The sequence below is a fragment of the Shewanella xiamenensis genome (genome assembly GCF_014647135.1).
Taxonomy (GTDB): Bacteria; Pseudomonadota; Gammaproteobacteria; order Enterobacterales; family Shewanellaceae; genus Shewanella; species Shewanella xiamenensis.
Map to the genome: position 1 here is coordinate 1 of NZ_BMOP01000016.1, position 92,784 is coordinate 92,784.

At 46.0% G+C, this 92,784-nt stretch carries 81 protein-coding genes and 1 riboswitch; of the genes, 28 read left to right on the plus strand and 53 right to left on the minus strand.

Annotated features, from left to right (window positions below; genetic code table 11):
- Window positions 1-82: 82 nt before the first annotated feature.
- A complete protein-coding gene (locus IEY09_RS13855; protein ID WP_229777941.1) occupies window positions 83-466 on the minus strand; it encodes an HNH endonuclease in 384 nt (127 codons plus the stop codon).
- A 433-nt stretch (window positions 467-899) separates the two neighbouring features.
- Here IEY09_RS13855 and IEY09_RS13860 point away from each other — a divergent pair, with 433 nt between their 5' ends.
- A complete protein-coding gene (locus IEY09_RS13860) occupies window positions 900-1,109 on the plus strand; it encodes a hypothetical protein (RefSeq protein WP_139122667.1) in 210 nt (69 codons plus the stop codon).
- A gap of 11 nt (window positions 1,110-1,120) precedes the next feature.
- On the opposite strand, the gene rhlP is transcribed toward IEY09_RS13860, so the two are convergent.
- The 14 genes from rhlP to IEY09_RS13930 form a co-directional block, all read right to left on the minus strand.
- Window positions 1,121-1,969, minus strand: a complete 849-nt coding sequence (gene rhlP, locus IEY09_RS13865; protein WP_188871509.1) for a rhombotarget lipoprotein — start codon at window positions 1,967-1,969, stop codon at window positions 1,121-1,123.
- A gap of 213 nt (window positions 1,970-2,182) precedes the next feature.
- Window positions 2,183-2,716, minus strand: a complete 534-nt coding sequence (locus tag IEY09_RS13870; protein ID WP_037419319.1) for a cell division protein ZapC — start codon at window positions 2,714-2,716, stop codon at window positions 2,183-2,185.
- 200 nt (window positions 2,717-2,916) lie between these two features.
- Complete coding sequence (pyrD, locus tag IEY09_RS13875; protein WP_037419316.1) at window positions 2,917-3,936, minus strand: quinone-dependent dihydroorotate dehydrogenase; 1,020 nt, start codon at window positions 3,934-3,936, stop codon at window positions 2,917-2,919.
- A 62-nt stretch (window positions 3,937-3,998) separates the two neighbouring features.
- On the minus strand, window positions 3,999-8,843 hold the full coding sequence (locus IEY09_RS13880; protein ID WP_037419313.1) for an NAD-glutamate dehydrogenase: 4,845 nt from the start codon (window positions 8,841-8,843) through the stop codon (window positions 3,999-4,001).
- Between the two features lie 265 nt (window positions 8,844-9,108).
- On the minus strand, window positions 9,109-11,427 hold the full coding sequence (locus tag IEY09_RS13885; RefSeq protein WP_055648420.1) for an efflux RND transporter permease subunit: 2,319 nt from the start codon (window positions 11,425-11,427) through the stop codon (window positions 9,109-9,111).
- 31 nt (window positions 11,428-11,458) lie between these two features.
- Window positions 11,459-12,469, minus strand: a complete 1,011-nt coding sequence (locus IEY09_RS13890; protein ID WP_069455110.1) for a WD40/YVTN/BNR-like repeat-containing protein — start codon at window positions 12,467-12,469, stop codon at window positions 11,459-11,461.
- Between the two features lie 54 nt (window positions 12,470-12,523).
- The gene (locus IEY09_RS13895; protein ID WP_037419306.1) at window positions 12,524-13,888 is read right to left on the minus strand and encodes a DUF1329 domain-containing protein; all 1,365 of its coding nucleotides are present in this window, start codon (window positions 13,886-13,888) and stop codon (window positions 12,524-12,526) included.
- Window positions 13,889-13,900: 12 nt separating this feature from the next.
- A complete protein-coding gene (locus IEY09_RS13900) occupies window positions 13,901-15,943 on the minus strand; it encodes a DUF1302 domain-containing protein (protein ID WP_037426466.1) in 2,043 nt (680 codons plus the stop codon).
- Between the two features lie 338 nt (window positions 15,944-16,281).
- The gene (locus IEY09_RS13905; protein ID WP_188871511.1) at window positions 16,282-16,497 is read right to left on the minus strand and encodes a DUF2835 domain-containing protein; all 216 of its coding nucleotides are present in this window, start codon (window positions 16,495-16,497) and stop codon (window positions 16,282-16,284) included.
- Between the two features lie 260 nt (window positions 16,498-16,757).
- Window positions 16,758-19,319: an aminopeptidase N gene (pepN, locus tag IEY09_RS13910; RefSeq protein WP_188871513.1), complete on the minus strand. Its 2,562-nt coding sequence runs from the start codon at window positions 19,317-19,319 to the stop codon at window positions 16,758-16,760.
- 83 nt (window positions 19,320-19,402) lie between these two features.
- Window positions 19,403-21,448 (minus strand): carboxy terminal-processing peptidase, encoded by a 2,046-nt coding sequence (prc, locus tag IEY09_RS13915; RefSeq protein WP_037426471.1) that lies wholly within the window; start codon window positions 21,446-21,448, stop codon window positions 19,403-19,405.
- 28 nt (window positions 21,449-21,476) lie between these two features.
- Window positions 21,477-22,118, minus strand: coding sequence for an RNA chaperone ProQ (gene proQ, locus IEY09_RS13920; RefSeq protein ID WP_139122669.1), 642 nt, complete (start codon window positions 22,116-22,118; stop codon window positions 21,477-21,479).
- Window positions 22,119-22,395: 277 nt separating this feature from the next.
- Window positions 22,396-22,854 (minus strand): free L-methionine (R)-S-oxide reductase MsrC, encoded by a 459-nt coding sequence (gene msrC, locus IEY09_RS13925; protein WP_037419288.1) that lies wholly within the window; start codon window positions 22,852-22,854, stop codon window positions 22,396-22,398.
- A gap of 14 nt (window positions 22,855-22,868) precedes the next feature.
- Window positions 22,869-23,168 (minus strand): YebG family protein, encoded by a 300-nt coding sequence (locus tag IEY09_RS13930; protein WP_037419285.1) that lies wholly within the window; start codon window positions 23,166-23,168, stop codon window positions 22,869-22,871.
- 205 nt (window positions 23,169-23,373) lie between these two features.
- On the opposite strand from IEY09_RS13930, the gene IEY09_RS13935 reads away from it, so the two are divergent.
- The 3 genes from IEY09_RS13935 to IEY09_RS13945 are packed head-to-tail and all read left to right on the plus strand — an operon-like array spanning window position 23,374 to window position 27,251.
- Window positions 23,374-24,009, plus strand: coding sequence for a paraquat-inducible protein A (locus IEY09_RS13935; RefSeq protein ID WP_037419282.1), 636 nt, complete (start codon window positions 23,374-23,376; stop codon window positions 24,007-24,009).
- 1 nt (window position 24,010) lies between these two features.
- A complete protein-coding gene (locus IEY09_RS13940) occupies window positions 24,011-24,628 on the plus strand; it encodes a paraquat-inducible protein A (RefSeq protein WP_037419279.1) in 618 nt (205 codons plus the stop codon).
- The gene (locus tag IEY09_RS13945; RefSeq protein WP_088585495.1) at window positions 24,615-27,251 is read left to right on the plus strand and encodes a PqiB family protein; all 2,637 of its coding nucleotides are present in this window, start codon (window positions 24,615-24,617) and stop codon (window positions 27,249-27,251) included. The genes IEY09_RS13940 and IEY09_RS13945 overlap by 14 nt, the downstream gene beginning before the upstream one ends.
- Before the next feature lie 124 nt (window positions 27,252-27,375).
- Here the strand turns inward: IEY09_RS13945 and IEY09_RS13950 are convergent, their stop codons facing one another.
- Window positions 27,376-28,602 carry a spore maturation protein gene (locus tag IEY09_RS13950; RefSeq protein WP_088585494.1) on the minus strand — a complete coding sequence of 409 codons (1,227 nt, stop codon included), beginning with the start codon at window positions 28,600-28,602 and terminating at the stop codon, window positions 27,376-27,378.
- 154 nt (window positions 28,603-28,756) lie between these two features.
- On the opposite strand from IEY09_RS13950, the gene rsmF reads away from it, so the two are divergent.
- On the plus strand, window positions 28,757-30,205 hold the full coding sequence (rsmF, locus tag IEY09_RS13955) for a 16S rRNA (cytosine(1407)-C(5))-methyltransferase RsmF (protein ID WP_188871514.1): 1,449 nt from the start codon (window positions 28,757-28,759) through the stop codon (window positions 30,203-30,205).
- A gap of 256 nt (window positions 30,206-30,461) precedes the next feature.
- On the opposite strand, the gene IEY09_RS13960 is transcribed toward rsmF, so the two are convergent.
- From IEY09_RS13960 to apbC, 9 genes are all read right to left on the minus strand, one after another.
- Window positions 30,462-31,250 carry a TatD family hydrolase gene (locus IEY09_RS13960; RefSeq protein WP_188871516.1) on the minus strand — a complete coding sequence of 263 codons (789 nt, stop codon included), beginning with the start codon at window positions 31,248-31,250 and terminating at the stop codon, window positions 30,462-30,464.
- Window positions 31,251-31,378: 128 nt separating this feature from the next.
- Window positions 31,379-31,705: a PilZ domain-containing protein gene (locus IEY09_RS13965; RefSeq protein ID WP_037419265.1), complete on the minus strand. Its 327-nt coding sequence runs from the start codon at window positions 31,703-31,705 to the stop codon at window positions 31,379-31,381.
- Window positions 31,706-31,711: 6 nt separating this feature from the next.
- Window positions 31,712-32,668 (minus strand): DNA polymerase III subunit delta', encoded by a 957-nt coding sequence (gene holB / locus IEY09_RS13970; RefSeq protein WP_188871518.1) that lies wholly within the window; start codon window positions 32,666-32,668, stop codon window positions 31,712-31,714.
- On the minus strand, window positions 32,662-33,291 hold the full coding sequence (gene tmk, locus IEY09_RS13975) for a dTMP kinase (RefSeq protein WP_037419259.1): 630 nt from the start codon (window positions 33,289-33,291) through the stop codon (window positions 32,662-32,664). Before tmk ends, holB begins: the two co-directional genes overlap by 7 nt.
- The gene (mltG, locus tag IEY09_RS13980) at window positions 33,288-34,298 is read right to left on the minus strand and encodes an endolytic transglycosylase MltG (protein WP_188871519.1); all 1,011 of its coding nucleotides are present in this window, start codon (window positions 34,296-34,298) and stop codon (window positions 33,288-33,290) included. Before mltG ends, tmk begins: the two co-directional genes overlap by 4 nt.
- Window positions 34,295-35,104 carry an aminodeoxychorismate lyase gene (gene pabC / locus IEY09_RS13985; RefSeq protein ID WP_188871521.1) on the minus strand — a complete coding sequence of 270 codons (810 nt, stop codon included), beginning with the start codon at window positions 35,102-35,104 and terminating at the stop codon, window positions 34,295-34,297. The genes mltG and pabC overlap by 4 nt, the downstream gene beginning before the upstream one ends.
- A gap of 5 nt (window positions 35,105-35,109) precedes the next feature.
- Window positions 35,110-35,691, minus strand: coding sequence for a dCTP deaminase (gene dcd, locus IEY09_RS13990; protein WP_188871523.1), 582 nt, complete (start codon window positions 35,689-35,691; stop codon window positions 35,110-35,112).
- Window positions 35,692-35,720: 29 nt separating this feature from the next.
- Window positions 35,721-36,359, minus strand: coding sequence for a uridine kinase (udk, locus tag IEY09_RS13995; protein ID WP_011072566.1), 639 nt, complete (start codon window positions 36,357-36,359; stop codon window positions 35,721-35,723).
- 11 nt (window positions 36,360-36,370) lie between these two features.
- Window positions 36,371-37,486: an iron-sulfur cluster carrier protein ApbC gene (gene apbC, locus IEY09_RS14000; RefSeq protein WP_037419322.1), complete on the minus strand. Its 1,116-nt coding sequence runs from the start codon at window positions 37,484-37,486 to the stop codon at window positions 36,371-36,373.
- 160 nt (window positions 37,487-37,646) lie between these two features.
- Between apbC and metG the strand changes: the two genes are divergently transcribed.
- Both metG and IEY09_RS14010 read left to right on the plus strand, forming a co-directional pair.
- A complete protein-coding gene (gene metG, locus IEY09_RS14005; RefSeq protein ID WP_188871531.1) occupies window positions 37,647-39,677 on the plus strand; it encodes a methionine--tRNA ligase in 2,031 nt (676 codons plus the stop codon).
- 378 nt (window positions 39,678-40,055) lie between these two features.
- Window positions 40,056-41,012: an AEC family transporter gene (locus IEY09_RS14010; protein WP_188871533.1), complete on the plus strand. Its 957-nt coding sequence runs from the start codon at window positions 40,056-40,058 to the stop codon at window positions 41,010-41,012.
- Between the two features lie 94 nt (window positions 41,013-41,106).
- Here IEY09_RS14010 and IEY09_RS14015 read toward each other — a convergent pair whose 3' ends face one another.
- Together IEY09_RS14015 and IEY09_RS14020 are read right to left on the minus strand one after the other, a co-directional pair.
- Window positions 41,107-41,859: a Nif3-like dinuclear metal center hexameric protein gene (locus IEY09_RS14015; RefSeq protein WP_037419248.1), complete on the minus strand. Its 753-nt coding sequence runs from the start codon at window positions 41,857-41,859 to the stop codon at window positions 41,107-41,109.
- Window positions 41,860-41,934: 75 nt separating this feature from the next.
- Window positions 41,935-42,405 carry an outer membrane lipoprotein gene (locus IEY09_RS14020; RefSeq protein WP_188871535.1) on the minus strand — a complete coding sequence of 157 codons (471 nt, stop codon included), beginning with the start codon at window positions 42,403-42,405 and terminating at the stop codon, window positions 41,935-41,937.
- A 54-nt stretch (window positions 42,406-42,459) separates the two neighbouring features.
- Here IEY09_RS14020 and aat point away from each other — a divergent pair, with 54 nt between their 5' ends.
- From aat to infA, 3 genes are all read left to right on the plus strand, one after another.
- A complete protein-coding gene (aat, locus tag IEY09_RS14025) occupies window positions 42,460-43,170 on the plus strand; it encodes a leucyl/phenylalanyl-tRNA--protein transferase (RefSeq protein WP_037419237.1) in 711 nt (236 codons plus the stop codon).
- Window positions 43,160-43,876, plus strand: a complete 717-nt coding sequence (locus IEY09_RS14030) for an arginyltransferase (RefSeq protein ID WP_037426504.1) — start codon at window positions 43,160-43,162, stop codon at window positions 43,874-43,876. Before aat ends, IEY09_RS14030 begins: the two co-directional genes overlap by 11 nt.
- 82 nt (window positions 43,877-43,958) lie before the next feature.
- Window positions 43,959-44,177: a translation initiation factor IF-1 gene (infA, locus tag IEY09_RS14035; RefSeq protein ID WP_006081934.1), complete on the plus strand. Its 219-nt coding sequence runs from the start codon at window positions 43,959-43,961 to the stop codon at window positions 44,175-44,177.
- A gap of 106 nt (window positions 44,178-44,283) precedes the next feature.
- Here the strand turns inward: infA and clpA are convergent, their stop codons facing one another.
- Entirely contained in the window at window positions 44,284-46,551 is a 2,268-nt protein-coding gene (clpA, locus tag IEY09_RS14040; RefSeq protein WP_126513006.1) for an ATP-dependent Clp protease ATP-binding subunit ClpA, read from the minus strand.
- A gap of 42 nt (window positions 46,552-46,593) precedes the next feature.
- On the minus strand, window positions 46,594-46,902 hold the full coding sequence (gene clpS, locus IEY09_RS14045; RefSeq protein WP_011622425.1) for an ATP-dependent Clp protease adapter ClpS: 309 nt from the start codon (window positions 46,900-46,902) through the stop codon (window positions 46,594-46,596).
- A 193-nt stretch (window positions 46,903-47,095) separates the two neighbouring features.
- On the opposite strand from clpS, the gene cspD reads away from it, so the two are divergent.
- Entirely contained in the window at window positions 47,096-47,302 is a 207-nt protein-coding gene (gene cspD, locus IEY09_RS14050) for a cold shock domain-containing protein CspD (RefSeq protein ID WP_011072576.1), read from the plus strand.
- A gap of 223 nt (window positions 47,303-47,525) precedes the next feature.
- On the opposite strand, the gene IEY09_RS14055 is transcribed toward cspD, so the two are convergent.
- On the minus strand, window positions 47,526-49,751 hold the full coding sequence (locus IEY09_RS14055) for an NADP-dependent isocitrate dehydrogenase (protein WP_188871537.1): 2,226 nt from the start codon (window positions 49,749-49,751) through the stop codon (window positions 47,526-47,528).
- 417 nt (window positions 49,752-50,168) lie between these two features.
- Between IEY09_RS14055 and IEY09_RS14060 the strand changes: the two genes are divergently transcribed.
- The 6 genes from IEY09_RS14060 to IEY09_RS14085 all read left to right on the plus strand — a co-directional run bounded on the left by IEY09_RS14060 (window position 50,169) and on the right by IEY09_RS14085 (window position 56,183).
- Complete coding sequence (locus IEY09_RS14060; RefSeq protein ID WP_081990928.1) at window positions 50,169-50,954, plus strand: rRNA large subunit pseudouridine synthase E; 786 nt, start codon at window positions 50,169-50,171, stop codon at window positions 50,952-50,954.
- A gap of 56 nt (window positions 50,955-51,010) precedes the next feature.
- Entirely contained in the window at window positions 51,011-51,487 is a 477-nt protein-coding gene (locus IEY09_RS14065; protein WP_047538891.1) for an NUDIX hydrolase, read from the plus strand.
- 296 nt (window positions 51,488-51,783) lie between these two features.
- Window positions 51,784-52,902, plus strand: coding sequence for a tRNA 2-thiouridine(34) synthase MnmA (gene mnmA, locus IEY09_RS14070; RefSeq protein ID WP_037426519.1), 1,119 nt, complete (start codon window positions 51,784-51,786; stop codon window positions 52,900-52,902).
- 3 nt (window positions 52,903-52,905) lie between these two features.
- Window positions 52,906-53,523 (plus strand): high frequency lysogenization protein HflD, encoded by a 618-nt coding sequence (gene hflD, locus IEY09_RS14075; RefSeq protein ID WP_188871539.1) that lies wholly within the window; start codon window positions 52,906-52,908, stop codon window positions 53,521-53,523.
- Between the two features lie 29 nt (window positions 53,524-53,552).
- The gene (purB, locus tag IEY09_RS14080; RefSeq protein WP_037426522.1) at window positions 53,553-54,923 is read left to right on the plus strand and encodes an adenylosuccinate lyase; all 1,371 of its coding nucleotides are present in this window, start codon (window positions 53,553-53,555) and stop codon (window positions 54,921-54,923) included.
- A 120-nt stretch (window positions 54,924-55,043) separates the two neighbouring features.
- Window positions 55,044-56,183: a ribosomal protein uL16 3-hydroxylase gene (locus tag IEY09_RS14085; RefSeq protein ID WP_144346688.1), complete on the plus strand. Its 1,140-nt coding sequence runs from the start codon at window positions 55,044-55,046 to the stop codon at window positions 56,181-56,183.
- Between the two features lie 121 nt (window positions 56,184-56,304).
- Here IEY09_RS14085 and IEY09_RS14090 read toward each other — a convergent pair whose 3' ends face one another.
- A complete protein-coding gene (locus IEY09_RS14090; protein ID WP_037419348.1) occupies window positions 56,305-56,757 on the minus strand; it encodes a DUF4826 family protein in 453 nt (150 codons plus the stop codon).
- 280 nt (window positions 56,758-57,037) lie between these two features.
- Here IEY09_RS14090 and IEY09_RS14095 point away from each other — a divergent pair, with 280 nt between their 5' ends.
- Window positions 57,038-58,072, plus strand: coding sequence for a Glu/Leu/Phe/Val dehydrogenase dimerization domain-containing protein (locus IEY09_RS14095; RefSeq protein ID WP_188871541.1), 1,035 nt, complete (start codon window positions 57,038-57,040; stop codon window positions 58,070-58,072).
- 195 nt (window positions 58,073-58,267) lie between these two features.
- Complete coding sequence (locus IEY09_RS14100; RefSeq protein ID WP_037419354.1) at window positions 58,268-58,615, plus strand: hypothetical protein; 348 nt, start codon at window positions 58,268-58,270, stop codon at window positions 58,613-58,615.
- Window positions 58,616-58,640: 25 nt separating this feature from the next.
- Here IEY09_RS14100 and IEY09_RS14105 read toward each other — a convergent pair whose 3' ends face one another.
- The 4 genes from IEY09_RS14105 to ppsA all read right to left on the minus strand — a co-directional run bounded on the left by IEY09_RS14105 (window position 58,641) and on the right by ppsA (window position 65,295).
- The gene (locus IEY09_RS14105) at window positions 58,641-59,066 is read right to left on the minus strand and encodes a MarR family winged helix-turn-helix transcriptional regulator (protein WP_037419357.1); all 426 of its coding nucleotides are present in this window, start codon (window positions 59,064-59,066) and stop codon (window positions 58,641-58,643) included.
- 138 nt (window positions 59,067-59,204) lie between these two features.
- The gene (locus tag IEY09_RS14110) at window positions 59,205-59,696 is read right to left on the minus strand and encodes a DUF1285 domain-containing protein (RefSeq protein ID WP_188871543.1); all 492 of its coding nucleotides are present in this window, start codon (window positions 59,694-59,696) and stop codon (window positions 59,205-59,207) included.
- A gap of 88 nt (window positions 59,697-59,784) precedes the next feature.
- Complete coding sequence (ydiJ, locus tag IEY09_RS14115; RefSeq protein WP_188871545.1) at window positions 59,785-62,826, minus strand: D-2-hydroxyglutarate dehydrogenase YdiJ; 3,042 nt, start codon at window positions 62,824-62,826, stop codon at window positions 59,785-59,787.
- A 99-nt stretch (window positions 62,827-62,925) separates the two neighbouring features.
- Window positions 62,926-65,295, minus strand: a complete 2,370-nt coding sequence (ppsA, locus tag IEY09_RS14120) for a phosphoenolpyruvate synthase (RefSeq protein ID WP_037426541.1) — start codon at window positions 65,293-65,295, stop codon at window positions 62,926-62,928.
- Window positions 65,296-65,419: 124 nt separating this feature from the next.
- Here ppsA and ppsR point away from each other — a divergent pair, with 124 nt between their 5' ends.
- The 4 genes from ppsR to IEY09_RS14140 all read left to right on the plus strand — a co-directional run bounded on the left by ppsR (window position 65,420) and on the right by IEY09_RS14140 (window position 68,931).
- Entirely contained in the window at window positions 65,420-66,232 is an 813-nt protein-coding gene (gene ppsR / locus IEY09_RS14125; protein ID WP_011072591.1) for a posphoenolpyruvate synthetase regulatory kinase/phosphorylase PpsR, read from the plus strand.
- A 181-nt stretch (window positions 66,233-66,413) separates the two neighbouring features.
- Complete coding sequence (locus tag IEY09_RS14130) at window positions 66,414-67,478, plus strand: 3-deoxy-7-phosphoheptulonate synthase (protein ID WP_037426544.1); 1,065 nt, start codon at window positions 66,414-66,416, stop codon at window positions 67,476-67,478.
- Window positions 67,479-67,627: 149 nt separating this feature from the next.
- On the plus strand, window positions 67,628-68,059 hold the full coding sequence (locus IEY09_RS14135; RefSeq protein WP_037419524.1) for an acyl-CoA thioesterase: 432 nt from the start codon (window positions 67,628-67,630) through the stop codon (window positions 68,057-68,059).
- Window positions 68,060-68,268: 209 nt separating this feature from the next.
- Window positions 68,269-68,931, plus strand: a complete 663-nt coding sequence (locus IEY09_RS14140) for a response regulator transcription factor (protein WP_037419521.1) — start codon at window positions 68,269-68,271, stop codon at window positions 68,929-68,931.
- 87 nt (window positions 68,932-69,018) lie between these two features.
- Here the strand turns inward: IEY09_RS14140 and cysB are convergent, their stop codons facing one another.
- Window positions 69,019-69,993, minus strand: coding sequence for an HTH-type transcriptional regulator CysB (gene cysB, locus IEY09_RS14145; RefSeq protein ID WP_011622367.1), 975 nt, complete (start codon window positions 69,991-69,993; stop codon window positions 69,019-69,021).
- A gap of 227 nt (window positions 69,994-70,220) precedes the next feature.
- Here cysB and zomB point away from each other — a divergent pair, with 227 nt between their 5' ends.
- Window positions 70,221-71,000 (plus strand): flagellar motor control protein ZomB, encoded by a 780-nt coding sequence (gene zomB, locus IEY09_RS14150; protein WP_037419518.1) that lies wholly within the window; start codon window positions 70,221-70,223, stop codon window positions 70,998-71,000.
- 145 nt (window positions 71,001-71,145) lie between these two features.
- Here the strand turns inward: zomB and topA are convergent, their stop codons facing one another.
- Window positions 71,146-73,782, minus strand: coding sequence for a type I DNA topoisomerase (gene topA / locus IEY09_RS14155; protein WP_069455457.1), 2,637 nt, complete (start codon window positions 73,780-73,782; stop codon window positions 71,146-71,148).
- A 332-nt stretch (window positions 73,783-74,114) separates the two neighbouring features.
- On the opposite strand from topA, the gene astB reads away from it, so the two are divergent.
- Window positions 74,115-75,449 (plus strand): N-succinylarginine dihydrolase, encoded by a 1,335-nt coding sequence (astB, locus tag IEY09_RS14160; protein WP_188871547.1) that lies wholly within the window; start codon window positions 74,115-74,117, stop codon window positions 75,447-75,449.
- An 83-nt stretch (window positions 75,450-75,532) separates the two neighbouring features.
- On the opposite strand, the gene IEY09_RS14165 is transcribed toward astB, so the two are convergent.
- From IEY09_RS14165 to IEY09_RS14200, 8 genes are all read right to left on the minus strand, one after another.
- Entirely contained in the window at window positions 75,533-76,030 is a 498-nt protein-coding gene (locus IEY09_RS14165) for a GNAT family N-acetyltransferase (protein ID WP_047538930.1), read from the minus strand.
- Between the two features lie 34 nt (window positions 76,031-76,064).
- On the minus strand, window positions 76,065-76,613 hold the full coding sequence (locus IEY09_RS14170; protein WP_144345663.1) for an NAD(P)H nitroreductase: 549 nt from the start codon (window positions 76,611-76,613) through the stop codon (window positions 76,065-76,067).
- Window positions 76,614-76,742: 129 nt separating this feature from the next.
- Window positions 76,743-77,336 (minus strand): HvfX family Cu-binding RiPP maturation protein, encoded by a 594-nt coding sequence (locus tag IEY09_RS14175; RefSeq protein ID WP_188871549.1) that lies wholly within the window; start codon window positions 77,334-77,336, stop codon window positions 76,743-76,745.
- Window positions 77,337-77,387: 51 nt separating this feature from the next.
- Window positions 77,388-78,260 carry a DUF6279 family lipoprotein gene (locus IEY09_RS14180; RefSeq protein ID WP_188871551.1) on the minus strand — a complete coding sequence of 291 codons (873 nt, stop codon included), beginning with the start codon at window positions 78,258-78,260 and terminating at the stop codon, window positions 77,388-77,390.
- A gap of 178 nt (window positions 78,261-78,438) precedes the next feature.
- Window positions 78,439-79,578 carry a phosphotransferase gene (locus IEY09_RS14185; RefSeq protein WP_188871553.1) on the minus strand — a complete coding sequence of 380 codons (1,140 nt, stop codon included), beginning with the start codon at window positions 79,576-79,578 and terminating at the stop codon, window positions 78,439-78,441.
- Window positions 79,579-79,652: 74 nt separating this feature from the next.
- Entirely contained in the window at window positions 79,653-80,318 is a 666-nt protein-coding gene (pnuC, locus tag IEY09_RS14190) for a nicotinamide riboside transporter PnuC (RefSeq protein WP_011072658.1), read from the minus strand.
- Window positions 80,319-80,434: 116 nt separating this feature from the next.
- Window positions 80,435-80,695, minus strand: coding sequence for a hypothetical protein (locus IEY09_RS14195; RefSeq protein WP_037427460.1), 261 nt, complete (start codon window positions 80,693-80,695; stop codon window positions 80,435-80,437).
- Between the two features lie 102 nt (window positions 80,696-80,797).
- Window positions 80,798-82,999 (minus strand): TonB-dependent receptor, encoded by a 2,202-nt coding sequence (locus IEY09_RS14200; protein ID WP_188871555.1) that lies wholly within the window; start codon window positions 82,997-82,999, stop codon window positions 80,798-80,800.
- Between the two features lie 53 nt (window positions 83,000-83,052).
- Window positions 83,053-83,162, minus strand: a riboswitch (TPP riboswitch).
- Between the two features lie 223 nt (window positions 83,163-83,385).
- Between IEY09_RS14200 and IEY09_RS14205 the strand changes: the two genes are divergently transcribed.
- The gene (locus IEY09_RS14205; protein ID WP_188871557.1) at window positions 83,386-84,066 is read left to right on the plus strand and encodes a Crp/Fnr family transcriptional regulator; all 681 of its coding nucleotides are present in this window, start codon (window positions 83,386-83,388) and stop codon (window positions 84,064-84,066) included.
- A gap of 76 nt (window positions 84,067-84,142) precedes the next feature.
- On the opposite strand, the gene tsgA is transcribed toward IEY09_RS14205, so the two are convergent.
- The 6 genes from tsgA to hinT all read right to left on the minus strand — a co-directional run bounded on the left by tsgA (window position 84,143) and on the right by hinT (window position 88,176).
- Complete coding sequence (gene tsgA, locus IEY09_RS14210) at window positions 84,143-85,297, minus strand: MFS transporter TsgA (protein ID WP_188871559.1); 1,155 nt, start codon at window positions 85,295-85,297, stop codon at window positions 84,143-84,145.
- Between the two features lie 50 nt (window positions 85,298-85,347).
- A complete protein-coding gene (gene deoD, locus IEY09_RS14215) occupies window positions 85,348-86,052 on the minus strand; it encodes a purine-nucleoside phosphorylase (protein ID WP_037427467.1) in 705 nt (234 codons plus the stop codon).
- Window positions 86,053-86,321: 269 nt separating this feature from the next.
- Window positions 86,322-86,714 carry a YcfL family putative periplasmic lipoprotein gene (locus IEY09_RS14220; RefSeq protein WP_037419484.1) on the minus strand — a complete coding sequence of 131 codons (393 nt, stop codon included), beginning with the start codon at window positions 86,712-86,714 and terminating at the stop codon, window positions 86,322-86,324.
- A gap of 130 nt (window positions 86,715-86,844) precedes the next feature.
- Window positions 86,845-87,309 (minus strand): PaaI family thioesterase, encoded by a 465-nt coding sequence (locus IEY09_RS14225; protein WP_133178148.1) that lies wholly within the window; start codon window positions 87,307-87,309, stop codon window positions 86,845-86,847.
- Window positions 87,296-87,823 (minus strand): PaaI family thioesterase, encoded by a 528-nt coding sequence (locus IEY09_RS14230; protein ID WP_099458255.1) that lies wholly within the window; start codon window positions 87,821-87,823, stop codon window positions 87,296-87,298. The genes IEY09_RS14225 and IEY09_RS14230 overlap by 14 nt, the downstream gene beginning before the upstream one ends.
- Window positions 87,820-88,176: a purine nucleoside phosphoramidase gene (hinT, locus tag IEY09_RS14235; RefSeq protein WP_011623075.1), complete on the minus strand. Its 357-nt coding sequence runs from the start codon at window positions 88,174-88,176 to the stop codon at window positions 87,820-87,822. The genes IEY09_RS14230 and hinT overlap by 4 nt, the downstream gene beginning before the upstream one ends.
- Window positions 88,177-88,321: 145 nt before the next feature.
- On the opposite strand from hinT, the gene IEY09_RS14240 reads away from it, so the two are divergent.
- Window positions 88,322-90,088 (plus strand): M61 family metallopeptidase, encoded by a 1,767-nt coding sequence (locus IEY09_RS14240; RefSeq protein WP_188871561.1) that lies wholly within the window; start codon window positions 88,322-88,324, stop codon window positions 90,086-90,088.
- A 171-nt stretch (window positions 90,089-90,259) separates the two neighbouring features.
- Here IEY09_RS14240 and IEY09_RS14245 read toward each other — a convergent pair whose 3' ends face one another.
- Complete coding sequence (locus IEY09_RS14245) at window positions 90,260-90,895, minus strand: LuxR C-terminal-related transcriptional regulator (RefSeq protein WP_011717426.1); 636 nt, start codon at window positions 90,893-90,895, stop codon at window positions 90,260-90,262.
- 296 nt (window positions 90,896-91,191) lie between these two features.
- Between IEY09_RS14245 and IEY09_RS14250 the strand changes: the two genes are divergently transcribed.
- Window positions 91,192-91,938, plus strand: a complete 747-nt coding sequence (locus IEY09_RS14250) for a cytochrome b/b6 domain-containing protein (RefSeq protein WP_037427475.1) — start codon at window positions 91,192-91,194, stop codon at window positions 91,936-91,938.
- 70 nt (window positions 91,939-92,008) lie between these two features.
- On the opposite strand, the gene cctA is transcribed toward IEY09_RS14250, so the two are convergent.
- Window positions 92,009-92,359: a tetraheme c-type cytochrome CctA gene (gene cctA / locus IEY09_RS14255; RefSeq protein ID WP_037419470.1), complete on the minus strand. Its 351-nt coding sequence runs from the start codon at window positions 92,357-92,359 to the stop codon at window positions 92,009-92,011.
- Window positions 92,360-92,784: the final 425 nt, after the last annotated feature.

Sequence of the window (92,784 nt, forward strand, 5' to 3'; positions counted from 1 at the left end):
CTTACGCGATGATTAGGGCTTTGAACAAACTTACTGGGCTAGGCATGCCTGTAACTTACCGTGTAGTTTGATATTTAGACGATTATGAGGGGCTTTGTTCGCTGAATCGATTTAGGAAACAAAGCCTTGCTGAGCTAGTAATCCAGATATTCCAAGGCTTATTACCCTTTGATTGGTTGCATTTTCCACAAGCCGGAACCAAATTATGGATTTCTGAAATATAGCCCGTTGGCTTTTTGTTAAGAACCAAAGGGCGCAAGTGATCCCACTCCGAAGCAATGGCACCACAATAGGCGCATTGAAAGCTATCGTGATCCATGCCAAGAATTTCCAATGCCTCTTTCACTTGCTCACTTGTTGGAACAATTATTGGGATAATTGAATTAATAAATGAGTTCGTGATGCTCGACGACCGCCCCGTGATTTTCATTGGGGTTGGCATTCTGAATAGTGATAAGTAATCCATAACTCTCATTGGCTATAACATTTTATTCGTGTGCATGCGCGTTTACCTCGTTGTACCAGTGAAAACGCGCACAGTTAACTATCTGTATGCAAAGAACTTATCAGCTTTCTGCCAAATACACCATCAGGAAAAACGCGCATGCGCGTTTTCCAAACCTATTAACTAAAATTCAGTTACTATATTCACCTGATTTTATAGAGTTTTATTTATTGCGGATGGAATTAGTGCGCACTGATTTTGTCTAAAAATCATACCAAAACACCTAAATTTAAATATGACTGTATAGCCATACATTATTAGCCGTTTAGCGGTAGGGCCAAACATGGGTAACTAGATGAAAATTTGTATGGCAACAAGAGTAGATATTTTCGATTGAGATAACGAGCTGAAACACGAAAAGGGGTAAAAAGCTTTTAGCCAGATGAACAGTTCAATGGTCATTAAAATTGCCATTGTTGCAACAGTGACCGTTGGCGACATGGATGTCGCCGTCGAGCCTATAGGGATATATTCACGGCGTGTCACTGGGGAAGCAATGGCAATTAATCCTACACACCTGACGACAAACTTTTCTCGCTTTGAGGCAAAAGCTTTTAAAGGGATGCATATCTTCCTAACTCACCTTCCCTATCTCACTAAATAACCCCAACTCAACTATTCTCGGCAGATAGTTAAACGGCGAAGCGCAAATATGCCCAGTAGCGAAAGAATTAATAGGGATAAACTGCCACCGCCGCTATAACCTTGTTTATGTTCTATGGTCGCAATATGTTCTTCTTTCACGCGGGTTTTAAAGCGAGCTAATTCGGCGTCTAAATTAGTGATCATATCGTTTACCGCTAGCTCAAAGCCTTCGGCGGATTTTTCACGTAACACATTGGTGACGTTCACCGCGGTTGAAGTGTCGGTAAGTTGGTTGATGCCGGGCGCCCTAAACAGCATTTTTTGGCTGCGCATATCAAATACGGCGGTATCGACAAAGGTTTGGATCGCGTTTTCATTGCCGGGCACCATATACATGCCGACTATGGTCCAATACAGCAGTGAAGCCTTATTCTCGCTGCTTTGTAACAGTTGATCGTAAGACACCAGTGCCATTACATCGACATCATGTAAGCGGGCGACCTGCTGTAAGGTGCTAAAACCTTTGCCATTTTTAAGATAAGTGCTGGGGATTAATTCGATTCGATCAATAAAGTCATATTTAACAAATGACTGTTTCACTTTATCCAGCAAGGCGATTTGCGAGCTGCTATCGAGGGCTTCGTATTGCCAATGGGTGGAAGGTAAAAAGGCGATACCAACCGTGATGGGAAGACGCAGCACTGGGATACTAGGCTGCTGCGCCTCACGCTGCTTATCGTCGGGATAGAGATATTCAACCAGACTGCTGGAAACGACGTTTTTTTCGGTGGTGTTACCGTTAAAAAAAGCACTGCAACCACCAAGCATGATGCTAATCGATGCCAGCGCACCCACAAGCGCTATGAATTTTGTCTTCATCTGTTTCCCTACCGTATCCTTACTGCGCACAGGCCACGCAACCCGTACATATTGCCGCTACCTTAGCGAGTCACTGCTGTAAAAACAAGCCGTTAACTTCACATATCGCGCTTTTGTTTGGCTTTTTAGAGGCTTAAAAACAACAAAGCCGCATCGAAATGCGGCTTTGGCTTTGATAACGACATAAATAACATCACAAACTAATCATAATGATTATGCTGCAACCACATGCCGCTGTGCGCGAAGTGGGTGTAAACGATTATGCATTACTTTAATAGTTTCAAACTGCACCATAGTTTTAGCACCGGATAACACACATTCAGGTGATAGCAACATCACTAACGCCGATTGTAAGGTGTTTTCGACGACTAACACTAATGCACGTTGTTTTTGGCATTTAAGCTCAAAGACTTTACCTACATCACTGTAAACGCATACATCACTGGTATCAAAAAACCAAGATTTAGGCATTTGGGGAGTCAGCATAAAATGGGCCGCTGTCGCATTAAGGGCAATTTGCACTATTGCGGCATCGGTTAGAGATAAGTTTTTTGGCAACTTGTCGAGTAAGCTCATATAGAATTTGGCGTGCGCGATATTAAATTCCATGCTTGATAAGGCATCAGGAATTAATGATTTCGCTTTATAAGCCGTCAGAAATTCTATCTCGGAACCTAACGAAACGCCTAATACACCATACGAATCGTTATATTTCCAGTGCCAATCCTTTTGTGGCAATAATAACATAACGTTTACCTACTATTTGAACACTGCCACATCATAGTAGATATTTTATGCAATATCAAAATAAAAATAATAAAATACAAATTAATTAACAATTACTTAGAAGATCTATTTAGAGATCATAACCGCGATCTGATGATCGTTTTAGATCGCGGTTATGATAAAAGATCTTGTTTTAGATCCTTAGTGAGATTTAAAGATCATTATTTTAAGCGATAAGCTTCAACTATCTCTTTAATTAATTTTGGACCTTGATAAATAAAACCAGAGTAAATCTGAACCATTGTCGCACCGGCATCAAATTTTGCTAAGGCATCTTCAGCACTATTAATCCCGCCCACACCAATAATTGGGAGTTTTCCCTGTAAAGAAGTCGCCAATTGTTTAATCACTTTTGTTGACAGTTCTGTTAAAGGTTTACCGCTTAAACCACCGCTTTCATTAGCATTGGTAAGCCCGCTAACACCGTCACGAGTTAAGGTTGTATTGGTCGCAATTGCACCATCAAACTGATTTTTAATTAATGCTTGAGCAATATTTTCAATTTCTTCTGTGGTTAAATCGGGAGCAATTTTAAGGGCTATTGGTACATATTTTTTATGTTTCTCAGCTAGCTCAAGTTGCTTGGTTTTTAATGCGCTTAATAATTCATCTAATAGATCGCCATATTGCAACGATCGTAATCCCGGCGTATTGGGTGATGAAATATTCACCGCAATATAGGCGGCATAAGGATAAACTTTATCCATGCAGATCAAATAATCGTCTTTCCCCTGCTCTACTGGCGTGTCTTTATTTTTACCTATATTGACCCCAACCATGATATCGGTTTTCTTTGCGATCAAATTTTTGACCAGATTATCGACACCTTTGTTATTAAAGCCCATGCGATTGATAATCGCCTTGGCGGGTTTTAATCTAAATAAACGGGGTAAATCATTACCGGGTTGTGGTCTTGGAGTAACAGTTCCCACTTCCACATGACCAAATCCCATCGCATGAAAAGCATCGATCGACTCACCATCTTTATCCATACCTGCGGCTAAACCCACAGGATTTGGAAACGTCAGCCCCATAAAACTCACTGGCGCAGGAGCAATATGCTGAGCATAAAAAGCATTCAGAGGGCTATTACCTGTCAGTCTCAGGCTACCAATGGCTAAATTATGCGCTCGCTCAGGATCCATCTGAAACATGACTTTCTGTGCGATTTTATAAAACATGTACTTTCCTCGACCTAAAAAAAGCCCCGGCGATCGCCAGGGCTTCTGATTGTTATAAAAGTTTACTTTTGCCCTTCGCAGTGAAGGATCAGAAGGTTAAGTTCACGTAGGGCGACAGAGAACTTAGCAAACTCATGGCTTTGCGACGTTTTAAAGTCAGCTAGCATATGGAACCATCTTTCCAGTAAGGCTTGATTAGTATCAATCCACTGGGAAATCACGCTCTGTGCGTTACAGGTTGCACTGCACGTTCTTAAAACCACTGACGTCAACGCACGTTGCTGCCAATCCAGCTCTTCCCTAAAGGCTGCACGGGCCAGTGCTTGCCAATGGTTAGTAACTGGTTGCGCACTGATCTGTTCTAGGAACCAGTGCAGCTCAACACGGGCACCGAGTTTGAAATAAGTCTCGGCAACAAGCGCAACTGTCTTCTCTTCTGTCTGCGCAATTTGCGCAATATCAAGTGTAGAGAACAGTGTGCTCATATTAGCAACGGTAGAGGCAACATCCTGAGGCACATTCTCTTTAATCAGAGCATTGATCTCAGCTTGGATACCTGCCGCTTCTTCTTCGACTAAGTATGAATGAACATTCGCTTTGAGTTGTTCAAATACAGGTTTGAAGAAAGCAACAGTTTGCTCAATGCTCCAACTACGGTTACGGTGACGCAGGAACCAGCGGCATGCACGACGCATATTACGACGTAACTGGTGCAACATTTCACCTTGAACCACAGCAGGTACAATACCGTTTAAGTCAGTGATTGATTTAGTTAGTTCAGCTAAACCAAAGACTTCGCGAGCCATAGTGTAACAAATCGCCGCATCGGCAACTGAGGCACCTGTCTCATCTTGCATACGTTGAACAAAGTTAAGCCCCATGTCGTTGACCAACTCGTTGGCCAGCGATGTAGCAATGATTTCACCGCGCAATGGGTGCGTAACCATTTTATGACTGTACAGTTCCTGAAGTTTTTTCGGGAAGTATGCAATCAACAATTGGCTCAACAATGTATCTTCAGTGATTTCAGGGGTGAGTAACTGCTCTTTCAGCACCATCTTAGCGTAAGCCACCAGCACTGATAGCTCTGGACGCGTTAATGCACGGCCATTAGCTAGACGTTCTGCGAGTTCTTCTTCCGAAGGTAAGAATTCTAACGCACGGTCTAACTTGCCTTCTTTCTCCAGATACTGGATAAAGCGAATTTGCTCTTTTAGTTGTTCTGCACCACGGACTTGAGTCACCGAAATCGTGCGAGTTTGGTCTTTACAGTCTTGTAGAACAATTTGACCCACTTCTTCGGTCATCTCTTCCAGTAAACGGTTACGTTGCTTGAGTGTCAATTCACCCTCAGCCACTAACGCGTTTAACAGAATCTTGATGTTTACTTCGTTGTCAGAACAATCTACACCACCTACGTTATCCACGAAGTCAGTGTTGATACGACCACCGTTGGCCGCGTACTCAATACGACCTAATTGGGTACAACCTAAGTTACCACCCTCGCCCACGATCTTGGCGCGCAGTTCACGACCATTGACGCGCAGTGCATCGTTAGCGCGGTCGCCGACTTCAGCATTGGTTTCGCGGGAAGACTTAACGTAAGTACCGATGCCACCGTTCCAAATCAGATCGACTGGCATTTTCAGCAGCTCTTTCATCAACTCGGTTGGTGTCATCGACGCCTTTTCAGTTTCCAGCATTTGTTTCATTTCAGCAGATAATGGAATCGACTTAGATGAACGCAGGAAGATGCCGCCGCCTTTAGAGATCAGTTTGCTGTTGTAGTCTTCCCAACTTGAACGTGGCAGTGCGAACAAACGGGCACGCTCTTCATAACTGGCAGCAGCATCCGGATTTGGATCGATAAAGATATGCATATGGTTGAATGCGGCCACAAGTTTTGTGTGCTTAGACAACAACATACCGTTACCAAATACGTCACCCGCCATATCGCCGATACCTAAACAGGTAAAGTCGGTAGTTTGGCAATCGATACCCACTTCGCGGAAATGGCGCTTAACAGATTCCCAGCCACCTTTAGCCGTGATACCCATTTTCTTATGGTCGTAACCGTTACTACCACCCGATGCGAACGCATCACCTAACCAGAAATTGTATTCTTGGGAAATGGCGTTAGCGATATCTGAGAAGGTCGCAGTGCCTTTATCCGCAGCCACAACGAGGTATGGATCATCCTCATCATGACGCACCACATCTACTGGATGTACGATTTCACCGTTAACGATGTTGTCAGTAATATCGAGCAGTGCACGAATAAAGATGCGGTAGCACTCTTGGCCTTCAGTGAAGAACGCCTCACGGCCCCCTTCAGTTGGCAGCTGCTTACAAACGAAACCACCTTTTGCCCCTACAGGGACAATAACGGTGTTTTTCACTTGCTGTGCTTTCACTAAGCCAAGCACTTCGGTACGGAAGTCTTCACGACGGTCAGACCAACGCAAACCACCACGAGCCACTTTACCACCACGTAAATGCACACCTTCAACCCGTGGCGAATAAACGAAAATTTCGAATTTCGGTAGTGGGCGTGGCATTTCAGGGATCATCGAAGGCATAAACTTGAAGGAGATATAGCTCTTCGGTTCACCCTTAGCATCTAATTGATAGAAGTTTGTCCGCAGCGTAGCGTTAATCAGATCGAGGTAACGACGGATAATACGGTCATCATCTAAGCTTGATACTTCGTCTAAACGTAGGTTGATCTGCTCCATAAACTTGCCCAATGTGCGGGTTTTCAGTTTTGGATTGAACTTACGGATAAACATTTTTACCAACAAATCAGCGATTTGTGGATAACGACCGAAGGTTTCTTCAATATAGGCTTGGCTGAATGTCGCATCGATTTGACGCATGTATTTAGCGTAAGCACGCAGTACGGATACTTCACGGCCCGTTAAACCTGACGCCAGAATGATACGGTTAAAACCGTCATCTTCTAATTTCTTTTGCCACACTTGAGACAGTGCCGTTTGGAATCTGTCTTGGCTATCGGCGATATTGTCAGTATTGGCGACTTTGACCGTCATTAAGAAGTCTAAGATCCAGAAGGTTGAACCGTCTGAGGTCGTCACTTCATAAGGGCGCTCGTTGATCACGCGCAGACCAAAGTTTTCCAGCATTGGCAGTACGTCAGAAAGATGGATTGGTTCATCTTTATGGAACAGTTTTAAACGCACTTTGTTGTCGTTCAGCGCAGCTTCCTGCGGTTGATAGAACAACATGCCTAATTTGTGTTCGTCATCTAGCGCTTCAAGCTGTTGCATATCCACAACGGCCGAGCTTGGCAATACATCTTCTTTATAGCTTTGTTCGAAGGCGTTAGCGTAACGCTTCATCAGATGAGTACCGGCTTCTTCACCTAAGGCGTTATTTAGCGCAGTATTTAACTTATCTTCCCAAGAACGTGCCGCTTCAATTAAATTGTTCTCTATGGCAGCCACATCTACATCCATATTATTGTTATCAACTTTGACAATGTAGTGAGTACGGGCCAGGGTTGACTCGGAGAAATATGTCGTAAACTCTACATCTTCTTTGCTGTTGAAATGCTGGGCCAGAATACGCTGGGTATCTTGGCGAAGTTTAGTGTTGTAACGATCTTTAGAAACATACACTAAACAGGATAAGAAACGCCCGAAACCATCTTTACGAACAAAGAGTTTCAGTTTATCCCTGTCTTGCATCTCGAGCACACCGTGCGCTGTGTGTGCTAAATCTTCCACATTGGCTTGAATTAGCTCATCGCGCGGTAAGTTTTCGAGAATGTTCAGTAGGGCTTTGTAATCGTGAGAACGTGGCGTTAAACCTGAGCGATCTAATACACGTTGAACTTTTTCGTTCAGCAGCGGGATCTCACGTGGGCTGCGGTTATACACGTTTGAAGCGTATAAACCGATGAATCTGTCTTCACCAACCACATTGCCTTTTTTGTCGAAGCGTTTGATACCGATATAGTCAACATAGGCTGGACGGTGCACACGGCTCTTGGCGCTGCTCTTAGTCAGGATCAACAAACTGTGATCTAAGGCTTCTTTACGCGCACTATCAGAGAAGCTTGATAGCAACAAACCTTGCTCTGGTTGAGCCTTATGGTGCTTGTTCATTAAGCCTAAACTCGAGGCCATATTCGGCACCAACTCAACATCCCCTTCAACACGTTTTAAATCGTATTGACGGTAGCCCAGTAAGGTAAAATGATGATTATTAAGATAAGTTAGGAAGTTAATCGCTTCTTCTAACTCTTGCTTCTCACCGGGGAATGGACGCTTAGGCAGGTCTTTAATAGTCTCACTCAGCTTGGCTGACATGGCTTCCCAGTCATTAACTGATGCGGCGACATCGCCAAGCACTGATTGGATTTCACGCTCAAGGGCTTTGATATCCGCGCTACTGTTTTGACGATCGATTTCAATCAGGAAAACCGCGACCTGCTCAGTGCTGTCAGGGCTTTGCTTCAAGTAAGTTACTTTAGTGACTTCTTGCGCTGAACGCTCAATCGCCAGCGGAGTGTGTAACATCATATGGGCCGTAATACCCATGCGATTCAATGCCATACCAACAGAATCAACCAAGAATGGCATATCAGGTTGGATGACTTCAATGATCGAATGGGTCGATTGCCAGCCGTGTTTAGACTGACTTGGGTTGAATACTCTGAGGTGAGTTTCCCCTTTCGGGGTTTTATTCAGTGCATTCCATAAACTGAGAACGGCACCGTACAGATCGCTGTCATTACGCGCATTGAGGTCGTCTTTCGACATGTGGGCATAAAGGCAGGTCGCGAACTGTTCAACTTGCTTGGCTTGTGAATTAGGGACTTTAGCGTGAATTAAACTGACTACATTTTCAAGTAGTACTGAAGGCATTGCATCTTTCAAGGCCATGTTGCTGTTTCCTTAAGCGTCTATGGCAGCGCTTTTTTTCATTATTTGGATGCTTCGGCTTAACAATCTGAGAAAAGCGAGTGTGATCTAGATCGTCGCGCGAAGTTTATTACTAAATCCTCTGTATTTCGAGGAAAATTTTAGTGGTACATCCTCTTGAAATCCAGTCGCCACGCGATTAAAGCACACAAAATGACCAAACAATCGTAAAAACAGACTATCTATGCAAAAGAAAATGGGGAGTTAAACTCCCCATTCATTGATACTACTTAGCTTGTCGCCAAAACACTGCCGACAACGCTGGCAAGATAATTATTGCCCCCAACATATTTACCACAAACATGAAAGTAAGCAGGATCCCCATATCCATTTGGAACTTTAGCGCCGAGAAAAACCAAGTGCTTACCCCAATCGCCAAGGTTAAGCCGGTGAATATCACTGCACTGCCCCGCTCGACTAAGGCTTCATAGTAGGCTTGTTGAACTGGCATCCCATTCGACAACTTGGACGACATGGTCGACAGGATATAGATACCATAGTCGACCCCGATGCCTACACCAAGGGCGATAACGGGTAAGGTACTAACAGCTAAGCCAATATTGAGCTGAGTCATCAACGCTTGCGCCAGTGTTGAGACTACATAAAGTGGAATAATCACCGCTACCGTTGCCTTAAATGACTTAAAGCTGATAAGGCAAAGTACAAATACTGCGCCATACACATAGATCATCATAGGTAATTGGGCTTCAGCAACGGCTTCATTGGTTGCGGCCATCACTCCCACTGGGCCAGAGGCTAGCTTAAATTGCAGCTTATCATTATTCATTTTGGCCGCGACCGCTTTCACCTTGGCAACCACAGTCTCAATGGTTTCTGCTTTATGATCCTGCATAAATAAATACACTGGCATCACCGAGCAATCACCATTTAACAACCCTGACGTCGTAGGAATTTGACCAATCGCCTGCACTAAACTCGCCGTTGTACGCGGCAACACTTCCCATCTTGGATTGCCTTCGTTAAAACCTGCGTTTACCTTTTTCGCCACGGATGCCAAGCTAACGGTTGACTCAACGCCAGGAGTATTACGTACCAACCACTCAAACTCATCAATCTGGGTCAATACATCGTGATAGGTACAAGCTTCTGGAGTAGCTTCAACTATCACAGTCATTACATCCGTGGTGATAGAGAAGTGGTCGGTAATAAAGAAAGTATCTAGGTTATAACGTGAATCTTGGTGCAGAGCAGGCGCGCCGCCTTGTAGATCACCAATTTTCATCTGGTTTGCCTGTTGCAGCCCCAAAAAATACAAGGCTATCGTTGCCACTATCACTACCATCGCATATTTAGGCGTAGCAAATTTTGCTAGGTAGCGCCAAATCGCCTCGGCACGCACTTCATCCGATGATGGCGCAGCACCTTGTGGCGCAACTTTGAGCTCAGTAAAGGAAATCACCAGCGGTAACAGGATAAGGTTAGTGAAAATAATCACACCGACACCTAAGGATGCCGAAATCGCTAGCTCTCTAATAATACCAATATCAATAGAGAGTAACGTAATAAAACCCACTGTATCAGACAGTAATGCTACGCCACCGGGGACGAGTAAGCTACGAAACGCCGAAGCCGAGGCCGCCTTGGTCGTTTGTCCATCCATCACCCGACGTCTTACCGCGTTAATAATCTGTACACCGTGACTAACACCAATCGCAAACACCAGAAATGGCACCAGAATCGACATCGGATCGAGACCGAAACCAATTACCGTTAATAAACCAAGCTGCCAGATCACCGCAGTTAAGCTACAGACGAGAGGGAATATTGTCAGAATAATCGATTTAGAAAACAGATAGACCATTACAGCGGTGATAAAAATGGCAATCACGAAGAACAGCAATACGCCTTTGGCACCATCGGCCACGTCACCCGCCATCTTGGCAAAACCAATGATATGGATTTTCACCTTGTCGGTTTCATACTTACCGCGAAGCTCCTTCTCCAACTGAGCGGCAAAGGCAATGGTATCTAAGGGTTTACCCGTTTGTGGATCAAAGTCCATCAACTGGGCCGACACCATAGCAGCACTGTAATCATTGGCAATCAAACGTCCCACAATGCCTGCTTTTTCGATGTTATCGCGCACCGTATTTAAACCCGCTTCAGTGGTCGTAAAATCGGCGGGGATCACAGGGCCGCCAGCAAAACCATCTTCGACAACCTCAGTAAAACGAGTCGAAGGTGAAAACAAGGATTTCACCTGCGAGCGGTCAACACCTGGAATAAAAAATAGCTGATCATGGACATTTTTAAGGGTATCAAAAAAGTTAGGGTTAAAAATATTGCCGCTGGTGTCTTCCACCGCCACCATAATGCTATTGGCGCCACCAAAATCTTTTTGGTGTTTGAGGTAGGTTTGCATATAGCTATGATTGAGCGGAATATTTTTAATGAATGCCGCATCCATTTTTAATTGGCTTGCCTGGTAGCCCAAAAAAAACGTCAGCAAAATAAAAATGCTCACCACCCAAGCACGGTTGCGGAATAAAAATGACTCAAATCCGTTGACCAGTTTTTCTAACATCTTATCGGCCCTGTTATTGTTGTTTTATCATTTATGGCTTCAGAGTGAGTAGCCCTTGGCTACCCGATAACCACACATTCCCTTGGTTATCTTTGGCAATTGAAACTAAGTTTTCCCCTTGGCGACGAGTGACAATACTCGAACTATCATCCTTATTTAACTGGATAACCACGCCAGCATTTCCCACTAGATAAAGGCTAGTGTCCGAGCTAACCATGGCGCCGTTGATGGATGATTTAACTGGCATCTCAATCTCATCCCATTGGCCAAGACTCAAATCCGCCTTAAAAACATGCCCCCTAAGCCCCATTACGTAGACTGAATCCTGCAATTGGATAGCATTGAACATAGAGCCATCGTAATCAAACCCTGTGCGGGTAAAGGTTTGGCCTTTATCAGCCGACACCGCCACTAAACCAAGCTCTCCGACTAATAATAAGCGGCCATCATTAAGCTCAATCATCCGATTAAAATGTGGCAATAATGAGGCGCGCTCGGTCAGATAAGCGTCTTGGTCGCTATTTTTTAACTCAGCTAAATAGGACACATCTTCTTCGGCCAGTAACTCTTCATGGAATTCCTCAGCCCAATTTGCGCCACCATCACGGGTGCGATAGAAAAGCCCGTAAGCACCAATCGCTATGCCCTCTTGTTCATTTAAAAACAACACATCAAGGAAAGGCTTTTCAATTTCAGTCGACTGCATTTGTAACGACCAAGTTTGGCCGCCATCTTGAGTGTGCAAAATGGTGGCATCGTGACCAACAGCCCAACCGAGTTTTTCAGTTAAAAAGAAAACCTTTGTTAACTGAACCGAAGTTGGCGTCGGAACTTGTTGCCATTTGTCATTTAACACTAACACATGACCACGCTCACCCACGGCAACCAAATGCTGCCCAGCGTGTGCAATATCGAGCACTAAAGAAGATGCGGCCAACGGCTGGATTTGTGGAAAACGCTCTGGCACAGCAGAAAACAACGGGGAAGAAAATAAACAACCAACACTTATCGCAGCGACACATTGAAGGATGCGAAACGACATACAAACTTCCTTAAACTAATGAGGGGCGCTTAGCGCCCCTTTTACCGTGGCTGATTAACGAATACCTTCGCGACGCAGCGCATCTGGGGTGAAGTTCGCTTCACTCAGTTTGGCATCGAAATTATACATACCGCTCTGGTTGTCTAAGCCCATAGCTAAGTAACGACGGGACTGCAAATCATGGAACACTTCTAAGGTATCCCACTGGGTAGGTACTTCGTAATAGTTCAAACCATGAGCAACCGCCACACGATAAAGTTCATTACGGTTGTCATACAGATCGGCAATCGATACCTGCCAAGAGTCTTCATCAAGATACATCACGCGGGTTTTATAGATATGGCGCATACCGTCTTTCAGTGTCGCCTTAACTTCCCACACGCGGTGTTTTTCCCAACGGACGAACTCAGGATTGATATGACCGGGTTTTAAAATTTGGTCATATTTCAACTTATCTGAATGCAATTTGTAGTCATTGTAAGGAATATAGATTTCTTTCTTGCCCACAAGCTCCCAGTTGTAGCGCACGGGTGAGCCGTTAAACATGTCGAAATCGTCAGTGGTGCGCAGACCATCGGATACGGTACCCGGTGTATCAAACGCAACGTTGGGAGCCTTACGCACGCGGCGCTGACCAGTGTTATAGGTCCATGCTTGACGTGGTAATGCTTCTTGATCCATGGTTTCTTTAACTAGCAGCGCAGTACCCGCTAAACGTGCAGGTTGAGTCACTACTTGTTTAAAATAAAACAAGGTGTTGCTCGCTTTTAACTGATCTAAAGTAATCTCAGGACGAGAATACTCGAAACGGATTTCCTCGGCAGTTTCCACTAAGGTGAAACTACCATCAGCTGTCGGTGCCGCTTGGCTACGTGAGGTTTCAACATCCACACCACGGAAGCGTAGAATATGGTTCCAAATGGCTTCTAAACCGTTAGCCGGAATAGGGAATGGAATACCTATCGATGCACCCGAAATACCATTACCTTGCGCCACCAATTCGGCACGGGTCGCATTGGCTTTGGTCGCATCGTAGACAAATTGCGGTACGGAAGCACTACGACGAGTCTTGTACACATTCATCTTGTAAGTATCAGGATAAAGCTCAAATAATTTCATCTGACCTGGGGTCAAAAAATCTTTATATTGCGCTTTGTTTGCATTGGTAATGGTAAATTCAATCTTATCTTCAGGGAAAGGATCAGGATGATGCATCCCCTTAGTGTAACCCGCTACTGGCTTAGTAATACCACCATCCCATGCGGGGATAGAACCATCAGCATTTCCAGCCTTTTCAGCACCTAATGGGGTTAATTCGTTACCCAGTTTTGCGGCCTCGACTTCGGATACTTTAGCCATCGCTGCTGGTGCTACAAGTGCCATAATGACCGCACTTGCCAATATCGACAGTTTCTTCATTGTTATAGTCCTTTAGATCGAATACTTGATATTGAATGAAATATAATCACGATCTGCCATCGCGTTGGTTGTACCTACACCACCAAAGAAGTTGTTGTAGGACAGATCGGCCCCCCAACGGTTTTGGTATTCAAAGTTCAGACCCAAAGCGACTGACTTGCGTCCCTCTGTGAAGAGGAACATAGGATCTGGTGTAATACCATCAACATCGTGCGAGAAAATCATCCGTGGAGACATGTTCACACCCGCAAACAAGTTGTTGAACTCAGCTTTAGCTACAAGGCGATATCCCCATGCGAAATCGGTTGGGAATGGGTTAGTTTCAGGGCCGTTATGCAACGCTTGAATAATGCCTGGCATATCAGGATTACCTCCAGAACGCGCCGTTCCAGGACCATTTAAGCGCAATTCATCAAACCCAGGCATATCATGGATCCACACCCCGCCAACTTCAGCTAACATCGTCAGGTTATCTAGGCCCAATGTAGGACCAAATAGGTGAGTGAAAGTGACTTGCGCCTGAGTCGTATCTAAGCGGATAAAGCCGTCAACGGTATCACCAGGCTTTACTCCATCAATTTGTGAAATACCGTCGAAATCGGGGCGAATACCGGCATTTGCTAACTGCTGAGGCATACCTGCGAACAGTAGTTCTACGTCATCAATTTGCAGCGGTTCATCTTGGCGGTGGGCAATTTCAGCACCGACTGAAGTATCGCCTAGTGAAGTGTTAAAACTGAAGCCATAAAGCTTGATGTCTTCAGGGTACACAATTTGCGCTTTAGAGAAACTCTTTAAGCTGAGCAGTAATTCGCGGTTGATATCACCCGCATTTTGCCCCAGAACCGCTAAGTCAGATAACAGAGCACCGGTGCTAAAATCGGCGGCTGTACCGCTGATCAGCGGACGGCGGCTATGGTAGTTCATAAAATAGAAACCAAACTCGGTATCGCCCAATTCAGGCGCGTAATACCCCAATTTGACACCATATTGGCCATCATTACTTGGCTCTTGTTCATCTTGCACTAAAGTGACTTTAGTTGGATAAGCTAATGCCATCGCGACGAGCTGTTGCGTTGGAATTGTCTGACCACTGGCAATCATCCCTGCTAGACGTTGATATTCCTGCATCACAAAGTCTAAGTTGATATCAGGGTTGGCGTTAAAACCTAACTGTGCGTTTTGATTGTAGCCACCAAAGCCAGCAAAATCGTTAGTCGCAAAAATTGAACCGGGCGTTGGCACCCAAATAGGTTCCCAATCATATTGATAGAAAGCTTCTACCGATAAGTTTTCTGTGATCCCAAGAGAAGCCCACACCATGCCCTGAGGTCTAAAGGCTTCTTTCAGTTCTGCACCGGGAGCATTAAGGATGTTCAAATCAACAGGGTTAATCTCACCAATACCATGGGCGATAAGAGTACTTTCCCCCCAAGAAACCACTTGGTTACCTAAACGGATAGAGAGTGGATTGGCACCGTCATTTAAATCAAAATTCGCATAAACAAAGGCATCTAACAGACGGATGTCCTTACATTGCACTTCTGAAGCACGATTATCCTCACAAGGATCGAATTCTTTGCCTGTTATCGGATCATTGAAGTCATAGTTACCATCGTTTAATTTACGATCGTAAAAATACATGCCACGAGCAAACAGACCATAGTTCTCATACTTCAGGGACAGCTCATGTAATCCTTTAACAATCTCAGAAGTAGTATCACCCTGAGAATAAAGCAAATTACTTAAATCGTTATTGCTTGAATAGGAACCTGGCTGTGCCCAAATCTCAGCAGATGTGTATTTAGTATTGCCAAACGCAGTATAATTCGACCAATCAAATTGTGGCTGGTTAACTTTACCAATTTGTCCATCCCAATCGCGCTCACCGACACGCCAACTGGCACCCGCAGTCCACGTTGAGTCAAACGTGCCTTGTACCTCCCCCCAATCGAACGCAACCGCATTAACATTCGATATCATCAACAAACTCAATGCCGACGCCACCCCCAAAGCAAGCGCCGACTTGTTAAAACTTTTTTTAACAATTTTCATTTTAGCTCTCCGTACCCTGCTGGATTCTTTGTTTTAGGAATTACAACCAACATCTTGTTAGCTCACAGGTAACATCATTGTTACAGCAATTAATCCCTATGAGCAAGGCACAGTTAGAGAAAATTTTCTAAAGAATTAAGCACGTAGACACATTTATGTCATCGAGTACAAAGATGGGATTTAAATTAGTAAAGCAGAAGATTGGAATACTGAGGCAAAACAAGATAAAAAATCATAAATTTCATTAACATAATCACAAAGAAATTATCATGTTTTATTAATTGTAATTAGTCGACCGTTTAAAGTAATTACTCTAAGATAAAATCAACAATTTGTTTCTACAACCGCTCCAATGACACAAATTGACCTTTATCGTCGAGCACGAGTTTAAACTGCCCATGAATACCATTTTCAGTTAAAAAACGCCTAAAATGTCGCCCGCTAATCCAAAGGATCCGCCCTTCACGTTCACGCACTTCAACTTTATCGGCCAGCCCTTGATAGTAAGGTAAAAAATCTTGATAGCTAAGGGTTAACTTAAAATACAATTCCATATTGATAAGGGCAGCAAAATGCTGCCCTCCTCCTCTAATTAACCTGAACTCGGGGTAACGAGTGTCGAATAACCTAAATTAAATAAACTAAATCAATGCTATAAATGATTATTTTGAAACGAAAAATCTATTATCTGGCTGAATGCCAGATTTGTGCGCATATCAAGGCGCTCTTCGTATGCCATAGCGAGCGATAGTGAAACAGAGCAACGCAGAGAGGCTCGAAAAGAGCCTATTCAGCGGCTCTGCTTATCTCGAGCTCAGGTTAATGACGACTTCGCTAACGCTTTGGACACTTTTTCGAATAAATCCTTAGAGAGTCCAGGTAAGTCTAATAAACGCGTTAAACAGGCCTTAATCTTACGCTGACGTGTTTCATCGAATTTACTGAATTGGATCAGCGGTGTCACCATTCTGGCGGCAACTTGTGGGTTAAGCTGATTTAAGTTGATAAGGCACTCAGTTAAAAACTCATAACCTCTGCCATCGGCGCGGTGGAATTGATAAATATTCCCAGCGGCAAAACTACCAATAAGCGAACGTACCCGATTGGGATTACTCATGCTAAAACTCGCGTGTTGTTGTAATTGACGTAATTTATCAATCACATCATCGCTATCATGAGTCGCCTGTAACATAAACCATTTATCCATCACTAGCGGCGTATCACGCCAGCGCGTCTCAAACTGAGCCATTAACTGGTCACGGCAAGTTAAAGAGCCAACATTGGCTGCCGTTAATGCGCCGAGCGAATCCGTCATATTACAAGCCTTAGCAAACTGCTCTACCACAAAGGTTTCGGCATCATTGCTAACTCGGCTAAGCCAATTTAGACATTGGTTTTTAAGGGCGCGGGCTTTAGTGCAATCCAAATTAACTAATGAGCGATAAAGTGCCGTTAATTCATCTTCGCAGTAAGCAGCAAGCTCGGTGAGCACAAATTCACGCGCGAGCGCTAACGCATCAAGGTCAACAGTATCAGTTTGCTCAATCAAAGCGGAAGCCGATGGAATCGCTAAAATCTCAGCCATTAATGCCTGATCGAGTTTCTCATCGAGTAAAGCCCCTTTAAAACTATCCTTCACTCTTTCATCTAAGGTCATCGTCTGATGTTGCTGTAAATGATCAACATTTTGCCAAATTGCTTGGCTAACGAGAGTAACGGATGCCTCCCAACGCGCCACTTCACTCGAAGCAAAACGCATCAAATGAACAAGTTGGTCAACTTCGAAGGGATAGTGCAATTTAACTGGCGCAGAGAAATCTTGCAGCAATGACGCCACAGGTTTATGGCGGAGTCCTTCAAAAGTAAATACTTGTTCGGCTTCAGTAAAACTGAGCACTTGGTTGACCAGTGATAGTCCCTTATCATCCAACAGCTCCAGACTAAAAGGAATATGCAGCGGCGAGGTGCAGCCTGTAAGAGTCTGTTTAAGTGTTAACTGATAACGCCCTGATGCAGCATCGAAACTGTCGCTTGCGGTTACTACCGGCGTACCTGCTTGGCTATACCAGAGGCGGAATTGGGTTAAATCGATACCACTGGCATCTTCCATCGCCGCAACAAAATCATCGCAGGTCACAGCTTGGCCATCGTGGCGTTTAAAGTATAACTTCATCCCCGCTTGGAAACGGGCTTCACCAAGCAAAGTGTGCATCATGCGAATAACTTCGGCGCCCTTGTTATACACTGTCACCGTATAAAAGTTATTCATCTCAATCACGGACTCTGGACGAATTGGATGTGCCATTGGGCCTGAGTCTTCAGCGAACTGCTGGTTTTTGATGACTTTAATGGCGTGAATTCGATTTACCGCGCGCGAACCTAAATCCGAACTAAACTCTTGGTCGCGAAAAACCGTTAAGCCTTCTTTGAGACTTAATTGGAACCAATCACGGCAAGTGACACGGTTGCCCGTCCAGTTATGGAAATATTCATGGCCGACTACGGATTCAATACCATGGTAATCCTCATCAGTCGCGGTCAAAGTATCGGCGAGGACATATTTGGTATTAAAGATATTTAAGCCTTTATTTTCCATCGCCCCCATATTGAAAAAGTCGACAGCAACGATCATGTAGATATCTAAATCATATTCAAGGTCAAAACGGGACTCATCCCAAGCCATAGACTTTTTAAGGGATGCCATAGCATGGTGCGCCTTATGCAAATTCCCTTTATCAACAAAAACCTGTAGCACCACTTTGCGCTGACTGCGGGTAATAAACTCATCCCGTAACAGATCAAAATCACCTGCCACGAGGGCAAAAAGATAGGCCGGCTTGGGGAAAGGGTCCTGCCAACGTACATAATGGCGTCCGCCATCGAGCTCACCTTTGTCAATCAAATTGCCGTTACTGAGCAGGAACGGGAACGCCAGCTTGTCGGCTTCAATACGCACAGTATATTTAGCCAATACGTCAGGACGGTCGAGGAAGTAAGTGATACGTCTAAAGCCTTCAGCTTCACACTGGGTGCAATAGGCACCGTCAGACATATAAAGCCCTTCGAGGCTTGAGTTGGCTTCAGGATCCAGTTGGGTGATGATGGTCAGCTCAAACTCATTTAGGGTCGTTTCGATTGTCAACTGCCCTTCACCAACTTGATACGCTACCTGTTGACCATCAATCGCCACGCTGACTAAGGTTAATCCTTCACCATCAAGCACTAAAGGATTAGCGTGGGAAGAGCTACGTTTAACCTTGCTAATAGCCTTAACAACGGTATTTTTACCGTTAAGATTAACATCTAAGTCGATGGATTCAATCGTGAACTGGGGAGCTTGGTAGTCTTTAAGGTATTTTGCTTGAACTTGTGTCATTTCGTTCCCTTTAACACTGATTTAAATAAGAAAAACGCGCCATAAGCGCGTTTTAAGGTAAGGTAAACAGACGTAACTTCCGCCTATTTAGTGCCAGCGTTAGCTAGCTTTTTCGCATCCACCATATCTAGAGTGATATAAGCCGTTTCATCTAAAAATGCATCTGGCGCAGCAACATCATCTTTAATATCTTCCATAGATTTAACTGGCGCTAAACCATTGGCTACGCGACGCTCATTGGTTCTATCGAGCACTTTCTTCTCATCAGCTTCACGTGATGCAATACGCTCACTTTCCACTAAGGAGACAGTTTTCTCTTTGTGATGCTTTTTAAAGTCAGCAATATCTTGATTGATATAGTTAAACTCAACACTGTTTTGAATACGGGCAAGGTGCTTTTTCTCTAAACTCGCCACCAGTTCAGGGGTGATATCATTTAGCGTACCGTATTGCGCCATCGGGACTTTGTCCCAAGGCAAAGCATTCTTCTCTTCAGCTTCACCATACTCACCAGGCTCTAACGCACTTGGATACGCAATATTCGGCGTCACACCTTTGAGTTGTGTACTACCACCGTTAATGCGATAAAACTTCTGAATGGTATATTGCACATGGCCGATAGGCTTCTCGTACATATCGTAGATCCGACCTAGGCTCTTATGCTGTTGTACTGTGCCTTTACCGAAACTGGACTCACCAACAATCAATGCACGATCATAGTCCTGCAATGCTGCTGCAAAAATCTCAGAAGCTGATGCGCTGTAACGGTCAACCATCACGGTCAACGGACCTGCGTAGGTAGTCTTGCCATCGTTATCGCGGTGAGCTGACACACGGCCATCGGCATCACGGATTTGCACCACAGGGCCCATGTCAATAAAGAGTCCGGTCAGTAACACGGCTTCGGTTAATGCACCGCCGCCATTACCACGTAAATCGATAACGACACCTTCGACTTTCGCTTCGTTGAGTTTAACGAGTTCCTTTTCCACATCCTGGGATAAATTCATATAGAATCCAGGAATTTGGATAACTCCGACTTTACGATTGGCGTATTCACCGTCTTTAGGCTCGATGATTTTAGAAGTCGCGGCACGGTCTTCTAAGCGAATCTTGTCACGTACTAAAGTGACATTAAACGGCTTAGCATTTGAGCCACCTTTCTTCGGTAAAATCTGAAGAACGACTTTACTGCCCTTAGGTCCTTTGATGAGCTCAACCACATCGTCTAAACGCCAGCCGATAACATCAACGATCTCGCCGCCCTCTTGGCCAACACCAACAATCTTATCTTCTGGTGACAGTTTTTCACTGCCAGCGGCAGGACCACCCGCGATTAAACTCTTAATCACAGTGTAATCATCTTCGAGCTGTAACTGCGCGCCAATCCCCTCTAGGCTCAAGTTCATTTCCATTTGGAAACGCTCAGCATTACGGGGGGATAAATAGCTAGTGTGCGGCTCAATGCTGCGAGAAAATGCATTCATCACCGCTTGGAACACATCTTCACTATTGGTCTGAGTCAGACGTTTGATGGCGTTGTTATAACGTTTTTGCAGAATCTCAACAATTTCAGGCCATTTTTTGCCAGTAAGCTTGAGATTCAACGCATCGTATTTCACTCGCTGACGCCAAAGCTCATTGATTTCAGCTTGATCTTTTGGCCAAGCGACATCTTCCCTATCGTACTCGTAGGCATCACCAGGAACGGTAAAATCCATTTCTTTATCGAGCAGAGAAAGCGCGTACACAAAGCCTTCGTAGCGACGTTTTTGAACCAAATCAAACATTTTGTAGGCAGGGTCGAGTTCACCTGAACTCAGCATATCGTCAAACTGATTGATATAAGGCTTAAAACTGTCGACATCGGCTTGGGTCAGCACATTGCGACGGTAATCAAGTTGCTGTAAATAGCGGTCAAAAATCTGCGCAGAAAACGCGTCATCGAGCGCAAATCGATGGTAATGCGAACGAGTGTATAAATCTGTCACTCGTTTACTGGCCACTTTATGCTGCGCTTCCTGCTTGAGAGTGGGTAACTCGCTGATTTGAATCGTAGGAGGCACAGCCCAAGCCGAGAATCCGACAAAAACAGTGGCGATGGATGTAGCCAAAATGAGTTTTCGCATCAACAAGTTACTCCGTTAGATTAAATGATTACAGCAGAATATGTTCTGCTTTCACTTTTATCGTTAAGCCGCTATCAAGCTGAACATGAATGTCTTCTTTGTTAATGTCAGTGATCACGCCGGCTACTGGCGTCATACCTAACTTAACATTGACACGCTGTTTCTTAGCTAAATCGGTCAATTGCGCTTGGACTAAGTTAACAGCAGGTTCAGCCTTAGGAGCCACTTTGGCAGGACGCTCAGTCTTGCGGGCAGGAACAGCTACTTTCTTAGGGGCCTTTTTCGCTGGAGCTTTGCCAGCCGGAGCCACTTTGGTAGCTTGAGCAGCACGCTTAGCCTTGGCTTTTTCTTGGCTTTCTTTCAACATGGCTTGAGCATGATCGATATGTTCTTGCTCTAGCTCGCCACAAGGTTGACCATCAAGATCCACACGCTGGGCACCAGCTTTTACCGATTTGAGGTAACGCCAACTGCTAGTGTAGCGTCTTAACGCCACGCGCAATTGAGTTTTACTGACTTTAGAATCATCAGCCAACCTTTCAGCCAAATCTTGAAACAATCCGATTTTTAATGGCTTAGTTTCACCTTCAGCAATAAAGCACAAAGGAAATGTTTCATACAAATACGCCAAAATTGCGTTGGTGTCGGTCAACTTATCTGTTGATTCCATCATTACTTCCACAGTTAAAAAGGGACATCGAATTCGAGGTGATATAAATCAGCTTCTTACGTGTCGTTTATCTTGGTTAAGCTCACAATTGAGCCAAAGTACAAATTAACATTCTCGCCGAGTTAACTAAAGTTAAAAAATATCAGTTAACCATTTTTTACGGCTAAACCTCTCAGGTTTATTCGGGCCATGCCCAAACAAGCCTTATCAGGGCATGCGCTATTATAAGGCGCACGCCACCGATTGCGACTATGAATTATGCGTTATTGTACGCAAATTAAGCAAATAGGCAGTTTTCGAAGCTTTTTACCAATAATTCCAAGCCCTTTTGGTCTTCTTCGTCAAAGCGGTCAAAAATAGGGCTATCAATATCCAGTACAGCAATCACCTGACCATTAGCGCGAACAGGGATAACAATTTCGGAATTACTGGCCGCATCGCAGGCGATATGTCCATCGAATTGATGCACATCGGCAACCCGTTGAGTTTGATTAGCCAGTGCTGCAGTGCCACACACGCCTTTACCCATCGGAATGCGGGTACAAGCCACTTTACCTTGGAATGGGCCTAATACTAACTGTTCGCCGCGCATAACGTAAAAACCTACCCAGTTTAGTTCGGTTAGGTTGTCATTAAGCAGGGCTGAAAAGTTAGCCATGGCAGCCACTAAATCATCTTCGCCTTCGAGTAACGCTAACGCTTGACGGTTCAGTGATTCATAAAATTGCGGTTTCATATGCTTCCTAAAAATTATTCAGCAGCATCGTCCTTCTTAGACGCTTTTTTGGCTGTGTTTGGTTTTGTTGGCGTACTATTAACTTGAACCACACCTTTAAGCAAGTTTGTTAGCTCATCTTTATTGTTAGCAAAATAGAATGCGAGCTGTTCGGTTAGACTTTCATCAATCCCAAGTTCCGCTTTCTGAATAAATGGAATGAGGTTATCAGCGATGTCGAGCATCTTATCGTAGGCATCAGCCTCCTTTTTCGATGTGAATGTCATCTTTTCTACCCCTTCTCTTACCACGACAAACTGTGTAATAACTGCCATGACCGCCCTCGCACTGTTTTTATATACAGTAACCAGAATGACATAAAGTGAACTAGTGATGCAAGTGTTCTGATTATTCTGATATTATGACTGCGCTTTATGTTGTGGAGATGGGTCAATCAATTTGATATCTCACCTTATAATTTGTTGTTTTCGGATTATTTGCTCAATCTCAGTGGCTTTGGGGCTAATATAATATTTTTATATGCATGACAATACAGCAGAAAACTCTGTAATCCTCTGTCGTTCCTGCGACTTGGCCATTCGGAAACGTGCCCTCCCAACTGGGGTCAGAGCATTGTGTCCGCGTTGCAACACCGCACTTTATGACACTCCATACTGTTCAGTAAATGGCATGTTGGCACTGTGCATTACCGCGTTGGTGTTCTATTTTCCTGCTAACTTTTTTCCTGTGCTAGAAATCCATTTTCTGGGCAGTATTCGCACAACAACGGTATTTCAAGGCGCTTTTGCCGTCTTCGAACAAGGTTATTGGGTGGTGGGATTAGCCGTACTTGCTGCCGCAGTGGTTGGCCCTGGTTTATTGATCCTATCGATTCTTGCGCAAATTTTGATTATAAAATGGGGGCTTGCAAGCCCATTTTGGCGCCATAGTCTCAAACAATTACTCACATTTCAGGGGTTCCTTTCGCAGCTGACGATGCTTGAGATTTATGTGATTAGCTTCCTCGTCTCATCATTTCAATTATCTGATTTTTCGGATATTTATTTTGGAATGGGTACCTTTTGCTTCACCATGCTTTTTTTAGTCACCCTGTTTTTACAGCGTGAATACGATATTGAGCATATGTGGGGTCTTCTTATGCAGGAACATCACTGATATGAAGCAGCAAGGAAAGGATTTAGGCCTGTGTTTGTGCCGCGTTTGTAGGCAACTCAATAGCAGTGAGGATAGCCACTGTAGTCGTTGTGAGTCAGAATTACAGGTCCGCGATTACAACAGCTTACAAAAAAGTTGGGCGCTGCTTATTACTGCCGCCATTTTATTGGTTCCAGCCAACCTCTATCCCATTACGGTGCTCACCAATCAGGGAAAGGTACGTCACGATACGATCTTTTCCGGAATTGTTCATTTAGTCCAATCGGATATGTTACCCATCGCCATTATTGTGTTTATTGCCAGTATTTTAGTGCCTTGGGTAAAGATTATCGGCTTAGCCACTTATCTGTGTGCTATCAGTTTCAACCTGCCAATTTCAAAGCAAAAACTTATGGTGGGATTTCATGTTATTGAGTGGATTGGCCGCTGGTCGATGCTCGATTTATTTGTGATCTCGCTGACCGTTGCCCTGGTGAATATGGGGCAATTACTCGATGCAAAGCCTGCACCCGCGGCCACGGCATTTGCATTGGTGATTTTACTGACGCAACTTGCCGCAAAAGTTTTAGACACTCGTTTACTCTGGGATCGACTGGAACCTCAAGATGACACAAATTGAATCGCCAAAAGTTGTGAAGAAAAAGCTCTTTTCGCCGATTTGGCTGCTCCCGATTGTGGCGCTCGCGCTTGGCGCATGGCTGGGTATTAAGAGCATCAAAGAATCGGGCATTGAAATTCAAATCCACTTCCCCAGTGCCACTGGGATCGACGTTGGCAAAACCTTAGTCAAATACCAAGGCTTAACCGTTGGTAAGGTAAAAGATATCGGTATTGATGATGATCTTAAAGGCGTTAACGTGAAGGTGATGATGGACTATCGCGCTAAGCCTTTCTTAAATAAAGAAACCCTCTTCTGGTTAGTTACCCCAAAGGCCAGCATCACAGGCGTTGAAGGTCTGGATGCGCTGTTTTCAGGCAACTATATTGCAATCCAACCAGGCAAAGGCAATGCCGCCACCTTGTTTGAGGCAGAACGCCAACCGCCACCAATGCAAATTGGCTCCGAAGGGGTAATGATTGAACTGACGGCCGATAAACTCGGCTCATTAGATGTGGGCTCGCCAGTGTTCTTCCGTCAAATCCCTGTGGGCAGCGTGGTCAGCTATCGTTTAGATGGTAATGCCAGAGTCATTATTAGTGCGTTTATCCAAGAGCAATATGCGCGTTTAGTGAAGAAAAACTCTCACTTTTGGAATGTGTCAGGCGTTAAAGTCGATGCTAGTTTAGCGGGCATTAAAGTCAACACTGAGAGCCTTGCTTCTATCCTTGCGGGTGGCGTGAGTTTCAGTTCCGATGAAAAAGCGCCTGCGGCACAAAATGGCGACAGTTTTGCTCTCTATGATTCCGAAACCAGCGCCCTTGGCGGGATTGAAGTCAGTCTGACCATGAGTGATGGCAATGCTATTGATAAAGGCACTCGCATTGTATATCGCGGCATCACCATTGGTGCAGTTCAAAGCAAGCAACTCACCGCTGCAGGTGTAACTGCGGTGGCAAAATTTGAGCCTGAATACGCCAACCTATTAACTCGGGACGGCCAGTTTTGGCTTGAAGGCGCCGATATTTCGCTCTCAGGGATCAAAAACCCCGAGCGTTTACTCACAGGAAGCGTGATTAACTTTTTACCCGGCACCCATGCTAATTCGGCACTGCCAAGTAGTTTTGCCTTGCAATCCTCTGCTCCTGATGTGCTACAAGCGAAAAAACTTAAGGCAACAATAACCTCGCCCGAAAACATGGGCTTAACCGCTGGCGCCGAAGTGCGTTACAAGCAATTACCTATCGGTCAGGTGCTCGAGGTGAAATTAACCAAAGATCTGTCGGCCGTTGAATATCTACTCGAGCTGCAACCTGAATTTGCCAGCTTAATCCGCAGTGATAGCTATTTTGTTCCCGAATCAGCGTTGAGCGTCGATGCGTCTCTTGATGGTGTATCGGTCAAAGCACGCGATCTAGCGACATTAACTAAAGGCGCGGTGAGTCTTATCCCTGGTACCAGTAATACCCCGCTGGCGGCAAATGCGCGTTTGCCACTATTTAGCTCAATGGATGAAGCTAAGCAATTCTTTGTCCGTCAACAGCGTTTATACTTTACTCTCATCAGTGCTGATGGCGCCGATGTTAGTCAAGGATCTCCGATTTACTATAAAAAAATGCAAATTGGTAGCGTGGAGTCGGTCAACTGGCAGAGTAAAACCGAAGACTTTGCGATTAAGATCGCTATTGATAAGCAGTTCCAACCCTTAGTGCAAAAACCTAAAGTCTTTTGGCGTAACAGTGCCGTGGATGTCAGCGCCAGTCTTGCGGGTATTGATGTCGCCGTTGCTCCACTACAAGGCGCGTTAAAGGGCAGTATCAGCTTAGGTTTATTGGACAGTTCAACGACTGAGCCTAATGCGGCACTTAAACTATACGAAAGTAAACAGCTCGCCTTAGCGCAGGCTCAAGCAATCAAACTCACCTTACCCGCCTCGGCAAAATTGGCTGCAAAAGCCGCCATTCGTTACCAAGGTCATCAGGTGGGTGAAGTGACGCAAGTTAAGCTCAATACCGATTTAACCACCCTTACAGCCACCGCCTATCTCTATGGCGACTATGCCGAGCATTTCAGCCGCAGTGATACTGAGTACCATATGGTCGAAGCGCAAATATCTTTAGCAGGCATTAAAGCGCCAGAAACCTTAATCACTGGGCCATATATTGGCGTGTTACCGGGTAAGAGCAAGCAAAAGGCGAGTCAATTCCAGGCCAAATTGGTTGAGAGCAGCTACGCCAACGTGGCCGAAGATGCGCTTAAGTTTACCTTAGAAGATAGCAACCTTGGCTCGATGAAAGTCGGCACGCCTATTTTCTTCCGCGGCATTAAAATCGGCCAAATCGATGGTTATAGCCTGTCGTCTCAAGGTAACAGTGTACTCATGCAAGCGCACATTGAGCCCCAGTACAGTCACTTAGTAAATCAGAGCAGTCAGTTCTGGGACGCCTCAGGCATTAAAGTCGATGTAGGTATTTTCTCTGGTGCACAAATTGAAGCCGGTTCGCTCGAAACCCTATTAGCGGGCGGCATTAATGTTGCAACCAAAGAAACAACTCAAGAGAGTAACCGCCTCAGCGAAGGCGCAGTGATTAAACTGCAGCATAAAGCCGAGCGTGAATGGCAAGAATGGGCTCCGGCGCAATAGCCTCCCATGCAATAAATAATCGCGCTATTGATGTAAGCTAAAACGCTAAAGTATTTAAACGCGACATTAACATCAGGTGCATTTGGTCAGTTCCAATGCGCCTGATTTTTTCATATAACGCTGCTTAGCCATAGAACCAATAACAGACCGCAATAGCTGCACTAATCCCTGCAAAATCCGCCGTTAGACCACAGGCGAGCGCATGGCGCCCATGACGAATACCCACTGAACCAAAGTAAACCGCCAGCACATAGAAAGTCGTTTCAGTGCTGCCTTGGAAAATCGCCGCCAATCGACCAGCAAAGGAGTCCACTCCGTGGTGTGCCATGGTTTCGAGCATCATCGCTCGCGCGCCCGAACCACTAAAGGGTTTCATCAACGCCGTAGGCATAGCATCGACGAAGCGAGTATCAAACCCGAAAAGACTCACGCAACTCGCAATCAGTTGCAGCAGATAATCCAACGCGCCCGATGCCCTAAGTAAACCAATCGCCAGCAGCATGGCTAGAAGATACGGGATCAGTTGTATCGATTGGTTAAACCCCGCCTTAGCGCCTTCGATAAACTCATCATAAATCGCCACTTTTCGCACGCCTGCCACCAGCACAAAACTGAAAACTAACAGTAGTAATACCCCGTTGCCCAAGGCAGTCGACACAGTGCCAATCGCGTCAGCCGTTAAGGTCATCAAATAAAAACCACTGGCAACTAATGCCGACAGCAGCACTGCGCCATATCCGAGTACCACGGCATTGAGCAGTGAAAGCCGCTGCACAACAGCAACGATCAGAAGCCCTGCTAATGTCGAGGCAGAGGTTGCGAGGAGTATGGGTAAAAAAATGTCTGCCGGAGCCGCCGCGCCCTGCTGAGCACGGTATAAAAACACCGTGACAGGCACTAAGGTCACCGAGGAGGTATTGAGCACTAAAAATAGAATTTGTGCGTTGGTGGCAATGGTTTTGACCGGATTAAGACTCTGCAAATCCTGCATTGCCTTTAAACCTAATGGAGTAGCGGCATTATCCAATCCAAAAATGTTGGCCGTTAAGTTCATCGTCATACTGCCAAATGCGGGGTGTCCTTTAGGCACTTCGGGCATTAAGCGGCGCAGCAGTGGCTCAAATACAAAGGCAATCGCCCCAACAACACCGGCTTTTTCACCAATTCGCATTAATCCCATCCACAGAGACAACACACCCACTAAGCCTAAGGCGATTTCAGCGGCGAGTTTAGCGCTGGCAAACAAGGCCTCAACCGCGTTGGCAAGCACATCGATATGCCCATTAAAAAGCTGTATTGCCATCGCCAACAGCGATGTGAGGAAAAACACTAACCACACCCGATTTAGCACTCTGCCCCTTCCTTATTGTTATTCAAACTGTTTATTCGTGTCGCTTTGTTTATTTAACGCAAATCTGAACCAACGATAGTAGAGGGATAAAATCCCAGCCCCACTAAGGGATTATGATATACTTGCCGCAGTTGATACACAGCCAAATTCCGTTATGGTTCAATTAAATCAAAATTTTATCAGTACAATTGCCCAAGAATTGCCCGCCCATCTCTCAATGGATGACTTTATTGCGGCCTGTTCAAGACCACTACGTCGCTCAATTCGCGTCAACACCTTAAAGATCAGCAGCGAAGATTTTAAGCGTTTGATGCAGCCGAAAGGTTGGACCTTCGAGCCTATTCCCTGGTGTGAGGATGGTTTCTGGATAAGCTATGATGAAGAAGACCAGCTCGGCAACGCCCTGGAGCATATTCAGGGATTGTTCTATATCCAAGAAGCCAGCTCCATGCTGCCCCCTACAGCGTTATTTACCCCGAATGCAGATTGGCAATGTGTCTTAGATTTAGCCTCGGCGCCTGGATCTAAAACCACCCAAATGGCAGCGTTAATGAATAATCAAGGCTTATTGGTTGCCAATGAATATTCCGCTAGCCGCGTCAAAGTACTCCATGCCAATGTGCTGCGCATGGGCGTGAGTCACTGCGCTCTAACCCACTTCGATGGCCGAGTATTTGGTGAGTATCTGTATGAAAGTTTTGATGCGGTATTAATTGATGCGCCTTGTGGCGGTGAAGGCACGGTCCGTAAAGATGCGGACGCGTTAAAATCTTGGTCGCTCGATGAGGTTCTTGCGATTAGCGAAACCCAAAAAGCCTTAATCGAATCCGCATTTTTGGCCTTAAAACCGGGTGGCAGTTTGGTTTATTCAACCTGCACCCTTAATCGGCACGAAAACCAAGGTGTATGTGAATATTTGCAGCAAACCTATGGCGATGCAGTGCTATTTGAATCCTTAAGCCAATTGTTTGATGGCGCCGAAAAAGCCACTACGCCAGAAGGCTTTTTGCACGTCTGGCCGCAAATTTACGACAGCGAAGGCTTTTTTGTCGCTAAGTTGACTAAAACCCGTTCGGTACCACGCCTACAGCCTGAGCCGAAATTGCAAAAGAATTTCCCCTTTACGGAGGCGAGTGCCAAACAAGCCAAAGCCATTCAAGCCTATTTTACCGATGATCTGGGTATCGAACTGCCCGATGATCTCATTATGGTGCGCGACGATGAGTTTTGGCTATTTCCCCATGAATTTAAAGACTTTATTGGTAAAATGCGCTTTCAGCGGATTGGGGTTAAGCTTGCCGATCACAGTAAACATGGCTTTAAAGTGCGCCATGAGGCGATTATTGCTCTAGCGGGTAAAGCGCTTAAAGCGGGGGCAAAAAATGGCGCGAAAGTCGTCGAAGTGAGCGATGAGCAGGCAAAAGAGTATTTGATGGGACGAGATATTCCCCTCGATACGGCTGGCAAAGCTCAGGGTGAAGTGATTGTCTGTTATGGCGGCGCGCCCTTAGGCATGGCTAAACACTTAGGCAATAAATTAAAAAACAACCTGCCCAGAGACTTAGTGAAAGATAAAGTGTTATTGCTACCACCGCAGACATAATGGTTATAAATAGGTGATTTTTTAGCGAGAAATAACCTAAAAAACGGGGCAGAGAAAGTGTTACTCATACTAAACTCAACTACACTGAGTCTATTGTAAAGTGCTCTCTATGGCACTTTCGTCTGTAGCGCACGGCTCTTCAACGAGCCATTCCCCTAGGCCCAAACAGCTAGAATCGTTTTGGGCCTTTTTTTATGGGCTTGCGTTTTAACGAATATGAGCAAAATTGTGCTCACAAGAGAGGGGCAAACCGAAATCAACGCCCAATCAAGCGCGCCGCATCCTTAAATAAGCTAAAGAAGTTATCACTGGTGTACTGCGCAAGATCTTCGTAACGCTCTCCGCGCAGCTCTGCCACAAACTCGGCCACATCACGCACATAGGCGGGTTGATTTTCCTGTCCACGGTGTGGAATAGGCGCAAGATAAGGCGAATCGGTTTCGACCAATAAACGCTCTTTCGGCACTTTGCGGATCACCGTTCTTAACTCACCAGCATTTTTAAAGGTTACAATGCCTGAAACGGAAATATAAAAACCTAAGTCAATCGCCGCCTTGGCCATTTCCCAGTTTTCGGTAAAGCAATGCAACACGCCACCGACTTTGTCCGCCTGCCCCGCTTTAAGCATGTTGATGGTGTCTTCACGGGCATCACGGGTATGTACAATCAGCGGCTTATCCACTTCAACCGCCAAGGCAATTTGTTGCTCAAAACATTGCTGTTGCAGGGCTTTAGTTTCATCGGCATAAAAATAATCTAACCCAGTTTCACCAATGGCCACCACTTTGGGGTCCATTGCAAAACGGCGAATTTGCTCCACATCGAGGCCGTCTTTCACATCCAGCGGATGCACGCCCGAAGATAAAAACACCTGCTCGAAACCCGCAACCTTGTCGCGCATCGACTCAAATCCCTGCTGGCGCACATTGACACAGAGCATATAGTCGACACCGCGCGCCTTAGCGTTGGCGAGGATGAGTTCTAGGGAGGGTTGATCGGGCGCCGCTTTCAGGCGATCGAGATGGCAATGTGAATCGATAAGCACAACAATGTCCAAGCAGAGAAACAAAAAGGAGCACAAGGATACTCAGCGATGGGATCGAGGTCAAATTTCGCTAAGGCTTCACTCAGCACTTAATACTCAGTGTCGACCCTAGCTGACCACTCTATGCATTACATCGTGCAGGTTAAGTCACCAGAGGCGAGTTCACGGGATAACAATTTTTCAATATGGTGTTTATGGCTGTCGGGCTCTGAGACTATCTTGATACCAATCCCAGCAGGACGTCCACCCGATGCTCCCAAAGGATTGATCCACACAACGACGCCACGAAATTCGTTTGAGGTGGTCGCGCCGGGTAAACGATAGGCGATGGTTAAGGTCTCACCGAGGTAATGGGTTTCCCCGGTGGCGACAAACAGCCCTGCCGGTTTGATAAACGGCATATAGGCGCGGTAAAGCTGATGTAAGGTATCAAAATTGACGACAAGATCGACCATGGCATGTTACTTATTTGTTATTTCTTTATATTCTAAGACATAACTTTGACACAAGCCTAAATAATTGACACTCGGCATTGCACTTAAGCTATGACACATTCCCATGATTTTCGCCGCCAAGTTCCCTATTTGCGCTTGCACAAACGCATCTTGGTCGCCGTACTTCAATAAAACTTGTCTCAGGAGTAAGTATAAAACCTTAAGAGCATCAATGATTTGTTGTTCACTTATCGTTAACAAACTAGCACACAGATGGCCCGACGACAAACTTTGCGCCCAATCTTTGCGAAACCCTAACAAGGCTTGATAACGACTGGGTTGCGTACCGTCAGATTGCAAACTTTCGGCCAACTTTAATGGGCCACCGACCACACTCAAGCACCAAGTCACATCCTCTTGGATCTGGCATTGCTGAATTAACCAGTTTTTGATCAACATTTTAGACGGCGTCACAAAGGGAAGCCGCTGACAACGACTACTGATCGTGGCCATTAAACGTGCGGGTGTGTCGGAATGTAATAGTAGTAAGGTGTCTTTACCCGGCTCTTCGAGCGTCTTGAGTAGCGCATTGGCAGAGGCTGAGTTTAAACGCTCGCTATGGTGGATAATGGCTACACGGCGGCCACTTTGCTGGGCAGTCGCACTTAAGCGGCTACAAAGCTCACGAATTTGATCGACTTTGATTTGATGGCCATCGGCCTCGATTTGATAAAAATCAGGATGATTACCCGCATCAAATAACTGGCAGGACTTACAAAAACCGCACCCGCCCGCGGGAGTGGGTTGTGAACACATGGCGGCGCGCGCCATAAATACACTCAAAAGTTCACCGCCATAGGCAGAATCGATACCCACGAGTTGCGCGTGGGGGACTTTTTGAGTTTGCAACTGGGTTAAAAACGCCTGCCTTGGCGCATCGAGCCAAGGCAGGGTTAATACATCAAATCCGCTTTGCGTTACCATGCCATCGCCTGTAACACGGCCAGAATATCTTTATGGACTTCGGCCATGGTTTGGCTGGCGTCGATAACGACAATCCGCTCATCTTCGCTGGCAAGCTTGAGGTAAGTTGCGCGCGCCCGTTCAAAAAAGTCGATGGCTTGCTGCTCAATTCTATCAAGTTCGCCCCGCTTTGCTGCACGTTGCAGTCCAAGCTTAGGGTCAAGGTCAAGATAGAGGGTTAAATCGGGTTTAAACCCTTTGAGCGTTGCGTTACTTACGGCTTCGACTAAAGGCATTAAGCCACGTCCGCCGCCTTGGTACGCTAAAGATGACAGATTGTGTCTATCCCCCAACACCCACTTGCCTTGTGCCAATGCAGGTTTGATGACATTGGCGACGAGCTGGGCTCTGGCGGCATAGATCAATAAACATTCAGACTCATCACATAAAGGATCGTTTGGGTCGGCAATTTTCACTAAATCACGAATGCGCTCGGCCAGCGGCGTGCCGCCTGGCTCGCGGGTGCAAACAGGCGCAAGCCCGGTGTGCTTTTCAATAAAATCGCGAATAAGGGCAATCGCACTCGATTTACCGGCGCCTTCCAGTCCTTCAACAACGATGAATTTGGCGGATGCTTGGGTCATTTTTTCTTTCTCTGATAAATATCGACGGCGCGGTTATGTTCTTCCAAAGTGGTCGAAAATACATGGGTACCATCGTTACGCGACACAAAATACAAATAACTGACCTTGGCGGGTTTCGACACTGCCTGTAATGAGGCCTTGCTCGGTGCCGCAATCGGTGTTGGCGGTAAGCCGAAAATCCGATAGGTATTAAACGGTGTCTCTTCGAGTAAATCTTTACGGGTGATATTGCCTTTAAATCTGTCTCCCATGCCATAAATCACCGTGGGGTCGGTTTGCAGCTTCATGCCTAGATTCAGTCGATTAATAAAGACGCCGGCGATTTGATCACGCTCAAAGGCTTGACCAGTTTCTTTTTCGACAATCGATGCCAAGATCAGCATTTGGTAAGGTGATTTAAGCGGTAAATCGGGCACACGCTCTGCCCACGCTTTGGCGAGTTCTTGCTCCATCATTTTATAACTTTGGGTCAGCAGTACCTTGGCATCACTGTCAGCGGTGTAATGGTAAGTATCGGGGAAGAATTTACCTTCGGGCAATGCCGAATCGTCCCCCTGCTCCATTAATACCGCACTAAAAACCTCTGGGGTCAGTTGTAAATGAGGCGCACTTGCCAGTTGTTGTTCCCACTCGGCAATGGTTTTGCCTTCGACTAAGGTCAGGCTAAAAGTTTTCACCTTGCCATTGACTAAATCGTTAAGTAAGTCGGCAAGCGTCTGCGAGGGTGACATTTCGTACAGACCAGTGCGGATCTTCGCCAGCTCTGGGCGCAATCTCAGTAACCATTTGAGTTTCCATTTGTCTTGGATAACGCCATCGGTTTCTAACTGCAGCGCCAACTGGTGCACACTCGTACCACGGGCAATGGTTAATTCTTTGGCTTCGGTTAACGCTAATGGCGTTTGGCTGTAATCAATAATCGTACGGTAACCCCAATAACCCGCCAAGCAAGCTAAGGTCAGCAAGGCCAATAAGGTAGAGCTTGCGATCAGAATGAGTTTTTTCATAGTGAGAGTGAAAGTGTGTGTCTAAGATCGGCAGTCAAAGGAGAAGGCTTGAAACTGTGCGAATCGATCGCCAGTACATCCACCACGCCTAAGATGCTGTTAGTGATAAATGCCGAGTCAAACTCCACTAAACGCTCGGCGCCAAAGGGCAAACAATCAATATTCATCTGCCGTGCAAGTAAGGCTAACATCACTTGCTCGCGCATGACACCCGCAACGCCGCAGCGCGCCAAAGATGGGGTAATCACTCGATGGCCTTTAACAAAAAAGATATTCGCCATCGAAGATTCAATCACCTGCCCATTACAATCCAGCACTAACCAATCATCAAAACCCTGTGGTAAGGGTTGGGATTTGATTAACACTTGCTCGAGGCGATTAAGGTGTTTTATCCCCGCCAATAAGGGTTGATGACCTAATTGGACTGCGGAGGTTTTAAGACGAATACCCAGTTGTTGCCACGCAGCATAATGGGTAGGAATGGGATGAACAGAAACGATCTCCGTAACATTTACCTGCTCAGGCGGGGCATAGCCTCTGCCTCCAACACCGCGTGTGATCATCAATTTAATACAGTGATGCGGGTACTGTGCAGCAAGTGTATTGAGCTGCTCGGCAAGGGCTGAACTCATTTGCCAGTCAAACCCAAGTCTTGCAGCGCCAGCCGTAAGACGGGCTTGATGCTGCTCAAAAAACAAAATACCACACTCGCTACTTCGCATCGTAGCAAAGAGGCCATCACCATAGGCAAGTCCCCTGTCCATAGGAGCAATGCTTGCCTGTGAAACCCCATTAACCCAAATCAAGGGTATTAGTCCTGACTGATACGGCTAGCAACCGCATCCTGTTGATCTTTATACTTGGCATTTTTGCGCTTGTTATACGGACGCGCCACTGGGCCACTTAAACGTTCAAAGTTTAACGCACCAATGGTCATCCGTGGGCGCAGCGCTAAAGGCAACTTACCGCTGTTGTAAAACTCGAGCACGATTTTGCCCTGCCAACCCGGATCAATCCGGTGCGCAGTGACGTGCACCATCAAGCCTAAACGCGCCAGAGAGGAGCGGCCATCGAGCCAACCGACGATATCGGCAGGCAGTGCCACACTCTCATAGGTCACGGCGAGCGCCAATTCACCGGGATGCAGGAAGAAGGCTTCGCCGTCGGGGATTTCGATGATTTCGCTCATCACCCGATCGAGCGCCGCCTGCACTTCAATACTCGGACCACTGAGGTCGATAAAAGGCGCAGTATGATCCTTAAAGACGCGAAATTGCCCACCTAAGCGCACATCCACACTGACGCCAGAAATCGCATCTATGCTTGGGCGAGGTTCTATAACGATAGTGCCGTTATCAAGGGCCTGTTCAATTTCGATATCGGTTAAGCGCATCTTGCCTTTTACTCCCTGAGTTTTAGTCGTTATTTTGCCAGTAAATGTTGAATACGAGTCTTCAAAATATCGGTCGCGATACGGTTTTTACCGCCGCGAGGCACGATAATATCAGCGTATTGTTTAGAAGGTTCAATAAATTGCAGGAACATAGGACGCACTGTCTTCTTGTACTGTGAAATCACTGACTCCATCGTACGGCCACGCTCGGCCACATCGCGGGTTAAACGGCGCAGGAAGCAAATATCTAGCGGCGTATCCATAAACACGCTCGCATCCATCAATTCACGTAATTTAGGGTCTGTTAACAGCAGAATGCCCTCTAAAATGATCACTTTTTTCGGGGTCATTTTAACGGTTTCGGCCATACGCGTATGTTCGGTATAGCTATAGCAAGGGATATCAACAGCTTCGCCAGACTTTAGCAACTGCAAGTGTGTGCATAGCAGCTGATGGTCTAACGCCTTGGGATGGTCGTAGTTAGTTAACACACGCTCATCCATGGATAAATGACTCTGATCGCGGTAGTACGCGTCTTCGTTAATTACCCCAATCTGATCTGTGCCTAAATCGCGGCGAAGTTCGTCAAAAATCGTCTTGGCAATTAAACTCTTGCCCGATGCTGACGCGCCAGCAATTGCAATAATGACACACTGCTGAGAATTCATACCCTTAAACCTTACTCGTCATCTGATACGCTAATAGAAACTGTTTTCTGGCTCTGTTTAAGTGCCAATTCGGCGCCCACTTTACGGGCAATTTCCCGATAAAGTGCCGCCACTTCACTGTCAGGCTCGGCCACCACCGTCGGCGCACCCACATCCATGGCTTCACGGATATTGATATGCAACGGTAAGGCGCCTAACAGTGGAACTTGATAACGCTCGGCCATTTTACTGCCACCGTGCGTACCAAATGGGTGTTCTTTATGACCACACTCGGGACATAAATGGAAACTCATATTCTCAACAATCCCGAGGACGGGGATATTCACCTTCTGGAACATGGTGATGCCTTTCTTGGCATCGGCCAGCGCGATGTCCTGAGGGGTGGTCACAATCACAGCGCCACTTACTGGCACTTTTTGTGACAAGGTCAATTGAATATCACCAGTCCCCGGCGGCATGTCGACCACCAGATAATCCAATTCAGGCCACTGGGTTTCATTGAGCAACTGCGCAAGCGCGCCCGCCGCCATAGGGCCACGCCATACTGCGGCTTCATCACCACTTAACATAAAACCAATCGATTGAGCGGCAATGCCATGGGCACTGGCGGCGCTCATGTGTTTACCATCGAGGGAAACGGGTCTGAAGTTGGGGATCCCGAGCATTAATGGGACGGAAGGACCATAAATATCGGCATCTAAAATACCGACCTGGGCACCTTCTGCTGCCAGTGCTAAGGCAAGGTTAACCGCCGTGGTCGATTTACCCACACCGCCTTTGCCTGATGCGACGGCAATCACTTGCTTCACATTGGCAATCGGTGCAATAGAGGCAATCGCCGAATACACTTTTGGTTGGAAATCGATTTCGCACTCAACTTCGTCGATGGCATCCAGCACCGCGAGTTTGTTGGTGAGTGCCATAACAGTATCACGGTATTGGGTCATACAAGGGTATGGATAGACTAAGCCAAGCTGCAAACGCTTACCTTCAATCGCCAATTTATTCACGCATCCTGCGCTCACTAACCCCTTCGCTAAATACGGGTCGATATATGCATCGAGAATGGCCAGAACGGGCCCGAGAAGATCGTCACTTAAACGATAATCAGTTTGAGTTGAAGACAAAAGAATTACCCCCACCAATAAATTTGCCCAAGTGTACCAGATAATGACAAAAACATTAGCGCAGATTTAACCCAATCGACTCAGGTTTTGATGAAAATCATCCTGTAATCGGTTAGTATCTCTACCATTATTTTTGGCCCACCACGATATTTGAGACAAGATGGCAACTTCACAACGTAAAATTCTCGTGACCAGCGCACTTCCCTACGCGAACGGACCGATTCATTTAGGTCACATGCTGGAATACATCCAGACGGATATCTGGTCGCGTTATCAAAAGCTTCGTGGACATGAGTGCCACTATATTTGTGCCGATGACGCCCACGGCACACCGATTATGCTTAAGGCGCAGCAATTAGGCATGGCGCCTGAAGAAATGATCGCTCAAGTCAACAAAGAGCATCAACAGGATTTCGCCGATTTTAATATCGCCTTCGATAATTATCACAGCACCCACAGTGAAGAAAACCGCGTGCTGGCGAGCGATATTTACTTAAAACTGCGCGCTAATGGCTATATCAAGAGCAAGAGCATTTCGCAGTTATTTGACCCTGAAAAGTCGATGTTCCTGCCAGACCGCTTCGTAAAAGGCACCTGCCCTAAGTGTAAGTCACCGGATCAATACGGCGACAACTGTGATGCCTGCGGCGCAACTTACAGCCCAACTGAGCTGATTAACCCTAAATCGGCAGTATCGGGCGCGACGCCTGTGATGAAGGACACTGAGCACTTCTTCTTCGACTTACCCGCTTTCGAAGACATGCTCAAAGAGTGGACTCGCTCGGGTGCGCTGCAAACCGAAATGGCCAACAAACTCGACGAATGGTTCGAACAGGGTCTGCAGCAATGGGATATCACCCGCGATGCGCCTTACTTTGGCTTTGAGATCCCAGATGCACCGGGCAAATACTTCTACGTATGGTTAGATGCGCCTATTGGCTACATGGGCTCATTCAAAAACCTCTGTGACAAACGCCCTGAGCTAAGCTTCGATGAATTTTGGGCGAAGGATTCTAAAGCCGAGGTTTACCACTTTATCGGTAAGGACATTGTCTACTTCCACAGCCTGTTCTGGCCAGCCATGCTCTATGGCTCGGGCTACCGTCAACCTAACAGCGTCTACGCCCACGGTTATGTAACAGTAAACGGCGCTAAGATGTCTAAATCTAAGGGCACCTTTATTAAGGCGCGTACCTATTTAGACCACTTAGATCCTGAATACTTACGCTACTACTACGCCGCCAAACTGAGCAGCCGTATCGACGATCTCGATCTGAATTTAGAAGACTTCGTACAACGCGTAAACTCAGACTTAGTGGGCAAACTCGTTAACCTTGCGTCTCGTACCGCTGGCTTTATCACTAAGCGTTTCGAGGGCAAGTTGGCCAAGATTGCCGACACTACGCTCACGGATGCGTTTTTAGCTAAGCAAGAGCAAATCGCCGAGTTCTATGAAACCCGCGAATACGGTAAAGCGATGCGCGAAATCATGGCACTGGCCGATATCGCCAACGGTTTTGTCGCCGATGCCGCGCCTTGGCAGTTAGTGAAACAAGACGATCAACAGGAAGCGGCGCACCAAGTGTGCTCGAATGCTCTGAACCTGTTCCGCATTCTAGTCACTTACTTAAAACCTGTGTTGCCACGTTTAGCCCAGGACGTTGAAGCCTTCTTCCAACAGACCTTAACTTGGGATGCGCTAAACCAAGATATGGCGGGACATGAAATTGCACCATTCAAAGCCATGATGCAACGTGTTGAATTAGACAAGGTTAACGCTATGGTGGCCGACTCTAAAGAAAACCTGCAAGCTACAAGCGAGCCTGAAGCGCCTAAGGGTCCACTGGCGAGCGATCCGATTAGCGACACCATCAACTATGAAGATTTCGCTAAAATCGATCTGCGTATTGCGCGTATCGTCAAAGCCGAGCATGTGGCCGAAGCCGACAAACTGTTAAAACTGCAATTGGATATCGGCGGCGAAACCCGTCAGGTATTTGCAGGCATTAAATCAGCCTATTCGCCAGAGGATCTCGAAGGCAAGTTGACTGTGATGGTTGCCAACCTTGCACCACGTAAGATGCGTTTTGGCATGTCAGAAGGCATGGTATTGGCAGCTGGCCCTGGTGGCAGCGATTTGTGGATTTTAGAACCCCATGAAGGTGCACAGCCTGGTATGCGGGTGAAGTAAAACACAGAGCACGACCCAAGCTACTGCTAAACCGAGATAAGGCCGCATAAAATGCGGCCTTATTTGTTGGTAAAACATCCCGTTACGCTTTTCTGGAAGTGTAACGGGATGCGCTCTCGACAAGCGACTCACTGTGGGACACTATCGCGCCTGTGGCTAAGTGACTGTGGTTAAGTGACTTTAGCTAAATTTATCTAAATGACGGTGTAAAAGCCACTCTATCTAGCCAGCGATAAGTTAACGGTAATAGCTAAGCGTGAATCGACCGCTAACACTAAGCAGTCATGGCTGAGCTGTAATTGCTGTTGAAATTGCTGTTGTAATAGCCAAGCCGCACTGTGTCGCGGCAACGCACTATGGAATTTTCGAGGAGAAGTTATGGGCAATATCATTGAGCAGCTGTTGTTTTCTGCTTCAATAACCGGTCCCATCTGTTTAATGTTAGCCCTAGGCGTGATACTTAAACGCACTCAAGTGATTGACGAGCACTTTATTGATATCGCTTCTAAGCTGGTTTTTAATGTCACCCTGCCGGCGCTGTTGTTTCTCAGCATCATCAGCTCGCATCACGATCTTGCCGCCAGTGCGCCATTAATCGGTTATGGCTTACTCGCCAACTTACTGTTTTTTATCCTCTCGACCTACGCGACGAAACGATTTTTCCCCGAGCCGAAGGATCAAGGCGTTATTATTCAAGGGGGATTTAGGGCCAATACCGCCATTATCGGCTTAGCCTATGTCTCTAATGCCTATGGCGAATCAGGCGTTGCTTTAGCGGCCGTTTATGTCGCGTCCATGACGCTGCTCTACAATATTCAAGCCGTAATTTGTTTAAGCCCACGGGGAGAGGAATCGAGCCGCCGCGCCTTTGCAGTGATCATTAAAACCATCACTAAAAACCCGCTGATCATTGCCATTATGCTCGGCATGCTGTTTTACCTGCTGGCGATCCCAGTACCGAAAATGATCCTCGATGCCGGGCAATACTTTGCCAATATGACACTCCCCTTAGCACTGCTGTGTACAGGCGGCTCATTGGATATTGGCTCGCTCAGACATGAAAAGTATGCCACTTGGTTCTCAACCGCCTTAAAACTGATCTTTGCGCCACTGTTTATCACCCTAGGCGCCTTGATACTTGGCTATCGCGGAGTTGAACTTGCATTAGTGTTTTTGATGAGCGCCGCGCCCACAGCGGCCGCAAGTTATGTGATGGCGCGGGCCATGGGGGGAAATGCCACGCTTGCGGCCAATATTATCGCCTTAACCACCGTTTGCTCGCTGCTCACCTGCACCTTAGGCATTTTTATCCTGTCGACCCTAGGGCTTATTTAAACTTAGGACTGATTTGAACTTAAGGTTGATTTACATAAGACAAAGGCGAGCATGGCTCGCCTTTCATTTACAAAATGTCGATAAAGCAACATTGTTAAACAGGGTTAGCGATATCTACAAAATGGTGTACCAAATTAAATTCGCGAGCGAGATGACGCCCCAGCGCCTCAATGCCAAAACGCTCGGTCGCATGGTGACCCGCCGCATAATAGTGAATTCCCTGCTCCACGGCGCTATGGTAAGTACGCTCTGACACTTCACCACTGATAAACGCATCCACACCAAGACTCGCGGCAACATCGATATAATCCTGCGCACCGCCCGTACACCAAGCTAAATATTGGATTTCATCCGAACTCTCGCCAATATGCAGCGGCGCTCTGCCAAGCACTTCGTCTAAGGTCGCGGCAAATTCACTGGCAGTGACGGGTAAATCGAGCTTTCCACGCCACACTAATCCCTGTGCCACATCTTCTACTGCTTCAGCATCGATGATCCCCAGTTTGCGGCCTAAGACCGCATTATTACCTAACATTGGATGGGCATCTAAGGGCAAGTGATAACCAAACAGATTGATATCGTGGGCGAGTAAGGCTTTGATTCGGCGCTGCTTCATGCCGGTGATCACCTCAGGCTCACTCTTCCAGAAAAAACCATGGTGAACCAAAATCGCATCGGCTTTGAGGCGAATAGCCTCATCGATTAACGCTTGGCAAGCAGTCACACCTGTCACTATGGTGCGGATATCTGCTTTACCTTCAACCTGCAAACCATTGGGGGCGTAATCTTTAAAGGCCGATATCCGCAAAAAATCGGCTAAATATTGGGTTAGTTCTGTCCTTGTCATTCCATCACCGTTTAACGTTCTTTATTAATGTTTGGCAGTTAAGCTTAATTTCCTCGCGTTAGTTGCATGGCTTAGTTACATGGCTAAATCAACGCGAACCCCACCTTGCAGGTACACCACACGTACCCTATCCCCCGCATTGAACACCATGCCAGGGTCATAATCTTGGATCACCATGACTTGCGTGCCGTCTTCCTGAGTGATCATCAGCTCCACGAGCTTGAGCGATTGCACCGTTGTGCCACTGCCATAACGATTGCCAACCCCAGTACCAATTAAGGCGCCTAATATTGTCGCAATATCTTGGCCAGAGCCACCACCAAATTGATGGCCGATAACACCACCCGCTAATGCGCCACCGAAAGTTTTCCAACCTTGGTTTCGGTCTTCAATTAATTGGGTTTCGGTGATATTGCGTACTGAGTTGATATCGCCATAGAGGACTTTTTCGACCGGCACCGCCTGATTACGATCGTAACCTGCTTGCACCGGAGAAATCACTAAAGCACAAATAAACATAAAGCTCGCTAGTGTAGGTTTCCACATATCCGAATTTCCGCTAACTTAGTATAAGGGTCTATTACTGAATCATACGCAATTGTGAACTCACTGTCTTTTCTGAATCACGAATTTGAAGCTTTTCCTTCACCCGAACTCGCCCTCACCGATCCAAACGGCTTATTGGCGATAGGCGGTGACCTACGCCCAGAGCGTTTGTTGACCGCCTATTATCACGGCATTTTCCCTTGGTTTAACGCCGAGGATCCTATTTTATGGTGGTCACCCGATCCCCGCGCCATTTTTATTCCAGGCCAAGTGAATATCAGCACCAGTTTACGTAAATATTTAAAAAAACAGCCTTGGTGCTATACCATCAATCATGCCTTTACCGATGTGATGGCGGGTTGTGCTCAACCTCGGCGTAAACAAGCTGGCACTTGGATAACCCATGAAATCCAAATGGCCTACCGTGAGCTACACCATAATGGCCATGCCCACTCAATCGAAGTTTGGCACGGCGAACGATTAATCGGTGGGCTTTATGGTCTCGCCATCGGCCAAGTGTTTTGTGGCGAATCCATGTTCCACCGCGAAACCAATGCGTCAAAGGCGGCCATGGCGGTGTTGCAACAACATTTAATCAAAATGAATTTTAAACTTATCGATGCACAGGTAATGAATCCCCACCTTGAGAGCTTAGGGGCAAAACCCGTTAAACGTGCGAACTTTATACAACTCTTAACCCAGTTTAGGGATAACACGGTCAATCCTGCAGCTTGGATACCAAGTGAGGTCACACTTGAACTCTAACGCGAGTAACACCCCAATCGCCATTGGGATCAGCCAAATTTTCCCCTGCAGTTACCTCGATGGTCAGCAGGAGCAACTGTTAGTCATTCAGGAGGAAACCCTCGACCCAATACTATTTGAGCGGCTACTCGCCATAGGTTTTCGCCGCAGTGGCAGCGCCATTTATAAACCCCGTTGCCCCCGTTGCAGTGCCTGTCAGCCGATTCGGTTACCAATTAAAGAATTTACACCGTCTAAACGGCAAAAGCGCACCCTAGCCCATAACCGTGATTTAACTTGGCGCATCACCTCAGAACATACCGAGGCTCAATATGCCCTATATGAAAAATACATCCGTGAGCGCCACTTCGATGGCCCAATGTTTCCGCCAAGCAAAACCCAATATGAACAATTTTTATTCTGTCATTGGCTGCCCCCCACGTTTATTGAAGTCTATGATGGCAATAGACTTGTGGCTGTAGCAGTGACAGACACTCTGCCCAATAGTTTGTCAGCCATTTACAGCTATTTTGACCCCGATGAAGAACGCCGCTCCCTTGGCGTATTGTTGATCTTACTCCAGTGCAGATTGGCTAAAATGCAGGGTAAAGATTTTCTTTATCTGGGATATCAAATTGATGCAAATCGGAAAATGTCCTACAAACGCTTATACCGCCCTTATCAGATTTTAACCCCCCAAGGCTGGGAGTATTCCCAAGTTTGCTAGGCACATCCCCTTTACAGCAAGGTGAATTTGCGGCATGATACGCCCGTTTTTTATATTCGAAGGCTAATGGGATAAATAATTAATGGCGAAAGAAGATAACATTGAAATGCAAGGCACTATCCTTGAAACCTTGCCAAACACAATGTTTCGCGTAGAGCTTGAAAATGGTCATGTGGTGATAGCCCACATTTCAGGCAAAATGCGCAAAAACTACATCCGGATCCTGACTGGTGACAAAGTAACAGTTCAGTTGACCCCTTATGATCTGACCAAAGGTCGTATTGTCTTCCGCGCACGCTAATATTCCCCTTTAGTTGAAAAACCCGGCGAGGCCGGGTTTTTTTGTTGGCGTGAGATTAGAAAAATGGCTGCAATTGCAGCCATTTTTATTGGGTTTTCGCGAGAGATTAAGCCTTAGTGGTACTTTTCTCGTGGCGTTCGGTGTGGATCACGATTTCACCGTCTTTGGCATCAACATGAGCAACACCGCCATGTTCCAGTTCACCGAAGAGAATAGCATCCGCTAATGGACGTTTAATAAGCTCTGTCACCACGCGGGCCATTGGCCGTGCGCCCATGCTCTTATCATAGCCTTTCTCGGCGAGTAGGGTTCTGGCCTCATCACTGACTTCAAGTAACACATGTTTCGCATCAAGTTGTGCTTGTAATTCCACCAAGAATTTATCAACCACCTTGGCTATGATAGTCATATCTAAATGATTGAACCAAATGATGGAATCTAAGCGGTTGCGAAACTCTGGCGAGAATACTCGATTGATTTCCGATAAGGCATCTTGGGTATGATCCTGCTGAGTAAAGCCAATAGACTTACGGATCGTTTCCTGAACACCTGCGTTTGTCGTCATCACTAAGGTGACATGCCTAAAATCCGCCTTGCGACCGTTGTTATCGGTTAAGGTGCCATGATCCATGACTTGCAGTAACAGGTTATAGACATCGGGGTGAGCCTTTTCGATTTCATCGAGCAACACCACGCAATGGGGATTTTTAATTACAGCATCGGTGAGTAAACCACCTTGGTCGTATCCTACGTATCCAGGAGGAGCACCAATCAAACGAGAAACCGTATGGCTTTCCATGTACTCCGACATATCGAAACGCACCAGCTTCATTCCTAGGCAACTAGCTAACTGATTGGTCACTTCTGTCTTACCTACCCCAGTTGGGCCTGCAAACAAAAAGCTACCAACAGGTTTTTTATCTGTACCTAAACCACTGCGCGATAATCGAATCGCCGAGCTTAAGGATTCAATCGCCTTGTCTTGACCAAAGACCACCATCTTGAGATTGCGCTCAAGGTTACGCAGTAAATCTTTGTCGCTGGCGGAGACTGATTTTTCTGGGATCCGAGCAATCTTCGCTACTATGGTTTCAATCTCGGCCTGACCGATGGTTTTCTTACGTTTGCTCTGTGGCAACATAGCCATGCGCGCACCCGCCTCATCGATCACATCGATGGCTTTATCGGGTAAATGCCGGTCATTAATGTGTTTTGCCGACAGCTCTGCCGCGCTGTTAATCGCCGCTTGGGTGTAACGCACACCATGATATTCTTCGTATTTAGACTTTAAACCCATCAGAATTTTAGTGGTTTCAGCCACTGAAGGTTCATTAATATCGACCTTTTGGAAACGGCGCGCCAGTGCACGATCTTTCTCAAAAATACTCTGATATTCTTGGAACGTGGTTGAGCCCATGCAACGCAAATTACCGCTCGATAATAACGGCTTTAGCAGGTTAGAGGCATCCATCACCCCACCCGATGCGGCGCCTGCACCAATAATGGTATGAATTTCATCAATAAATAAAATGGCGTGTTTATCGGCGCTAAGTTCCTTAAGCAGACTCTTGAAGCGTTTTTCAAAATCGCCACGGTACTTAGTGCCAGCAAGCAAGGAGCCTAAGTCGAGGGAGTACACAGTCGCCTGCGCCATCACCTCTGGCACTTGATTATTGACGATTCGATAAGCCAAACCTTCAGCAATCGCAGTTTTACCCACGCCCGCTTCACCCACCAACAATGGATTATTTTTACGGCGACGACATAAAGTTTGGATGGCGCGTTCGATTTCTTGATCACGACCAATCAGCGGATCTATCACCCCTTGTTTTGCAAGTTGGTTTAAATTGCTTGCAAACTGCGACAACATGCTACGTTCTTCGTTCGCTTCGCTTTGATCTTCGATGCGTTCTTGATCTTGATGAGCGTCGCTGTCCTCATTTTTTGAAAAACCATGGGAAATATAATTCACCACATCTAAACGGCTGATGTCGCTGCGACGCAGCAGATAAACAGCTTGGGATTCCTGCTCACTAAAAATGGCCACCAGCACATTAGCACCAGTGACTTCATTGCGGCCCGAGGACTGCACATGGAAAACGGCGCGTTGCAGTACCCGCTGAAACCCGAGCGTTGGTTGGGTTTCTTTATCATCATCCATATCCGCAATGATTGGGGTGGTTTGTTGGATAAAGCTTGCTACTTCATCTCTCAGTTTATCTAAATTCGCTCCACAGGCGATTAGCGCTTCTTGAGCCGCAGGATTGTCTATCAGAGCCAATAACAGATGTTCAACCGTCATATACTCGTGACGTGCCTCTCTGGCTTGCTGAAACGCCAGATTTAAGGTGACTTCCAGATCTTTGTTCAGCATAAGCACCCCCAAAATTAACAACTGACAACAGAGTAAGCGCTGTTAAGCCTTCTCTAACGAACACAGTAACGGATGTTGGTTTTGTCTTGCAAATTGATTTACTTGTATCACCTTAGTTTCTGCAATGCCGTAGGGAAAAATCCCGCAGATACCCTTTCCCTGGTGATGAATAGTCAACATGATATCTGTGGCTTCCTGCTCATTCTTGCGAAAGAAGATTTGCAGCACTTCAATCACAAAATCCATTGGAGTGTAATCGTCATTATTGAGGATCACCTTATACATTGAAGGTGGCATTAACTCAGATTCCACACGCTCTTCAACGTGTTCTATGTTTCCTGTCTTACCCATTTTTTAATACTAGCCTCTCGTGTTGTCCTCTTCCAATTGCTATCTTCAAATTAATCAGTTGTTACCTCTTTGTTAATTTTAGCTTGACTTCCGCTTTTACTCCTTACATTCTGTAGCTCAGACGGTGAAACAATCCCGTCTATACAGGTTTTACTATCTTACTGGTAAGTAGACAACAGAAGGAAGTGGAAGTATGGCAAGCGGAACTGTTAAATGGTTCAACAACGCCAAAGGATTCGGGTTTATTTGCCCTGATCAAGGTGGCGAGGACGTTTTTGCACACTATTCTACCATTGAAATGGAAGGCTATAGAACTCTAAAAGCAGGCCAACCAGTTCAATTTGAAGTAGAACAAGGTCCAAAAGGAATGCACGCTTCAGCCATTTCACCAACAAAATAATGTATGGTGAGGCCAATGATCTAAAAGGCAGGGATTAATCCCTGCCTTTTTATTTTGAGTAAAACAACTACACGTCATGCCTCATTTTGCGAGCATAAGTGTACCGGAGCGAATACATTTTCATCTCTAAACGTTAACTCGCTCTGGTTAATTTACAAGCCACTCCTAAATTTAGTGCAATAAAAAGGCCTGCAATGCAGGCCTTTACAAGTATCAATGCTGTTTAAGCAAGTAATAGCTTGTTCAAAGTTTCACTTGGGCGCATGGCTTTTTCAGCCTTGATAGCATCTAAACGATAGTAACCGCCTAAATCCACTGGTGCACCTTGCGCATTGTTGAGCTCAGCCACAATAACTTGCTCATTTGCAGCCAGTGCGTGAGCCAGTGGAATAAAGTGAGCTTGTAACTGCTCGTCTTTGGTTTGAGCGGCTAATGCTTGTGCCCAGTACATCGCCAGATAGAAATGGCTACCACGGTTATCCAGCTCTCCAACGCGTCTTGATGGCGACTTGTTGCTATCTAAGAACTGACCGATGGCTTGATCTAAGGTATCCGCCAGTACCTGCGCTTTAGGGTTCCCCACAGTTTGGCTTAAATGCTCTAAAGAAGCCGCTAATGCCAGGAATTCCCCTAGAGAGTCCCAACGTAAGTGACCTTCTTTTTCAACCTGTTGTACGTGTTTAGGCGCACTACCGCCCGCACCCGTTTCGAACAAGCCGCCACCATTCATTAATGGCACGATAGATAGCATCTTAGCACTGGTACCCAGTTCGAGGATTGGGAACAAGTCAGTCAAATAGTCACGCAGTACGTTACCAGTAACAGAAATAGTATCTTTACCTTCTTTGATGCGCGCTAAAGAGAAACGTGTTGCTTCTTCTGGCGACATGATGCTGATGTCTAAACCGCTGGTATCATGCTCAGGCAGATATTGCTTCACTTTAACAATCAATTGCGCATCGTGGGCACGATTGGCATCTAACCAGAATACCGCAGGAGTATTGCTTAAACGTGCGCGGCGTACGGCTAATTTCACCCAGTCGCGAATTGGGGCATCTTTAACTTGGCACATTCTCCAAATATCGCCCGCTTCGACGTTGTGGCTCATTAACACTTTGCCACTGGCATCAATCACGTTTACTACGCCATCAGCTGGGATTTCGAAGGTTTTATCGTGGCTGCCATATTCTTCGGCTTTTTGCGCCATCAGGCCCACGTTTGGCACACTGCCCATAGTGCTTGGATCGAATGCACCGTGTTCTTTACAGAAAGCGATAGTTTCTTGATACACACCTGCGTAGCAACGGTCTGGGATCAGCGCTTTAGTGTCGTGCAACTTGCCATCTGGCCCCCACATTTGGCCAGATGAACGAATAGCCGCTGGCATAGAAGCATCGATAATAATGTCGCTTGGGACGTGTAAGTTGGTGATGCCTTTGTCAGAATCCACCATCGCCAGCGCAGGACGCTCAGCGTAGACCGCCGCGATATCGGCTTCAATTTGGCTACGTACATCGGCAGGTAAGCTGGCGATTTTCGCATATACGTCGCCAAAACCGTTGTTCACATCAACGCCTAATTCAGCAAATAATGCTGCATGTTTATCAAATACCGGTTTGAAGAACACTTTCACGGCATGACCAAACATGATGGGATCAGACACTTTCATCATGGTGGCTTTAAGGTGCAGCGATAACAACACGTTTTCAGCCTTGGCATTGGCAATTTCACGCTCAAAGAAGCTGACTAAGGCTTTTTTGCTCATCACTGACGCGTCGATGATTTCACCCGCGAGCAGTTTCAGACCTGATTTAAGGATGACTTCTTGACCGTTTTTTTGTGCCAGAACGATGTTAACCGTGTCTGCGTTAGCCAAAGTCACTGACTGCTCGCTACCGTAAAAATCACCTTCGCTCATATGAGCAACGTGTGACTTAGAGTCTTTCACCCATTTACCCATAGAGTGTGGGTTCTTTTTCGCGAAGTTTTTCACTGACAGCGGCGCGCGGCGATCAGAGTTACCTTCACGCAGGACGGGGTTTACCGCACTGCCCTTGATCTTGTCGTAACGCGCTTTAATTGACTTTTCTTCGTCAGTTTTTGGCTCGTCAGGATAGTTTGGAATGTCATATCCTTTCTGTTGCAGCTCTAAAATACAGGCTTTTAACTGTGGGATTGACGCACTGATATTAGGCAACTTGATGATATTAGCTTCTGGTTGATTCGCTAAATCGCCAAGCTCAGCTAAGTGATCGCCAATCTTTTGCGCGTCAGTCAGTTTTTCTGGGAAGTTAGCAATCACACGGCCTGATAAAGAAATGTCACGGGTTTCAACCGCCACACCCGCCGCATTGGTAAAGGTCTTGATGATAGGTAACAGAGAAAGCGTTGCCAGTGCTGGCGCTTCATCGGTTTCGGTATAAATAATTGTTGGTGAGTTATCTTTCATGTTACATCCTACATTATTGTAAAATTTAGTATTTTTATAATAATTTTATATCATGACGAACAAACATTGGCACGAAGGAATTCTCTATCGAGGCAATCGTAAACGCCCCTATAAAACCTATAAACCCGCAGCAACATCCTCTTTACGTTCGCCAACGAGGGTAAATCGACTCATTAATACCTAACAAACATTTAGGCGTAGATCACATTTTCAGGCCGACATCATAGAGCATTCACAATAATATTCAAATTCCACTAACGGCGAATGCCAAGTACACTGTGTGCAGATAAATAACACGTCTTCTTTCTGACGTCTGCTAACGGATAGGTTCAGTCGTATATCATCGGCGACGACGTAAAATGACTAGACTGTCTTAAGCGACTATTCGCCACGGTATGAACAACAATTAGTTACTGCATGAACAAAAATAACCCGCTAACTTCTCAGGCAACACCTCGCACTCGCGGCCAGAGCGCATCCACCACGCACCCGCAGCATAGGGCAGATAACCGCAGCAAAGGAAGTAAACCAAGCTCCTTCGCCAAATCTGCCAAGGCAAGTTTGCAGCGCGATACAGGGTCACAACAAAATAGTCCCAAAACACGGCTTCAAAAACACTCATCGGCCTCACGCGTCAAGCCTCAAACTGCGCCTATCATCGTCTTATTTAACAAGCCCTTCGATGTTCTGTGCCAATTTACCGATGAGCAAGGCCGTAAAACCTTAAAAGATTACATCCCTATTCCGGGCGTTTATGCTGCTGGGCGATTAGATCGCGACAGCGAGGGACTGTTGCTGTTAACCAATGACGGTCAACTCCAAGCCAAACTGACTGAGCCAAAAAAGAAAACCTTTAAAACCTATTGGGTACAAGTGGAAGGTGTGCCATCGGAAGCCGATTTAGCCAAACTGCGCCAAGGGGTTGAATTAAAAGATGGCATGACGCTGCCCGCGAAGGTCTGCATCATGGCGACGCCGAATGTGTGGCCGCGTAATCCACCAATCCGTGAGCGAAAAAACATCCCAACCACTTGGCTGGAAATTCAAATCCACGAAGGACGCAATCGCCAAGTTCGGCGGATGACGGCCCATATTGGTTTTCCGACCTTAAGACTTATTCGCTATAAAATAGGCCAATGGAGTCTAGATGATTTAGCGACAGGTGAGCATAAATGCATACTGGTGGCTCAAAAGACCGAATAGTCTTACGCCAACAAGCAATCTAATATCCCTAATCTAGCCGCTCAAAGGTAATCACTGTGACAGTAAAAGCAAGATATAAACCCAATGTAACAGTTGCTTGTATTATCCATGCCTCTACCGAGGATAAGTATCTATTAGTGGAAGAGTGGATTGATGGTGAGCAGCGTTTTAATCAACCAGCAGGACATTTGGAAGCGAATGAAAGTCTTATCCAAGCCTGTGAGCGCGAAGTCTTTGAGGAAACAGGCCTTCAACTCAAGCCACAGGGATTGGTCGGGATTTATCAATTTAGCGCCAATCAGGACCTCGCTTTTGTGCGTTTTACCTTTTTGGTGCAAGTCGATACGCTACTCACACCTAAGCCACAGGATGTGGATATTTATGCCGCCCATTGGTTGAGCTTTGAGCAAATAGCCGCGAGAGTACACCAGTTGCGCAGTCCGTTAGTGCTCGATTGCCTCAACGATTACCGCAAACAGTTGCAACAAGGGCAAATTCATTCGCTCGAATTACTCAATAGTCAGCGTCTGTAGGGATGTCAAAGATAGCCCCAAGCAACAAGGCGTGATAGAATACGCCCCCGCGTAAATGCGCGATTCGATAAGGTATTTAACTGCGCTTTTGGGTTAAAAATTTGGGGTATTTTAGCATCATGCATCTTGTGCTTAATGATGTTGGGCTGATGTATCTCAGATGCTAAACGGATCACCAATAAGCCTGCCCTAACTACGCAGCTAATATAAACGCAGATTTAAAAGTGAGTCATGCACTAATGACAACGGTTCAAGCCACGACTCGCTAACACATATACTCAATGGTTTTAGGATCTATGACATCAATCGAACCCACTCATACAGGTAAAAAAGTCATTGTCGGCATGTCCGGCGGTGTTGATTCATCCGTTTCAGCCTATTTGCTTATGCAGCAAGGCTATCAGGTTGAAGGCCTTTTCATGAAGAACTGGGAAGAAGATGACAACGACGAGTACTGCGCGGCCGCCGAAGATTTAAAAGATGCTCAAGCCGTTTGCGATAAGCTTGGGATAAAACTCCACACGGTCAACTTTGCTGCCGAATATTGGGACAATGTATTTGAGTATTTTCTTGCCGAATACAAAGCAGGTCGTACCCCAAATCCTGATATCATGTGCAACAAAGAAATCAAATTTAAGGCCTTTTTAGAGTTTGCCGATGATATTCTCGATGCCGACTACATCGCCATGGGTCACTATGTGCGCCGCCGCGACAATGCCGATGGCACAACGCAAATGCTGCGCGGGGTCGACAATAATAAAGATCAAAGCTACTTCCTATACACCTTAAGCCATGAACAAGTGGCACGCAGCCTGTTTCCGGTGGGTGAACTCGAAAAACACGAAGTGCGAGAGATCGCCAAACAGATGGGCTTAATTACCCATGATAAGAAAGACAGCACCGGCATTTGCTTTATCGGCGAGCGAAAATTTACTGAATTTTTAGGTAATTACTTACCAGCGCAACCTGGCAATATCGAAACCGCCGAAGGCGAAGTCATTGGCACGCACCAAGGTTTGATGTACCACACCTTAGGCCAACGTAAAGGTCTGGGGATTGGTGGCATGAAAAATAGCAATGATGACCCATGGTACGTGGTGGACAAAGATCTCAAACGTAACGTGCTTGTTGTTGGCCAAGGTGGTCACCATCCGCGATTGATGTCCAATGGCATGTTTGTCAATCAACTACACTGGGTCGACCGCAAAGGTCCCGCCGATGGCAGCCAAATTGTGGTGAAAACCCGTTACCGCCAGCAGGATATCCCTTGCACCCTTACCTATCTTGATGACAATACCCTCAAAGTGGTGTTTGACGAGCCCGTTGCCGCCGTGACGCCTGGCCAATCAGCGGTATTTTACGATGGCGAAGTGTGCCTCGGTGGCGGAATTATCGATCAACTGATCAGAGGATAAACCGTGAACGAACAGCTCCATGATCGTACTATGGCCTTTGCAGGAATACTGCAGGCCATTGCACAAGTTCAGTATTTAGCCCGTCATGGTGAAAGCGACACCGATGAGCTAGCTGCCAGTTTACACACCATTTTAGTGACTAATCCAGAAACCCCCGCCGATGTCTACCAAGATAAGGCGGGCCTGCACAAAGGCTACCAATTGGTGTTAAATCAACTGGGGGATAGCAGTCAAAAAGATGTGGAAATTACCCGCTATCTGGTGGGAATTTTAGCCCTTGAACGTAAATTAACCCGTTCAAATACCGGGTTAGCTATGCTTGCCGAACGAATCAATCAAGTGAATCGTCAGCTACATCATTTTGCGATCACCGACGAACAAGTCATTGCCAATCTGGCCAGTATTTATAGCGACATTATCAGTAATCTTGGACCTAAGATTCAGATCTCAGGTAATCCAGTGTGTCTGCAACGTCCAATCGTGCAACAAAAAATCCGCGCCTTGCTGCTTGCAGCCATGCGCAGCGCAGTGTTATGGCGACAACTAGGCGGCAAACGTCGACACTTAGTCTTTGCCCGTAAAGCCATCATAGACACAGCCAAGAAAAGTCTTACCCTATAATAAAATAAGTTTTCATCAAGGAGCTTCACATGGATCTTTCCGCACTAACTGCTATCTCTCCGGTAGACGGCCGTTACGGTAGTAAAACAGCGTCATTGCGAGGGATTTTCAGCGAGTTCGGTCTTACTAAGTACCGTGTTCAAGTTGAAATCAACTGGTTAAAGTTACTCGCTGATTGCCCAGAAATCACCGAAGTGCCACCATTAAGCGAGTCAGCGATCGCGCTTCTCGATGCCATAAAAGACAATTTCAGTGAGCAAGATGCGCTTCGCGTGAAAGCCATTGAAAGCACCACCAACCACGACGTGAAAGCAGTTGAATACTTTATCAAAGAAAAAATCGCAGACAACGCTGAACTCGCCGCTGTCGGTGAATTTGTTCACTTTGCTTGTACTTCTGAAGATATCAACAACTTAAGCCATGGTTTAATGTTGACTGAAGCCCGCGAGCAAGTGGTACTGCCTTATTGCAATGAACTGCTCAGCGCCATCAAAAAACTGGCCGTTGAATACCGCTCAGTACCTTTGATGTCACGTACCCACGGTCAGCCAGCCTCGCCTTCAACCTTAGGCAAGGAAATGGCTAACGTAGCCGTGCGTTTAGAGCGCCAAATCAAGCAAATCGCGGCAGTTGAAATCATGGGGAAAATTAACGGCGCCGTAGGTAACTACAACGCGCACATATCTGCATACCCAGAAGTGAACTGGCATGCACTGTCTGAACGTTTTGTGACAAGCCTTGGCCTGCACTGGAACGCATACACCACTCAAATCGAACCGCATGATTACATTGCAGAGCTCTTTGATGCGATTGCGCGTTTCAACACTATTCTGCTCGATTTCGACCGTGACGTTTGGGGTTATATTGCCTTAGGTCACTTCAAGCAACGTACCATTGCCGGTGAAATTGGCTCATCAACCATGCCACACAAGGTCAACCCTATCGACTTTGAAAACTCTGAGGGTAACTTAGGTATTGCCAATGCGTTGATGCAACATTTAGCCGCAAAACTACCCGTTTCAAGATGGCAACGTGACTTAACCGATTCCACCGTACTGCGTAACTTAGGTGTGGGTATCGCCCACTCGCTGATCGCTTACCAAGCGACCTTAAAAGGCATCAGCAAGTTACAAGTGAATGAAGAGCATTTACGTGCCGAGCTCGATCAAAACTGGGAAGTATTGGCTGAGCCAGTACAAACCGTGATGCGTCGCTATGGTATTGAAAAGCCATACGAGAAGTTAAAAGAATTGACACGCGGTAAACGCATCGACGCCAAGCAACTTGCCGAATTTATCGACGGTTTAGCCCTGCCAGAAGACGTGAAGGCTGAGCTGAAGAAGATGACGCCAGCCAACTATATTGGCCGTGCAGAAGCATTCGTTGACGAACTTAACTAAAGTTCAGTTTACGGCTAACGCTTCGTTTAACGCTAAGCTGACATGCTTAGCTTATTATCTAGCCTAAATAAGGATTGAGGCGGTTACATTGTTAAGGATGTAGTCGCCTTTTTTGACACTATGTATAAACTCAATCTCGATATTGCTCAGTTCCTCAAGGATTACTGGCAACAAAAACCTGTGGTCATCAAAGGCGCTTTTCCTCACTTTGAAGATCCAATCAGTGCCGATGAGCTGGCCGGCCTAGCCTGCGAAGAAGAAATCACTTCGCGCATCGTCGTTACCCAAAAAGATAACTGGGAAGTGATCCAAGGCCCCTTTGAGGATTACGACAATTACGGTGAAACCCACTGGCAATTATTGGTGCAAGCGGTTAACCATTGGTATCCCGACTCACAACCCCTCGTTGAGGCCTTTCGTTTTCTCCCCGATTGGCGATTCGATGATTTGATGGTGTCATTTGCCACTCCAAGTGGCGGTGTCGGTCCCCATATCGACAACTACGATGTGTTTATTATTCAAGGCGAAGGTCAGCGCCGCTGGACCGTAGGTGACAACACCCCACAACAACGTCGTGGCGGTAATCCTAATTCACCTCTGGTTGAAGACTTTGATCCCATTATTGATATGGTGTTAGAGAAAGGCGATATGCTTTATATTCCACCAGGATTCCCGCACTGCGGTGAAACCTTAACCTTAGCCTTGAGCTATTCGATTGGTTACCGCGCACCCAGTCAGCAAGAATTAGTCAGCGAAGTGGCCGACTATTTACTCGACAAAAATTTGGGTCAACAGCGTTTTACCTCCGCATCCGAGCCAGCAAATCCGGGCATTATTAGCCAAGATCATCAACTCGGCATTATGTCGCTGTTAAGCCAGCTTGCCCAAGATCCTGCGAGTTATCAGGTTGTGCTAGGTAAACTGCTAAGCCAAAACCGATTTGAATTAGATATTTGTGAAGGCGAAGAAGCCTATAGCATCGACGATCTGCAAGATGCCTTTGAACAAGGCGCTGGTGTAAATCGCATTGGCGGTTTAAAAGTACTACGTTTAGAGAATGATGCTCACTCGCGCTTATTCATTAATGGCGAAATCTATGATCTGCCCAATACACCCGAAGCGGTGCTTGTACAGTTAAGCGATCATGTCAGCTTTGATAGCGAAACGGCTCTCGCGTTATGCGAACATGATGAAGTACAACAGCTATTGCTGGAACTGATTAATCAAGGTTTATACTATTTAAGTGATGAAGAAGCGTAATCCTTTAATATGGAATGAAACCGTCGGTATGCTCAACGTAGGACACAACGCTTGAGACAGACTTAAACAACAAAGGCACTCAATCGAGTGCCTTTGGTTTTATGACTTAACACAAGGAAGTCTAGCTATTCCAGAGTTTTTCATCATTGTGCATACGATATAAACTCTCTGCACGGGAGACTAATAACTGGGCAAATTTTGCCTGGGTTGCATCACGTCTGGTTGCGCCTGAACGGATCAAATTTTCAGCCTGCATTTGCCACATCATCGAGAAATGACGAACCGCATCACGCGCCGTTTTAGCCACTTTGACATCCACAAAATCCGATGGTAAATCGCCTGACATCACCCAATAGGTTTTGGTCGTAGGACGTTTGGATTCCATCTTCCAAATCGCTAAATAAGGTGCAAGATAACGGCTCTCATCGGCTAAAACCTTGCTGGGGATGACCCCTTTTTCCGCTAAAAAACGGTTCGCCTTTTGGAATTGTGTTCTGACCCACTCTTGGCGCAATTTCTCCATTTCTTCAGGAGAGATTGTTGGTTGAGCTTGATCGACAGCTTGTTCAGTCATACTTCCGTCCTATCTTATTGTTATAGCGCGGCTCTCATTCTTGGGACAGCACGCGAATCATACTAATGTCTGAAAATATCATCAGTTAAAATTGGTTTCGCATCTCTAAGCTTACGTTTACGTAAAGTGGAAAGCTAGATTGCCACAAATAATCTATTTATTCGGTCATTATGCATGGTTGAGAGTATCGCTAAATGCTATGGTTCTGCAATAAATATAACGAGCTGTCGATGGGAAGTCGTTCCATCGACGTTTTATTGTGTATAGCGGAGAACTTCACGTGGCTGTATTTAATCATGTATCCTTTGATGAACATGAACAGGTCGTATTCTGTCATGATAAAGAAAGTGGCTTAAAAGCCATTGTTGCCATCCATAACACCAACTTAGGTCCAGCTGTGGGTGGATGCCGGATGTGGAATTATCAATCCGATGATGAAGCCCTGACAGACGTATTACGCCTCTCCCGTGGTATGACTTACAAAAATGCCCTCGCCGGTTTAACCATGGGCGGTGGTAAGTCAGTGATTATTGCCGATCCTAAGCGTCCTGATCGCGAAGCCCTTTTCCGTGCCTTTGGCCGTTTTATCAATAGCCTCGGTGGACGTTACTATTCTGCTGAAGACGTGGGCACCACGACCGCTGATATCATGATTGCCCATCAAGAAACACCTTACATGGCAGGGCTTGAAGGCAAGAGTGGCGATCCATCACCATTTACAGCATTAGGCACCTATTTAGGGATCAAGGCTGCAGTTAAACATAAACTCGATTTAGACAGCTTAAAAGGCCTTAAGATCGCCGTTCAAGGTGTGGGCCATGTAGGTTACTACCTGTGTAAACATTTGCATGAAGAAGGTGCACAGCTGATTGTTACCGATATTCACCAAGCATCACTGGATAAAGTGACTACCGACTTTGGCGCCATCGTTGTTGCTCCACAGGATATCTATGCCCAAGACGTGGATGTCTATGCGCCATGTGCACTAGGTGCAACTCTAAACGATGTTACCCTACCACAACTCAAAGCTAAGATTGTTGCGGGTTGCGCCAACAACCAATTAGCCGAAGTCCGCCATGGCGAGCAGTTAAAAGAAATGGGCATTCTGTATGCGCCAGATTATGTGATTAACGCTGGCGGCATTATCAACGTGTCATTTGAAAAAGATTATGACGCAGCAAAATCAGAAGCTAAGGTCAGAGAAATCTACAACACGCTGCTGAAGATTTTTGCTAAGGCCGATGCTGAAAACCGCACGACAGGTGCAGTAGCTGACGAAATGGCCCGTGCCATTTACCAAGCGGCCAAAGCTTAATCATGCAGTAGGCGGACAACGAGTCGTTGTCCGCCTCAACCACTTCCCTCGCTCCACTTATCCATCTAAAAAATAAATTCCTCTCAATACCAATCAGATACCAAAACGCCACGTAAAATTCACTTTTCTGTAGTGGAAAACCCTATATGTCTCTGCTTGAATTAACTACTCGTCAGTCACGGAGAAGGTGCCACTATGGTCAGTTTCAAATATGAGCTGGGGAAAGATTCACTTGAATTACAAGCAAGTGATTGGTCGGGTTTGGAGAGAGTCTATATCAATGGCCAAATGGTTTCGCGCAAACTTAATTTTAGCCATCAAAGTGAACATTTGATCAAATTGAAAGATGGTGGGCAATGCCTATGTAAGTTATTTATTGACCCCTTCACAAATGAGTTAACTTGCCGTATTTATAAGCGTAATCAGCTAATCACTAGTCTGAAACAGGGAAAAAATAGCTTAATGCAGCGGCAACGGTTACTGCAGCAAGGGTTATTACTGGGGTCAAGTTTAGTGTTACTTTTTATGCTACTCCCACTGTAAATAACCGAAAGAAGCACAATAAAACTTACGGATTAGATGACAGTTTATTTATTTTATTCAAAAGCTTAATAAAATAACTTCGTTCATCTTCAGTAAGATTAGCAAGAAACTTTTCATTGACGCGCTCGGCCTCACGGATCAAATCCTGCTCCAGCGCCTTGGCCTCATCGGTGAGAAAAATCTGGAAAGCTCGGCGATTATCGAGTTCTTGATGGCGGGTGATGAGGCCTTGCACCTGCAACTGATCGAGCAAACGGGTCATGGTATAGTTCGCTACATCACAACGTTTGGACAACTCGGTCTGAGTAATCCCCTCCTCCTGCCAAAGCGCGAATAATACTGGCCACAACTTAATGTCGAGCTGATAGCGTTTCAACTGCAAATCGAGTTCATTTTGCAGCTCAATATTTAAGTGCGAAACAAGATAGCCTAAGCTTTCATAACGGTTCAAACAGCACCTCCGAAAACAACATTTAGACCCATCGACACAGACCTAAACCCGAGTAGGATTGGCTAAGGTTAGTTTTAATACTATCACTTAACCCATAATAAACTAGTCAGCCTCCCCAAGTTATTACAATCAAAATCTTTAAGCACTGAGGCCACCTTCATCGGTTAAATTGAATTCATTAACAAAATTGTAGTAGCAGGCACGGCTCAATTTTCCCCATAGGCCGCGCTCTAGCGGCAGATAAATCCCAAAGTCGGTGAGCTTTAAATGATGGAGTGTCGCCAGAGAATGCTCGGTGCCAATACTACTGCGCAGCGTTAAACCCGATGCAGTCTCATCCTTCACATAATCGACAATCAACAGCGGCACATCATCCACCTCGACTCGCACCTTTTCGACTGGTGTGATCAAAAAATGTTCGCCATCGATGCCATGTAAAATACTGGCAAACAGCTTAGCAAACTTAGTCGGTAATGGGCTGTCCTGATATAACCAGTCACCGGAGAGTTGAATACAAAATAACGCGACTTCACTACACAGCGCTGTTGGCAGTGTGGCGACGTCATCCGGCGTTGGCTTGCTGGTGAATGCCTGTAGCGTATCGATAACATTGTCCGTGTGTTTTTCCATAGCGTCTCCTCAATAAAAAAACCAGCCTGACGACTGGTTTAGTGTGGCATTGCCTTAGGGATTATCCAATCCCTAATAAAAAATTGCGTTAAGCCTTAACGAGCTCCAATAAAGCCTCTAGTGGATGTTTTGGCTTGTAACCGGCGAAACGTTTTACTTGACTGCGACATGAATAGCCAGAGACTAGCACCTGTGACGCGTCTATCTTGCTTAAAGTGTCTTTCCATGACATATCAAACAAGGTCTTAGAACGCTCAAGATTCTCAGCCTCATGGCCGTAGGTACCCGCCATGCCGCAACAGCCCAGATTCACTGCCGTTAATTTAGCGCCAAAGTGAGTGAAGATTTTGCTCCACTCATTGGCGGTATTAGGCTTCGCCGTAGACTCAGTACAATGGCTAAACCAAGTAAATTGTTTATCTTGCATGGCCTTAGTAGGAATATCCTGAAGTATGTCAATCAGCCATTCGTTAGCCAGTTTAACCTCAAACGCGCCGCGGTTAGCCCCTAAAATTTCTTTATATTCATCGCGATAACAGAGCACTAAGGCGGGATCGATCCCAACCATTGGCATGCCTAACTTATGCACTTGGTTTAAGAAATCCGCACTCGACTGCGCCGTTTTAGCAAATTTACCCAAGAAGCCCTTGATATGGGTCGGTTTACCGTTGGGCTTAAATGGCAGTAGAACGGGTTTTAATCCTAAGGTTTCAATCAATTGGATAAAGCGATACACCAAGCCCGCATCGTAGAAACTGTTGAAGGGATCTTGTACAACTAATACAAATTTTGCCCTCTCATCGGCAGGGATGGCCTGCAATGCCGCCAAATCATAGCCGCGGCTCGCATGGCCATCGAGTCGTTGTTTTAAGGTTGGCACCGACAGCGCTGGCGCATCCACATAGCCAATAGCCTTTTTGATAACCCATTGACTGAGTGGGTTTTGCGAGGCGAAATTGGTCAGCCTTGGCGCAGCAGCCATCAGAGGTAAGCTGTCTTCTATGCCCGCAACCAGGTAATCCTTGGCCGGACGCAGATAACGTTGATAGTAAATATTAAAGAATTGCGCCCTAAACTTAGGTACATCCACTTTAACCGGGCACTGACTCGAACACGCCTTACACGCAAGACAGCCCTTCAGCGATTCCATCACTTCGTGGGAATAATCGTAATCGCGCTTCGCATTGATGGTATTTTGCATCCGCTGCAAAATGCCTAAGGGTTTGGCTTTCGCCAGCGCGTTCACATCCACCCCTTCCGACTCAAGCAAACGCAGCCACTCACGCATCAGACCCGCACGGCCTTTGGGGGATTGCACCCTATCGCCAGTCACCTTAAATGACGGACACATGGGCGAGTAACTACTGTAATTAAAACACAGGCCATTGCCGTTACAATTCATCACATCGGGATAGGCATCGCGTACTTCGACGGGAATTTGTCTGTCAAACTTGCCGCGCTTGGTACTATCCACATCAAATGCCAAGCTGCCGACTTGCTTGGGCGCCACTAACTTGCCGGGATTAAGCCTGTTATCAGGGTCAAATAGACCTTTAATGTCTTGCAATACGCCATAAAGTTCATCGCCAAATACCGATGGGCCGTATTCGCCACGCACGCCCTTACCATGCTCGCCCCACATCAGGCCGCCGTATTTGAGCGTCAGTGCTGCAACTTGATCAGAAATCACCCTCAGCAGTTTTTCATCTTCGACATCGCACATATCCAGCGCAGGCCTTACGTGTAATACGCCCGCATCCACATGGCCAAACATACCGTATTGCAAATTGTGACTATCGAGTAGCGCACGAAACTCCATAATATAATCGGCAAGTTTTTCAGGCGGCACAGCAGTATCTTCGGCAAATGCAATGGGTTTGCGACGTCCCTTGGTAGCACCGAGCAATCCAACGGCCTTTTTACGCATGCCATAGATTTTCTCAATGCTGGCCTTATCTTGAGTGACTTGATAACCAACGACACCACATTCACCGCGACCAATTTGCTCGGTCAATACAGCCTCAAGACTCGCGAGTTTTTGCTCAACTTCTGCCGTATCACCAGCAAACTCGACCATATTCAGGCCATCGATGACTTTACCCGGCACTTCTTGAATAAGGTCGGAAACCGAATGCCAAACAATGTCCTCGCGGGCAAGATTAAGCACTTTAGAGTCCACGGTTTCGACCACCGTTGCCCGCGCAGCCACTAAGGAAGGAGCATGACGCAGCGCAGACTGGAAGGAATCGTACTTAATATTCACCATCGCCCGCTCACTGGGCAGTGGTGTAATGTTGAGTTTCGCTTCGGTGATAACCGCCAGCGTGCCTTCAGAGCCTGTTAAAATGCGTGAAAGGTCGAACTGAGTTAAGCCTTCATTCCAGACATTCTTTAAGTCATATCCGGTTAAAAATCGATTGAGTTTTGGGAATTGTTGCTCAATGAGCGCGCGCTTCTCACGGCATACCTTTGCAATTGCCGAAATCAGTTTTTGTCCAAGCGGATTTTCACTCACGTTATCGGGATTACATAACAGACCCGCATCGAGGGGACGAGTATCTAACACACTGCCATCTATCAATACGCTACGCAGCGCCAGTACATGGTCGGAAGTTTTACCATACACCAAAGAGCCTGCGCCCGAGGCGTCGGTGTTGATCATACCGCCAATAGTGGCGCGGTTTGAAGTTGAGAGATCGGGACTAAAGAAGAATCCATGGGGACGCAGCGTATCATTTAGCGCATCTTTAATGACCCCTGCTTCAACCCTAACCCAGCCCTGCTCAGGATTCACTTCCAACACACGATTCATATAACGAGACACATCGAGGATCAAACCGTGGGTCAGCGACTGCCCATTAGTGCCTGTTCCGCCACCTCTAGCACTAAAAGTCACACCCACAAACTCTGCTTTCGTAGCAAGTTTAAGCGCTATCTCGATATCCTTTTGGTGTTTAGGATAAAGCACCGCCTGGGGCAAAAATTGATAGACAGAGTTATCCGTGGCTTGCACTAAGCGCGCGCTGTAGCGCTTATCAATATCACCTTCATAGGCACTTTGTTCTAAAGCATCAAGATAGGCCAGATAAACAGGTTCTAAGGTTTGTTGATGTGATAACAGAGGTAACATGGGCGGCTTCAGTCAATTATTGTTATGCGGCCCATTATAAACAAAAAAAAGCCGCTAAAAAGCGGCTTTTTTAACACCTTGATAAAATTACGGCCTAGATCAAGCGTGCGCTTCGGCTAAATATAACCAAGTATCAATTACGGTATCAGGGTTTAACGATACGGTATCGATGCCTTGTTCAACTAACCAAGCCGCGAAATCGGCGTGATCTGAAGGTCCTTGACCACAAATACCGATATAAGCACCCTTGGCCTTAGCCGCTTTAATGGCCATAGACAGCAGGATCTTCACCGCTTCGTTACGCTCATCAAACAAGTGGCTGATGATGCCTGAGTCACGGTCAAGACCGAGTGTTAACTGTGTTAAGTCATTTGAGCCGATAGAGAAACCATCGAAGTGCTCAAGGAACTGATCCGCTAACAGCGCATTTGACGGTACTTCACACATCATGATGACGCGTAGACCATCTTTACCACGCTCTAAGCCCTGCTCTTTCAGCAGTTCAATCACTTGCTCAGCTTCTTTCACGGTACGGACGAATGGGATCATGACTTCAACGTTCTTCAGACCCATTTCATTACGCACGCGCTTAATCGCTTCACATTCAAGTGCGAAACAATCGCGGAATGATTCAGAGATATAACGGCTCGCACCACGGAAGCCGAGCATTGGGTTTTCTTCCTCTGGCTCGTAACGGTCACCACCGACTAAGTTAGCGTATTCGTTAGACTTAAAGTCTGACATACGTACGATCACTTTCTTCGGATAGAAAGCCGAACCAATAGATGCGATACCTTCGACTAAGCGAGCGATGTAGAACTCAACAGGAGAGTCGTAACCGGCGATCATCTCGTTGATTTCTTCCTGCAAGGCAGCGTCCTGTTGGTTGAATTCAAGCAACGCTTTCGGGTGAATACCGATCATGCGGTTGATGATGAATTCTAAACGCGCTAGACCCACACCTTCGTTTGGTAAACGAGCAAAGTCGAAGGCGCGATCTGGGTTACCCACGTTCATCATGATTTTCATCGGTAACGCAGGCAATGCGTCAACGCGGTTAGACACTACTTCGAACTCTTGCTTACCTTCGTAGATGTAACCAGTGTCACCTTCGGCGCAAGAAACAGTCACTAACTGACCATTTTTGATACGGTCGGTCACGTCGCCACAACCAACTACCGCTGGTACACCTAATTCACGGGCAATAATCGCCGCGTGACAGGTACGACCGCCACGGTTAGTCACGATGGCGCTGGCGCGCTTCATGATAGGTTCCCAATCTGGGTCAGTCATGTCGGTCACTAACACATCACCTGGTTGGATTTGATCCATATCCGCGATAGAGGTTAGTACCTTAGCCACACCTGAACCCACTTTATGACCGATAGCACGACCTTCAGAGATCACTGCGCCACGGCTCTTTAAGTGGTAACGTTCAATTAATTGTACGTCTTCACGGCTACGAACCGTTTCTGGACGCGCTTGAACGATATAGAGTTTGCCATCGTTACCGTCTTTCGCCCACTCGATGTCCATTGGACGACCGTAGTGTTTTTCGATAACCATTGCTTGTTTAGCCAGTTCCATCACTTCGGCGTCGTTGATGGAGAATTGACGACGTTTTTCAGCAGCAACGTCTTCAATTTTCACTTGTTTGCCGTGAGCAGCATCATCGGAATACACCATCTGGATGAGCTTACTACCGATATTACGGCGAACAACGGCTTTATGACCTTGAGAAAGGATAGGTTTGTGGACATAGAATTCGTCAGGGTTTACCGCACCTTGAACAACCATTTCACCCAGACCGAAAGATGAAGTGATAAACACCACATCGTTGTTGCCTGATTCAGTGTCCATGGTGAACATCACACCTGATGCCGCTTTGTCTGAACGAACCATGCGTTGTACGCCGGCAGACAGGGCAACACCGTGGTGCTCATAACCTTGGTGAACACGGTATGAAATTGCACGATCGTTAAAGAGTGACGCAAACACGTGCTTAATCGCCACGAGTACAGAGTCAAATCCTTTCACGTTTAAGAAGGTTTCTTGCTGACCAGCAAAAGAAGCATCTGGCATATCTTCTGCGGTAGCAGAAGAACGTACTGCAAATGATGCATCGCTAGTTTCAGCGGCAAGTTTATCGTAAGCTTCACGAATGGCTTGCTCTAAAGCTGGTTGGAATGGGGTGTCAATCACCCATTGTCTGATCTGTGCACCTACTTTTGCCAGTGCATTGACATCATCTACATCCAGTGTGGCTAGAATGTCATAAATCTTCTGGTTTACTCCACTTTGTTCAAGGAACTCATTGAACGCATAAGAAGTAGTCGCAAATCCGCCAGGTACTTGAACACCGGCATTAGCTAGATTGCTGATCATCTCGCCAAGAGAAGCATTTTTACCGCCAACCAAGTTGACGTCACCCATGCCTAATTCCTGATACCAGAGTACGTATTGCTGCACAGTTCTATCTCCGCAAGTTTATTTCAGTGGCCCCTTCACACGAGGGCAGCGGCATTTTACACTCCCGCTGAAGAAGCGTAAATCTATAATTTTATTTGTAATTTTATTACTACAAGAGGTCAGTATGGCACCAAAGGTATTTTACATCTCCGACGGCACAGCGATCACAGCAGAGGTTTTTGGGCATGCAGTTCTCTCGCAATTTCCATTAGAATTTGAGTCACTTACAATTCCATTTGTTGAAACATTGGCAAAAGCTGAAAACGTTAAACGACAAATTAATGATTGTTTTATTACAACAGGCGAACGCCCCTTAGTGTTCCATTCAATCGTTAAACCGGAAATTCGGGACATCATTTATTCGAGTGAAGGTCTCGATTACGATTTTTTAAATACCTTCGTCGCTCCACTTGAACAACATTTAGGCGTAAGTGCATCGCCTGTATTACACCGCACCCACGGTAAAGCCAATCAGGGTTATGAAGCCCGTATCGATGCCATCAATTTTGCGATGGATAATGATGATGGCCAAACCATGAAGCATATGGATCAGGCCGATTTGATCCTGCTGGGCGTGTCTCGCTGCGGTAAAACCCCGTCCAGCCTCTATTTATCGATGCAGTTTGGTATTAAAGCGGCTAACTACCCGTTCACCGAAGACGATATGGATAACCTTAAACTGCCCGAAGCCTTAAAACGCAATAAGAAAAAATTGTTTGGGTTGACCATCGATCCGGTACGCTTACATGAAATCCGCCAAAGTCGGATGGAAAACAGTCGCTACTCTTCCTTAAAGCAGTGTCGTTTAGAGGTAAAAGAAGTCGAGATGATGTTCAAACGTGAACGTATTCCTTATATCGACACCACCAACCACTCGGTCGAAGAAATCGCCACTAAGATTTTAGATGTGACGGGTTTAGAACGTCATATGTTCTAATCTTGATGATTTCGAACGAGACAATCGAGTCCCTCGATTTAGGCTAAATAGGTCTAACTTAAATCAAATTCATTGCACAGTTGCCGACAATTAACACAATTGGCACTGTGCAATGCTGTTCGATTCGTTATAATCCGAGGCAATCTGGCGAAAAGCGCCGCACGCAAGCTCGGTATTTTGAATGACCATTAAAACAGACGAATTACGCACTTCCTTATTAGCTAAAGTCATCTCACCTGCACAACTGGCATCTGAGTACCCGTTAACCCAAGATGCAGCCGATTACCTCGTTCAGCAACGTCGTGAAGTTGAAGCCATTATTATGGGCGAAGATCATCGTCTACTGGTGATCATTGGCCCTTGCTCTATCCATGATACGCAAGCTGCCCTCGACTACGCCCGCCGTTTAGCTGTGCTGCATCAAGAGTTAAAGGACGATCTCTGTATTTTAATGCGGGTGTACTTTGAAAAGCCGCGCACCATTGTTGGCTGGAAAGGGTTAATTTCCGATCCTGACTTAGATGGCAGCTTTGAACCCAATAAAGGATTGCGTATTGCCCGTCAGCTACTACAGCAAATCACTGAGCTGAAATTGCCGATTGCCACCGAGTTTTTAGATATGGTGAACGGTCAATATATTGCTGATTTAATCACCTGGGGCGCTATCGGCGCTCGCACCACTGAAAGCCAAGTCCACCGCGAAATGGCCTCGGCACTCTCCTGCCCTGTGGGTTTTAAAAATGGAACCGATGGCAATATCAATATCGCCGTTGATGCCGTTCGTGCCGCCAAAGTGCCACATATTTTCTATTCACCAGATAAAGATGGCGCTATGTCAGTATATCGTACCCATGGTAATCCTTATGGGCACATTATTTTACGCGGTGGTAAAAAACCTAATTACTTTGAGCAGGATATTGAACAAGCAAGATTAAAACTTGAGTCTGTCAATGTAACGCCGCGTGTGGTGGTTGATTTTAGCCACGGTAACAGTGAAAAAAATCACCTAAAACAACTGGTCGTTGCTGAAAATATCATGGCGCAAATGCGCGCGGGTAGTACGGCCATTGCCGGCATCATGGCAGAAAGTTTCTTACAGGAAGGCAATCAAAAAGTGGTTGAGGGTCAACCTTTATGCTACGGCCAAAGCATTACCGATGCCTGCTTACATTGGGATGACTCAGAAAAATTACTGCGAGATCTGGCTAAAGCCTCACGCGATAGGCGTGAACTTCTCGGTAAATAAGTCAATGACCAAACGCTAAAGGCTTCCACTGGAAGCCTTTTTACTTTTCGTTTTGTCTTAAAACCTAACGATATAGTCGTTTTATATCATTCAAATTGAAAACTCACTATAATCGCGCCTCTTGAAAATGCATAACCTCAGGTTGCCGTATGCCACATTCACTCGACTCTACTCGCCCTGCTTTTTCCGATGCCATCGAACAACGAATCAATCAATCCGAAGCGCGGGTAATCAAAGCCGTATTTCCTTCTATCACCAATCACCACAATACCTTATTTGGTGGTGAAGCCCTAGCATGGATGGATGAAACCGCTTTTATTGCTGCGACTCGTTTCTGCCGTAAAGCCTTAGTTACAGTCAGCTCTGATCGAATCGACTTTAAAAAACCTATTCCAGCGGGTACCTTAGCAGAGCTTATCGCCCGCGTGATCCATGTAGGTAATACCTCGTTAAAGGTCGAAGTCAATATTTTTGTCGAAGACATGTACCAAGATCACCGTGAGCATGCGATCCGTGGCGTATTCACCTTTGTTGCGGTAGACGAACAACGCCATCCGACCCAAGTGTGGACGGCTGAATAAGATTTATACTACGTAATAACGTACTCTAGCCCTTTAACAGCAAGGTTTTAGGGCTAATTTATTCATTCATTTAAGCGAGACAAAAGTATAACAACCAGAAACATATAAAAATTTTGTCCTTCTTGCTGCATAAACCAATAGGATCCTCGATTACTTTTCTGTTACATTGGGTTTAATCTTCACGCGCCACGAACATAATCAAAAAAGCCATGAAGCTAGAAAACTTAAATATAATTATTGCCGACGACCATCCATTGTTTCGAAATGCACTACGTCAAGCACTCAGTAGCGCCTTTGAGCGCACCCAGTGGTTTGAGGCTGACAGTGCCGATGCGTTGCAGTCTGTGTTAGATTCACAAAGTGTCAGCTACGATTTGGTTTTACTGGATTTGCAGATGCCAGGTTCCCACGGCTATTCGACGCTTATCCATCTGCGCTCTCACTACCCTGAGCTGCCTGTTATCGTGATTTCGGCCCACGAGGATATCAATACCATTAGCCGTGCTATTCACTACGGTGGTAGCGGTTTTATCCCTAAATCAGCGTCGATGGAAACCTTGAAAGAAGCCCTAACCGCTGTTTTATGTGGGGATTTATGGCTACCTAAAGGTGCTGATATTATACCTATCGAAGATGACAGCACTGATAAAATGGCCAGTAAGCTCTCAGATCTCACGCCGCAGCAATATAAAGTACTGCAAATGTTTGCTGAGGGCTTGCTCAATAAACAAATCGCCTATGACTTAGGTGTTTCTGAAGCAACCATAAAAGCGCACGCCACTGCCATTTTCAGAAAACTAGGCGTTCGTAATCGCACTCAAGCGGTTATTGCTTTAAGTCAGCTTGAAATGGATAAAGTCGATTTGTCATAGTCATACGTGTCATTTCAACTCTCAACACAATAAAAATGCCGCAATTGATGCGGCATTTTTATTAATTTCACCAATAGCGTAGCTTAATCAACGCATAGGCAGATTTTTATCTGCAAACATCTCATCAATTAATTGCTGATCACGCAATGCGACGGCCTTTTCAACCACATCACGAGTTAAATGTGGCGCAAAGTGTTGAATAAAATCATACATATAACTTCGTAAGAAACTACCCTTCCTGAAACCAATTTTAGTGGTGCTATGGGCAAATAAATGGCCAGCATCGATGGCAACTAAATCTTTATCAATATTTGGATCAATCGCCATAGAGGCAATCACTCCGACACCTAAGCCTAAGCGCACATAGGTTTTCAGCACATCAGCGCTGGTAGCACTAAAGACAACCCGCGGCTCAAGGTTTGCACGATTAAACGCTTTCTCAATTTCCGATGCCCGATCAAATCCAAACACATAAGTCACTAATGGAAAACGGGCTAAATCTTCAATACTAATATGAGTTCGTGTCGCCAAGGGATGATCTTTTGGCACAACGACGGAGCGATTCCAGTGATAACAAGGCAACATAATCAAATCGGAATACAAATGCATCGCTTCGGTCGCAATCGCAAAATCAGCATCACCTCGGGCAGCCTGCTCACTGATCTGCGATGGCGTCCCCTGATGCATATGTAGGTTAACTTTGGGATAACGGTCGATAAACTGGCGAATGATATGGGGTAAAGCATAGCGAGCTTGGGTATCCGTTGTCGCAATATTCAATTCACCTTGATCCGGTTTTGTATATTCCTCAGATACTTTTTTAATACTTTCAACTTTACCTAAGATGTCATTGGCGATATTAATCACCTGCTGTCCCGCTGGCGTCACATGGGTCAAATGTTTACCACTGCGACCAAATATTTGAATACCTAATTCATCTTCCAACATGCGAACTTGCTTACTGATCCCAGGCTGTGATGTGTATAAATTTTCAGCTGTGGCCGATACGTTAAGGTTATGCTTTACGACCTCAGCAATATACCTGAGCTGTTGCAGTTTCATCTTATGTCCTTGTCTCAAACAGGCTGAAATGGATTGGTTAAAATAGCACCACTCAGTATCAGCTATAATCAATCGTTATAGTATATAGTAAAAATTAAAGCAAATAGGAATATAGAGCACAAGTCTTATGTTTCAAACGACAGAAATGATAACCTAGGCTAAGATAACTATGCTAGTTTATTGATTTATTGTAGCATTAGCTCAATTGGATAAATAATGGAACAGCTATGACATTCACCTTGGTTCTGATCCTCATCGGTGCACTATTACTGCTTGTTATCGGAATTAACGTAATACAACAACAAAAAGAACGTGCAGAGGCTGAACGTAGGATTGAATTTGCCCGCCAACGTGCGATTCTTGATGAAACAGAAACCGTATTATCCAATACAGGGATGATACCTTGTAGTACACATATAATGTTAGTGCTCTATCGCCGTGTTCAAGATGCTTTGGAAATGGCAACATCACTGAGCACAAGCCAACAACAAGCTGATTTTCAACGTCGACTTGCCGATATCAAAAATCAAATTGATTCATTACAAGCTAACCCACCTCAAGTCCCGCCGATTGAGAATTTTAGATTGCCTGATAACGACAAACAAACTTTGGTGTTAGTACAAACGTTAAAGAAACTAAAAGCCATTTTGCGTGCAGAGCATAACAAAGGGAGAGTCGACCCAGCGGTGTTTGGTCAGGAAGAAAATCGTATTGATAGTTTACAGCTCAGAATTAACGTTGACTCTATGTTGTCACGTGCTCGCGCCGCAAGTTTTATGAAGCAATACGGATCTTCAAAGCAAATGGTGACTAAAGCATTAGCCACTTTGCATGCGATTAAAGCGCAGACGCCAAACGATCCCTTCATCGCCCGTAAAGTCGATGAAGCCAAAATGCTATTAGATGAAATTATGGGCGCACAAAAACTCACTGCACCCAGTGCACCTAAACCCAAGAATGAAGAAGACGATATCGATATGCTGTTTCAACCGAAAAAGAAATGGTGATCAATCTTTAAAACACAAAAGCCAAGTCAGTGACTTGGCTTTTTTATTGGTTGAAATCTAACTTAAGCAGTAACACCAACCTAGAGCATATTCACAAAGCGTTCATCCTCAATGACGATTTGTGAACATGCCCATAAGCACATGTTTATTTCTTCGCTTTCTTCGCTGATGATTCACTTACCCATTTACCATTAACATAATGGGCGGACCATCCAGTGGCTTTACCGTCGACTTCAGTCGCCACATATTGCTCTTTGGTTTTACGGCTAAACTTCACCGCCGCCTTATTGCCGTCATCATCAGCGATAGGTGCATCTGCAAGATACTGATACTTAGGCCATAAGAGTTCACGGTATTTCACTAATTCTTCAACCAGTGGCGCACGGGTTTCCCTCGATTTAGGGAAGGTACTGGCCGCTAAGAATATCCCTGCCGCCCCGTCACGCAGCACAAAGTGCGCATCCGACTTACTGCATTTCAGCTCTGGTAAGTAAATAGGATCTTCTTTTGGTGGCGCCGCTTCACCGTTTTTCAGTAATTTACGGGTATTCTTGCATTCCGCATTCGTACAACCGAAGTACTTACCAAAACGACCGTTTTTCAGTTCCATATCATGACCGCAGCGGTCACATTCGATTAATGGGCCTTCGTAACCTTTAATCTTAAATTGCCCTTCTTCGACTTCATACCCCTCACAAACAGGGTTATTACCACAAACATGCAGTTTGCGTTTTTCGTCGATAAGATAACTGTCCATCGCCGTGCCGCAAATACCACAGCGGTGCTTGGCACGCAATGCATCGGTTTCGGCATCTTCACTATCGCTGATCGCTTCAATGCCTGGCGTTAAGTTCATGGTGGTTTTGCAGCGCTCTTTTGGTGGCAACTCGTAACCAGAACAACCGAGGAATACCCCTGTTGTGCCTGTACGGATCCCCATTGGACGACCGCAAGTAGGGCACTTAATATTGGTCATCACCATTTGATTGAGGCGCATACCGCCCTCTTCCGGTGCTAATTCTGCTTTCTCTAATTGTTTAGTGAAGTCAGCATAGAAACCATCGAGCACTTTTTTCCAATCCAACTCACCCTTAGCAACATCGTCGAGGGTCTGTTCCATACTGGCGGTAAAGTCATAGCTCATCAACTCGGCAAAACTATTGACTAAGCGTTCACTGACTATTTCGCCCATTTTTTCAGCGTAGAAGCGGCGGTTTTCCACTTTCACGTAGCCACGTTCTTGAATCGTCGAAATAATGGTGGCGTAGGTTGACGGACGGCCAATACCGCGCTTCTCTAACTCTTTAACCAATGACGCTTCACTGTATCGCGCTGGAGGCTTAGTAAAATGTTGTTTAGGCTCGAGTTCAACGAGAGATAATACATCCCCTTCGTTCACTGCCGGTAGCGTATTGTCTTCTTCGTTTTTCTTCTTGATTGCAGTTTGAACACGGGTCCAACCGTCAAAGCGCAGGATGCGTCCTGTTGCTTTAAGTTCGTAGTCGCCTGCTTTCACCGTGAGTTTAGTCGCATCGTATTGGGCAGGTGTCATCTGGCAGGAGACAAACTGACGCCAAATTAACTCGTAAAGGCGCTGCGCATCACGTTCCATATCAGTTAAGGCCGCAGCTTCAACATTGACATTTGAAGGACGAATCGCTTCGTGCGCTTCTTGTGCGCCTTCCTTAGAACCGTAGCGGATAGGCTCGGCAGGTAAATACTTGGCGCCGTATTCCTTGCTGATCATCTCACGTACGCTGTCTAAGGCCTCTTGGCTTAGGTTTGTCGAGTCGGTACGCATATACGTGATGTGACCCGCTTCGTACAAGCGCTGCGCCATCATCATGGTTTTCTTCACCCCAAAGCCTAAACGAGTACTGGCCGCTTGTTGCAGGGTGGAGGTAATAAAGGGGGCGGAAGGTTTACTTTGAGTCGCTTTGTCTTCACGGGCAATCACTTTAAAGCTAGCCGAAGATAAGGCCTGCACCGCGGCTAACGCTTGTTGCTCGTTGGTTGGCTCAAAAGCTGAATCTAAATACTTAACCACTTCCATGCGCAGTGCTTCGCTGGCTGGCGTATTAAGCTCAGCATGCACATCCCAAAACTCTTCTGGCACAAAGGCTTTGATTTCGCTTTCACGTTCCACCACGAGACGCACTGCCACAGATTGTACCCGTCCTGCGGATAAACCACGGGCAACCTTCTTCCACAACAGTGGTGACACCATAAAGCCGACGACACGGTCTAAAAAGCGTCGTGCCTGTTGGGCATTAACCATATTGGTGTCGAGGGAAGAAGGCTTACTAAAGGCTTCTTGAATCGCAGATTTGGTGATCTCGTTAAACACCACGCGCTGATACCGTGAAGGATCGCCACCAATCACCTCTTGCAAATGCCAGGCGATGGCTTCCCCTTCACGGTCTAAGTCCGTTGCGAGATAAATTTGGTCAGCAGAATCGGCTAAGGCTTGCAGCTCTTTAACCACTTTCTCTTTACCCGGTAGAATTTGATATTTAGCCGCCCAGCCCTTTTCAGGGTTAACGCCCATACGCGATACCAGCGCTTGATGATCTTTCATCTTTTTGTATCGCGCCTTTTCTTCTGGCGACATCTTCTTTACTTCGGCGGCAGGTTTCACCTTATCGGTGCCGTCAGATATAGAAGATGTAGGCAGATCACGGATATGACCTACGCTCGATTTAACGATGAATTCTTTGCCAAGATATTTATTAATGGTCTTAGCTTTGGCCGGTGATTCGACAATAACTAGCGATTTACCCATAGTTTGATTTGCGCCAAAAAATCTCAAGAAGGTGGAAATTGGCTCCATATATAGAGGGTTGCATTGAGAGTTTCAAGCTAATCCCTCTTTTATATGTACCAGCGAGTCACTTTTTAATCAAAGTTGAAAAAATGTAAAAAAAATAATATTGCGTAATTAAAAACTAATATTTCATTATTTGCCAGCAAGCAAGAAATAGTTATGCATTTATCGCGAAAAAGTCGCTTTGAGCACAAAACCGTGCGCTTGTGCCCACAAAAACCTTCAGTATACTGGGTCGCTTCAGGGACCATTTGAATAAATAATAACCTTCCCTATCACAAGGATATGCAATGAAGCACTTTGAAGCGAATTTCGACGGACTCGTTGGGCCAACCCACAATTATGCCGGTTTGTCTTTTGGCAATGTGGCCTCACTCAACAACGCCGCTTTAGTCTCTAATCCTAAAGCCGCCGCTAAACAAGGTTTGCAAAAAGCCAAAGCACTCGCTGATTTAGGGATGATCCAAGGCATGTTAGCGCCACAAGAGCGCCCCGATCTTAACACGTTGCGCCGAATTGGTTTTTCTGGCAGCGATGCCCAAGTTTTACAACAAGCCGCTAAAACCGCGCCTGCACTACTTAATGCCTGTTGCAGTGCTTCAAGCATGTGGACGGCTAATGCGGCTACCGTGTCACCCAGTGCCGACACCCGTGATGGTAAACTGCATTTTACGCCCGCTAATCTGGTCGATAAGTTGCATCGCAGCATCGAGCCCATCACAACGGGGCGCATCTTAACAGCAACTTTCAATGATCCCCACTATTTTCATCACCATAATCATTTACCTGAGCATAATAGCTTCGGTGATGAGGGCGCAGCGAACCACACTCGCCTGTGTCAGGAATACGGCCATGCTGGGGTTGAACTCTTTGTTTATGGACAAGAGGCGACAAATCCTCATGCTCCTAAACCACTGAAATATCCGGCAAGACAAACCCTCGAGGCCTCGATGGCGATAGCAAGATTGCATCAACTCGAAGAGGATAACTGCGTTTTTATTCAACAAAATCCCGACGTGATTGATCAAGGCGTATTTCACAATGATGTGATTGCCGTGGGTAACCAAAATGTGCTTTTTTACCACGAGCAAGCATTTTTAAATACACAGGCAAAATTGGATGAAATAAAACGCAAACTCAATACCGAGTTATATTTTATCGAAGTTCCAACCGCCAAAGTGGCGATTAACGATGCGGTGAAAAGTTATCTATTTAATACCCAAATCATCACTCTCCCCTCAGGAGAGATGGCGATCATTGCCCCAACCGACTGCCAAGAAAACCCCGCTGTTTATGCTTATTTAAATGAGCTACTCACCTTAAATACGCCAATCAAACAAGTGCGGTATTTCGATGTGAAACAAAGCATGCAAAATGGCGGCGGCCCAGCCTGCTTACGTTTACGGGTTGCCATGAATGAGCGCGAAGTTGCCGCAGTAAATCAGCACACTTTACTTAACGATGCTTTATTTGCACGTTTAAACGCTTGGGTAGATAAGCACTATCGCGACCGTTTATCAACTCAGGATTTAGCCGATCCGCAATTAGTTATCGAATCACGCACCGCACTAGATGAGCTCACTCAAATCATGAAACTCGGGAGCGTATATCCATTCCAGCGATAGTGTTTCAGTAAAAAGTAACGTTAGTTAATCGCATAATGAGGCCCCCAATGTTGGGGCCTCATTTTTTGAGTGCTTCGAATTTATCAGGAAAATAATTCAACTGGGGGGTCATTAGGCGTTAGCTGCAACTCGGTTTCAAACGACATGCCCAATTTTTTCAACAGCGACTTAGAGGCCTGATTATGTGGGCTGACAATCGCGACAATCCGTTCAATCCCTAAGGTTTTACCGAATTCCAGTGATGCCCTAGCGGCTTCAAACGCATAGCCTTTGCCCCAATATTGAGGCAAAAAAGCATAACCTAAATCCACATCCTTCAGCGTGGGTCTTTTAATTAACCCGCAGATCCCAATCGGAAAACCATTTTCGGCCAGTACCACTGCAAATAACCCAAAACCATGCTCGCGATAGCTGATAGCAGGCCCATTAGCGATATAATCCTTGGCGTCCTGCAAGCTACGCACTCCTTTATCGCCAATATTGTCGATAAATCCTTGGGTGTTGAGTAGCACCAAAATAAATGACGCATCATCGGGCGTTAACTGCCGCAGCAGTAATCTTGGGGTTTGGGCAACTTGCATACTAAGGACTCCCATTCAGAGGGGATAAACTAGGTTATAGGTAACGGACGTACTGGCTGCCATCCTTTTGCGGTTTTTTCGGTGCGGCTACCGCTGGGGTGCCAACATATAAAAAGCCGACGATTTGATCCTCTGGCGCTAAACCTAACGCTGCATTCACATTGGCATCGAAGGCAAAATCTCCCGTGCGCCACACTGCGCCTAATCCTAAGGCGAATGCCGCTTGCTGCATTGCCATCGTAGCGCAGCCCGCTGCAATTTGCTGCTCGAGCACTGGCACTTTAGGATGTTGTTGGGTTTTCGCTACAACCGTAATCACCATGGGCGCACGCATCGGCATCCCTTTGGCTTTGTTGATAAAATCTTCATCTGCGCCGCTGGCTTTGGCGGCATTAACATAGATATCCGCTAAGGTGTCTAAACCCTTCCCCGTGGCAATAATAAATTCCCACGGCGCTAACGCGCCATGATCCGGCACTCGAATCGCCGCATCTAAAATGATTTTAAGCTCATGCTCATTGGGTGCTGGCGCGGTTAATCTTGGAGTAGATTGGCGGGTGAGTAAAAGTTCGATAGCGTCCAAGTGATTATCCCTGTTCTTATAAATGGGTGCGTATAAATTGGCTCAAGCATAGCAAATTGCGGCTAAAGAGGTACAAAAAATCCCACGTAAAAGTGGGATTGAAAGCGTTTACAGGCAACGTCGCTCGGCTTACTTTACGCCATAACGCTTAGCGATAACGTAATCAAGACTGGTATAACGCCCACCACCTAGGCTTAAGAGTGCCAGCAACATAATGAAATAGGTCACCGCAAACTCAATGCCATTATTCAATACAACCAAGTTACCTGAACTGGTTAACCAATCGTAATTGCCGTATTGCTGCAACAGGGATTTGGCCTTATCCAGCTTGTCACCCGCTTCGAGCACCCGCTCATTTGCCAGCCATGAACTGCCATCGGCAATTGCCAACCAACCATTAGGCCAATGCACGGTAAAAGCGGCCACCAGCATAGTGATCATCAGCGGGATAGAAATCAGTCGCGTGGCTAATCCGAGTAATAACAAAATCGCCCCAAAAAACTCAGTGCCCGCCGCCAGCGCGGCCATTAATGTCGGCATTGGTAGACCCAGCCCCCAGTCGGGATTCGCAAACCAAGCGACGGTGTCTTCAAAATGTGCGAGTTTGTTATACCCAGCCTGCATCAGTACAGGTGCAAGATAGAGCCTAAGGGCCAAGGGTGCGAGTCCATCAAACAGACGGCTAGCATTGAGTGATTTTTGATAAAATGAAACGAGGGACATGGGCTATATCTTCAACAAAATGACGTTGTTCAATAGACCTTGTCACCAGGATTAATCTTTCATAGTCTTAACAGCCTTTTCGATTCCCTCTTGATTTAATTCGCGAAGATCTTGAATAAGCTTGTTCAGCTTCTTATAAAAATGTTTCGACTGCTTAGGTGTCAAACTAGCATTAATGGCCAGCAATAACGCCCCAAAGGCCTCGGTGTTTTGCCTTAAAATAGCGCGGTGTTTTTCTGATTTAAGCTCGTCTGGCTGTGTCATCAGCAACGTCAAACGCTCGGTCAGCAGCGGAATATCGCTGCGCTGCCCAAGGGCAACCTCAAATTGGCGCAGCCATTCATGGCGGTAGTCGAGCCACATATCTAGGGTGGATAGCCGCTGTTGATTATATTGATGGATAAGGGCTTTTTGATCATCCGTTACGCTCCCCAGCCAGTCATCGAATTGCTCGATAAGATTCTCATCGGCCTCTTGTTGTAACTGCTCTGGAGTTTTACCGGCAAATTCCTTAATCAATTCCTGCTCGTCTTTTCGAGACTGGGTAAGAATTTGCTTTACCTGAGAATCCGTTAATGATGCGATGATCGGCAACATGTCAGGTAGCGCAAACTCAAATAACCTAAACCAATGCCGCTTGGCGAGTGTGACATGCTCAGCCCAAAGCGCAGGGGTTAAGGTATTGGTTTGAATGAGATGTTCAACTTCGGTTAACTGCGCCACATAGTGAGCAAGCTCTTCAGATTGATGCCAACGCACAAACTTTTCGATAAGCCGATCCATACTCTTTTGCTGAGTTTTATCTAAAGTGACATAGTCATCAAATTCCCAACCGATAGCCCAATCCAGAAAATGGTAACTAAACTTAGTCGAACACGCGGATACCCCAAACACCAATACCAACAGCAACAAGGTTTTTTTCATCAATTTGCGTCCTTTCTCTCTTTGTCATCCTACGACACCCAAGTTAACAAAAAGTTGCATCAATAACATAGCAGTAAACATCACGCAGTGTTTGACCTTAACTGTTTTGCTTAAGTGGTTTTACAGAGGATTATGGGTGCAAGCATCTTTGACTAAGTGTGGTAGCGTAAAGATGTGTTTAAGCGTCTTGGCTTACCAGCGGCCAAAAGCTATCAAACCAAGCAAGATACGCCTGCTGACGCTCTACATCGGTTTGCGCCGCCATCAGTAGCGCCCAGTAAAGCGCAAACACCCAATACATTTCAATTGCAGCTGGAATCGCCGTTATTGCTGTGGATGTGAGGCCTGGATGTTTTGCAAGATATTGCTGCACTAAAATATGCCGCTGTGCTGGCGTTAATCTGTGGGTCGCCAGCACAGCGGCCAGCTCACATAAAGGATGAGAGGCAGTCGCGTATTCAAAGTCGATACAATACAGCCGGTTATCCTTTAGCAGCAGATTATGGGGATTTAAGTCTCGATGGCAAAATTGCGCCGCCACCAAACAATCGGCTAACGTGTTTGTCCAACGATGAATTTGCGGTTGTAAGCCCAACAATGAGTCCAACCGCGTCTGCCAAGCGCTACCTTTATCGGTTTCAGCAAAGGCTAATAACTGCTGATGATATTGCTGCCACTGCTCTGTCACGCTGATGTGATAAGGCCCAGCGGATTGCAAGCGTAGCTGTTGCAATAATTGCTGCAATAGAGCATGTGCATAATTTGGGCACTGGAATTCAAGTAATGTCAGCGGTGTGAACTCTGCGGCGAAAGACTGAGGCGTGGGAGTCTCGTATAATGCGCACTCAAGATTTTCAGCATGCGCTTGCAGCCACCTTTGCACCCACAGTTCTCCATGGATGAATTCGGCCGCACTACACTGATATTCCAAGTCGCTCCAGTTAACCACGTGATAAAAATCAGCCCCGTCGCCGAGCATTTCCGGCGTCCGAGAAACGTTAACTCGACAGGCAATCTCCTGTGATTCGATAAATGCACTTACATAGTAACGATGATCGCAACTTGCCCATATCAGCTCAGGCGCAAGCTTTGCCTTAGCTAGATTACGCCAATAAAACAACTCCTGCTCTCGAGAACAAAACCGGTCGGCGGCATCGGCATTAAGACGTAATACGTATTGTGCCGCAGATGTTTGGATATGATAGTTATGATTACTTAATCCACCCGCCAACTCGTGGATATGCGTGATATGGCTTAGCCCTGCCTGGCGTAATATCGGAACCAGCCTTGCAAACACCTCAGCAGATAACGGCTGCATTAACGGCTTACCACTGATGTTGCAGTTAAGATCTTAGGTGTTGGCAGTTGATCCATATCAGTATTTGTCATCACTTAACCAAGTAACTTAGCGGCACGTTCGCCATTAAGATTGAGACGACTCTCGGCCAGTGCGGTGCGCCATAGGAAATAGCCCACAACAGCTAACCCCACATAAAGCACAAATAATAATGAGGTCAGCATAAGGCCTTTACTCAAGTAGAGGTAAATCGACACCAGATCGATAACGACCCAATACAGCCAGTTCTCCAACACTTTTTTGGCGACTAAATAGGTGGTCATCACCGCAAAACAGGTGGTCGCAGCATCGAGATAAGGAAAAGAAGCTTGAGTAAAGGTCGCCATACCATGACCAATACCAAGGGAGACTAGCGTCGTTGCAGCAATCAACTTTAAATGTGTTTTCAGCGGCCAAGTGGTCACCTTAACACCTTGATGTTTATCACCACCTTGAGTCCAGAGCCAATATCCATAAAGTGCCATGCCCATATAATAGATATTGAGCATCGACTCCATCAGCAATGCTACTTTCCAAAACAACACAGTGTAAATGGCCGTGCTGGTAAATGCCGCCGCCCAGCACCATACGCTTGCCTTCATAGCCAGTAGCAAATACGCCATGGCTAATACCACAGCAAGTGCTTCCCACGCGGTCATCACATGGACTTCCCCAAGGGCGGCATTAACACTATTGACTAGCGTTAACCATAAATCTGTCATTGCCTTACTCTCACGATAAATCGCATTCTAAAAACCTGTAGGCTTGAGCCGTAACTGAGTGAGCGAGCCTTAGCTTAACCACTGATATCGCGCAGTGGCTTAGCTCATTAAAGGCGTTACTCGCTGTGGGCTAAATTTAGCTCGCCACCAATAAACTTACACACAAACACGGCTTTGCCCCACTTCTCATGGGCGGCTTGCATTTCGGTGGCCAGCATCGCCATCACGTCCGAATAGTCGCCGCACACTTGGGTCGCCATCGCATTGGTAACACGTTGAATCGTTGGATAACTGTCTAAACGATGAATAAACCATTTAATTGGATCGAGGTAGTTTTCATTAAAGGGATACATGCTAATTTCGGCGGTCAGTTTCATCTTCAATCCTTATTTCAAATACTTATTATAAAAATAGCCGCACCGTGAAAAGGTATAGCATGAAGCCTCAAGTCTCTCTCCACAGCGCGGCTAGCTTGGGTACTACATAAACTTAACGTTCAGTGTTACCCCAATTTGGCGTGGGTCGCCGTAGCGGATATATTGTTTTTCCGCCCAGCCATTATCAGGCTCATTACCAAAATAGAAGCCACGAACGCCATATTCTTCATCAAATAGGTTGCGGCCCCATAAATATGCTGACCACGCACTTGCCTCATAACCTAAACGCGCATTCACAACAGTATATGGTTCGGAACGCGAATCGTTACTGTCTGAGTAGTAAAACTCGCTCTTACCACTCATATTCAAGTTGGCAAACCAACCCGAGTTCGCACGATAGGTGCCGCCTAGGCTATAGGTTAAGTGCGGTGAATGGGCCAGATCGCGCCCCGTTAAATCTACATCAGTACCGTATTTATCTTGATATTGGTAATTACCGTAAGCAGTCTGTAACCAACCAAGGCTTGAGTAAAACTGGAGATTATCCGTGGCATACCAAGTTGCATCCAGCTCGGCACCGTAGTTGTTTGAGCTACCCGCATTTTCAGTGTAGAGAATAAACCGTTGTGGCTTATTAGGATCTTGCTGGGAAGCCGCCACTTGCTGATCCTGTCTATCCATATAGAACAGTGCCAGATTAGTATCGATAAGCCCTTCAAACCAATGGGATTTTAAACCTATTTCGTAGTTGTATAAGGTTTCGGTATCAAACTCTTTTTTATCATTGAGTTCGACTGGCAAAGTCATGTTGAAACCGCCCGCCTTGTAACCTCGCGCCACACGGGCGTAGACATTGTGGGACTCATTGAGCACTTTACTCAGCGCAATATGGCCGCCCCACATGGTTTCACTCGGGTCAAAATTATCATTATTGGTGTCTGAATAATGGCTATTGCGACGCTCAACACGCAGCCCCATAGACAAGGCATAATCGGCGCCTAAATCCGTATCCAGCTGACCAAATACGGCGTAATTGGTTGCTTCATATTCGGAATCTAACACCTCATCAGGCCAAGTATTATATTCAGAATACAGTTGGTTATCTTCTTTAAGGTTCATCGCATAAACCCCAAGTAACCAGTCGGTTGAGCCAGCAAAAATACGGCCTTGGTCGGTCGAGCTTAAACGGAACTCTTGGGATAAGGTTTTACGCTGACCGGTTTTGTCCCAGAAGTAATCGTACTGACAAGGCGATACATTACCGCCCTCTTCACATTGTTTAGATGCCCAATACTCAGAATTGGCCCAATCACCATCGTAACTATAATGATGATCGGTATTGGCAAATGAGGTCAGCGAGGTCAACTCAAACTGCTCTGCCCCCGAATATGTCGCTTTAAAACCTGCGCCGGTGGTGCGCTGGCTATCGACACCCGGTTGATCAGATAGGGTGTTTGTCGGATCGTTGGTCAAACTCCAGACATCATAACCGTTATCAAAATCGGCATGCAGCAGGGTTAAATCGAGTTGCAGATCATCGGTGGCATACCAGCGCAATTTAGCGCGGCCAGTAAATTCATCGCGGCCATTGGTATCTTCTTTATTTAAATAGATATTGTCGCGATAACCGTTTTGCTGATGTTGCTGCAACGACACGCGGTACAACAATTTGCCTGAATCGGTTAACGGCCCTGAGCTAAAACCACTGAAGGTTTGTAGATCGTCATTACCTAAAGAAACCTCGGCGCCATGTTCAAACACATCGGTTGGGTCATTACTCTTAAGGTAAATTAAGCCCGCTAACGCATTGGCGCCATAACGGGTCCCCTGCGGGCCGCGTAACACTTCGACCTGTTGCAGATCGTACATGCTCGACACCATGCCGATACCGGATAAATCAATATCATCAACAATATAACCAACGGATGAGTTAGGTGCGCCTTGATATTGCTCCTGCTCACCCACGCCACGGATCTGAAAATACTTGGGGCGAGAACTACCACCTGACCAGTTAAAGTTGGCGATGGAGTTCATCACATCTTCAAAGTGCTGGGCGCTTTCATCTTGAATTTGCTGGGCATCGATAACGGTAATGCTTGATGGCATTTTTTCTAAACTGGCACTGCGAAAATCCGCCGTAACCACCATGATTTCCATATCATTATTGGGATCAGGTTTGTCGATAGCATCGGTTTGCGCCCATGCCGACGCACTTAACGCCGCAGAGACGGCCAGCGCTAATGGTGCACGAGTTAACGATATCGTGAAGACTGAAGATTGGTTGTTAGACTTTTTGTTAGACATAGGACCTCAAATACATGTTTGAGATCCGGCAACGAATAAGCGATTCAGAAGTGTGCTGTTGATTGGCCCATTCCTACGCCGGTATTAGCCGGATCAGGTTCTAAGGGTTCGTCTGATGACATCTCAGTCTGCCGAATGTTGGCAAACACCCCTTGGCGGCGCTTAGTATACATGACGAAAATAATAAAGTAGACACACTTGTGCCGGCGATATCCTTAAATATCACTAAAACCTTGTCTTTCTACACAATGTTAAAAATCTTATGCCAAACGCCCGCAATCCCAATGCCTAAAATCGCCAGTCAACTCCTTTGGCCCATTTGACCGTTTATCACGATAATGTTATAGAAGGCCGCCATTTTACATAGGATAAGAGGATCATACTCAATGCAGCTAAAACCGTTAGCCAAAGGACGTTATAGCCAGCGATGGGAGCAAGACTATCCCCTTATTGAAGCGGTGATACTCAGCTGTATCAGCGAAGTTAAAATGCTTAAAAAAGGCGCCCATCTAATGACACAAGGTGAAGCCATGACCTCACTGGTGTTGGTAAAACAAGGGCGCGTGTCGCTTGGCCATACCGCCAGAAATGGTCGATGTTTTCAATTGGGGACTATCGATTGTGATTCGCAACTCTTTGGTGAAATGGAGTTTTTTACTCAGTATCACTGCCAGTTGGATATTATTGCTAATGAAGCCTTAGAAATCATGGTCATTAGTGCCGAAAAACTGCAGTACTCCCTTGGGCAACATCCACAGCTAGCGTTATTTTTTGCCAGCGCCATTGCCATTGACTACCAAGACACCGTCGATATTTTTACCCGGCGCCTGCTGTATCCCATCAGCTATAACGTGGCATATGATATTTACCACGAATATTTAAATGATTTACCCGTTGATGGCTTTAGTAAGCGTTATTTAGAAGCGGAGCGATTTGGTACAACCGATCGCGTTTACCGACGGGCACTACAGTTGCTTGAAGAACGTGGCCTGATTGAACGCAATAAAGAAGGCATAAGGATTAAAGATCTCAATGCCCTTAAACAATTTGTTGAAGCTGCGATATAACCAAATTAAAAAAGCCCACTCTCGAGGTTATTCATTCGCAAGAGTGGGCCAAATCAATTAACGTCGCAAATGAACTTTAGGCCGCAGCAGGTTTCATTCGGCCTGAAACAATCAGCATGATAAATATCGCAACATAAAGTAGCGGGATAACATACATCACCGTTTGCAATCCAATAATACGTTCAAAGAATGAGCTAATGGCGGGACTAAACATCGCCCCCGTGCTGCCGCTGATCAGAATATAAGACACATTTTTACTGCTCGCCTTTTTAACAAAAGACACACCATAAGCAATAAATGCGTTGTAAAGAGCTGCGCACACAAAGCCATAACCATAGGTTAAATAACCGATCCAATTAAGCTTATCGGTCGTCACAATCATAAAGGTGATGACCATAGCCAGGCCGATAATTGTGACTAAAAAATGGTGGATTTTTACCCGAGTCACAATCAGCGTCGAAATTAACGCACCAATCAGTGCAGCTGACCAATATTGAGTAATAATATTGCCCGCATCTTCAAATGGAATATCAAATTTTTGCTTAACAAATAAAGGGGCCCAGGTTAAAAACGTATACAGCGCCAACATGCCTAAAAATAACCCAATGCCACCGCTAATAATGCCGAAATTCCATTCAGATTGTTGCTTATCTTCCGTATTCGATGATTGCTCACATAGCGAAAAATTAGTGAACAAAGTAATAATCACGGTTCCTAACGCGACTAAACCTACGGCTAAGTAACTGTAACTCCATGACAATGAACTTGTGAGTGCGTAAGTTGTAATTAAAGGGAAAATAACCCCTGCAATATTAAATGTGGCATCTTGCACGACGAGCATGGTGCTTTGTAATTTCTCTTGCCACACTGATACCACTATCGTACCCGCAATACATAGCCCCACACCGCCGCAAAAACCAATCAAGGTCATGGCTATCATCACCACTTGTAGCGAAGTGGTAAGATGTAACGCGACAGCACACAATGCCACTAGGCTGTAACTAATTAAGGTAATTCGCTTGATACCCAATTTTTCAATAAAGAAAAAAGCGGCAATAGTCCCCGCCAGTGCGCCGCCATTAAGCAAGGAGAATATTGAAGCAACGTCATTCACATTTGCTGCAAATTTATCCGCTATGGGTTCAATCAGCATCCCAAATTGAGTGGCAAAGCCCGCCATTATAAAATTAGCGAGAAAACTAATTGCGGTTAAGGTGATTTTATTATTCATTTTGTCATTCCATCAGTGAAATGCTAAGGGTACAAAGGATAGCGTTAACCCTAATTAAGCGCGGTTTCTAAGGCGAGCTCGATCATATTATTAAAGGATAATTGACGCTCTTGCGCCGTGGTTTCTTCACCGGTTAAACAGTGGTCAGATACCGTCAGAATCGCTAAGGATTCAATTCCCTGTTGGTGTGCCAAGCCATAAAGTCCTGCCACTTCCATATCAATACCTAACACCCCGAAACGCTCAAGCGCCGGGATCATATCTTCGTCGGGATCATAATAAAGATCGCCACTAAATACGTTGCCAACTTTCACGCTAATGCCTTTTTCATTGGCTTTGGTATAGGCTTTGTGCAGTAAGGAAAAGGTGGCTGAGGTCGCCATTTGGTAGCCACTGCTGCGTTTAGCATTCGTTGGGGAATCCGTACCAGCGGCTTGAGCTAAAATCACATCGCGCATTTCGACATGCTGTTGGGTCGCCCCTAAACTGCCGATACGAATAATACGTTTAACGCCGAAAAAATTAATCAACTCATGGCCATAGAGCACCATAGATGAAATACCCATACCATGTCCCATCACCGAAATGCGTTGCCCTTGGTAATAACCTGTGTAACCCAACATATTGCGAACGTTAGTCACTTCTACGGCATCGGTAAGATAGGTTTCTGCTATATATTTAGCCCGCAGCGGATCGCCGGGCATAATAACAGTTTCTGCAAAATCAGTAGGTTGCGCATTAATATGAGCCGTCATAGATCTATCCTCATGTGGTAATATGCAGATAGTAGTGCTCAACCGCGAAATATTTTTAGGACTAAAGTCCGGATCTTCTGTTGTAATCCCCCTTTTTTGTTAAAAGTGGATGATTTATCGCAACGTTTACACTTAGCATCATAAAACTTAATAACAAAATCTCATTTAACACATTGTATTTGATACAAATAAAAAGACTTACTCCCAAAAGAGTAAGTCTTTTTAAATATAGAGAACCCGGCACAGACTCTACTAAAACAAACACCAATCTAGTTTGAATGGGTCTCGCGCACATAAACGTCAAATTTTACCACTTGCGCATTTGGGGCCACGGCAGACACTTGTAGCTGTTGTTTACCGTGTAATTTCACCGATTTCCAACTGGTGGCTTCATCTTCGATGGTAAAGCCGCTGGCGTCGTACCAAGTGAACTTGTATTGCACTCGCATATCGCTTGAGGACTTGCTGACAATCAACGCCGAACCTTGGATAAGATCGCCAACACGGCGTGCCTCAACCCCTTCAACACTGATATCACGGGCAAAACTTTTGCTATCGACGCGGGTTTCTCCCAGTGAGTTCACCGAAATGCCCGCCGTATTAGTACAGGCACCGAGTGTCAGTGCTGCAGCCAAGATTAATCCACTGTAAATTGCTTTCATTTTGTTTTCCCTCACTCACAAAAACCTAGGTGCCGAACAACGGATGGGCAATGACACTACGCGACGCCAGCTGAACTTATGCTTAACATAGTCATCGGCAAAACGTGCTCATCCTGCCCCGCCCTCGCGATTAATCGATTAAAAAGTGCGCCCTTGCGGTTGCGATCAACTGCTTACGATTGGTTTGCCAACAATTGATATTCACGTTGGCGACCCGTCGCCCCTGACGGGTGATACGACATTCGGCAAAACTGTCCTTATGCAGGCCTGCTCGCAGGTAATCAATCGAGAAATCGACCACTTTTGGCACTTTTGCCGTTTGCATAAACACCATTAATTGCACTATGGCTGACATTTCCATAAAACCAGCAATTACCCCACCATGAATCGCGGGCAGGATGGGATTACCGATATTGTCATCCTTAGCGGGGAGTTTGAAAATCAGCTCGTCGCCAAAGCGCTCGACCTTCATGCCAATAAATTTAGCATAAGGCACATGTTCGAGCAGATGACCAAAGTCGTTCAACTCGGTAGCGCGTTTTACAATCCCCTGCACATCGAGAGTTTTCGGCTCGGTCGGCTTATTTGAGTTCATCTGTCTCTCCTAAAGACGGCACGGCTTCTCCCATCAAGGCTTGCCTAAAGGCATCGCCCACCATTTCAGGGCTGATACGCATAAAGGAGCCCACCGCATGGGCGATAGGATCATCAATGCTGTCCTGATAGGCGATGGCGCGGGTAAAGGCGATATTGGATGACAATTTATAGCACTCGGCAAAGCCATAAACCGATTTATGGGGCTGCGCGGGCTTCATATAATCGACGCGTAAGTCGAGGGTGGGCGAAATCTCTAAGGATTGATATTTTTGAAAAATAGCACTCACCACCGCGCTGCCACAGGCGGTGTCCATCAGGGTGGTGATCACCCCGCCGTGGATAACGCCAGTATCGGGATAACCAATTAACTCAGTGCTGTAGGGCAACTCAATCAGTACATGGTGCTCACTGGCTTCGAGCACGGTTAACCCTAAGCGACGGCACTGGGCGAGCTGATCGACAAACCGCTGCGCCATTTGAGTCAGCGGAAAAAACTCAGGATTTACCTTCATTGACCTTGGCTCAACATAGGTCCCAGTGGCTCTCCGCCGACGAGATGAATGTGGATATGGTACACTTCCTGTCCGCCATGTTTATTGCAGTTCATGATCAAACGATAACCGTCTTTGGCAATCCCCGCCTCTGCTGCCAGTTTGGCTGCCACAGTCATCATCCGGCCGAGTGCTGGTTCATCCGAGGCTTTCATATCATTTGCGGTTGGGATCAAATGATTCGGCACAATCAGAATATGGGTTGGCGCCTTTGGCGAGATGTCTCTAAAAGCAGTCACCAGCTCGTCTTGATACAGAATGTCGGCGGGAATTTCGCGGCGGATAATTTTGCTGAAAATGGTTTCTTCGGCCATGGGGAGTCCTCCTTGGGTTAATTGGGATAGTATACTAGCAATTCAACACTTTGTGTCTCCAGATATTTTGCGTTTCATTTGCCTGTTGTGCGCATTTTTGGCAGCATGACACCCATTAAAACGCAGCGGTTTTACAGGATAAATTATGATCCACTATCACATCATGCCCGTCGATCCCAAGGCGCACTTGTTCGCCGTTACCATGACGGTACAAAAGCCTCACCCTAAGCAAGTTTTTAGCCTGCCCGCGTGGCTTCCCGGCAGTTATATGGTGCGGGATTTTGCTAAGAATATTATCGACCTTAAAGCCACTGGCGATAATGGTGAGACGCTCCACCTCACTCAACTGGATAAACAAACCTGGTCGGTCGAACATCAGTCCACCCAACTGGCCTTAACCTATCAAGTTTATGCTTGGGACCTGTCGGTACGCACCGCGCATCTGGATATGACCCACGGTTTCTTTAACGGCAGCAGTGTATTTTTAGCCGCTCATGGCTTTGAGGCAGGCTTACACACAGTGACGATGGTGGCGCCGACCGAGCCGAGCCTAAATGAATGGCGCCTTGCCACCAGCATGACACGCAAAAACGGTGATGAATTTGCCTTTGGTGAGTTTTGCGCGCAAAGCTATGACGAACTTATCGATCATCCAGTTGAGATGGGCCTATTCACCCACGCCAGTTTTGAAGCCTGCGGCGTAAGACACGATATCGTACTAAACGGTCGCCACCGCGCTCACATGCCTAGACTCTGCCAAGATTTAAAGGCGATTTGCGAGTATCAAATCAAGCTGTTTGGCACGCCAGCGCCCTTTGAGCGTTATCTGTTTATGACGACAGTACTCGACAATGGCTTTGGTGGTTTGGAACATCGAGCATCGACAGCACTCATGTGCTCGCGCAAGGATTTACCGCTGTCGATGGATGCGCCGATCAATAATGACTACCGCACCTATTTATCGCTCTGTAGCCATGAATATTTCCACAGCTGGAACGTCAAGCGCATCAAGCCTGAATGCTTCTTACCCTATCAACTCGGGGCGGAAACCTATACGCCGCAGCTGTGGGCCTATGAGGGCATCACCTCCTATTATGATGATTTCCTCACCTATCGCGCAGGCTTAGTCGATGAGCAAAGCTACTTAGATATGCTGAGCGAAACCTTTACCCGGGTATACCGCAGTCAAGGCCGCTTTAAACAAAGCATTAAGGACTCGAGCTTTAACGCTTGGACTAAGTTCTACAAACAGGATGAAAACGCCCAAAACGCCATTATCAGTTATTACACTAAGGGCGCACTGTTTGCCCTGTATCTGGATTTAACCCTCAGAAGCGAGACTCAAGGAAAATACAATCTCGACGATCTAATGACCATTCTGTGGCAGGAATATGCCCTGCAAAATCGCGGCACCACAGATGAAAGCCATCAAAGGATTGTTGAACGCTTATTGGGGCGTGATTGCCAAGATCTCTTCGCCTATTTAGACAATACCGACGATATCCCGCTGGCACCACTACTGGCCGAGTTTGGCGTTGAATTTACACTGAGAGCGAGCCAAGGCGCGCAGGATGTCGGCGGTGGCTCGGCCAAAGGGTATGAGATTGCCTTTGGCGCTAAGACGCAAGCCGCACCAATCGGCCTTAAAGTAACCACTGTCGCCCAAGGCAGCCCTGCGCACCTTGCGGGCTTAAGTGCCGGAGACATCTTAATTGCGGCGGATAATCTACAGGTAACAGCCCAATTTGAAGCGCAGCTTCAACAATACCCACTCGGACAACGCTTAAGCCTGCATTGGTTTAGACGCGATGAACTGATGACAGGAGAACTGATTATTGCAGAGGCGCCTAAGGATACGGTTGCCTTAAGTATCACAGATAAAGACAAACTGCAGGCTTGGTTAGGTCGTTGATCTTTAATCTATTAGCCTTTAATGCACTAATTTTTAATGCATTAGTTTTTAATGCAATAGTCCTTAACCCATAAAGCACAAAAGGGGCAATCGTATCGACGATTGCCCCTTTTTATTTGATTCTTAAGTTGTTCAATTGAATATTGGCTTCGCGGCCCCATCAACAACGCGTTACACCACCACATCGTGTAAGTAGGTTTGCGCCCATGCAATGGCTTGCCCACGGCTTGACACACCAATCTTACGGAACACACGGTACAAGTGAGTCTTAATGGTGCTCTCACTCACAAATAATTGATTCGCGATATCGAGGTTAGTGCTACCAGACAGCAGGGCTTGTAACACTTCGCGCTCACGGATGGTTAATGGCTCAGTGTCTTCGAACAATCCAAAGTCATCATTTACCCCATTCACCAATTGGATGGGGATCACTCTGTGTCCACGCAGGATGTTAGACAGGCCAAGGCTGATTTCAGTCAGTCCTGCATCCAGATAAAACACCCCTGCCGTAGTCGAGGCTTGCATTAAAAAACGGGCATCAACCTGTTTAGGGAATTGAATGTAGACGACTCGCACACTCGGGTGTTCACGGGCAAGCAAGCGTTGAAATTGATAGGCTTTTTGAAGATCGACGGTGGAAAGGTCAATCACCACCATAGAGGCTTGGTTATCTTTGATTTGATCGCACATTTCATCTGGACTGACTTGCGACAGCTTCACCAGAAACTCCTGCGGCCAGCGGCCTGCAAGCAATTCCATCAGAACTTGCGATCTTGACACTACAATCCAATGTAATATTTTGAACATCCTGCTCACTCCCTGTCTGGTTAACGATTATTTATTTTGAGAGGAGAAACATCTCTCAATACCACTTCAACATCCGTTCAATAGACTTCCAAGTCTATCGTGCACACGATATTAGCATTAGATAAAACAGATTCAAAAGACTTACGTAAAAAATATTTACCGTACGCAAATCAAAAACTTCTACAACTTTAGGACAAATCATTGTCAAGCAAAAGGCTTAATTTAAACTGAAAATAATGCGCTATTTTTAACAGAAAGGCGTAAGATCAAATCAATACAAAACATAAGGAAATACCATGTCCAGCCAGCAACCAAGCCCTATTGAAATACAATCCTACCCCGTCTGGGACAGACCTACGCGTCTGTTCCACTGGATTAATGTCATCCTCGTACTCTCCCTGCTTATCGTGGGCGGTATAATGATGTTTCGCAGCGACTTAGGTATAACCGAACTCTCCGGTAAAATCGGGCTTAAGACCCTGCACGTCATCATTGGCTATGGCTTTGCGATTAATTTACTGATCCGCTTAGTGTGGGGTTTTATGGGCAATAAATACGCCCGCTTTAGCCATATGTTCCCCAATGCCAATAGCAAGGCCGAGTTACAAACCTATAAAGCAGAACTTGCCGCGGGTAAAAATCCCCAGTATCTAGGCCACAATCCTAAGGGGAAATTCGCCGTACTCGCTATCATGCTCTTATTAGTCACAATTATGATTACTGGGCTGATCCGCGCCGGTACCGATATTTACTATCCACCCCTGGGAAGTGCAGTCCAACAGTACCTTGCGGCCACCAATGTTGATCCGAGTAGCCTACAACCCTACGATGCTACGGGCGTCGATACCGATAAAGCTAACGTGATAAAACCCATAAAAGGTCTTGTAGGAGAGGTACATGTGTATGCAGTGTATTTATTGATACTGTTGATCATGCTGCATGTTTTTGCCGTAATCTACACCGAAGTCAAACGCCAACCTGGCATTATCTCAGCCATGTTTTCAGGCAAAAAGCTTATTCAAGGACAACCGAAGGACGAATGAGGTCAACTCAATGAGCATAAAAAACGCCAGCATTTGCTGGCGTTTTATCAAGCTCAATCTGAAGTCAAACTTACTTCTTCAGAATAGATGCAGGAGTACGGCCATCGTCGTGACAGCTTTCACAGGTAGGTTTTTGACCTACGTTCATATCGTGTGGCGCATGGCAGTCAGCACAGACTAAATTACCATCGTGTGGCTTATGTACTGCGTCCATTTCAGAAAGCTTACCATGGCAGCTTTGGCATTGTTCAAACTCATAGGCACCATCAGCAGATGGCGTACCATCTTTATGACAGCTTTCACAACCACCAGATTCAGCGTGGAAGTCAGATAATTTTTGATCCGCGGCAAATGCGGTTGGCGACAGCGCTAGCGCTGCAAGACTTGCCCCGAAAAGCACACTTAATAGTTTTTTGCTCACAATTGTATCCTCCAATGGTGATTGACAGTGGAAATTCTTGTCAGGGGTGACTTCCATCTTGCAACCAATATAAATAGCACGACTCGATTTAACTTAGCTAAGGATTGAGTAATAAGCAACACAATCTTATGCAAAGTAACTTTATCAATATACTCAAGGGTAAAATGTGCGCTGCATCATGTAACCACATGCTTATATAAGAGTTTTACATTGTCACAACCTACCAATTACAACTAAAAGCCTCCCTAGCTTAATCATCAGCAAAAGAAAAGCCCTAATAAAAAAGGAGACCCTAGGTCTAATGCCGATCAGTTAAGACAGATCGCTTGACGATCTCGCTGAAAAGATCAAAATCCGATGACCTCATGTCATCGGATTTTTTATGCAACTCTCAGAAGCACTCGCCCGTACTCATATTACCCGCC

What these genes read in the sequence shown, in the direction of transcription:
- IEY09_RS13855 (WP_229777941.1), bottom strand. Translation starts at nt 466, where the DNA reads ATGGATTACTTATCACTATTCAGAATGCCAACCCCAATGAAAATCACG.
- IEY09_RS13860 (WP_139122667.1), top strand. Translation starts at nt 900, where the DNA reads ATGGTCATTAAAATTGCCATTGTTGCAACAGTGACCGTTGGCGACATG.
- rhlP (WP_188871509.1), bottom strand. Translation starts at nt 1,969, where the DNA reads ATGAAGACAAAATTCATAGCGCTTGTGGGTGCGCTGGCATCGATTAGC.
- IEY09_RS13870 (WP_037419319.1), bottom strand. Translation starts at nt 2,716, where the DNA reads ATGTTATTATTGCCACAAAAGGATTGGCACTGGAAATATAACGATTCG.
- pyrD (WP_037419316.1), bottom strand. Translation starts at nt 3,936, where the DNA reads ATGTTTTATAAAATCGCACAGAAAGTCATGTTTCAGATGGATCCTGAG.
- IEY09_RS13880 (WP_037419313.1), bottom strand. Translation starts at nt 8,843, where the DNA reads ATGGCCTTGAAAGATGCAATGCCTTCAGTACTACTTGAAAATGTAGTC.
- IEY09_RS13885 (WP_055648420.1), bottom strand. Translation starts at nt 11,427, where the DNA reads ATGTTAGAAAAACTGGTCAACGGATTTGAGTCATTTTTATTCCGCAAC.
- IEY09_RS13890 (WP_069455110.1), bottom strand. Translation starts at nt 12,469, where the DNA reads ATGTCGTTTCGCATCCTTCAATGTGTCGCTGCGATAAGTGTTGGTTGT.
- IEY09_RS13895 (WP_037419306.1), bottom strand. Translation starts at nt 13,888, where the DNA reads ATGAAGAAACTGTCGATATTGGCAAGTGCGGTCATTATGGCACTTGTA.
- IEY09_RS13900 (WP_037426466.1), bottom strand. Translation starts at nt 15,943, where the DNA reads ATGAAAATTGTTAAAAAAAGTTTTAACAAGTCGGCGCTTGCTTTGGGG.
- IEY09_RS13905 (WP_188871511.1), bottom strand. Translation starts at nt 16,497, where the DNA reads ATGGAATTGTATTTTAAGTTAACCCTTAGCTATCAAGATTTTTTACCT.
- pepN (WP_188871513.1), bottom strand. Translation starts at nt 19,319, where the DNA reads ATGACACAAGTTCAAGCAAAATACCTTAAAGACTACCAAGCTCCCCAG.
- prc (WP_037426471.1), bottom strand. Translation starts at nt 21,448, where the DNA reads ATGCGAAAACTCATTTTGGCTACATCCATCGCCACTGTTTTTGTCGGA.
- proQ (WP_139122669.1), bottom strand. Translation starts at nt 22,118, where the DNA reads ATGGAATCAACAGATAAGTTGACCGACACCAACGCAATTTTGGCGTAT.
- msrC (WP_037419288.1), bottom strand. Translation starts at nt 22,854, where the DNA reads ATGAAACCGCAATTTTATGAATCACTGAACCGTCAAGCGTTAGCGTTA.
- IEY09_RS13930 (WP_037419285.1), bottom strand. Translation starts at nt 23,168, where the DNA reads ATGGCAGTTATTACACAGTTTGTCGTGGTAAGAGAAGGGGTAGAAAAG.
- IEY09_RS13935 (WP_037419282.1), top strand. Translation starts at nt 23,374, where the DNA reads ATGCATGACAATACAGCAGAAAACTCTGTAATCCTCTGTCGTTCCTGC.
- IEY09_RS13940 (WP_037419279.1), top strand. Translation starts at nt 24,011, where the DNA reads ATGAAGCAGCAAGGAAAGGATTTAGGCCTGTGTTTGTGCCGCGTTTGT.
- IEY09_RS13945 (WP_088585495.1), top strand. Translation starts at nt 24,615, where the DNA reads ATGACACAAATTGAATCGCCAAAAGTTGTGAAGAAAAAGCTCTTTTCG.
- rsmF (WP_188871514.1), top strand. Translation starts at nt 28,757, where the DNA reads ATGGTTCAATTAAATCAAAATTTTATCAGTACAATTGCCCAAGAATTG.
- IEY09_RS13965 (WP_037419265.1), bottom strand. Translation starts at nt 31,705, where the DNA reads ATGGTCGATCTTGTCGTCAATTTTGATACCTTACATCAGCTTTACCGC.
- holB (WP_188871518.1), bottom strand. Translation starts at nt 32,668, where the DNA reads ATGGTAACGCAAAGCGGATTTGATGTATTAACCCTGCCTTGGCTCGAT.
- tmk (WP_037419259.1), bottom strand. Translation starts at nt 33,291, where the DNA reads ATGACCCAAGCATCCGCCAAATTCATCGTTGTTGAAGGACTGGAAGGC.
- mltG (WP_188871519.1), bottom strand. Translation starts at nt 34,298, where the DNA reads ATGAAAAAACTCATTCTGATCGCAAGCTCTACCTTATTGGCCTTGCTG.
- dcd (WP_188871523.1), bottom strand. Translation starts at nt 35,691, where the DNA reads ATGCGCTTAACCGATATCGAAATTGAACAGGCCCTTGATAACGGCACT.
- udk (WP_011072566.1), bottom strand. Translation starts at nt 36,359, where the DNA reads ATGAATTCTCAGCAGTGTGTCATTATTGCAATTGCTGGCGCGTCAGCA.
- metG (WP_188871531.1), top strand. Translation starts at nt 37,647, where the DNA reads ATGGCAACTTCACAACGTAAAATTCTCGTGACCAGCGCACTTCCCTAC.
- IEY09_RS14010 (WP_188871533.1), top strand. Translation starts at nt 40,056, where the DNA reads ATGGGCAATATCATTGAGCAGCTGTTGTTTTCTGCTTCAATAACCGGT.
- IEY09_RS14015 (WP_037419248.1), bottom strand. Translation starts at nt 41,859, where the DNA reads ATGACAAGGACAGAACTAACCCAATATTTAGCCGATTTTTTGCGGATA.
- IEY09_RS14020 (WP_188871535.1), bottom strand. Translation starts at nt 42,405, where the DNA reads ATGTGGAAACCTACACTAGCGAGCTTTATGTTTATTTGTGCTTTAGTG.
- infA (WP_006081934.1), top strand. Translation starts at nt 43,959, where the DNA reads ATGGCGAAAGAAGATAACATTGAAATGCAAGGCACTATCCTTGAAACC.
- clpA (WP_126513006.1), bottom strand. Translation starts at nt 46,551, where the DNA reads ATGCTGAACAAAGATCTGGAAGTCACCTTAAATCTGGCGTTTCAGCAA.
- clpS (WP_011622425.1), bottom strand. Translation starts at nt 46,902, where the DNA reads ATGGGTAAGACAGGAAACATAGAACACGTTGAAGAGCGTGTGGAATCT.
- cspD (WP_011072576.1), top strand. Translation starts at nt 47,096, where the DNA reads ATGGCAAGCGGAACTGTTAAATGGTTCAACAACGCCAAAGGATTCGGG.
- IEY09_RS14055 (WP_188871537.1), bottom strand. Translation starts at nt 49,751, where the DNA reads ATGAAAGATAACTCACCAACAATTATTTATACCGAAACCGATGAAGCG.
- IEY09_RS14060 (WP_081990928.1), top strand. Translation starts at nt 50,169, where the DNA reads ATGAACAAAAATAACCCGCTAACTTCTCAGGCAACACCTCGCACTCGC.
- mnmA (WP_037426519.1), top strand. Translation starts at nt 51,784, where the DNA reads ATGACATCAATCGAACCCACTCATACAGGTAAAAAAGTCATTGTCGGC.
- purB (WP_037426522.1), top strand. Translation starts at nt 53,553, where the DNA reads ATGGATCTTTCCGCACTAACTGCTATCTCTCCGGTAGACGGCCGTTAC.
- IEY09_RS14085 (WP_144346688.1), top strand. Translation starts at nt 55,044, where the DNA reads ATGTATAAACTCAATCTCGATATTGCTCAGTTCCTCAAGGATTACTGG.
- IEY09_RS14090 (WP_037419348.1), bottom strand. Translation starts at nt 56,757, where the DNA reads ATGACTGAACAAGCTGTCGATCAAGCTCAACCAACAATCTCTCCTGAA.
- IEY09_RS14100 (WP_037419354.1), top strand. Translation starts at nt 58,268, where the DNA reads ATGGTCAGTTTCAAATATGAGCTGGGGAAAGATTCACTTGAATTACAA.
- IEY09_RS14110 (WP_188871543.1), bottom strand. Translation starts at nt 59,696, where the DNA reads ATGGAAAAACACACGGACAATGTTATCGATACGCTACAGGCATTCACC.
- ydiJ (WP_188871545.1), bottom strand. Translation starts at nt 62,826, where the DNA reads ATGTTACCTCTGTTATCACATCAACAAACCTTAGAACCTGTTTATCTG.
- ppsR (WP_011072591.1), top strand. Translation starts at nt 65,420, where the DNA reads ATGGCACCAAAGGTATTTTACATCTCCGACGGCACAGCGATCACAGCA.
- IEY09_RS14130 (WP_037426544.1), top strand. Translation starts at nt 66,414, where the DNA reads ATGACCATTAAAACAGACGAATTACGCACTTCCTTATTAGCTAAAGTC.
- IEY09_RS14135 (WP_037419524.1), top strand. Translation starts at nt 67,628, where the DNA reads ATGCCACATTCACTCGACTCTACTCGCCCTGCTTTTTCCGATGCCATC.
- IEY09_RS14140 (WP_037419521.1), top strand. Translation starts at nt 68,269, where the DNA reads ATGAAGCTAGAAAACTTAAATATAATTATTGCCGACGACCATCCATTG.
- cysB (WP_011622367.1), bottom strand. Translation starts at nt 69,993, where the DNA reads ATGAAACTGCAACAGCTCAGGTATATTGCTGAGGTCGTAAAGCATAAC.
- zomB (WP_037419518.1), top strand. Translation starts at nt 70,221, where the DNA reads ATGACATTCACCTTGGTTCTGATCCTCATCGGTGCACTATTACTGCTT.
- topA (WP_069455457.1), bottom strand. Translation starts at nt 73,782, where the DNA reads ATGGGTAAATCGCTAGTTATTGTCGAATCACCGGCCAAAGCTAAGACC.
- astB (WP_188871547.1), top strand. Translation starts at nt 74,115, where the DNA reads ATGAAGCACTTTGAAGCGAATTTCGACGGACTCGTTGGGCCAACCCAC.
- IEY09_RS14165 (WP_047538930.1), bottom strand. Translation starts at nt 76,030, where the DNA reads ATGCAAGTTGCCCAAACCCCAAGATTACTGCTGCGGCAGTTAACGCCC.
- IEY09_RS14175 (WP_188871549.1), bottom strand. Translation starts at nt 77,336, where the DNA reads ATGTCCCTCGTTTCATTTTATCAAAAATCACTCAATGCTAGCCGTCTG.
- IEY09_RS14180 (WP_188871551.1), bottom strand. Translation starts at nt 78,260, where the DNA reads ATGAAAAAAACCTTGTTGCTGTTGGTATTGGTGTTTGGGGTATCCGCG.
- IEY09_RS14185 (WP_188871553.1), bottom strand. Translation starts at nt 79,578, where the DNA reads ATGCAGCCGTTATCTGCTGAGGTGTTTGCAAGGCTGGTTCCGATATTA.
- pnuC (WP_011072658.1), bottom strand. Translation starts at nt 80,318, where the DNA reads ATGACAGATTTATGGTTAACGCTAGTCAATAGTGTTAATGCCGCCCTT.
- IEY09_RS14195 (WP_037427460.1), bottom strand. Translation starts at nt 80,695, where the DNA reads ATGAAACTGACCGCCGAAATTAGCATGTATCCCTTTAATGAAAACTAC.
- IEY09_RS14200 (WP_188871555.1), bottom strand. Translation starts at nt 82,999, where the DNA reads ATGTCTAACAAAAAGTCTAACAACCAATCTTCAGTCTTCACGATATCG.
- IEY09_RS14205 (WP_188871557.1), top strand. Translation starts at nt 83,386, where the DNA reads ATGCAGCTAAAACCGTTAGCCAAAGGACGTTATAGCCAGCGATGGGAG.
- tsgA (WP_188871559.1), bottom strand. Translation starts at nt 85,297, where the DNA reads ATGAATAATAAAATCACCTTAACCGCAATTAGTTTTCTCGCTAATTTT.
- deoD (WP_037427467.1), bottom strand. Translation starts at nt 86,052, where the DNA reads ATGACGGCTCATATTAATGCGCAACCTACTGATTTTGCAGAAACTGTT.
- IEY09_RS14220 (WP_037419484.1), bottom strand. Translation starts at nt 86,714, where the DNA reads ATGAAAGCAATTTACAGTGGATTAATCTTGGCTGCAGCACTGACACTC.
- IEY09_RS14225 (WP_133178148.1), bottom strand. Translation starts at nt 87,309, where the DNA reads ATGAACTCAAATAAGCCGACCGAGCCGAAAACTCTCGATGTGCAGGGG.
- IEY09_RS14230 (WP_099458255.1), bottom strand. Translation starts at nt 87,823, where the DNA reads ATGAAGGTAAATCCTGAGTTTTTTCCGCTGACTCAAATGGCGCAGCGG.
- hinT (WP_011623075.1), bottom strand. Translation starts at nt 88,176, where the DNA reads ATGGCCGAAGAAACCATTTTCAGCAAAATTATCCGCCGCGAAATTCCC.
- IEY09_RS14240 (WP_188871561.1), top strand. Translation starts at nt 88,322, where the DNA reads ATGATCCACTATCACATCATGCCCGTCGATCCCAAGGCGCACTTGTTC.
- IEY09_RS14245 (WP_011717426.1), bottom strand. Translation starts at nt 90,895, where the DNA reads ATGTTCAAAATATTACATTGGATTGTAGTGTCAAGATCGCAAGTTCTG.
- IEY09_RS14250 (WP_037427475.1), top strand. Translation starts at nt 91,192, where the DNA reads ATGTCCAGCCAGCAACCAAGCCCTATTGAAATACAATCCTACCCCGTC.